Genomic DNA, 115,343 nt, shown 5'->3' with positions numbered 1-115,343 from the left:
GATAAACCAAAAGCCGAACAAATGGGACAAGGGCATAAGGTCATCAATCAAACTGTAACTTTTAACCAGCCTGACTGGATACAAAGAGAATATAAGGGAAATATCACTTTAGATAACGGCTCTAAACTTTTCATCGAAAGAAATGCTAATGTAGAGGGAGACATCACGCTAAATAACGGCTCAACTCTCACTCTTAATAGCAAAACCCTTTATATCGATAGTAGCGATAGTAAGTCTTTAAGTCAAAGCATACAAAGTCAAAGCCTTGGTGCCGATGTGAAAGATACTATCACTTATGAGGGGGCGTTAAAGGCTAGTGCTAATTCTACTATCACATCACAGGGCATTAAAAGCTTTAGTGCTAGTATAGATTTAGATAATTCTACCCTAACAGCTAGCAATGATGAAATTAAGCTTTTAGAAAAGGGCTTGAAGCTAGAAAATGAAGCAAAACTTACAGCAAAATCTTTACATATCAAAAATACAAACAATGCTATTTCAGTCGATGAGAAATCACAACTTAGCATTGATGAGTTAAAAATAGAAAACAGCACCGTATCCTTAAACACTCAAAATGAAAATTTAAGTAAAACAATTAATGTCAATAGTTCAACCCTAAATGTCGCTGATGGCTCAAAAATCCCAAAAAATATGAGTTTGACGAATTCGACCCTAGCTTTTGATAATCTTAATTCCACTTTTTCACTCAATGGCTCTAAGTTTGATGACACTTCACGCTTAAGGGCTAAGAATCTAAGCCATAAGCAAAAAGATAGTATTACTTGGAATACAAATGGCGTTAAACACATCGATGTTAGCAATGTTTTGACCTTAAAAGATGTGGGTAGTGGCGAGGGTGATGATAAATTTTTAGCCCTTAAGCTCGAAGATACGGAAATTAATTTTTTAAGCGGCGGTAGAGTGCTTGTAAGCTTTACGCATAATTATTTAGATGATGGGACTGTGGATACTGAGCGTGTGTATGATATGATTTTGCTTAAAAAGCTGACAGCTCAAGAGGATCTTTTAGTAAGCTTTGAGGGGCAAGATAGCAATACCAAAATGCAAGCCCTCGCTACTAAGACAGATACAGGTATAAAACTAAGCTTTACAAAGGATAATCAAGTCAATGCAGATGATATTATGAATGCTATTGGTAACCGTGGTAATCATCAACAACTTTTACTACTTAATGACCTCATCACTACAAACCCAAATCACCCACTAGTTCTAGATGTAGCTTTTAACCGAAATAATACAAGTGCTATTAATAGAATTGTGGAGAGAATTCAAAGTATTGACGATGACGCAAAAAAGATTTCAAAAACGATGATGAGCAATTCAAATTTACAACTTATCAATCATCACAATAAGGTTACAAGTAAGCGTATAAATACTATTAAAGCAGCGAACATGAGTGCGAATAATGAGATTGGATCTTATTTATATGCCTCACTTGTAAGCGATGTGCCCTTAGTTTATCCTATGGACGAAAATCATTTGGTTAATAATATGTGGATCAATGCTGGAGGTGGATATTTTGACGGCAATGGGCAACTTAAATATTTTAGCACTAATATAGGATACGACAGACAATTTAGTTTCGATGAAAACGATGTGATTTTGGGGACTTTGCTAAGCTTTGGTAGGAGCTATGCAGATAATGGTGCGTATAATGATCATGTGAGTAATTATGGCTTTGGTGTTTATGGTGCTTTAAATCATGAAATGCATGAACTACAAGCGAATAGCAATTATGTCATAGGTAAAAGTAAAAAATATAATTATCTAGCCACAGACCAAATGACAGATTATGGTTTTGGTGTGAGCACTCTTTATAAATACGCATTTAAGCTTGATGAGCATCAGGCGTTGAAGCCTATTTTTGGACTTGAATATGTTTTTAATAAAATGGCTGGATATACACTTGATATTATGAGGATAGGAGCGTATAATTATCACGCTTTGAGTGGAGTTTTGGGTGCGGAGTATGCTTATAGTGATGAAAAGCTGTTTTTGAGTACGGCACTATCAGGGGAAAAGGCAATCCATAGAACAAATGACAAAATACGCGTTGGAATCGATGGCTCTCATCGTTTTATAGGCTATGATTTGCAAAATGATAGGCTAATTTATCATCTTGATGTGATGGCAAATTATAAAATCAACAAAAGCTTTGTGCTGGGTGCTAATGTGAATTTTCAAACGACCCTAAGGGGCGAGAGCGGTGTGGGAGGATTGCTTAAGAGTGAATATCGTTTTTGATGAGCTGTAAGTTTTGATGACGCAAAAAGGCATTTGATGAAAACTTTAACGATTATTGATACTTTTGGTTTTTTCTTTAGGCTTTTTTATGCTTTAAAAAATTTCCAAAACTCAAAAGGTGAGCCAAGCGGTATGATTAGTGGCTTTGCAAATTTTATTTATTCGCTTGAAAATGAGTATAAAAGCGATTATATTATCTTTGCTCTAGATTCTAAGGGTAAAACCTTTCGTAGTGAGATTGACCCTAATTATAAAACAAATCGCACTCCTCCCCCACCTGAGCTTTTGGCTCAAATTCCTATTTGCATTGAAATGATAGAAAAAATGGGCTTTGTAAGCATTTCTAAAGAATATTATGAAGCCGATGACATCATTGCTTCTGTGGTAAAAACCTGCAAGGATAAAGACATTTTCGTGCGTATCATTACGCAAGATAAAGACCTTTACCAGCTTATTGAGGACGGGAAAGTTAGTATTTATAGTCCCATTTCTAAAAATGACTATGATGAAGTAGCTTGTTTGGAAAAATACGGCGTCAAACCCTCGCAAATCAAAGATTTCTTAGCCCTTTGTGGCGATAGTGCGGATAATATCCCGGGCGTTAAGGGCATAGGTGCTAAAGGCGCTAAGAGTTTGCTTGATGAATTTGGTAGCATTGAAGAAATTTATGAAAATTTAAGTCTTGTTCGTAATGAAAGAAGTAAAAACTTGCTCTTAGAGGGCAAAGAAAATGCCTTTTTGAGTAAAAAACTCGCTAGTTTGTATGAAAATTTAGATTTAGGGAATTTGATAGAAAAAAGCATTTATCATCAAAAAGAGCCTCTCTTAAAAGTGCTTGAATATTTAGAGCGTTTTGAGCTAAACTCCTTGCTTAAAAAACTAAAAACAAATCCTCAAAATCGCAATCAAAATTTAGGTTTTAAAACAACCTTAATCCTTGATGAAAATACTCTTTTTAAGAAACTTGAAAGCTTTGAAAACGAAAGCATTATAGCTTTTGATACTGAGACAACAGGACTTAATGTAAGGGAAGCTAAAATCGTAGGTTTTAGCTTTTGTGTGAGTGAAAATGAAGCCTTTTATGTGCCGTTAAATCATACTTATTTAGCAGTGCCTAGCCAAATTTCAATGCAAACGGCAAAAAGAGCTTTGGAGCAAATCTATTCCCATTTCATCGTAGGGCATAATTTAAAATACGATTTTGCCATAATCGAAAATAATTTTAATCTCACTCCTCCTAAAAAATACGCCGATACGATGATTTTAGCGTGGCTTTACAATCCAACTTTACGTGTTAATATGGACGATTTAGCCTTAAGACTTTTTGATTATAAGACCCTACATTTTGAAAGCGTGGTAAAAAAAGGAGAAAATTTCGCCAGTGTAGAGCTTGAAAAAGCTTGCAAATATGCTGCTGAAGATGCTTATATCACTTTAAGATTTTATTTGTATTTTTTAAAAAATTTAGAACCAACTTTGCTAAAACTTGCTTTTGAGAGTGAATTTAATTTTATAGAAGTTTTAAGAAAAATGGAACAAAATGGCATTAAATTAGAAACGCAAAAACTTCAAAATTTAATGCAAGAATTCGAAAAAGAAATCAAGCTTTTAAGTGAAGAAATTTACACACTTTGCGATGATAAATTTAATCTTAATTCCCCAAAGCAAGTAGGCGATGTGCTTTTTGAAAAACTTAAACTCCCTAGTGCCAAAAAGACAAAAACGGGTTATTCTACTGATGAAAAAGTGCTAGAAAGTCTGACAGATAAACATCCTGTTGTGAGTAAAATTCTAGCTTATAGAGAGCTTGCCAAGCTTTACTCGACCTATTGTGAGCCCTTATTAAAACTTGCTTTAAAAGATGAAAATTCGCGTATTTATTCAAGTTTTTTACAAACAGGCACAGCCACAGGGCGTTTATCCTCAAAAGAGCCAAATTTGCAAAATATCCCCGCACACGGACAATATGCTAAGGACTATAAATCTTGCTTTATAGCACAGGAGGGCTTTAGCTTTATCAGTCTTGATTATTCCCAAATAGAACTTAGAATGTTAGCACACTTTAGTGAAGATGAAAAACTTTTAGAAGCCTTTAAAAACGATGAAGATATACACTCAAGAACGGCTATAATGATTTTTGGTGAGAGCAATTATGAAACAAGAAACATTGCTAAAAGTATCAATTTTGGACTTATTTATGGTATGGGCTATAAAACCTTAAGCCAAAATTTAAAGATAGAGGCAAGTTTAGCAAAAAGCTATATAGAAAAGTATTTTGCGAATTTCACAAGCATTAAAAGCTTTTTTGAAAAAGTGAAAAATGAAGCAAAAGCTAATGGTTACATCAGCACTTTAAGCGGTAGAAAGCGTTATTTTGACTTTACCAACGCAAAACCTATGCAAATAGCAATGTATGAAAGAGAGAGCATTAACTCCATACTTCAAGGCTCTGCCGCTGATATTATCAAGCTTGCTATGCTAGAACTTTATAAGGAGCTTGACATAGATAAAAGACTTATTTTACAAATTCACGATGAGCTAATTTTCGAAGTTAAAGATGAGTTATGTGAAAATTTTGAAAAAAGAGCTAGAGATATTATGGAAAATATAGTAAAATTAAAAGTTAATTTAAAAACAAGTTCAAGTATTGCTAAAAACTGGGGCGCTTTAAAATGAAGGAGTAATAAAAAATGGATTTAACGACCATACTTGGAATGGTGCTAGCTGTTACTAGTATCTCTGTGGGAGACATTTTAGAAGGGGGAAATCCTCTGCATGTCTTGCACTTTTCATCATTTCTTATCGTGATGCCAACGGCAGCTTTTTGTGCTATGACGGCTACACATAAAAAAATTGTGAAAGCCGCTTATAAAGAGTTAAAAATCGTTTTTAAGGGATCAGGGGTGAATTTGCCAGAACGCATCGCACAACTTATAGAATTTGCTATTATCGCGCGTAGAGATGGGCTTTTAGCTCTAGAATCAAGAACAAATGAAATTGAAAATGAATTTTTAAAAAATGCTATGATGATGTTAGTCGATGGTAAAAGCTTTGAAGAAATTCACGAAAGTATGGAGATTCAAACCGAACAATTGGAAGAGCATTATAAAGAATGTGCGGAATATTGGATAGTCTTTGGGGAAACCTGCCCTACAATGGGACTTGTTGGGGCTGTGTTTGGACTTATTCTTGCGTTAAAACTTTTGGATAATCCTCAAGCTATGGCTGCTGGGATTTCTGGTGCATTTACCGCTACGGTAACGGGGATTTTTGGAGCTTATGCACTTTTTGCACCCTGGGGAAGAAAGATGAAAGCTAACGGAATGGATTTTGTCAAAGAACAAGTTGTCATTACTGAAGCGATTAAAGGTATTGCAGAAGGGGCAAATCCTAGAGATTTAGAAGTGAAACTTTTTAATTTCTTAAGCCACGACGACCCAAGAATTTCACAATTTGACAAAGGGTAAAAATGGCTAAAAAACACAAATGTCCAGAATGTCCAGCGGGTGAAAAATGGGCTGTGCCTTATGCGGACTTCCTCAGTTTGCTTTTGGCACTTTTTATCGCACTTTGGGCTATTTCTGAAACAAATCCTGCTAAAGTCGAGGCTTTGAAAACGGAATTTGTAAAAATTTTCGATTACACAACAACTCAAGCTGTTAAAACAGAAAGTCAAAATACCGAAAAACACGCAGGTGCTTCAAGAACTCCAAATGATGAAATTGAAGCGCTAAAAAGACTGACTTTAAGTCAGCAAGAGACAATTAGAAAACTTAAAGCCGCCCTTGATCAATCCGAAAATCAAATTGCTCTTAATCTTCCCTCACGCGTGGAATTTGCTAAAAATAGTGCGGAAATTGTATCTGCTGATGTGCAAGATTATCTTAAGCGTATGGCACAGCTTTCTTTAAATTTGCCACCACAAGCAAAAATCGAAATCCGTGGCTTTACAGATAATAGTGATAGTGCCTTAAGAAGCTTTGAGTTGGGTTATGAAAGAGCTAAATCTGTGATGCAATATTTCATCGAGGGTGGAGTGAGTGTAGAAAAACTTAGCATTAAAAGCTATGGTTTTAATGAACCTTTACTAAATCACGCCCCAAACGATCTTGCAAACAATAGGGCTGAAATTTATTTTAAAGTTGATATAGATGATGATAATGCACAAAAATCAATTTTAGAATTACTACAAAGGGCTAATTAATTAGCCCTTAAACCAAGTAGCTATCTTGTCAAATAAACCCTTTTGCTCGTGATGCATACCATCTTTAATACCAAAACTTTCACTTAATTGCTCTAAAAGTTTTGTTTGCTCATCGTTGAGTGAATTTGGAAATTTAATGGCAATTTGCACGATTTGCCTACCTATGTGTGAGCTACGAACACTCTTAACACCCTCATTTTCAAGCACAAACCTTTGTCCATCTTTTGCACCTTTTGGCAAATTTAAGGTCGCCTCACCACGAATTGTAGGCACTTTCACGCTTTGACCTAAAATAGCCTGTGTAAAAAAAACGGGAAATTCTATATAAATATCCTCATCATCACGGATAAAAGTTTCATCTTCTTCTGCGTGAATTTTGACAAATAAATCCCCTCTGATACCATTTTTTGTGATATTTCCTTTTTCATTAACTCTCAAATTCATTCCACTATCTACACCCTCAGGAACTTTAAGCTCAACCCTATCTTTAAGCTCTTCATAGCCAAGTCCCTTACACTGCGGACATTTATCACTCGCACAGCTTCCACTACCATTACAATCAGGACAAGTTTGTGCAAAAGATAAAAAGCTTTGTTTCATAACAATTTGTCCTCTACCTTGACACTTAGGACAAGTTTGCATTTTGCCGTCTTTTGCTCCACTACCACTACAGGTCTTGCACGAATTTTTATAAATAAAATCAATTTCTTTTGTGCAGCCAAAAACAGCTTCTTTAAAGCTAAGATTAAGTCCCACAACAAAATCGGCACTAAATTTATCTTCATTATTTTTTTGTCGCGATTTCCTACCGCCAAAACCTTCGCCAAAAAAACTCGTAAAAATATCTCTGATATCTTCAAAATCACCAAAACCAGCACTCCCGCCAGCCCTACTCCTTAAAGCATCTTTACCATATCTATCATAAATGGCTCTTTTTTCATCATCACTTAAAACCTCATAAGCTTCGTTGATAAGTTTAAATTTGTCTTCAGCTTCTTTATCTCCTTGATTTCTATCAGGATGATATTTTAAAGCAAGTTTTCTATAAGCTTTTTTAATACTTTCTTTATCGGCATTTTGTGTGATTTCCAAAATCTCATAATAACTTATTTCCACGCATTTTTCCTTATTTTGATTAAAAGTTCTGATTTTATCAAATTTTAATTAAAAAATTATAATAAATTTGCAAGTGTTGAAACTTAAGAAAACTGCTTTAAAGTCGATTATACAAAAGTTAAGCAAAAATAAGATAAAATCGCAGATTTATCTTTTAAAAGGAAAAAAATGGACGCTAAAACCCAAAAATTGGAACTTGAAGAATTATTTAAGGAAAATAAAGAGGATTATATTACCTATGAAAAATTAGTTAAATATCTTAATAAACAACCAAATCTTACAGCAATTAAAAAAATTCGCTCTTTGATGAAAAAATATAAAGTTGAGCTTTATTCTGCGGCACAAATTGCCCAAATGCAAAATGTAGCAGATGCTAAGAGATTGGAGGAAGAAAAACAAAAACTCCAAGATACAGGCTTAGAAAATGAATTTAATTTAGCAAATGAAAATGAACTTTTGGAGTGGAGTCGCTCGGATTCCCCTGTGCGTATGTATTTAAGAGAAATGGGGCAAATTGCTCTATTAAATAAAGATGAAGAAGTTGAAATTTCAAAAAAAATTGAATTAGGTGAGGATATTATCATTGATGCTTTTTGTTCTGTGCCTTATCTCATTGATTTTATTTTAGATTATCAAGAACCCTTGATTAATAGAGAAAGACGTGTAAAAGAACTTTTTAAGAGTTTTGACGAAGAGGAGGACAAAGAAAACGATAAACTTGATGAAGAAGAAAATGAAGAAGAAAATGAAAACGAAGAGGATAAAAAAGCTAAAAAACCTAACAAAAAAGAAGACGAACGCACTTTAAAAGTGATAGAAAAATTTAAAGCTTTAGAAAAAGCAAAAAAAGAATGGCTTAAAGTCTCTAAAGAAACTAAGGCTAAAGAGGGTGATGACGAGCTTTTAGATAAACTAAGCATAGCTTTTAAAAAGAATATTTTAAAAGAAAAATTAATGGATCTAGGACCGACCTCAAAGCTTATCAGTGAGATCGTTAAGTCGATGGAAACAGCCCTTAAAAGCGATGATGAATTTGACAAAGAACTTAAGCGTTTAGAATATCGTCTCCCTATGTTTTCAGATGAACTTAAAGCCAGACACGCAGACATTTTAAAAGATATTACAAAATTAAGCAAAGATGAAATCGCCGAAAGAGCTATGGAAACAACTATGGTAAGCACTTATATGGAAATTAAAAAACTTTTCCAAACCAAAGAGGCAAGTAAAAAAAGCTTTGATTTAGAAAAAAGTCGTTTGAAAGAAATTTTAGAGCAAATCAAAAGAGGTAAAAAAATTTCCGATGAAGCTAAGGGTAGAATGGCGAAATCAAATTTGCGTCTTGTTGTAAGTATAGCTAAGCGTTATACAAATAGAGGTTTGCCATTTTTAGATTTGATACAAGAGGGCAATATAGGCTTGATGAAAGCGGTAGATAAGTTTGAATATAAGAGAGGTTACAAATTCTCCACTTATGCAACTTGGTGGATAAGACAAGCTATTTCAAGGGCGATTGCCGATCAGGCAAGAACAATTCGTATTCCTATCCATATGATAGAAACCATTAATCAAATCAACAAAATCATAAGAGAACATTTGCAAAAAAATGGCAAAGAGCCAGATGTCAATGATATTGCTAAAGAAGTGGGCTTGAGCGTTGATAAAGTAAAGCAAGTCATTAAAATTACCAAAGAGCCTATTTCTCTTGAAGCACCTATCGGTAGTGAAGATGATGGAAAATTTGGAGATTTTGTAGAGGATAAAAATTCGCTTTCTCCTATGGACAATATTCTAAAAGATGATTTAAAGGAACAAATCGATGAAGTGCTTGATCAGCTAAATGATAGAGAAAAGGCTGTAATTCGTATGCGTTTTGGTTTACTTGAAGATGAGAGTGATAGAACTTTGGAAGAAATAGGCAAGGAGCTTAATGTAACACGCGAAAGAGTAAGACAAATAGAAAGTTCTGCAATTAAAAAACTAAAGCACCCAAAAGTAGGACGCAAACTTAAAAATTACATTGAGGGGTGGAAATAAGCCTTTTTCAAGGCTTATTTTAGTGGCAACCACAACCCCCACAACAAGAACTACCATCTTTGAAAAAACTCTCAATAGCTTCAAAATTTGGCATTTCTGTGATTTCTTTTACAAGCTCTTTATAAGCGATTTTACCATCTTTTATCACAAAAACAGCTCTAGCTAAAAGCCCCTCTAAAGCACTATTAGCAATTAAAACGCCGTATTTTTCTCCAAATTCTTTAGTAACAAAATCACTTGCTACGACTAAATTGTCAATATTTTCAGTCGAGCAAAATCTTCCCATAGCAAAAGGCAAATCCATACTTACAACAATCACCTCAGCACCTTTAAAAGTGGCAATTTTTTGATTAAATTCTCTCGCTTCACTCGCACAAACAGGCGTGTCAAGGCTTGGCACGGTAAGAATAATTTGCGTTTTACCCCCTTTTGCAATCTCCACAGGACTTAAATCCTTAGCCTTAAGGCTTACTTTAGGAGCTTCTGCTCCAACTTCTGGCACATTTCCCTTTAAATTAACGGGATTTCCCTTAAAATTAACTGACATTTTTTCTCCTTTAATATGATGTATTATATTGATGATTTCTATTATGATGTGGCAAAAGCGGCGGTTGATGAACTCCACCTCGTTTAAAACCACCCTCTAAATTCCACATAGTATTTTGCAAAATCTTCTGTCCCTCCTCACTTTTTGTGAAATTGATAAATTCTTGCACTTTTTGATTTTGCAAACCTTTTTTTGTAGGGGCTAATTCCATAGCCTTATACATAGCAAATTCCTTTCCCACCTCAACAAACAAAGCCTCATTTTCTAAAGCCTTTTTCCAACATGAAGAGCCAATTAAAACATCGATGTTTGAATCTTGCCTCCATAAGCTTAAAGCTTCTTTTAAACCTTTTGCATATACAACAATATTTTTTCTAAGCTTAGTTAAATTTTCTCCATTTCCCATTTTAAGGGCTATAAATTCATAGCTATTATGCCCTCCACTCATCGCCATAATTTTAACTTTTTTATCTAAAAGATCGTTAAAAGAGGTAATTTTTAGAGGATTGTTAGGACGCACCATTAGACTTGTTTGGCATAGACGAATGACACTAATATCATCTATGCTTAAATTTGGCATTAATTCAATATATCGCTCCATAATCTTAACACTTGGTGCATAAATCAAATCTGCATCTTGTCTAGCCTTATAAAGCCAATTTTTAGAAGGACCGGAATTTACAATAACCTTCTCTCCGCTTTTTTTCTCAAATTCTAAAGCAAGTTCTCTCATAGTTAAAGCTGCTGGACTTGGTCCATAAAGTAAAATCTCAGCACTCAACAAACTAGCCATTAGAGTGCTTAAAATTAATATTTTTTTCACTATATCCCCCTTTCAATCATTTCGTTTATACTAACACTTAAAAGTTAATACTCTTCTTTGCAAAGTCCCGCTTCAATTAAAAAACAAGAGGGTTTATAATGCGTTTTTTTATCTTTGTCATATTTAGCATAACTTAAATAAAGAATATTTTTCGCCCTTGTTACAGCGACATAAAAAAGCCTTCTTTCTTCTTCTAAGCTCCCACCCATAGCCATTAATTTTTGATTTGGAAAGCGATTTTGTGCTAAATCTACCACAAAAACAAGATCAAATTCAAGCCCCTTACTCGCATGCACACTGAGTAAATTTACACCCCTACCGCTACTCATTTCACTTGATCCTAGCGTTAAAAAATTGTAATATTTGTAGATATCATTATAATTTTTTGCAAATTCTTTTAAGACTCCAAATTTTGCTTCTATTTTCTTTAAATTCTCACCTTTTCTTAGCACATCGACTTGTCCTGCTTTATTTGTTGCCCTTTTTGTTGCAAGCTCTTCACAAATTTCTTTAAAAAATTCATTATTAAAAATACAATTTAACACTTCTAAAGAATGCTTTTTATGCTCAACTTCTTTAAGAAAAAAATAAATTTTTTCTAAATTTTTCGCACAATTTTCATTAATTTTAGAGAGTTTTAAAATGGGGTGTGCGTAAAATTCACTTTCAAAATCAAAACGCTTTTCGCTTGCCAAATCATCTAAATCAGCAAAAAGTCCAAGTTCATAATTTCTTTTTTGATAATTTTTCAAACTTACACTTTTATCAGGCTCTAAAAAACCCTTAATCAAATTTCCATCTCCAAGCTTTAAAAGTGCATCAAAAATATCTTTTGCCAAAACCCCACCCACGCCTTTAGTATATTGTATAAGATGAATAAAAGCCATAATATCTTTAGGATTGACAACTAGGGCTAACATCGCACAAAATGCTTTAATTTCTAAACTTTCAAAAAAGCTCCCGCTCCCCTTTCTTACACTCGCAATCCCTCGTTCCCTTAAAGCTACTTCCATGCCATCGGCACTTGAATTATTGCGAAAAATCACAGCGATTTCTTCCAAGTTTATCCCACTTGTATATATCATTTTAGCGATATTTTGATATTGAGAAAACAATTCATCAAAAATGAGCAAACTAGGTGCCTTAAATTCATCTTGACGCGTTACGATAAGCTCTTTTGGATAAAGTCTTTCATTATTTAAGATAACTTTATTTGCAAGGGCTAAAATACTTTTTGAAGAGCGGTAATTTTTATTGAGTGAAAAAATTTGTGCGTCCATAAAACGCTCTTTAAATCCTCCTATAATGTTAATATCAGCACCATTAAAAGCATAAATGCTTTGATCATAATCTCCCACGCAAAATAAACTTTTGCTTTCAAATGCTTCGATAAGTGAGCTTTGTAAAGTATTTGTATCTTGATACTCATCAACTAAAATTTCATCAAATTCGTGTTTTTGAGTCTTTAAAAGCTCTTTTAAATTTAAAAGTAAATCATTAAAATCCACATAATTAAAACGCTTTTTTTCCACATCATACTCTTTTAAAATATCTTCATAAATTTCAGCATACACGCTTTGCTCATTATAATTTTGACAAAACCAAGTGTAAAATTCTTCACAATGTGCTTTATTTTGAAATAGGGAATAAATGTCATACAAATAAGAACTTGCATAAGGCTTCACATCGCTTAAATGTGAAAATCTTCTCTTTTCATAAACGCTTTTAAGTAGGGTTTTAAGCTCTCCTGCTTGTTTTAAAGCGATGTCTTTATTTGCATTTTTTAAGATAGTGTATGCAGTCGAATGAAAAGTGCCTGCTAGAATTTTACCTGTAATTTTACTATCAAAATAACGAGAAAGACGCGTTATCATCTCTTTGCTTGCTTTATTCGTAAAGGTTAAAAGCATAATTCTTTCAGGACTAATGCCCTGCTGCAATAAAAAAGCTATTCTAGCAACTATGGTAGAAGTTTTACCCGTGCCAGCACTTGCTATAATGAGATTGTGTCCAAATTTTGCTCTAGCAGCATTTAATTGCTCTTCGTTGAGTTTAGAAAGTGGCATCGCTATCCTTAAATAAAAGGCGTAATTGTAAAAAAAAATTGCTTAAAAAATGAAATTTTGACTTTCTTATTGTATAATGCAGGTTTTATTTTATTTAAATTTAAGGAAAAGAAATGAATGCTAAGGTTTTTTCTATCTTAATAGCTATCTTAGTCGCTTTAATATTAGCACTTGGAGGGACTTATTATTATCTTTTTGAGCGTGATACAAGCAGCACGGTCAATCAAAATCCTACAAATCAAATCCAACAGCAAATTCTCCCACAAGAGCCACAACAAAAAGAACAAAATTTTGTTCAAGAGACAAATACTAGTTTAAGCCCTATTTTGCCAACACAAACACAAGTAGATTTCAATCACACAATCAAACAGGAAAAAAGCAAAGAAGAGCCTAAACTCACAAAACAAGAAGAAAATAAAAAGCCAAACGAACAGCCAAAACAAGTCATTAAAGAAGTAAAAGATACAAAGAAAGAGTCTAAGCAAAATGTAAAAGAAGAGAAAAAACAAGAAAAAAACCAAAAGCAGATTCGTCTAAGCACCATAAAAGAATATCAACAAAAAGGTAAAGATAGTCGTTTTGAGCCAAAGCTTAGTTCTGAAACAATGAAAGTTTATGTGATGCACGGCAAAGCCTTGACTCAATACAGAATCGAACTTTTAGAAGATATGCTTATCCCAGTTCAATCAAAAGCACAAGATTATAATCTAAGTGTCTTTATAGAAATGTTACCAAAACATAAAATGAATATAAGCATTTATAATAAAGACATTATTTTTTCTCATATGAAAAAAGCCTATAAATACATTGACATTAAGCAATTAACCCCACACTTTAACAATCTTAATGAATTAAATTCAAAGGTCAAAAGAGAAGAGATCATCGAAAGGATAGAATTTAAAAGCGATGAAGAATTTAAAGGAAGTGATTTTGCCAAACATATTAAAAGCCTAAAAAGAAGACTTGAAACAGCTCAATTTTTCTTCCCTTTTACAGAAATCATTGAGATTAAATCTCAAAAATAGGAAATTAGCTTAATGTATGATAAGAGCTTAGAGAAAAAGTATTATGAACTTTGTGAGAAGCGTGGATATTTTGAGATAGATTCTAATAAAAATCTCCAAAAAGAGGGTAAGAATTTTTGCATTATGATGCCTCCACCTAATGTAACGGGCGTTTTACATATAGGACACGCTCTTACTTTTACGTTGCAAGATATTATCACGCGTTATAAAAGAATGGACGGTTACAGAACGCTTTATCAACCCGGACTAGATCACGCAGGCATTGCCACACAAAATGTCGTAGAAAAGCAACTTTTAGCACAAGGTATCACTAAAGAGGAGCTTGGAAGAGAAAAATTTATAGAAAAAGTATGGGAGTGGAAAGAGCAAAGTGGGGGTAAAATTTTAGAACAAATGCGAACACTAGGCATCACTCCAGCGTGGAGTCGTTTGCGTTTTACTATGGACGAGGGTTTAGCGAATGCTGTCAAAAAAGCCTTTGTAAAGCTTTATAATGAAAAGCTTATTGTTCGAGGTAACTATATGATAAATTGGTGCACCCACGATGGTGCTTTAAGCGATATAGAAGTCGAATATAAAGAAAACAAAGGTAAATTATATCACATCAAATATTTTTTAAAAGATAGTAAAGAATTTTTAGTCGTTGCCACGACACGTCCTGAGACTTTTTTTGGTGATACGGCGTTAATGGTGCATCCTGATGATGAAAGATATACAAAATTCATAGGAAAAGAAGTGCTTTTACCTTTAAGTCAAAAAGCAATTAAAATTATCGCTGATGAATATGTAGAAAAAGATTTTGGAACAGGCGTAGTAAAAGTAACTCCCGCACACGATATAAATGATTATGAGGTGGGTTTAAGACATCATTTGGAATTTGTAAGCGTTTTTGACGAAAAAGGAATTTTAAATGAGCATTGTTTAGAATTTAGAGGCTTAGAAAGACTTGAAGCGAGAGAAAAAATCGTCCAAAAACTTGAAAGTTTAGGTTTTATTGAAAAAATAGAAGAGCATCATAACCAAGTAGGCTATTGCTATCGTTGCAATAATATTGTAGAGCCTTACATTTCTAAGCAGTGGTTTGTCAAAAAAGAAATTGCTAAAAAAAGCATAGAAAAAGTTGCCTTAAATAAGACACAATTTTACCCTAACCACTGGATCAATAGCTTTAATGCTTGGATGCGGGATTTACGGGACTGGTGTATCTCAAGACAGCTTTGGTGGGGACATCAAATTCCTGTTTATTACTGTAAGTGTGGATGTGAGTGGGCTAGTGAAGATACACCTAAATCCTGCCCAAAATGTGGCGATACAAATTTTCATCAAGATCCTGATGTTTTAGATACTTGGTTTAGTTCGGGTCTTTGGGCCATGAGCACACTTGGCTGGGGAAATGAAAGCTGGGGTAAAGATAAATTGTGGTTTGAAAATGATTTGAAAGAATTTTATCCAAATTCCTTGCTTATTACTGGTTTTGACATTTTATTTTTTTGGGTCGCTAGAATGATGTTTCAAAGCACAAATGTCCTAGAAGAACTTCCCTTTAAGCATATTTATTTACACGCTTTGGTTAAAGATGAGCAAGGGCGTAAAATGAGCAAAAGCCTTGGTAATGTCATCGACCCAAATGAAAGTATTAAAACTTATAGTGCGGATATTTTGCGTTTTACCCTTGCTTTGCTTGCTGTGCAAGGACGCGATATAAAATTAAGTGAAGATAAACTTTTGCAAGTAAGAAATTTTACAAACAAAATTTATAATGCGACAAATTATCTTCTTTTAAATGAAAAAAGTTTTGAAAATTTAGAGAATATCACACTACAAAGTGAGCTTGCCAAATTTATTTACGCAAGGTTTCAAGAATGTCTTAAACAAATAAGAGAAAATTTAGAAAACTATCGCTTTAACGATGCGGCAAATCATCTTTACCGATTTTTTTGGGACGATTTTTGCGATTGGGGAATTGAGCTTAGTAAAGCACAAAAAAGTAGCGTTAAGGAACTTGGAAGCATTTTTAAAGAAGCCCTAAAAGCTTTACACCCTTTTATGCCTTTTATGAGCGAGTATGCTTATCATAGATTAAGTGGCACGGAGCTTGAAACAAGCACTTCGATTATGATAAGTGCTTATCCGAATTTAGGCATTAAAGATGAAAAAATAGAACGCACTTTTTCTTTATTGATAGAAAGTATCATTAGCATACGCCGTGCAAAAAGCTTAATTGAGCTTGGTAACGCTAAAATTGAAAAAGCCTACATTAAACTTAATAATCCCGCAATGCAAAGTGAAATAGAAAAATATCAGCATTTCATTATCCTTCTTGCAAAATGTGAAAATATAGAATTTATAAGCGAAAAATTAGATAATGCCATTTGTGATGTGAGTGAAAATTTAGAAATTAATATTAAGCTTGATAATATCGATTTAAGTGGAATTTTAGCAAGGCTAGAAAGTCAAAAAGTGAAACTAGAAAAAGAAATCACCAAGATCAATGCAATGTTAAGCAATGAAAAATTTCTATCTAAAGCACCAAAAGAAGTTGTATTACAAAATCAAGATGCATTAAATAGCCTTAAAACTCAGCTTGAAAAAGTGCAAAAGGAACTTAAAAATTTAAAGGGTTAATTTGATAAAAATACAAAATTTACAAAAATATTATGGTAAAGAGTTGGTTATTAACGATGTCTCTTTGGAAATTAAAAAGGGCGAAATTTACGCCATAGTAGGACATAGCGGAGCAGGTAAATCTACGCTTTTAAGATGTATTAATGGACTTGAGAGCTATCAAAAAGGCAGTCTTAAGGTTTTTGATTTAGAGCTTAAAGACCTACTTGAAAATAAACCAGAAAAGCTTAAAAGTTTAAGAAAAGATGTAGGAATGATCTTTCAAAATTTCGCCCTAATGAACCGCAAAAATGTTTTTGAAAATATCGCTATGCCCTTAAGAACGCACTATACACAATGCAAATTTATGGCGAGTTTGTTTAAAAAAGATTATATGAGTGAGAATGATGTTAAAAAAAGAGTTGATGAGCTTTTAGATATCGTAGGTTTAAGTCATAAAAAAAATTCTTATCCTAAAGAATTAAGCGGGGGACAAAAACAAAGAGTTGCCATAGCAAGAGCCTTAGCACTTAATCCTAAAATTTTATTAAGCGATGAAGCCACATCAGCACTTGATCCTAACACGACTAAAAACATTTTAGAACTTATCCTTAAAATCAATAAGGAATTTGGCATAAGTGTCGTTTTAGTTACGCACGAAATGGATGTGGTAAAAGACATAGCGCAAAAAGCTATTTTACTGGAGCAGGGACAAATTATTGGCAGCGGTAAAATCGATGAATTATTTTTAAAGCCTAATGCTAAAATGAGAGAATTTTTAGGAGAAAGTGATTTCTTACCAGAAAATGGACTCAATATTAAGCTTTATTTCCCCAAAGAAGTCGCCCAAAATAGCATTATAACACATATGGCAAGAACCTTAGATATTGATTTTAACATCGTTTGGGGTAAAATCGAAAAACTCAATGGCGTGGCTTTGGGTAATTTGGTCATTAACATTAATGAAAAGGACAAAGAAAAAGTCTTAGCCTATATAGAAAAAAGTGGCGTTTTATGGGAGGTGGCTTAATGGGAGAGTTTTTTGCAAGGATAAGAGAATTTTTTAGTGAAATTTCTTGGCAGGGTATGAAAGAAACGCTTGTCGCCTCTATCACAAATTTTTCTCAAAATTATGATTTAATTTTGAAACAAGCCTTAAACGAAACCATTTATATGAGTTTAATGAGTGTTTTTGTAGGATTTTTACTAGCAATTATTCCCGGAATTTTACTTGCCATTTGGGGACGCGATGGCATTAGAGAAAATCCTTTTGCTTATAGTGTTTTAGATTTTATTACGAATATTTTAAGAGCTTTTCCTTTTCTTATTCTTATTATCGTGCTTTTGCCACTTTCTAAAATTGTTGTTGGCACAAGCATAGGCACAGATGCTGTTATCACTCCCCTTTCCATAGGGATAGCACCCTATTTAGCCAAAATGCTAGAAAGTGCTTTTAAAGAAATCGATAAAGGAGTCATAGAAGCAGCAAAATCTTATGGAGCTAGCGATACCCAAATCATCTTTAAAGTTATTTTTGTCGAAGCTTTACCAAATATCATTAGTGGTTTAACCCTAACTTTGATTTTTACCATAGGCTTTTCAGCTCTTGCAGGAACGATAGGCGGAGGTGGGCTTGGCGATGTAGCGATACGCTATGGCTATGAGCGTTTTGATAGTGTGATGATGATACAAACCGTTGTTATTTTGCTTATTTTAGTGCAAATGGTGCAAATTTTAGGTAATTTATTCTACACTTGGGCGAAAGATTGTAAAGAAATTTATATTATTATAGGAATTATTTTAATCGATTTATCTAAAATCATTTTTGATTTTTACAATCAAGAAAGCATTATTTTTGAAGTATTATTAGGAATTTTCTTAAGCTTAATTTTAGTTTTTAAATTTAAGAAATAAAAAAAGCAAGTAATTAATATTATATTAAAATTTTTTAAGCTACAATCAGTTCTAATTAATTTTTGAAAGGATAAGCTATGATGTCTCAGATGTCCTAGCCTGACTATCTTTAAAACTCTTTCTTGATAGTCAGGGCGTAAGATAAGCAAGCACGATGACTTAAAGAAAGGAAAAATATGAACTTCAAAACACTACTTTTAGTAAGCCTTTTAGGCTTCACTCTTAATTTAAATGCCGCAGAAAAGATTGTTGTCGCAGCAACTCCTGTTCCACACGCTGAGATTTTAAATCAAGCCAAAGAAGATCTTAAAAAAGAGGGTTACACGCTTGAAATTAAAGAATTTACCGATTATGTTTTGCCAAATCTTGCCACAGATAATGGTGAAGTCGATGCAAATTTCTTTCAGCATTCGCCCTATTTGGAGGAATTTAACAAAAGCAAAGGCACTAAGCTTGTGAAAGTCGCAAATATTCACATTGAGCCTATGGCTGTGTATTCTAAAAAATACAAAAATTTTAACGAACTAAAAGATGGTGCTAGGATTGCCGTTCCAAATGACCCTACAAATGAGAGTAGAGCACTTGATATCATTGCTAAAACAGGGCTTGTAAGTTTTAATGATAAAGCTTTAAAAACACCGATTGATATAACTCAAAATCCTAAAAATATCAAATTTATAGAACTTAAAGCCGCGCAATTACCTCGTGCTTTAAGTGATGTAGATGTGGCTGTGATTAATTCAAACTATGCTCTTTTGGCGAATTTAAATCCTGTCAAAGATTCTATTTTTATCGAAGATAAAGATAGTCCTTATGCAAATATTTTAGTCGTTAAAGAGGGCAAAGAACAAGATCCCAAAATCAAAGCTCTCATAAAAGCACTACAAAGTGAAAAAATAAAGAAATTTATTGAAGAAAAATACAATGGCGCTGTAATTCCAGCTTTTTAATCCCTATTAAATAGGGATTTCGCTACAAGGAGATAGCTATGAATTTCTCAAAAATTATTTTTAGCTTTTTTTTATTTTTTTCTTTTTTATTTGCCAATGAAAAAACCATCATTATAGGACTTACACCTAATCCTTTTGAAAGTTTAATAGAGCATATGAGAGAAGATTTTAAAAAAGAGGGTTATGAGCTTAAAATTGTTGAATTTGCTGATTATATCCTGCCAAATAAGGCTTTGAGCAACAAGGAACTTGATGCAAACTTATATCAGCATAAGCCTTTTTTGGACGAATACAATAAAAATGCCAAGAGTGATTTAGTCGCCACTACACCTATCGTGATTGCTCCTATGGCTGCGTTTAGTCAAAAACTTAAAGATCTTAGTGAATTAAAAGATGGTGCTAGAATCGCTATTCCAAACGACCCGACTAATGAAAGCAGAGCTTTGGAGCTTTTGGAAAAAGCGGGACTCATTAAGCTTAATCATAAGGTTTTAAAAACCCCACTTGACATCGTGGAGAATCCTAAAAAACTTAAATTCCTCGAGCTTAAAGCTGCACAATTACCTCGTGCTTTAGATGATGTAGATGTGGCTGTGATTAATTCAAACTACGCTTTAGGAGCGAATTTAAATCCAGTTAAAGACTCTATTTTTATCGAAGATAAAGATAGTCCTTATGTTAATTTTATAGTCGTAAGAGCAGAGGATTCGCAAAGTGCAAAAACTAAAGTTATTGATAAGGTCTTAAGAAGCGAAAAACTTAAGAAATTTATCGAGGAAAATTATAAAAATATTTTAATTCCGGGCTTTTAAGGAGAAAAAATGAAAAAACTCATTTTAATTATTAGCTTATTGTTTCATTTTACTTTTGCAAATGATAAAACCATAATTATAGGTGCTACACCTACTCCACACGCTGAAATCTTGGAATTTAGCAAAGATTTATTTAAAGAAAAAGGTTGGAATTTGGAGGTTAAAGAATTTGCTGATTATATCCTGCCAAATAAGGCTTTGAGCAACAAGGAACTTGATGCAAACTTATATCAGCATAAGCCTTTTTTGGACGAATTTAATGCAAAGCAAAAAAGCAAGTTAGTCGCGGTAGATAATATCATTTTGGTGCCTATGGCTGGGTATTCTAAAAAAATTAAGGACAAAGGCTTAATTCCACAAAATGCTAAAATCGCTATTCCAAACGACCCGACTAATGAAAGCAGAGCTTTAGATTTACTTCAAAAAACTGGACTTATTAAGCTTAATAACAACATTTTAAAAACCCCACTTGACATCGTGGAGAATCCTAAAAAACTTAAATTCCTCGAGCTTAAAGCCGCGCAATTACCTCGTGCTTTAGATGATGTAGATGTGGCACTCATTCCTACAAATTATGCGCTTGGAGCAAAATTAAATCCAAAAGATGGACTTTTTATCGAAGATGAAGGAAGCTTATATGCTATTGTTTTAGCTGTGCAAGAAAAAGATAAGGGCAGCGAGAAAACACAAATTATCAAAGAAGTGTTAAAAAGCGAAGCTGTAAAAAAATTCATTAAAGAAAAATATAATGGTGCTGTAATAAGCTTATTTTAGAGGAAAATATGAGGAAAATTTGTTTTGTTTTTTTGTTTTTATGGCAAATTTTAGAGGCTGGAAATTTAGACCTAGTTAAAGCCGCCCTAATCAAAGAATATCAAAATAATTTTCCTCAAATTATTATCAATCAAATTGATTTAAAAATTACTTCTTTGCCTAAAGATTTTGAAAGCTTTGAATTTTTACGCATTGCTAATGGCAAATTTAATAAAGCTCAAGGCTTTGTAAGGGCGGAATTTAAAACCCCGCAAAATATCTCCAAAAATGTTTTTTTTCGTTATTTTATCCGTGCCAATTTAGAAGTTTTGCGTAGCACGAGGGCGATAAAAAGAGGAGATAGAATCGGTGCGTTTGATTATAGAATTGTTATGATGGATTTTGATAAAGTCCCAAGCAATGCCTTAAACAAGGAAGACTTAAATAATCTTCTTGCAAAAAATAATATTAGCAAAAATACAATCTTAAGACAAAATATGTTTAAAACTACGGCTATCATTAAAAGAAATGATCAAGTTATAGGCGTTTTAAAGGATAAAGGTATAGATGTCTTAATTGAGCTTGTTTCTTTACAAAGTGCAAATTTGGGCGAGAGAATTCGCGTTAAAAGTAAGGACGGCAAGGTAATGCAAGGCATTGTTATGGGGAAAAATAGGGTTTTATTACAATGAAAGTTTTATTAGGAATTACTGGTTCTAGCAGTGTGCATTTAGGACTTAAAACACTTGAAAATTTAGAACAAAAAGCTGAACTTTTTTGCATTATTAGCAAGGGGGCAAAAAAAAGTTTTGAGGCAGAAAAAAAACAAAATTTAGAGCAAATTGTCCAGCGGTTTAAACGCTGCGTTTTTTTAGATAATGAGGATTTAAGCACAGGGGTTTCAAGTGGCTCTTTTGGCATAGACAAAACCATCATTGCTCCCTGCTCCATTTCAACATTGGCTAAAATTCACGCTGGTTTTTGCGATACTTTACTAACAAGGGCTTGTGCCGTAGCCTTAAAGGAGCGTAAAAAACTCATTTTAGCCGTGCGTGAAATGCCTTTTTCTACGCTAAATTTAGAACATATGGCAAAACTTTCTTTAATGGGTGTTATGATAGCACCGCCTGTTTATGCGAGTTATAGCAAAATAAAAAATTTGGAAGATTTAGAGAATTTTATTGTTGGAAAATGGCTTGATTTACTAGAAATTAAGCACGATTTATATAAAAGATGGAGTTAAAAAATGCTTTATGATATAGTTATTATTGGAAGTGGCACGGTAGGAGCTTTTGCGGGATATTATGCAGCAAGGGCTGGAAAAAAGGTATGTTTAATTGATAAATTTGAAACACCCCATACGCTAGGATCTTATCACGGCGATACGCGTATTTTTCGCATTGCTTATGGGGAGGGGGGTAAATATATCCCCCTTTTACAAGAAGCTTATACGCTTTGGGGAGAATTTGAAAAGGCACATAAGATTAAGCTTTTTGAGCGTGGTGGGCTTTTAAATGTAGGTAGTTACGAGAATGATTTTATGCAAAATATTCTTACAAGCATTAAAGAATTTAAACTCAACACAAAACAACTTAACGCTAAAGAAATTTATGAAAATTACGGCATTAGGGTTGCAAAGGATTTTTTTGGCGTTTTAGAGCCTGATACAGGGTTTGTTTATAGTGATTTAAGCGTAAGTCGTGCGGTTTTAGAGGCTAGGAACTTGGGTGCAGATATTTTAATCGACACTCTTAAAAATGTGGATAAAAAAGAAGATATTTTTACCCTGCATTTTGAAAATAAAGAAAAAATTAAGGCAAAGCAAATTTTAATTTGTGCAGGAAGTTTTGTAAGCGAGGTTTTAAACTGCTTTGATTTTGAATTAGCCCCTGTGAGTGTTGGGGCGAAAAGAAAGGTGGTGCATTGGTATGAAAGCTTGGGACATTATCCCATTTCAAAACTTTCATCATTTATTATAGAATTTGAAGATGACCATTTTTACGGATTTTATGATTTTAAAGACGGACTTAAAATTGGACGTGATCAAAGCGGACAGCTTATTAATAGCAGGGAGGAGCGTAAGGATTTTGGTGCTTATGAAGAGGATTTTAGGGAGATAGATAGGTATATTAAGAACTTTTTTCCTAAAATAGGCTCTTTTAAAAAAGGAAGTGTTTGTAGTTATCCTTTGAGTATGGATAATGATTTTATAATTGATTTTTTAAGCGAAAATATTTTTTTCATCGGCGGTTTAAGCCACGGTTTTAAATTTGCTCCTGTGCTTGGAAATTTAGGCTTTAAAACCTTAAATTCTGGTAGGTTAAATGAAGATATTCAAAAGCATTTTGGTTTAAATCGTTTTAAAATTTAAATACAGTCATAAAGCCATTTTACTGACTTAGCATTTGTAGCTAAATTTTAATATACAACTTTGCATTAATTAATGCTTCTTTTTTAATTTCGCACCTAATACTCTCAATTTTAGCCATTTGAAAACATTTTAAAATATTTTAATAAAATTTCATTTTTCATACTTTAAATTTTCACTACTTAATATAAGATTGATTCTTAATCAAAGCAATATTACGACTAAACAAATGAGTTTTACTTTTCTTTATCCATTGTTGATTAAGCCTTATTGCTTCAATGCTTTCATCAATACCGATAAAATTTCTACCTAAATTTAGGGCTTCTTGTAAAAATCCTCCCCCACCACAAAAGCAATCCATAACCCTAGAATCCATATTTGATGACATCGCAATAATACGCCTTAGCATTGCTCTATTTTTTTCAGTGGGATAGGCTTGATTTTGAGAATCTTTAAACTCCCAAATATCTTGTATCTTTTTGCCCTTGCATTCATTTACATAAACTTTCTTGCGTGGATTATTATTTTTACTCCATTCAATTAGCCCTGCTTCTTGCAATCTATCAAGCTATTTGATTAACTTTTATAATCTTTATAATCTCACACACATCATAGTTATGACTTTTACTTAGCATTCCAAAGATTTTAAAAGTCTCTAACAAAAAGTCTTTATCCTTAGAATCTAAGATAAGCAAACCGCATTCTTTAGATTCTGCCACTCTGCCTAAAAGTGCAGGGTTGCAACATAATTCCGTGATAGGAAAACAGACATAAAGCATAGGCTGTACGCCAACTGTCCTTTGCTTTTCTTTAATGATGATTTCCACTAGCACATCAAAATGATTAAATTTATGCACCAAAAGCGGATATTTGACTTGAGATTCATAAAATTCCACACCTAAAATATTTTTGCTTATAGGGTGGCTTCGTAAAATCTGCAAATCGCTCCTAGAATCCAAAAATTCATCATCTTTAATATTTTGCAAAAAGGCTAATAAATTTGTTATTTCACTCTCTGTGATAATTCTCCATTGCGTGAAATAGTAAAGATATTCACTAAGCTCATACAAGGCTTTTGTTTTGCCATTTGCCCCGATAAATTCACTTTGCTCTAAAGTGCTTAAAGCCAACTTTTCTTTATCATTTTTATCTACATCATAGCTGATTTGCCACTCAATATAATGTTTTTGTGAAAATGGAATCTGTCTTGTCGCAGTAGGTAGTCCATTTTCATAAAAGCTATTGCGTATTTTTACTCTCGTTTTGCCACTTTGCGTGGTAAGTGGGATTTCTACAAAGATTTGTTTATTTTCACATTTTTGTATTTTCATAATGCACTCCTAGCAAGTTTGTAAATTTTTAATATCAAATCTTTTTGCATATTGTGCGAGTAGGTCTTGTGTAAAATTGTGAAAACCAATATCTGCATATTCTATTTTAAAATCCTTTGATATTATCCCATCACAAATAAGCTCATAGCTGTTGTTATAGAAAAAAGGTATTTTTGAACAAAGATTAACAATCAATAGACAACATTTTTCATATTTCCACAAAGAATCTTTTTCATCTTTTCTACCGCTTATAGCGTGAAAAAATGAAATATACTTTTCAATATTTACCATTCTATTTTCAAATCCTATCTGCTTACTTTTTGACAACTCAAGGCTATATTCCTTTATGGGAATAACATACAGCTCTCCTAATACCATTTTTGGATAACGCATATGCAAGTTTAGGCTTTCAGCAAAAGTTCTTTCAAAAAGTGTATCTGTATTTTTAGCAATACTTCTCATTTGTGAGTGCATATTAACAACCAAACAATGTTGAGAAAAATCAAAACCATAAACATCTTCTTTATTTTCAAAGCTTAAAGGTCCCCATTTTACTAAAATTGCTTTCTTTTCAACATTGTTTGGTGTTACACAAATATCTTGGTCTTTTTGTTTTAAAAACCCTGCGAGTTTAATTTCTGGTTTTGAGTTATTGAGTGGTGGAAAGATATTTTTCTCATCTACTCCGCATCTTATCAAATCGTGCTTAATAATTTCGTGGATACAATTAATGGGTTTTTGTGAGCGAATAATATTGCTAAACCCTTGTTCCCCATTTTCTATAATAGCATCTTCAAGCATTGTTTTAAAATCATTTAAAAATCTATAAACAAACATTACAAATCCAAACCATATTTGTCGATTAAAAAACTATCAATTTGTTGATTATTGCTTTTAAGTAAAAATTCCTTCTCACTAGAGTCTAAAAAAGGAACACTAAATTTTTCAATATATTTCTTTTGGTAACAAAAATAGCCCCCTTCAATTTGATAGCTTGTATGTTTAATATAATAATCCATAATACAAGAATTAAAAATTTTTTCTAAAATTTCAATTTCCATTATAGGATTTTCAAATACTGCATAACCGTTGCAAAATAAAGCCTTTTTGTCTTGTATCAATATGAAATTTGGCTTTGATGAAAAAGTGCCAAAAAGTAATTTTTTACCATAACGATTAAGCCCTTGTGTTCGCCCATAGGCATACCAAGCTACTGCATTTATTTTGCCTTTATCTCTCGAGTCAAGTTCATCTTTTCTGGTAAGCAAATAGTTGTAAGTTTGCGTAAAATCTTTTTGCATTCCAACTTCATCAATAATAACAGCATTATCTTTAATAATTGCGTAAGGAAAAATAAAATAGCCACACTGCCCCGTATTTTTAAATTCTGGAATCTTATAAATCGGTTTTATCAATTCTGTATCAATAATATATCTTTTACCATTTACATCCCTATAATATTGCTTTCCATCATATTCTACCCTATATACTTCATCTCTTAGTGTTGCAATACCTGCATTGATAAAAGTGGCAAAATTAAAAAACTGACTTTCTATTTTTGCAATATTAGTTTCTGTTTTAGTATCTAAAAAACGCCATTTTTCCAAAAAAACATTCTGCTTATCAAACGTTTGAAAATGTATAGTTTGCAAGGCTTGTTTAATATTATTTGTTTTTGACAAGTTTGCATATTCTAAGCTCTTTGTGTTTGTTTTATCAAGTGTGATAATAGCATTGTAAGTTCTTATCGGCTTAAAAACCATATTATCCTGCAAGTCAATAAGTTTTGTCAAATGAGGCTCTATGAAATCTCGCAGTGGTTTTGCTGCACTAATGGTTAAAAAATTATTTGGCACAATAAAGCCAATTTTGCCATTTTTATCTAAAAATTTTATACTTTGTTCTATAAAGGCATAAAAAATATTAAAGACACCTTTGCTTGTTGTTTTAAAATTATTTTTTAAAAAATCTACTTGTTTTTTGCTTAAAGTGTGTGGATTTACATAAGGGGGGTTGCCTACAATATAATCAAAAGAAATGTTAAAAAGCATATTCCAATTTTCTTTTAAGCTATCAACGCATTGTATATTTATATCATCATCCTTTATTGTTTCACCATACATTAAACACATAATTTTAAGTAAAATTTTTACTCTTTCAGTGTTGATAGAACTTATATCTAATCCAAAAATTTGATTTTTTACTATATCTTTTATACTTCTATGTGTTTTTTCTTTAATAAGCTCTATTGCAGAAATTAAAAAAATTCCGCAACCACAAGCTGGGTCAATAATTTTTATAGAATCTAAATTTACTTCACTTTTCAATATATCTTTACAAATAAAATCAGCAATATATTTTGGAGTAAAAACAATACCATTTTCATTTTTGTATGATTGCTCTAAAAGTTTTTCAAAAAGCACATTGAAAGTTTCAAGACATAAAGGCAAGTTGTGTTTTTTAAAGACATTGATAATGCTTTCATCAATGTTGCTAGAGTTTATTTTTTGATGCTTATCAAATTGTTGTGGCTTTATTGTATCTAGTGCATAATGCATAATGTGTTCTTCTATGTTGGGCTTATCTATCAACAATGGATATATGGCATTCAATGTCTCTTTATGTGCTTGTGTCATTATCTCTCCTTAAAAAAATTAATATTGTACTATACCTTTTCACAATATCCATAATGCACTCCTAGTAAATCTCTAAAATACTGCAAAATCTTAGGGCTTAGAATCTTGCTTTCACTCGCCATTATAAAGTGAGATTCTAGGGCTTTAAATTGTTGAAAGTCAATCATCACATCACAATTTCCAAAATAATAAGGAATATGCGGTAAAAACAATTTAAACACATCAACATAGCAATAAAGGCTATATTTTTCTTTTGTTACAAAAATCGTATTGCTATTTTCTTTGTTTATAAAAGTCTTAGAGCGACGCAGGGCATTTATATCCCGCATTGTGTAAAACATCGCTTTGACTTGCGATTTTTCCACGCGCTTTTTATTAGGATATTTATCAATGTAGCTACTGATATAATCAAAATCATTTAGGCTAAATTCTTTTCCATCTATTGTCTTAAAATTAAAATTACAAATATAGTCATAATCCATTCCCCTACTATCCCTTTTATACAAAGCGATAATTATGGGAAAATACCCCTTAGAATCTTTGCAAAAAATTTGAGAGCTAATAATTGTAGAACCTATGAGTTTGTAAGCTTTTACAAAATCTTTTAATGCACTAAAATTAGTCCTTTTTATCAAATAGGAAAGTGGGTGCAAAACACAGATAAAATCCGCCTTTAATCTCTCATAAGAGCGCAAAAAGCTTATGCCCATATCCCTATGTTGCAAAGCAGAATCTATTTGTATAGAATCTTTATTTTTAAGATGATTTTGCACGATAGAAGTCCTATCATTATAAGGTGGATTACCCACAATAATGAGCCTATCAGTTTGCGTGGTAGCAAAATTCTCTCTAGCAACATTGTGCAATGCGTTTTTATGAAGTAAGATAACCTTAGAATCTAGTGTGCGTTTGGCAATATGCAAAGCCATTTTATCAATATCAGCTCCTATGATTTTGCTAAAGCTATCTTTGGCAAATCCGCTTTTAAGAATGGCTTCTGCGTGTAAGAAATTCCCACTTCCGCAAGAGCTATCAAGCAGCACATAGTTTTTAGAATCTATATGTTTTTTAAGCATTATATAGACTTCATTTACCAAAAAATCAGCAGTGTAAAAACTGCCAAGATTGATTTGCTCTTTTGTGCTTAAATGCGTTGGTTTTGTCATTGATTTATCTCTATACCCCTACTCCCACTCAATAGTCCCTGGGGGTTTTGAAGTGATGTCATAGACTACGCGATTAATGCCTGCTACTTCGTTGATTATGCGATTTGAGACAGATTCTAAAAAACTAATTAACATTTATGCTTCCAATACCAATAAATCATCAAACAAATTTGGTCCCAATCTCTCTTTAGTTTTTAATTTTATCTTAAATGTATCTATATCCTTTGGATTGTATGGAAGCTCAAAGTAATTTTTAAGTCCATTCCAATCACATTCTCTTAAGGTAATAATTTCATTTAAATGAAAACTTACATAAAAATCTCCCGCTTTTGAAACAAATTTCTCCGCTTCAATTTTCGCTTTTGCTATACCACAATACTCGCTATCTTTTTCAAACCCTATAAAATTTCTATCCAATCTTTTTGCAGCTAGAGCGGTTGTGCCTGTGCCTAAAAATGGGTCTAGGATAATATCCCCCTTTTCACTACTCATTAAAATAATGCGCTCTAGCAAATGTAGGGGTAATTGACAGGGGTGATTATCTCTATTTTTGGTGTGGCGGATTCTATGAATATCACTCCACACATCAGAGCAGAGGGGACCAAATGGGTGTAAAATATTTTTCTTACCCCCATAATCCTTAAATAAAACGCCCCGCCTATCCCTTTTGTGTGGATAACGAACTTCCTTAAAGCGATTTTTTGCTTCCCCTTTAGAGTAAAATAAGATTCCATAATGAGCAGGTTGCAAAGTTTTACCCATAGGAGCAGTCATTGCTTCCCAGCTTATCCAATGCCGAAAAATAGCTATTTCATTAAGAAATCCTGCATAAAAAGTAAGCCATTTTGGGATATTGTGTAAAAATATAAAGCCATCATCTTTTAGCACACGCACACATTCACTTATCCAAGCCTGACACCACTCTAAATACTCAGTTTCCAAAAGCTTATCTTTATGAGAGTTGTATTTTTTCTTTAAATTAAAAGGAGGGTCAGCAAACACACAATCTATACTTCCGCTTGGAATCTTTGCCAATAATTCTAAGCAATCGCCCTGTAAAACTTCGTTTATAGGCAACACATTCATTGAGCCAACCTTTTTTGTAAGAAAATTTTAAAGCGTTCTAATTCATCATTTCTAAAGGTAAAAACTTCGTCATAAGCTTCAACCATTCTTTGTAAATCTTGCTTTCTCACATACCAGCCTATGCCATCAACAAAGCCTACAAAAATAGCTTGTGGATAATATTGCTTAATAAGTTTTCCCACAATAATTTCTGTTTTTGCTTTGTCGCCCTGCCCTGAACTTGTTGTGCTTAAAAATGAAGATTCTATAATGATTTTAGGATTTTGTTTATTTGGAATAATAAAGTCCATTGTGCGTTTATTTAGATTCTCATTTTTGCTTAATAGCGGTAAATCACCATTTTCAAAGGGCATATTAAGTTCGTTTAAAATTCCTTTAATACTAGATTCTCGATTATTCTGCATTGCACCGCTATAAGAGCCTTTTTGCCTATAACGCACAAGAGTATCAAGCATAGCAATAGGTTCAAAATTGATTTTTAAAAAATTAAGTTTTTGCAATTCAAATAAGGGCAGTGTTTTCGCTAGAAATGGATTTGATGAGCCTTTAAAAAACAGATTGATTAAGCCTTTTGCAAAAGATTCATTTTTTCTAATGAGCGTTTTTATTTTTTTATCACCCCATTCTTTAACATCGTTGTTATTGTTTGTATCATTCCACTCGTGCAAGTATAAAAGCGTTGATAAATCTTTGTCATTTACAATTCTTGCTATAGTAATAATGCGTTTTAAATTTTCATTTGCTATACCATTTAACACAAGCAGAGATTCTAAGCCAAATTCATTATTTTGTAAAAATTCTACAAAGACACTTTCAATGCAACCTTTATTTTTCACTTCATTTTGCAAATGCAAAAGCAGAGTTTTTAAAAGATTTATAGTATTTGCTTCATAATTCTCTTCAAACTCATTATTTGAGAAATAAAAGGAATTTTTAGTAATTACAATTTCATATTTTTTCATTATCTCTACTCCCACTCAATGGTCCCCGGGGGTTTTGAAGTGATGTCATAGACTACGCGGTTAATCCCTGCTACTTCGTTGATTATGCGGTTTGAGACAGATTCTAAAAATGCGTGGGGTAAGTGTGAGAAACTCGCTGTCATTCCGTCCATTGCCTCCACTGCTCTCACGCAAATAGTATTGTCATAAGTGCGGTTATCGCCCATTACGCCTACACTTCGCACATTTAAAAGCACGCAAAATGCCTGCCATACAGAATCATACAAGCCCCATTTATGCAGCTCTTCTATGAAGATAGAATCCGCTTCCTTTAAAAGCTCTAAATCCGCCGCATTCACCTCGCCCATAATGCGTATGGCAAGTCCGGGTCCGGGGAATGGGTGTCGCATAAGCATAGATTCAGGCATACCAAGCTCCCGCCCCAACGCCCTTACTTCGTCCTTAAACAGCTCTCGCAAAGGCTCGATGAGTTCAAACTTCATCCATTCAGGCAGTCCGCCGACATTATGATGGCTTTTTATCGTTTTGCTTGGTCCTTTTACGCTTACAGATTCTATGACATCAGGGTAGAGTGTGCCTTGAGCTAGGAATTTTATCTCGCCTTTTGTGTTGTGTTTTTTAGCTTCTTTTTCAAAGACTTCTATGAAAGTTTCACCGATGATTTTTCGCTTTTGTTCTGGGTCTGTTACTCCCTTTAACCTTCCTAAAAATAGCTCTTTTGCATCTGCTACAATCAAAGGCACTTTTAGATTCTCTCTAAACATCGCTTCTACCGCTTCTCTCTCGCCATTTCTTAAAAGCCCGGTATCGACAAAAACAGGGATAAGATTCTCCCCTATGGCACGATAAAGTAAAGTCGCCACGACACTAGAATCCACTCCACCACTCACAGCACATAAAACCTTAGAATCCCTAAGCACCTTTTCACGCAGTTTCACAATCTCAGCTTCCGCAAAATTCCGCATATTCCAGCTTGTATCCGCCCCACAAATCCCAACAGCAAAGTTTTTTAGAATCTCCCTACCACACTCACTATGCACCACTTCTGGGTGAAACTGCAAAGCATAAATTTGCCGTTTAAAATCTGCAATAGCACAATAATGCGTATTCCCACTTTTAGCAAGTTCTACAAAGTCACTAGGCAGAGATTCTACCTTATCGGCGTGGCTCATCCATACGATAGAATCTTGCTTCACGCTCTTAAACAGCTCTACACTTAAATCGCTTATTTCTAGCACCGCCTTGCCAAACTCCTGTGCCTGCGCCCTTACCACACTTCCGCCAAAAAAATGCGCAATATATTGCATACCATAGCAGATTCCAAGCACAGGGATTCCTAGCTCAAATACCCTAGAATCTGGCTTATAAGCCCCCTCTTCATACACGCTAGCAGGTCCCCCGCTAAGAATGATTCCCTTAGGATTTTTCGCTTTGATAGATTCTAGTTTTTCAAAATAGGGGACAATCTCGGTATAAACGCCATATTCACGCAATCTTCTAGCAATAAGTTGTGTGTATTGTGAGCCAAAATCAAGCACTAAAATTAAATCATTCATCATCTACCACCTATTTAAAATTTCATATTTTTTAATACTTTTTATCGAGCCATTTTGCTCATAGCTTGTATAAATTGGCTCTCCTTTGTATCCACAAGCACTTAGAAATATTAAACAAAAAAATGTTAAAATTCCCCTATGAAAAAGATAAAAACCGCGACCAATGTTATTGTTGAAATGGCAAATCAGCCTCATTATACTCCCCTAAAAGATCGATTTTACTATAAAGATTTTTTACTCTTAATGCCAGAAAAACACAGACGCCACATTGCTAAAATTTTCATTAAAAATGACACTTTAAACATCATAACGCATAATCATATAGGCTACCAAGAATTAAACCACGATGATAGCAAAAATTACATTAAAATTCTTATAAAACTTTACGCGAAAGAAAATCCTTTAAACAAATTTTCTCAGGTAAAAAATCTTAAAATTTTTTCCCAACGCTATGAAAAAGCTAAGCCGAAATTAGAAAATAATCCTAAAAAAATTCGCCCCTATATCGAGCTTTCTTTAGGGAAATTTAAAAATTCTTTCGAAAATAAGGCTTTATATGACAAATTTGAAGCCTTAAGAAAAGTGATTCAAAATGCTTGAAAAAGATCTTATGAGTTTGCCAGAAAGTGCAGGGATTTATCAATATTTTAACCAAGAGGGAAAACTCCTTTATGTCGGTAAGGCTAAGAATTTAAAAAAACGCGTTAAAAGCTATTTTAGCTTTAATCCTTTAAGGGCAAATGCTAAAAATAGTCTAAGAATTCAAAAGATGATTAGCGAAGCAGCACATTTAAAATTTATTAGCACAAAAACAGAAGCTAATGCCCTGATTTTAGAAAATTCTCTCATCAAGCAACTCCACCCAAAATATAATATTTTATTAAGAGATGATAAAACCTATCCTTACATTTATGTGGATTTAAGTGAAAAATTTCCCCGTTTTGAACTCACGCGTAAAATTATTAAAAAACCTAAAATTAAATATTATGGACCCTTTTTTAGAGGTGCTAAAGAGCTTTTAAATGCTCTTTATCTTTACTATCCTTTAAAGCAAAAGAAAAATTGTAAAAAACTTTGTATTTTTCATCAAATTTCAAGGTGCGGTGGGGTGTGCGAAAATTTAATAAGTGAAGAAAACTATAAAGAAATTTTAGCAAATGCCACAAAAGCTCTTTTAAATCCTAGCATTTTAATCAAAAATTTAGAACAAGCTATGCTCAAATACGCTCACAATGAAAATTACGAAGAAGCCGCTAAGATTCGCGATGAGATTAACGCCATAAAAGCCCTAGAAACAAAAGTGCAAATTGATTTAGCACGCCTTGAGGATTTTGAAATTTTTGCTCTTGCGATTAAAAATGGCATTTGCTCCACTTTGCGTTTCATCATACAAGAGGGTAAAATCATTAGCACTCATTCAAAAATTCACATTTTAAAAGAAAAAGAAATTTATACAAATGAAATTTATAAACAAGTGCTTTTAGAAAATTTTAGTCAAGATACCCCACTCGTCTCAAATCGAATCTATACTTATGAGGACTTTGAGGATAGGGAGCTTTTAGAAGAATTGTTGAGCGAAAGATTTGCTAAAAAAATTCGCATTCAAGTCCCACAAAAAGGTGAAAAAAGAAAAATTTGCGACCTTGCCTTTGAAAATGCTTTGCTTAACATTGAAATTCATCTTAAAAATAATGATTTAAGCTTAATGGAGGAATTAAAGCATTATTTTGAACTTGAAAATCTGCCTCATTGCATAGAAATTTACGATAATTCTCACTTGCAAGGCGTAGCAAAAGTAGGTGCTATGGTGTGTTTTAAAAATGGTAAGTGGGAAAAGCAGCATTACCGCAAATTTCACTTGCAAGAGGCGAGTGATTATGAGCAAATGAAGGAAGTTTTGATAAGAAGAACTAAGGATTTTGAAAGCTTTGCTCCACCTGATTTATGGCTCATAGATGGAGGTAAAGCCTTGCTTGATTTAGCGTGTAGTATTATTGCAAGTTCGGGTGCAAATGTCGATGTTTTAGCCATAGCTAAGGAAAAAATCGATTCTAAGGCACACCGCTCAAAAGGAAGTGCTAGGGATAAAATTCATTCAAAAAGAGGGGAGTTTTTACTTAAAACAGAGGATAAAAAGCTACAATTTTTGCAAAAATTAAGAGACGAAGCACATCGCTTTGCCCTATCTTTTCATAAAAATACTAAAAAAAAGCAGGATTTAAAAAGCTCAAAACTCCTTAATTTAGGCATTAGTGAGGGATATTTACAAAAACTACTTGCTTTTTATGGAGATTTTGAAAGTATTTATAAGGCAAATTATGAGGAACTAAAAATGCTTACAAATGCAAAAATAGCTCAAAAAATTAAGGATACGCAATGATATTAAGCCTTTTGATTTTAATTTTAAGCACCTTTTTACTTTTTTTAAGTGTCGATTTTAACGCTCTTACTAGCACAAATGAACAGCTTAAACTGAGTATTTTTCTTAGCATTTTACTTTTAAATGGGGTTTTGTGCGTTACACTTTTTAGAAAGAAGCGTTTTTTACAAAAACTCTTTTATAAAATTTCTTTACTAGAAAAAGGCGAAAATGAGGATATGGAAAAAGCTTTAGACGCCTTAAAGGAACGCCTAGAAACACAAAAATACCACATCAAAAAAGCAAATTTGGAAAAACAAGAAAAGCTTTCTTTGCTAGAAGAGCTTTATTATCATCTAGGTAATATTCAAAACGCTCTTTATTATACTCAAGCTGATGAAAATGCTCTTTCACTCTTACTTAACGCCATACATAAACAAAAAGAAATGCTCCGTCTAGCTATCAATCACCCCATAAGCTACAACAAAAGCTTAGGTGGACATAAGGATAAATTTTTGCGTTATGAGGCTAAAATCGCTCTAGTTAATAATGATGATTTAGAAAATTTTCTTATCCAAAATATCTTGGCGTATTTTGGGATACAAAGTGTCTTTTTTAAAGAGCTTAGTTTTGATAGAAATGATTATCATCTCGTTTTCATTAAAGATGAAATCTATCAAAAATTAGTCAAAAAAGAAGAAGATTTTATCGTTTTTGGGAGGGATAAAAATTTAAGTTATCCTTGCTTTTTACCTATGCCACTTGACAAAAAAGGGCTTGAACTTGTCCTTAAAAAACGCTTAGAAAAATTAACGCCAAAACAATTTGAAAAAAGTGTCCTAAACAATGTGCTTTTATTTAAGCAAAATGAATTTGATGCGAATTTATTTTTTAGCATTATAGAAAAGCAATGCTCGCAAAATACCTTGGTAAATTCCTTATTTCAGCTTAAAGAGTGCTTAAGTAAAGAAAGCTACCGCCTTGTTTTACTTGATTATGATGTGATTAAATTTGATTTAGAGCAGGTTAAAATTCTTCTTCATATCTATAAAAATCATAACCCACAAAGCCACATCATACTTTTTACTCAGGAAAAAATTACCGAATTTGACTGCATTAGCGAAGTTTTAAGTTCCGTTAGCAAAAATGAGCTTATCACACTTCTACGCAAATATTTAAATTAAGGACTTACGATGTTTATTAAAGATTTTGACACCACAAAAAGTGTTTTCATCATTGCAGAGCTTTCGGCAAATCACTCAGGAAGTCTTGATTTAGCGCTTAAAACCATACAAGCCGCCAAAAAAGCGGGAGCAAACGCCATTAAAATTCAAACCTACACGCCCCACAGCCTTACCTTAGATAGTGATAAAGAGGATTTCATCATCAAAGGAGGACTTTGGGAGGGGCGGAGATTTTTTGAGCTTTATGAAAAGGCACAAACGCCTTATGCGTGGCATTCCCAGCTTTTTGAAGCGGCACAAGATGCAGGACTTATATGCTTTTCTAGCCCTTTTTGCGAAGAGGATTTAAATTTTTTACGCCGTTTTGACCCACCAGCTTATAAAATCTCCTCTTTTGAGGCAAACGATGAGCATTTTGTGCGTTTAGTAGCAAGAGAGAAAAAGCCCACCTTTGTTTCAACAGGAGTTGTTGATGAAAGTGAAATTTCAAGGATTTGTGAAATTTTTAAAGAGGAACAAAATGAAAATTTATGCCTTTTAAAATGCACTTCCGCCTACCCAGCCAAGTTGGAAGATATGAATTTAAACGCCCTTTTAAACCTTAAACAATTTGGCTATGAAGTGGGATTAAGTGATCATAGCAAAGGACATTTAGCAGCAAGTTTAGCGGTGGCTTTGGGAGCTAGGGTGATAGAAAAACATTTTATGTTGGATAAAAATGTCATCAGTGAGGATAGTGCTTTTAGCCTTGATTTTGAGGAATTTAGTGCCTTAGTCAAAATGATAAGAAATGCCGAACTTTGCTTAGGAAAAAAAGATTTAAACTTAGATGAAAAAAGTTTAGAAAATAGGCGTTTTGCGAGAAGTTTATATGCGTGTAAGGACATTAAAAAAGGCGAAATTTTTACAAAAGAAAATGTCAAATCCGTGCGACCTAGCTTTGGTTTGCACCCTAAATTTTATCCTCAAATTTTAGGCAAGAAAGCCAAAAGAAATATAGCATTTGCCACGCCTTTAAATGAAGAGGATTTATAAAACATAATGAATTTAATCAAAAATATCAAAGCTCTAAAACAAAGCAATCCCAGTCTAAATTTACCTCAAAAGCAAGATAAATTTGAGTTTGATGAAAGCTTAAATCCCTGCTTTAAAGAGGGTAAAATTTATCAAAATGTCAAAGAAGAATTAAGCTCCAAGCTTATTTTTTTAAAAACACATTACGCACATTATCCTGTGCTTTATTTTTACGGCTTTGGTAATGGCACACTTTATAAAATTTTATGCCAAACACAAGATAAAATCATCGTTTTTGAAGAGGATTTAGAGCTTTTAAGCCTTGTTTTTAGTTTTATAGATTTTAGCGAAGAACTTCTTAGCAAAAAACTTATTTTAATCACAAATTTGAAGGAGCTTGATGAGCTTTTTGAAGATGAGTTAATCCAAACAAGCTATAAAATCTACACCCTATTTTCCCATAGTCCCTTTTATAAAAATGAAAATTTCGAGCTTTTACACCGCAAGATAAAAGAACATTTTGACTTTTTGCTTTTGCAAAAGGGTAATGACCCAGAAGACACACTCACAGGTATGAAGCACACGCTTATTAATCTTAAAACTATGCTTGAAAAGCCTAAATTTAAGGATTTTTTAAAGACCTACCGCTTTAAAAATCAAAATGCTATTATCGTTAGCACAGGACCAAGTCTTACTAAACAGCTTCCGCTTTTAAAAGAAGTACAGGAAAAAGCCGTGATTTTCGCCGCAGATAGTGCCTATGCTATCTTAAAAAAAGAGGGTATAAGGGCGGATTTTGTTTTTTCTTTAGAAAGATTAGAATTAACAAGCGAATTTTTCAACCAAAACTTTAATGAATTTGATGAAAATGTCCTTTTTATCATCACTTCCCTTACTCACCCAAACACCTTAAAATATCTTAAAAATCAAAATTTCCTCCTTGTTTTGCGACCCTTTTATTTTGAAAAGGCTCTAAAATGCGATGAATTTGGCTATTTGGGCGTGGGAGCTAGTGTGGCAAATATGGCTTATGAGTGTGCAGCAGCGCTTAGATTTGAAAATATCATCTTTATAGGACAGGACTTAGCCTATGATGATATGGGACTTTCGCACGAAAAAAGCTATACCTTACTTTCCTACCATAAAAATGACTTTCAAAACGATAAAGATAAATTTTTATGCGAGGCTTATGGTGGGCAGGGTTTGGCGCAAAGCTCTTTAGCTTGGACTCTTTTTAGACTAGGACTGCAAGAAGATATATTAAACGCCAAAAAGCTTAATATAAACACTTACAATGCCACGCAAGGAGGTGCTAGGATAGAGGGAACTTGCGAAAAAAGCTTTGCTTGGTGCTGTGAAAATTTATTTAAAGCACCAAAGAAAAAACTCCCCATAAAAAGCGTAAAAATATCCACTACAAACGCTCTTTTAAGCCTTAAAAACCTCCTTGAAAAAGGAGAAAAATTTGAAGCTAAACTTGAAACAATTTTGCGTGATTTAGAACAAGCTCTTAATGAAAAGCAAAATTTGGAATACTTTTTGCATAGTTTAGAAAAATTAAGCAAAGAATTTAAAGAGCAAGGAATTTGCACCGATTTATTCTTAGCCTTGCTTTTTGATTTAGAAAGTGAAAGATTAAAGTTAAGAGCAGAAAATGCCGATATTTTGACAAATTTAAAGACACAGAAAGGCTATTTTGCCAAGCTTTTAAGACTTTTAAAAAAGCAAAATGCACTTTTAAAGGAACATAATGAATCTATATGAAAAAAATTTAAAGGCACTTAGAAACATCGCCTTAAAAGAAGCTTTAAGCAAGATAAAAGCACCAAAGCATTTTAAGCTTATCACAGGAAATGATGCTTTGGATATTAATTTACAAGATTTAAGGGATAATTCTTTGCTCTATCAAAACCCTATGCAAGAATTAAACGAGGCTATAAAGCTTTATAATGAAACTTACCCCCTTTATCCTGTGCTTTATTTTTACGGCTTTGGCAATGGGCTTTTGTATAAGGTTTTAGCACAAAATGAAAACCACCTTTTATTTGTCATTTTTGAGAGTGAGCTAGAAATCATTTATCACATTTTTCATCTTGTCGATTTTTCTAAAGAGCTAGAAAAAGGTAAATTGCTATTTTTAAATCCAAAAAATGATATTAATTTAGAAGTGCAGGCTTTATTGGGCGAATTTATGCCTGCTTTTTACTCTTCTAAGGTCTATTTTTTAGAACTACACTCAAAATATTATGAAAAATTTAAAGAAAATGTCAAACAAACAAATGAAATCCTCACTCTTACCATTAAAAATACTATCAGTGCTTATGGCAATGATCCTTATGATGCTTTGCTTGGCATCAAGCAACATAGCTTTAATTTGGTCGAAATGATAAGCCACCCAACCATACAAGAATTACACGCGAAAAGAAAAGGTAAATTTAAATCCTGTGTGATTGTTAGCACGGGACCAAGTCTTACTAAACAACTCCCGCTTTTAAAAGAAGTGCAAGAAAGAGTTGTGATATTTGCTGCTGATAGCGCTTATCCTATCTTAATGCAAAATGATATTGTGCCTGATTATGTGTGTATGGTGGAGCGTCCTGCGATTACAGCGGAATTTTTTAAGCACGATTTTGGAAATAAAGATGATAAAACCATCTTTTTACTCGCTTCTTTAGTGCATCCAAATGCCATAAGCTATTTGGATGCACGAGGGAAAAATTATATGCTCCTTGAAAGACTACTAGCCTTTCACGCCTTTACCGCATTAAAACAATGGGGTTATATCAACGAAACCATAAGTGTTGCACATATGGCTTTAAGTGTGGCAAGTTCTTTAGATTTTAGAAATATCGTTTTCATAGGGCAAGATTTAGCCTTTGCTAAAGACGGAAGCTCTCACGCTAAAAATTATCAAAATGGAGAAAATTTTGAAAGCGGATATTATGAAGATGAATTTGAAGTAGAGGGCTATGGCGGAGGAAAAGTGAAAACCCACTTTTTATGGTATATGTTTAAGCATTTTTTAGAAAAGCATATCAGTGAGTTGGCGAAAAAATATATATTTTTTAACGCCACCGAAGGGGGCGTTAGGGTGCAAGGGACGATAGAAAAACCCTTTAAAGAATGTTGCGAGGAATTTTTTACAGAAAATAAGAACGATTTAGAAAAACTAGAAAGCTTAAATGAGCAAAAGCAAAATGAATTACTTCTTAAAAGCTTATATAAACTTTACCAAGCTAAAAAAAATTGCTTAAAATTTAGAACATTTTTAAATGAAAATTTGGACGAACTTAATGAGCGTCTAAAGCCTTACGCAAATCAAATCAATCCTAGCTTATTGCACGGGGGGGGGGGGGGGGTAGTATTATGCAACAAAGTATCGAACAGATTATGCAAATAAGAGAAGAAATACAAAAAGTAGGACTTGAGATTATAGAGCTAATCCAGCCACTAAAAGCACAATTTGACTTAAATTTAGGGCGTTTAGTCAGCATAGTTGTAAAAGATGATGAGACAAATTTACAAAAAAATCTTTTTTGGATTAAAGAACATTTATATTATTTTGATTTAATCGCAAAATATGTCAAAGATGAAGAAGATGTGCTTCAAACCGCTATCTTAAAACTTGAAAATGAGCTTAAAAATAGAGGTTTAGAAAAAAGAGTAGAAAAATTAAAGACTAAATTTAAGGATTAACAATGCTAAAGAGTGAATTTTTTGACAAAAATATCAAAGCTATGAAGATGAGTTTTAATGCTGAACTTGGCAAAAAACTCGGTAAAATAAAAGAAGCTAAAAAATTTGACCTCATCTTTAACAAAGACCCGCTTAATCTCAACATCATCGAACTAAAAACAAGAGAAAAAATTTATGAAAATCCCCTTAAAGAGCTAGAAGAAAAGCTCAAATTCATCGATGAAAAAAGGTCGCTTAATCCTGTTTTATTTTTTTACGGAGTGGGAAATGGCTTTTTATATAAAGCTCTGTTACAAAATAAAACACATCAAAAAATTATCGTTTTTGAAAAGGATTTAGAGCTACTCTTTCTAGCTTTAAATCTTTCTGATTTTAGCGAGGATTTAGCAAATAATAGACTTATTTTTATTCTCAATAAAGAAATGAACACAAATCCCTTAAGAGCTTTCCAACTCTTTCAATACCATATGTCATCTTTACTTTACCGCTCTTATTTTTTAGAAATTCATAGCATTTATTACGAAAAACAAAGAAAGGACATTTTAGAACTTAACCGTATCAACAAAAACGCCATTATAGATCTCTCTTTAAGAAATGGCAACGATCCTCAAGACGCCACTCAAGGCATTAATCAATTTATCCAGCACCTCCCTAAAATGCTAACACACCCTACCCTACACAACCTACTTGACAAAAGACAAAATAAGGCTGAAACCGCCATCATAGTCGCCACTGGACCAAGTTTAACCAAACAACTTCCCTTACTTAAAAAATATGCCAAAAGAGCCAGTATATTTTGTCTTGATGCAAGTTATGCAATTTTAGCAAAAGAAAACATTAAGCCTGATTATGTGTTAAGCCTTGAAAGAGTGGAGGCGACTAGTAAATTTTTTGATAATGATTTTAAAGAATTTGACAAAGATGTGCTTTTTATCCTTCCCACACTTACGCACCAAAAAACGCTTACTTATATAGAAAAAAATCATAGAGAATATATGCTTATACCAAGGTTGCTCCCCCTAGCACAAGAGCTCAAACTAAAAGAATTTGGCTTTTCAAACGGCTGGAGTGTCGCACATATGGCTTATTCTATCGCGTGGGCTTTAGAACATAAAAATATTATCTTGATAGGACAGGATTTAGCCTTTGCCAAAGACGGAACCACGCACTCAAAAGACTATCCAAGAGGTTTAGAAACAGCTAAAAGAGAAATTGGCGCTTTAATGCAAACCGAACTTAAGGCTTACGGAGGCAAGGGTAAGGTTAAAAGCACGAAAATTTGGAGTCTTTTTAGAGATTTTTACGAACAGCTCATCTATCTTTCTAAAAATCAATGCACGACCTATAATGCCACAGAAGGCGGTGCAAGGATAGAAGGAGCAATAGAAAAGCCCTTTAAAGAACTTTGCGAAACTTTACTTAAAAAAGACATTAAAAAGCCTCTTCCCAAACCAAAGGCTCTCCCAAGAAGTAAGCAAAATGAATTGATGCTACAATCTTATAAAAAGCTTAAAAGTTATATTAAGGCAAGTGAAAGTTTAGGCAAAGAGTGCAAAAGACTCTCTAATCAAATCAAGACAATCACGCAGGGTAACACACAAAAGCACTCCCTTGAAAGTGTTTGTCAAAATATCGAAGCCTTTAAAAACAAAATAGGACAAAAAAGATATTACTATCTTAGTGAAATTCTAGGTCCTAGCACCTTTCATAGCGAAAGTTTGCTTTCCCCACTTTATCTAACTTCTGTCAAAAATGACTCCGATAGGCAAAATAAGCTTGTAGCGTGGATTTATGCTAATGAGGCGTGGGTTGATGAAATTTATAATCTTATCTTTATGCAAAATGGCGTGATAAAAAGAGCCATTGTGCCTTTAAGAGAGACCTTAGAAAAGAGAAAAGTGCTTTAATTTGGCTAGGGTAAAACCTAGCTTTTTACATCTTTATTTAAAAAATGCTGTTAAAATTAGTAAAAATTAAAGGTATGCTTTGGACTTTCTTTTCATTTTTAGTTTATTTTTTGAATTTCTTGCTTTATTTTTGGCATTTTATTTTCACAATGTAAGAATTTTCTTTTTAAGCCTTAGTTTGCTTGTCTTAAGAACGGCTTATCTTTTTAGTCCCGTGTTTCAGGCACATTTGTTTTTAAGCTTGCTTTTACCCCTTATTTTTTTACTTTTTTATCTTAAAAATTTTTCTAAATTCATCTTTTCTTGGCAAAATATTCAAGCTTTTTTGCTCCTTATTTTAGTAGGAGTTTTAGCCCTTATCCTACCACAAAATACACATTTTAACGCCACAAATTTAAATTATGAGCTTTTGAGTTTTTACACTCCGCTAAATGAGCTTGGCTTTGTGTTTTTTCTTTTAGCCTTATTATTTTTAGGTTTAAGAGGACTTAAAAATTTAGATTTTATTCCACTTTTAACGCTTTTTGGTGCTTATGTAAGTTTTTTAATCAAAGAGTTTTGGAGTTTTAAATATTTTGAATTCGCAAGTTTTATTTTTTGCTTTATCTTGCTTTTTAACGCCTATAAAATGCTTTTTTTTGATAGTCTTACTAAATTTGGGAATGAAAAAAAACTCTCCCTTTATCTTAAAAATAAAGAAGAGTATTTTATAGCTTTGCTTCATTTTGACGAACTTAGCAAGGCAAAAGAGAGTTATCAATCTCTCATCTTAAGACAAATTGCTAAAATTCTAAGACGTCTTAAAGCTCAAATTTTTTTTATTGATAAAGATTTCATTTTGATTTTTAAAGATGAAGAAAGTGCGTTAAGGCATTTGGGTTATTTAGAGTCTTTACTAAAAAATACAGATTTAAATTTAGAAAATGAAAGCTTTAAGCTTGAATTCAAACTCGTTTGGCAGAAAAATGAAGGAAACCTTTGGCAAAATTTGCAAAGCCTTAAGGAAAAGCTCCTTAAGGCTTAAGGCTTATTTTTCGTTAGCTTCTACCTCAACGCTAATTTTCACTTCATCGCCTAAAGTAAGATTTGAAGTGCTTGGAGCAAATTTAAATTCACTTCTTTTAATCTCACTTTCTAAAGTAAAGCCAACCTTCTCTTTACCATCTTTACCCTTAGCTATGCCACCTATTTCGGTGTCAAAAACAATGTCCTTAGAAACGCCAGCTATGGTTAAAGTGCCACTCATTTTACCCTCATTATCGCCTGTTTTTTCATATTTTTTCATCACAAAAGTCATTTCAGGGTGACTTTTAGCCTTGAAAAAATCATCTTGCAAAAGATGATTGTCTCTTGATTTATTATCCGTATCCACAGAAGCGACTTTAACTTTTGCTTCAAATTTTTTAAATTCATAAGTCGCAGGATCAAAGTCAATCGCCGCATCATAGTCCTTAAAATTCCCCTTAACATTACTAATTTGCAAATGTTTAATTTTAAACCCAACATCAGTATGAGTCTTATCAAGCACATAATCCTTAGCCATAAGAGCAGAACTTAGCAAAGAAGTTGCTAAGAGTGAGCTAAACAACAATTTTTTCATTTTTTCTCCTTTAATAAATTAAATTGTAGAAATTTTAATCCATTTTAAATAACAAATGTTAATTTTTTAACCTTGCTCTTAAAAATTCCTCAAATTCTTCAAACGAAGGCAAATTAAGCTTCTTAAATTCTCTTTGCTGCTTTCCCCACATACATTCAGGGAAAAATGCGTCCTCTTTAAAACGTGCCATAATGTGAAAATGCACCCTTGGGACATAGTTGGCAAAAGAAGCAATATTAATCTTTTCAGGCTGGTAAAATTCAAGCAAAGCCCTTTCACAAAACAAAATAGTGTCAAAAAGCTCTTTTTGTAAAGGCGTAGGACAATGGCTAAATTCCTTATAAATTTCCTTAGTAAAAATTTTAAGCCAAGGCACTTGAGACACTTCTCTTTCTATATAAATAAGCTCATTTTCATAAAGCATTTTTTCTCCTTTTTGTGTATTTTATAGTAATTTTAAACAATTTGAAGTAAAATATAAAAAATTAAAAGGAGGAGTGATGTTAATTAGCACAAGTTATTCGAGTTATGATTATTACAAAACCTCCAAGCAAGATACAAATTCAAAAGAAACAAATGGCAATTTAGACCCAAATGCAGAAAACCAAAGCTCCACCCAAAAAGAAGAAAATAAAGAACAAACGCAAATGATAAATGGCGTGGAACTTACAATGAAAGAAGTTCAAGTCGTAAGAGAACTTCAAAGCATAGATAGAAATGTCAAAGCCCACGAAGCCGCACATCAAGCAGCGGGAGGAGGCTTGGCTGGGGCAGCAAGTTATAGCTACACTAAAGGACCTGATAATCAAATGTATGCTACCGCTGGCGAAGTGCCTATAAGAATGCAAAAAGGTAATACCCCCGAAGAAACCATAGCCAACGCGAGGCAAGTTGTAGCCGCAGCTATGGCGCCATCTGATCCTAGTCCTCAAGATTACAAAGTTGCAGCAAATGCTGTGAAAATGGAGATTGAAGCAAGAGCAGAGGTGACTAAATTAAAAATCGAAGAACAAAAAGAAAAAGCTAAAAAAGACGAAGAAAAACGCGAAGAAAATAAAGAAAATCCGCAAAATTCAACCACCTTTAAAGAACAAGTTAAACAAGCTTATGATTTTAACGAAAGCTCACTAGGCTTTAATATCGCTTCTTAATGAAACAAGGCTACCTTTATCTTGCTCTTATCATCGCTATGTTTTTATGGGGAATGTCTTGGCCAACCTCTAAAATTCTAAGTTCTTATGCAAGTGCGGAATTTGTTGTTTTATGGCGTTTCTTTTTCGTGCTTGTAGGCTCTTTACCTGTGCTTTTATTTTTAAAAATTTCTCTCAAACTTTCCAAAGATACGCTAAAATGGCTTTTTATTGCAGGGGCTTTAAATGCTTTATATGCCTTTAGCTTTTTCTTGGCTTTGCGTTATGGAACGGCTGGGAAAGGCGGAGTTTTAGTAACGACTATGGTGCCAATTTTTTCTTATCTTTTTTTATTTTTAGGCTTTAAAAAAAGTCACAAATTAAGCAAATATGAAATTTTTGGACTTTTCATAGGTATTATTTCGGGGCTTTGTTTGCTAAATTTAAATTCCTTAGAAGAGCTTTTTGGACGCTTTAATGTGCTATTTTTACTTTGTGCTTTTATTTGGGCTTTGATGAGTCTTTGCACACATCAAACAAAAGGATCGCACCCCTTGGCTGTGAATTTTTATGTTAATTTTATTTCTTTTTTGCTTTTCACTCCACTTTTTTTAAATGATGAAAGTTTTTTCATTTTAGAAGCAGATATGAAATTTTGGCTTAATATGTTTGTCGTGGCATTTTTATCCACCGTGGTGGGAACTAGCATTTATTATTATGGAATTCACATTTTAGGAAGTGTAAGGGCAAATTCTTTTATACTCATCACACCAGCAAGTGCTTTATTTACAAGTTTTTTGATTTTAGATGAAGTGCCGACTGCACTAACCTTGGTGGGCGGTGCTTTGGCTATTGTAGCGATTTATTTTATGGGAAAAAAGGGTAAGGCTTAAGCCCTACCACAAATTATTCTTTTCTGCTTTTTGCATCAACGATAAATAAAGGCTTATCAAGCAGCTTAAAATCGCTAATCGCCTTTAAAGTCTCATCGCTTACAAGCCATTTAATAAACTTGCTTGTCTCTTCATAATTAACATTTTTGCAGTGCTTTGGATTTACTGCTATGACGGAATAAAAATTCTTCAAGCTATCATCTCCCTCACTAACGATAACTAAATTTGGATTAGCTTTCGCGTCTGCTTCATACTTGATATAAGTGCCACGGTCTGTTAAAATCACACCTTTTTTCTCTTCAGCTATCTTAATACTAGCCAACATACCCTGTCCGCTTTGTATATACCAGCTCTCTTTTTCAGGCACACCGCCTATATTTTTCCACAAACCTTTTTCTTTATTATCCGTGCCAGATTTATCTCCTCTTGAAATAAAAGGCATTTTTTCAGTTCGAATAAGCTCTAAACTTTCTTTAAGGCTCTTTCCTTTGAATTTATCTGCCAAGCTTTTATCTGCTACAATGATAAAGTCATTATACATCACAGGGGTTCTATCCACACCAAAACCCTTATTTACAAATTCCTTTTCTACCTTAGGAGAATGCACAAAAAGCACATCGGCATTACAATCCTCGCCAAGTTTTAAAGCCGCTCCTGTGCCAACGGCGACCCACTTTAAAGTATTGCCACTCTCTTTTTCATAAAGAGGCTTTAAGGCGTCTAAAAGTCCCGTATTATCGGTGCTTGTCGTTGTCGCCATCTTTAATTCTGCCGCACTAAGACTTAGTGCTACCAAAGCGGATAGAAGAATTTTTTTCATCGCTTTTCCTTTCTGTTTAAAATAAAATGCAATTTTAGCATAATTATGCTAAAATTGCAGCTTTTTAAGGATTTGTTTTGGAATATCTATTTGACGCATTTAAAGAAGCTTTAAATTTACTTTTCAATGCCGATGAAAGCGTAATTTCAGCCATTAAAACCACACTTTTAAGCTCGAGCGTTTCTATCATTTTAGCTCTTGCTGTGGGTTTTCCACTTGGCTTTTGTTTAGGCTTTTTTGATTTTAGACTTAAATCAAGCTTAAAACTACTTGTTAATACCAGCCTCTCCTTTCCTACCGTGGCGGTTGGACTTATCATCTATGCCTTTATTTCTAGCAGAGGACCTTTGGGTGAATTTGGCTTACTTTTTACCATAAAAGCTCTTATTTTAGGGCAGTTTATTTTAGCCTTACCTATCATCATCGCCCTTTTTTCAAATTTAATAGAAAATATGGACAAAAAGCATTTTTTGTTGATAAAATCCTTTCATTTAAGTCCTTTACGCCTTGTTTTAACCATTATCTATGAACTGCGTTTTGCTCTCATTAGCGTTATAGCCCTAGCTTACGGCAGGATAGTCGCTGAAGTGGGTGTAGCGATGATAGTAGGAGGAAATATCAAATACCACACTCGCACCATAACAACAGCCATTTCTCTTGAAACAAACAAAGGCGAATTTGAACGTGGCATAGCCTTAGCTCTAGTTTTAATTAGCATAGCCTTTGTGCTAAATTTTCTTATCCATAGTTTAAAGAGAGATTGATGATAGAAATTAAGAATCTTAGCTTTTCCTACGGAACAAAGTGCATTTTGAAAAATCTTAATTTAAAACTTGACACTAGCAAAATCAGCATTTTAATGGGTGCAAATGGAAGTGGGAAATCGACTTTTTTAAGAGTGCTTCATTTTTTAGAGGGCGATTTTCATCAAAATATTAGCTATTTTAAGAAAAATATTTTAAGCCGTGAGGAGAAAAGATGGCTTTATTTGCTTTTCGCCGAAGCTTGTGTGCTTAATAGAAGTGTAGAAAACAATCTTAAATTTATCCAAAAAACCTATCAAATAAAGGGCGATTTAAGAGGCTTTTTAAACGAAATTTACACACTTTTGGAATTTGATAAAAATTTACTTAAAAAATATCCGGGGGAACTCTCCTCAGGGCAAAGGCAAAAAGTAGCTTTTGCTATGGCTATGGCGGCTAGGGTGCGTTATTATTTACTTGATGAGCCGAGTGCTTTTTTAGATAAAAACACTTCTTTTTTAATCAAAAACGCTATTTTACATCTTAAAAAAAGTCTAAATTGCGGTTTTTTAATCGCAAGTCATGATAAAGAATTTTTAGATTCTTTAGCTGAAGTGAAACTCTATCTTAGTGATGGAATGATTTTAGAATTTGAAAATACAAATATTTTTGAATTAAATCATCAAATTTTACACTTTGAAAATTCAATTAAATTCGACAAAAAAGCTGACAAAATAGCTCTTAATCCCTATAAAATTAGCCTTTTTTCTGGGCAAAAATATTGCATTAAGAACGCTAAAATTATAGCCTTAAGAACGCGTCAAAATGATGTTTTTATTAGGATTATTTCAGGAGGTAAAATCCTAGAATTTGCTCTTAAAAGTGAAAATTTTAAAAAAGCAAATTTAAATCTTTATCAAAATTTAAATTTAGGTTTTAATGAAGACGCACTTTGCTTTTTATAATAAATCATTTTTATAATTTGTTACCAAAATTAACATAAAAATAAATTTTTTCTTAAATCAGTCTAAAAATACTCAATAAATCCGTCAAACTTTCATACAATTAATTTTAGTTGCATATAAAATAAATTTTTTAGGAGTGGATAATGTATCAAAACGACACACAGCTCATCAAACCCAACAAAGAATTTGCCAAAAAAGCACGCATTAAAAATATCTGTGAATATTATGACTTATATGAGGAAGCCAGTGAAAATTTTGAAAATTTTTGGAGCAAAATTGCTTTGGAGAAAATTGATTGGTTTAGTCCTTTTTCTAGAGTGTTAAATGAGGATAATCCTCCCTTTTATAAATGGTTTGAGGGTGGGACCTTAAATGTAAGCTATCAATGCCTTGATCGTCATATGAAAACAAGGCGTAATAAAGCTGCCATCGTATTTGAGGGAGAGATGGGCGATTATGATGTTTATACTTACAGAAGGCTGTTTCACGAAGTATGTAAGGCAGCGAATTTGCTTAAGCGTTTTGATGTCAAAAAGGGCGACAGAGTTGTTCTTTATATGCCGATGATACCGGAAAGTGCGATTTTGATGCTAGCTTGTGCGAGGATAGGAGCTATTCATAGTGTGGTATTTGGAGGCTTTTCTCCTGAAGCTTTAAGAGATAGAATCATTGATGCCGGTGCAAAGCTTGTCATCACGGCAGACGGAGCTTTTAGACGCGGTAAGCCTTATATGTTAAAACCTGCGGTAGATAAGGCTTTAAGCGAGGGTTGTGAGTGCGTAGAAAAAGTGCTTGTTGTTATACGCAATAATGAGCCTATTGAGTATGTTAAAGGGCGTGATTATGTTTATAATGAGTTGGTTAAAAACGAGTCGTATAAATGTGAGCCTGAAATTATGGATAGTGAGGATTTACTCTTTTTGCTCTACACTTCAGGTTCAACAGGTAAGCCTAAGGGTGTAATGCATGCAAGTGCTGGTTATATTTTATGGGCACAAATGACTATGGAATGGGTTTTTGACATCAAAGATTATGATAATTATTGGTGTAGTGCGGACATAGGCTGGATTACAGGGCATACTTATGTTGTTTATGGACCACTAGCGTGCGGAGCAACTACGATAATGTATGAGGGAACGCCTACCTATCCAAATTCTGGTAGATGGTGGAGAATGATAGAAGAATATCAAGTGAGTAAATTTTACACATCTCCTACTGCCATTAGAATGCTTTATGCAGACGCACCAAATGAGCCTAAAAATTACGATTTAAACACCCTTGAAGTTTTAGGGACCGTGGGAGAGCCGATTAATCCTAGTGCTTGGGAGTGGTTTTATAAAGAAATAGGAAACTCAAAAAGTGCCATTGTGGATACTTGGTGGCAAACTGAAACGGGTGGGCATATGATCACGCCCCTACCCGGTGCTACGCCTTTAAAGCCTAGTTGTGCAACCCTACCTTTACCTGGGATTTTTGCTGAAATCATCGATGAGGATGGAAATAAAAAGGGCGTGGGTGAAGATGGTTTGCTTTGCATTACCAAGCCTTGGCCCTCTATGATAAGGGGGATTTGGAAAGATGAAGAGCGTTATAAGGAAAGCTATTTTTCTCAGGCAAAAAAGGACGGCAAGCCTGTATATTTTAGTGGGGACGGAGCTTTTTATGATGAAAAAGGCTATATTACTATCACAGGACGAACAGACGATGTGGTAAATGTCGCTGGACATCGTATAGGCACAGCAGAGGTTGAATCGGCTCTTGCTAAACATAAAGATGTTGCAGAATCTGCTGTTGTAAGCGTTTTAGATAGCATTAAGGGAGAAAGTCTATTTGCCTTTGTGGTTTTAAATCCTAATGCAAGTTGCGATTTAGGAAGTGAGCTTGAAACCTTAAAAGAACTTAATGATATTTTAAGAGTAGAAATAGGACCCATCGCTAAAATCGAACAAATCCTTTATACGCCGGGCTTACCAAAAACAAGAAGTGGGAAAATTATGCGGAGAATCTTACGCACCATAGCAAGAAAAGAGGAATTAAAACAAGATATTTCTACCTTAGAGGATTCTGCTATCGTGGCAAGCATTATTAAACTCGCTAATGAACAATGATCTTGCTCATTAGCCCTTCTAATTTTTTTTGAGAAAGTTGTGTCTTATCAAATTTCACTACTAAATGTTGATGATTTTTATACGCTTCCAAAACGCCCTTAATTTGCAAAATTTCATTTAAATCCGCCCTAGTTTCAAGAGGCAAATAAAGATTTTTAAGCTCAAAAGGATTTTTTAAGAAAAATAGAGAAAAAAGCCAAAAAAGTGCTAAAACAATCATAAGAAAAGCTAAAAATTTCAACATATCAAAATGTAAAAATATCCCACCTATGACGCCTCCACTAAAACTTCCTGCATAGCCGAAAGCATTAAATGCACCTAAAGCCTTGCCTTTTTCACTAACCTTACAAAATTTAGACGCACAAGACTGCATAATAGGCTCGTGCAAATTAAAGCCTAGAAAGAAAATTACCACAGCAGCGATAAAAATTGCTAAATGATTAAAAAAGGCAAAAAGTATGTAAGAAACAATAAAAAAAGCAACCCCAGCTAATAAAATGTGCTTTGCCAAGCCCCTTTTCTCTCCCAAAGCTCCAGCCAAGCCCATAGCCACGAAGCCCACAAGCATAGAAGCAGTATAAACAAGCCATAATTTTTCATAATGAAAACGCTCAACCAAAATAATAGGGATAAGCAAAAAGGCTATGGACATAAGCATTTTTTGCATAAAATTTGTCACATTCATTAGGGCTAAATTTTTTTCTTTAAGCAAATTTAAAAGCGGTGTTTTGCTATTTTCGTGTGTGATTTTAGGCTCTTTTGGCACGGCAGTATAAAGCAAAATAATGCAAAGAAGAGATAAGACAGCACTTAAATCAAACAAGCTTGAAAGCCCAAATCTCTCACTCATTATAGGAGCTAAAACCATAGATAAAGCAAAGGCTATACCGATAAATCCTCCCATCATCGCCATAGCCTTGCCTCTTTTTTCTTCACTGACAAAATCGCTTATCATCGCACTCGCCACAGCCCCTATCGCTCCACTACCTTGCAAAATGCGTCCTAAAAGCATAGTGTAAATGTCATTTGCAAAAGAACAGATTAAAGAACCGATGATGAAAAGCACCAAACCAAGGAGCATAGTTTTTTTACGCCCTATTTTATCACTAAGCATTCCAAAAGGCACTTGAAATATCATTTGCATTAAAGCATAAACGCCCACAAGCAAACCAACCAAAAAGTCATTTGCATTTTCAAGCTTTAAAGCATATAGGCTTAATACAGGCAAAACGATAAAAAGTCCAAAAAATCTACTCGCAACAATGAAAGAGAGAACTAAAATACTACGCATTGCTTATCCTTGATTAAAAAGGGCTTATTTTACTCAAAAAGCTTTAACGCTTTATTAAGTTTAAAAAAGTAAGATTAAGCCTCAATGAACTAAGGATGACTAATGAAAATTATTTTAGCAAGTTCCAACACGCACAAGCTCAAAGAATTTAAAGAACTTTTAAACGAATATGAAATTATTGCCCTTAATGAAGTGATGACACCTTTTGGGATTGAAGAAAATGGCAAAAGCTTTAAAGAAAATGCCAACATCAAATCAAAAGCTGTTTTTGAAAAATTAAGCATAAAAGAGCAAGAAAGAAGCATCGTTTTAAGTGATGATAGCGGAATTTGTGTTGAGGCTTTAAATGGAGCTCCGGGGATTTACTCCGCGCGTTATTCTTCGGAGGCAAATGATAAAAGCAACCGCTTAAAACTTACCGAAGAATTAGAAAAATTAAAACTTAAAGAAAGCCTTGCGCATTATGTTTGTGCTTTAAGCTTAAGCTCTAAATTTGGCACTTTTAGTGCAAGTGCAAAAATGTATGGTAGGGTTATCACAGAAGAGAGGGGTGAAAATGGCTTTGGCTATGATAGTCTTTTTATCCCTCTTCATTATGATAAAACCCTAGCCCAGCTTAGCGATATGGAGAAAAATGCCATTTCTCACCGCTTTAAAGCCCTAAAACTTGCTAAAATTCTCCTCAAAACACTCAAAAAGGCTTATCAATGCTAACTTTTTTAAAATATCTTGGCATAGCGACCATTGCTTATGTTATCTTAGCAATTTTGGCTTATTATTTCTCTTAGTATAAAAACTAATCAAAAGACTAGGGAGCAAAAATAAACTTCCAAATAAAAGCAAAATCATCACCAAAGTTGTTAAAATTCCAAAATAAATGGTCGGGATAAAATTACTACTCATCATCACACTAAAGCCCAAAACAATGCTAATTGTTGTGTAATAAAGTGCCGTGCCTATGAAAAGATGTGAATTCACAATGGCTTTTTTCACACCATTATGCTTAAGTTCTTCTTTAAAGCGGTAAATATAATGCAAAATATCATCAACCCCTATACCTATGGCAATGGCAGCTATGGTAATGCTCATTAAATCAAGAGGGACATTTAAAAAACCCATAAAAGCAAAAACTAAACTTAGCGGGATAAGATTGCAAATTATGGCTATGGTAGCTATTTTAAAACTTCTAAAAATCAAAACAAAAAGTGCGAAAATAGCCAAAACCACAAAGGCTAGAGTGTCAAATTGTGAAGAAAAAAGACTTTGAAGCATATTATTATAAAGTAGCATAATGCCTGTGATTTGCAACTCTACATCTTCATTTTTTAAAAGCTCATTAAGCTCATTTTCCAAATTCTTTAAAAAAGTATCGCGTTTTAAATTTGGATTAGAATCAATGACGCGTATGCTAAATCTAAGCTCATTTTGCTTAATATTTACAAAAGGGGAAAGCAAATCTTGCTTAAAATTCGGTGGTAAATTTTCATTTAAAAACGCCAGAGCAAAATCGTCCAAATCTTTACCATTATTAATACTTTTGCCTAAACTTAAAAGACTATTAAGGCTCAAAACAGAACCCACAAATTCCTTATTTTCTAAAAAATGATGCACCTTTTTAGCAATACGCGTTTTTTTAGAATCAAACCAATAGGTATCCTTTAAAGCAAGACTTTCAAACTCATTTTCAAAACTATCCAAAATTTCGCCCTCTTTCATTTGAGTTTTTGCTGTTTTAAAGCGGACGATAATATCAAGCGGCAAGGTTCCACCCAAATCTTTATCGATGACAAGTAAGCCCTCCTTAATGGCACTGCCATCTTTAAAATAATTAACAAAAGAATTTTCCACCTTTAATTTAGGAATTCCTACAAAAGCTAAAATAAGCGTTATAAAAGCCAAAGCATAAATAAATTTCTTGCGTTTTATACTGACATTAGCACACCAAAGCAAAAAGGAAAGTTTAAATTCTTTTTGCGTGAAATTTTGTCTTTTCAAAAGCATTAAAGCACTAGAGAGAAAAAGATAGGATAAAATAAGTCCTAAAGCTATGCCAAGACTCATCATAATCCCAAGCTTAATAATAGGTTCAATATGCGAAAAAATCAAAGAAAAAAAGCCTATCATAGTTGTAAAAATGGCAAAAAAACTGGGCTTTGCCTTAGCAAGTAAGGTTTGTAAAACAAGGCGTTTTTGCGTAGTATTTGGATAAAGGCGTGAAATTTCTATAAAATGTGTAATCAAATGCACAACAACAGAAAGTGTGATGATGAGCATTAAGGGGGCATAATTAGAAGAAATGACTGTTACTGGGAAATTAAGCAAGGCAAAAAGCCCACTAGCCGAGCTTAAAGCAGTAAAACAAATGAAAAGAGCTAAAATCATCAAAGCAAAGGAGCGGAAAAAATACCAAAGTGCAAAGCCTAGCAAAAACACTAAAGAAATTCCATAAAGGGCTAAATCGTCCTTAATATAGCTTATCATATCATCGCTTATCATACTTACACCACCAAGATAAAGCCTTGCCCCATCTTTTTCATAGCTACTGATAATAGTGCGAATTTGTGTTAAAAGAGCTTTAGTTAGGGCATTTTGCTCGGCTTGATGTTTTTGAATTTGTGTCCTTAAACGCTCTCTTTCATCTTCATCTTTTGCACTATCCCTCGCACTAATGAGATCGATATAAGTTAAATCGGGTTTAAGATAGATGATGAAAGCAGTCGTTTTTCCATCTTTTGCAATGATATTATTTTGATAAAAAGGGCTTGTAAGAATTTCATCTTTTGCCTTGCTTTGGTTAATGTCCTTGCTTGTGATATTTGGAATATTTTGCATCAATTCTTTTAAGTCTTTATTTTCGCTACTTAAAAGTAAGGGAGCATTAATGATGCTAAAAACCCTCTCAACGCCCCTGACACCCTCAAGCTCCTTATGTAAATTTTCTAACTTTTTTAAACTTGTTTGACTAAAAGGATTTTCATCACTTGGCTTAAAAGCTAACATTAAAAAATTATCACTCTTATAATGCTTAGAAAGTTCTCTAAAAATCTTTAAATCTTTATCATCTTCTAAAAGCAAACTCTCCGCACTCGCATCAAAGTGCAATTTAAAAGCAAAAAAGCTTAAAAGCACACAGATAAGCAAAGTCAGCAAAAAGGTGCTTTTAGGGTGATTAATGAGAAATTTTAGGAAAAAAGCCATTATTTGATAATAATATCATTAAGCTTACTAAGTAGGTCTTTAAAAGTGCCATTTTCTAAAATATCGCCAAATTGCGAACGATAAGTTTGTATAATGCTAACGCCCAAAACATCAACATCATAAATCAGCCACTCATCATTTTCTTTATAGAATTTAAAAACGATAAACTTTTTTTCTCCATCAACCATCATAGAACTTGTAAGAAAATACCGCTTTTCATTTTTCCTTTCCCCACTTTCAACCTTTAAAACTTGGTCTTTATAAAGCTCTAATTTATCCGTAAAACTTTTTTTAAGACTTGCTTCAAAAGCCTTATTAAATTCCGCTACTTCATCTTGGCTTAATTTTTGATAATACTTAGATAAGGATAATTTTGCCATTAATTCATAGTCAAAAACTCCGTCAAAAAGTTTAAAAATATCCTGTGCGGCAGATTTTTTGTCGTCCTTTGCGTTTTGCAAGATTTTTAAACTTTCATCAATATTTTTTTGCATAAAATTTTCAATCTCATCTAAATGAAGTGCAAAAGCACTCAATGCTACTATGAGTAATAATAATATTTTTCGCATTTTTCTTCCTATTTACTAAGTTCTTTACGCCTTTGCTCGTAAGCATCACGCAAAAATGGGTATAAATTCGGGGTATTATAATAAATTTCATCAATTTCATCAAGATGAAAGGAAAGCTCATTAACAAAACCATAAGCCCCCACCAAAAAACTGGCATAATCAGGCTCAATATAAGCCGTAGGCGTAGCATACCAAAGTGCTGGTAAGCTTAAAGTATCTCTTAAATTACTCGGTCCTAAAATAGGCAAAACAAGATGAAAGCCCTCACCCACACCCCAATGTGCCAAAACAAGTCCTAAATCTGCAGGATGCTTTTCTATCCCCATCTCAGTGGCAATATCCCTAAGCCCCCCAAAGCCCATAATAGAATTTGCCAAAAAGCGTTTAAACTCATCACCAGCATTATCGAATTTAAACTGCAAAACATTTCCCACAAAACGAAAAGGTGCAAGTAAATTATCAAAAAAATTCCTCACGCCAGAACGCACGAAACTAGGTGTTACAGCATTATAGCCCTTTAGCACAGGACGCATTACATAGGTATAAAGCCCAACATTAAATTCTGTTATCATTTTATTATAACCAGAAAGAGGGTCGCTAACTTCATATTGCCCATACTCAGCTTCAAATTCATCGACATTTGCAAACGCAAAACCGAAAAATAATAGCAAAATCAATACCTTTTTCACACTTTTCCTTCAAATTTCAATATCCCAATAAAACTCCACCCATTCATTAGCTTCTTTAACGCTAAATTCAGGTTGTAAAAGGGCAGTTTTTTTGTAAAAAATCGTTGCAATTTTAAGCTCTATGTGAGGAAATTTCTCTTTTAAAATTCTCTTAATTTCGCTCAAACTTTCCCCACTATCGACAATATCATCAATCAATAAAACCCTCTTATAAGCACTTAAATTTGGAATATTAAAAACCTCAACACTATCAAGCTTTCTTGTATCATCATAATGGATACTATTTAAAGCAAATAAATTCCTAGTCTTTAGTGCTACCGCTAAAGAGTGTCCAAGGCTAAGTCCTCCTCTAGCTATGGAAACTAGGGCATCTGGATTAAAATCTTCTTTCACTTTTTTTGCTAAAAATTTCACATCTTTTTCAAAATCATCATAAGCGTAAAACATTATTTTTCCTTAATTTAAAGCAATCAATAAGAAATTTCCCAAAGAAATCAAGCTTAAAACTACAATCCCCACATTAATCTTACTCCACTCTCTTTTAAAAATCCTTACCAACAAAAAACTAATAAAACCAAAAGCAAAGCCCGAAGTTATCGAATAAGTAAGCGGCATCATAATAATGGTAAAAAAAGTGCCAACTGCAATGGCACTATCACTAAAATCAATATTTTTCACTTCCATAAACATTAAAATTCCCACCATTACAAGCACAGGATAAATGGCATTTGGTGGGATAGCCTTAAAAAGTGGTAATAAAAAAAGCGTAAGTGCAAAACAACAAGCCACGACAATGGCAACAAGTCCTGTCCTGCCTCCACTCTCAACCCCCGTTGTGCTTTCTACAAAAGCCGTAACGGTCGAAGTTCCCACACAAGCACCCACGACAGAGCTTGCCGCATCAGCCATTAAGGTTTTGCCGAGTTTTTTCTCTCCCTCCACAGGCTTATCAAAAATCCTCCCCCTCGCTCCAACGCCTGTAATCGTGCCTATACTATCAAAAAGCTGCGTGATAAAAAAAGTCAAAATCACAGGAATCATTGCCACACTTAAAGCACTTTTAATATCAAGCTCAAAAACAATAGCGCCTAGTCCATTTTCCCTGCTAAAATTTGGTAAAGAAAAAATTTCATTAGGAAAAATTGCACCTTCAATATTTAATTTTACCCCATAATTTTCTAGCAAATAAAAAGCCAACACCCAAAGTGTCAAAGAACTTAACAAAACGCCCAAAATAAAAGCTGCTCTAAGTCTTAACGCCCAAAAAAACACGACTAAAATCAAAGAAAAAATTCCAAAAAGCACACTAGGATCTTTGAAATTTCCCACGCCCACTAAAGTCGCATCATTTTTAACAATAATGCCCATCTTTTGAAGTCCCAAAAATGCTATAAAGCACCCTATACCAGCACAAATAGCAAGGCGTAAATCTTTAGGGATATTACGTATAATCCAAAGACGAAAATTGGTAAAAGAAAGAATTAAAAAAATAAAGCCAGACAAAAATACCGCACCCAAAGCACTTTGCCAAGCAATTTGCTGTGCTATACAAACCGAAAAGGTAAAATACGCATTCATTCCCATACCCACACTCATCGCCACAGGAGTATTTGCAAATAGCCCATTTAATGCGCTTGCGATAATGGTAATTAAGGCAGTAGCGGTAATTAAAGCCTCCAAAGGCATACCCGTATTGCTTACGATATGAGAATTGACAGGAACAATATAAATCATCGTCAAAAAGGTCGTAATACCCGCTAAAACTTCCGTTTTTACATTTGTCCCATTTTCCTTAAGCTTAAAAATGCTCATTGATAATCCTTGCATAAACTATACATTAATTTTGACATCAAAAGATTTAAAAATAAAAACCAAATTGACCCAAAATATTAATGTTATATTGATCACTGGCAAATTCATTAATTACATTAAATCCATAAAAAAATGAATTAGGATAAACAAAATGCGAAGTGAGTCCCCAAGTTATAAAATTAGAATTAAGACGATGATATTGCACAAAATCTTGATTAGGAAAGTCTTTAAAACGCACATTATTTTCAATCGTTTTCCCACTTAATTTATATTCATAAATAAAAAAACTTCCAAGCTTTGTTTGCATTCTTTCTTGGTCAAAAAGATACGATAAATTTAATCCACCAGCCAAAGAAGTAGTATGATGATTAATCGCATCGTAAGATTTAGCAAAGACACTATTACCACTTTCATTAAAAGACGCTTGTTTAATATAATTATAATTAAAATACATCAAAGGCGTCAAAGTCAAATCATTAAGAGCTTGAAAATCTTTGGCAAGTCCCAATTGCAAAGAGCTGAGTAAATTATCATAGCTTGAGTTTAAAGAGCCATTTTGTCCTACAATATACCTTGTCATATCATTACTTGCTCTTGCAAAACTCGCACCACTTAGAATTTTAAAATTTTGCAAATCTAAAATGTGGTTAAATGAAAAATTAAAATGCTTATTTTTCAAATTTGCATTTTCAAAATCTAGTCTAGTGTCACTCACATCAATTCCAAAGCTTAATAAGGAATTTTCATTAAGCTCTCCGCCTATGGTAAGATTTAAGCCCGTGCTTTGTCCATCAAAATCATCGCCATTAATTTTTTTAAAATTAGGACTAAGATTCCAAATATACCTTTTATCAGCCTTATCCAACAAGCCCAAATCCATAAAAACATCACTTTCAACACTAGCTGTTAATAAAGGACCTCTTTCTAAACTTGCCATTAAATTCCCGGAAGTAAAATTTGGATTAAGAGCACTCATTATATTTCTTTGTGCTGAAATATGCTGTTGATAATGAAGTCCGGAAACATTTTGCATATAGCTATTAGCCTCCAAACTTTCTAAAGTTTTCTCCATAGTTTTTGTGTCTGTATTGTCCAAAAAGGCGAAATAATTCTTATATCTATCTTGTAAATTGTCGATAGAGCGAATGCTTCTTAAGGCTCGTCCCATAGTGCTATTAGTCGTTTCATAGGCGTCTTCTTTGATGACGGGCTTAACAATAATATTGTTTGAGGGAGGAGTTGGAGGGGTAATTGTGCTTGGCGGAGTGATGTCAGGTTGAGGCTGTGGGGGTTGAGGCATATTGTTTTTATTGATACTTGTTTTATCATTATCCAAAACAGCTACAAAATCCACAGCATTATTACTTGCGACTTCAACTGCCCCAAAATTATTTAAATGTGTCCCTAAACCCCCCAAATCAATGCTAATATAATGCCCACTTGTGAAAAATTTAGGTAAAGGGATATATTCTAATTTTCCGCCTTTAATCTCATAAGAATTTGCGATAAGTTTGGAATTTTTATCATTACCAAAATCAAGTTGTAATTTAGAATTCGCCCCCTCTTGCGTGTATTTGCCCTTGACAATCAAATCGCTTAAATCCTCATTTCCCGCTCTTACTATGCCCTTATTTTCGAGGTTTTTACCCACTTCGCCATTACCGCTAAATAAGCCTCCCTCCAAAACTTTAACATCACCAGCTATTCTAGCTTTTTCATTTTCACTTTTATTATTTAAAGCTAAGCTACCATTTTTAATAATGGTCGTCCCCTCATAGCTATTATTTCCCGTTAAGATGAGTTTGCCGCTACCCTCTTTGATAAATCCTACATTGAGATTTGCTAAATTTGTCGGTAAATTGACTGCGTCTTTTTTATGTAAGCTTTCGTCCCATTTTTTCTGGCTAATGTCATTACTAAAAACGGCTTCATATCCTTGTGTATTGATTGTGTAATAAGCCTCATTTTGCCCAGCGTAAGTGTTTGAAACATCGCTGCTATTAAGGCGATTTGCGTCCAAAGTCGCCAAGCCTCCCATAGCCTTAGCCACATCTAAAATTCCCTGCCCAAAAAGACTTTCTTTGCTGACTTTTTGGATAGAGGCATATTCGCTTTCTTCAAGCAAATGATAATTTGTAATCAAATTATTCATTATGGTGTAATAATTCCAGTATTCAGCCTGTATCAAATCCCTTTCAATTTGCTTTTTATCCGTTGGAACTTCATTATCGATATAAAAAATAGTATAAAGATTTTTAGTTACGAGCTTATTCCCTTCAATAACCCTTAAGGTCGTTTCTTTGACCGTGAGTTTAGGAGCTACATAGTCCTTATTAGCTGTGCTTAAAAGCACATCGGCAATTTGTTTGCCATTTAAAAAAGGAAAGCGTTGTGCCACTAAAGCCGCTCCTCCACTTACCATAGGAGCTGCCATTGAAGTCCCACTTTGTGTGCGATATAATTTATTATCAGGACGACCAAAAACGACAGGCTGCATATAAGCGGCATTAACATTACTAATATTAGAACCGGGTGCTACCAAACCAAAATTTTCCGCTCCCAAAAGCCCATTGCTAAAACCGGATAAACCTTTAGCCTTTACGATAAGCTCACCATTTTTACCTCTCTCAATCTCCGCAGAATCCACAGAACCCACCGCCAAGAAAGAACGCAATTCCTCATTATAAAGCGGACTTAAAGCCATTATGCCCGGACTTATAATACCCTCATTACCCGCCGCAAAAACCACCAAGGTTTTTTTCTCTCTTACCAAGTCGTTTAACTCTTTAGCAGTTTGATTACTATGAATTTGCTGCAAAAGTTGTGCTGAAGAATAGTTTTTCAGGGTTAAAGAATATCTCCCAGGCTCAACCATACTCACCACAGGATAAAGGGTTGAATTCCAACTATTATTAATAATCTTAACATCTTTATCTTTGAAATAATTATAAACATTAGGTGTGCTAAAATTTCCACTGCCCTTATTATTCCCAAAAATTTGCACCCCATAAAGTTTAGCATTATAAGCTACGCCGTGAGGATTATTTTCATCTATATATTTAGCCCCTATAATACCAGCAACATGGCTTCCGTGTGTATCGACGGAGTAATCAGGCGTATAAGCTTTACCATTGATAGTTGAAAAAGTCTGCCCTAAAACCTTATCCTTTAAGCTAGGATGCTCTCCATTGATCGCTGAATCTATAACCCCGACCTCAATCCCATCGCCCGTGATTGTAAGCGTATAGGCTTCTTGTAAGCCGATTAGCTCCTTATCGCTAAGGGCGTGAAGATTGAGAATTGTTACAAAAGATAAAATAATACTTTTTTTCATTCTGTCCTCATTTTAATCAAAGGCTTGAATTTTAGCTAAAAAAACTTATATTATGTTTTAATAAATTTTAAGCTCGTTATAGAGGCTATCCCTTTCCACAGGGATTAAATTTGAGGTTTTAATCAGCTCAATGAAGGTTTCAAGCTTTGTCCCTTTCGCACTCTTAGCTCCACCTGCACTTTGTATGCTTTCCTTTTCTATCGTGCCGTCTAAGTCATTTGCCCCAAATTCCTGAGCCACCATAGCTAAATTTAAACTCATAGTCGCCCAATAAGCCTTAATATTTTTGATATTATCAAGCACAAGACGCGAAATAGCTATGGTTTTAAGTATCTCCTCACTATCAAGCTGTTCTTTGACATCTAAAAAGCTATTATCCTTTTGCCACACTAAAGGGATAAAGGCGTTAAAACCACCCGTTTCATCTTGTAAAGCCCTAAGCCTTAGCATATGGTTGATTCTATGTTCTCTTTTTTCTATATGTCCATAGAGCATAGTGGCATTACTTTGCCTACCCTTTTTATGCCATAGAGCGTGAATTTTAAGCCAATTTTCACTGCTTACCTTACCTTTGCAAATTTTAGCACGTATTTCTTCGTCAAAAATTTCAGCTCCTCCTCCAGGCATTGAATCCACGCCATATTCTAGCATTTTCTCCACCACTTCTTCATAGCTAAGTCCCCATCTGCGGTGAATGAAGTCAATTTCTGCTGCTGTGAGGGCTTTGATGTGAATTTGGGGGTAGTTTTGTTTAATTTTTTGAAAAATTTCTAAATACCACTGCCAAGTTGTGTCTTTATTATGTGCTGAAACGATATGCACTTCTTTTGTGCCGCGTTTTTGTGTATCAGCGACGATGTCTAAAATTTCTTCGTGGCTCATTAGATAAGGATTAGGGTTTTTTCTGTGGGCTGAAAAGGCACAAAATTTGCAAGTATCCGCACAAATGTTTGTTGGATTAATATGGCGATTAAGATTAAAATACACCTTTTTGCCGTGTAGGGTGGTGCGTTTTTGATGGGCGAATTTTGCTAGGGTAAATAAGTCTAAATCATAAAGCCTATAAGCATCTTCTTCACTAAGTCTTTCTTTGCTTTCTAATTTTTTTATTAAATCACACATTATTTTCACTTTTATTTTTTTAAAAGCGTTATTATAATTTTTTCTTCTTAATAAAAGTTCATAAAAAGAATTTTGCTAAAATAATTTAAACAAACAAAAAGGAAAAATTTGCCAAGACAAAAATTAAAAGACACAATTGCAGATTACAAAAGCTCTTGCCATAAGCTTTTTTTAAAGCAAGGCTCTTTTAGTATGTATCATAGTAAGCAAATAGACTATTTTATCAATCAAGCTTTTATGATTGTTTTAGAGGAATTTTTTGAAGATTTTTTACCGACTAAGGAGCTTGTGCCTTTTTGCATAGTGGCGAGGGATTATTATGCGAAAAATCATTTGTGTTTTGATGAGCCTATACCCTTACTTTTTGCATATAAAAACCTAAAAATTTATCATTTAAAACCCCTCATTAAAGCCTTAATTGAGCTTTTAAATGATGTAGGTTTGAGGCTTGATTATATTATTTTAGAAAATGAGGGTTTAGCTTATATGAGTGAGCAAGAGCTTTTAAACTCTCTCATACAGATGCGTTTTATAAGTGGCTCAAAGCTTTTATTTAAAGATAGTAAAGCAAGGGTTAATTTGACACTTAAAAAACACTTAAATTCCCTTGCTTTAAATCTTTTTAAGCCCTGTGAATTAGCCTTTTTAAAGCAGGATTTTAATATCCAAAAAGCAGATGGGGGATTACAAGATTTAAGAAATTTGGATAATTTACTCACACTTTTTAAAAAAGATAGCTTTAATTACGCACTTTCTTTTATTAGTGAAAAAAATTTTAGTGAATTACGCTTAGCAGGTGAGTTTTTGCTCTCATTTAAATCCGCCCTTAATCTTCAAAATCAAAAAGATAATGATGAATTTAGACTTGAAAACGCTCAAGATTTAGCAAATTTGATGTATAAAAGAGAAAAGAAAAATTTAAAAGCTAAAGAAAATTTAGTGCAAAAAATTTTAAATTCTATGCACACCATAAGTCTCTACAATGCTTTTTTAATAAAACAAATTCAAAATGAATTTCTACAAAAAAAAGAGAAGCAATATCATTTTTCTAGTTTTTTAGAAGCTTTACAATTTTTAAACTCACTCAAAGATGAGCCGTGTGAATTAAATATTAATTTAGTTTTCACACTTAAAGAAATGCCTTTTTTAAAAGAAGAAAATGAAAAAGCTTTAGAGCTTTTTAAGGGCTTTTTTGAAAGAAAACATTGCTTTTTTATTTTAAAAATTTTGCTAGATAGTGGGAAATTAAAAGAGCTTTTTAAGCCTATGATAAGATTTTTAAGCAATGAAGAAAGTGATTATTGCTTTGATGTGGAGGCATTTGTGATGCTAGAAGAATTTGAAAAAGCAAATTTAGTGCTTAAAGAAAATGCACTTTTAAAACTTGTCATTCTTTTTAGCGGTGTTAAGGAGGAAAATGAACTTGCTAAAGGCGGTGTTTTTAGAGCATTTTGTGCAAAATTTAAGCTAGAAAACAAAGAACTTGAACTTGGTCTTAAGCTTTATAAAAATTTCAACGCCTTAAAAGAGCTGGTCGAAAAAGAAGATATTTACAATCCTCTCATCATATCCGCCCTACTTTCTAAACTAGAAAATCTCAAAACCCTAGAACTTTTAACCCTTTTAACCAAAATAAAAGCCCAAATTTCACACGCCTCGCCTTTTTTTTACAAAGCCTTAGATAAGCTTTTAATCAATGCTAAATGTGGCTTTGAGGACGCAAATTTACTAGAAGAAAGCACAAGAAGAGTTAAAAAAGAACAAATTCTTAAAAGAACTAAGGCTTTTTTGGATTTAAGCCCTCTTTTACAAGATAAAATCACGCATATTAAATCCAATCTTTTCCTCATCAAAAACAGCTTTGAAGACATCATTAAAATCGCCCAAATTGCCCACAATCAAGATTTTAAATTCTGGCTTAATACAGAAAGCAATCTAAGCCTTGAAATCATTTGCCAAAAAGATTTTAAAATCGAATATTTTTTATACGCTTTGAGTGAATTTAATCTCATTTTTATGAGCTTTTATGAACTTTTTAATGATAAAATTTACCTTAAATTTGAATATGAAAATATCATTAATCAAACACACAAAGAGAAGCTTTTAACGCTTTTAAACACGAATTTAAATTTAAGCCACAAAAGAAAAATAAAAAAGCCAATCATTAAAAAAGATGAAGTAAAATTTGATTTAAATTATTCTAAAACTTATGCAAAATTAAATCTTAACACTAAGGACCAGCAAGGTTTAATGGCGTTTGTAATGAATATTTTTCGCGGCTATGATTTACATTTAAGCACAGCTAAAATTCAAACCATACGCCAAAGGACACGCAATAGCTTCATTTTTGAAAAAAACGAAGCTCTTTTGCAAAATCAAAATAAAATAATAAATTCTTTAATAAGCGAGTGAAAATGTGTGGGATAGTCGGCTACATTGGCAAAAATGAAAAAAAGCAAATCATACTAAACGGACTTAAAGAGCTAGAGTATAGAGGCTATGATAGTGCAGGACTTGCAGTGATGAGTGAGGGAGAACTTAGCTTTTTCAAAGCGGTTGGTAAGCTTGAAAATTTAGCAGATAAATGCAAGGAATTTCGTAGCGAGAATTTTGGCTTTGCCATAGGACATACAAGATGGGCAACGCACGGAAAACCTACTGAAATCAACGCTCATCCGCATTTAGGGCAATATTCTTGCGTGATACACAATGGCATTATTGAAAATTATAAAGAACTTAAAGACGAGCTTGAAAAAGAGGGTGTGCAGTTTTTAAGTCAAACAGATACTGAAGTTATCGTGCAGCTTTTCGAATTCTACGCACACCATTTAGAAGCAAAAGAAGCCTTTAAAAAAACCATTTCTCGTTTAAAGGGAGCTTTTGCAAGCTTACTCATCACCAAAAAAGAGCCGAACAAAATCTTTTTTGCTAAAAACGCCGCACCTCTTATCATAGGCAAAAACACTCAAAATGAGCTGTATTTTGCTAGTGGAGACGCTCCTTTAATCGGCAATGTTGATGAAGTGATTTATTTAGAAGATTTAAGTTATGGCTATGCGGGGGAAAATGAACTTGTTATTTTTGAAAATGAAAAAAGTTTAAAACCAAATTTTGTTAAACTCTCAGGCGATAAGGCTTACGCGAAAAAAGACGGCTTTCGCTTTTTTATGGAGAAAGAAATTTACGAACAAAGTCGCGTTTTAAGTGAAGTTTTGATGGGACGCATTGAGGGTGATAAAGTCGTTTTTGATGAACTTGAAAAGGAGGATTTAACGCATTTTAGTGAAATTACCCTTTGTGCTTGCGGCACGAGCTACCACGCTGCCTTAGTAGGAAGCTATCTTTTAGAAAGAGTGGCTAAAATTCGTGCAAAAGTAGAAATTGCCAGTGAATTTCGCTACCGCGAAGCTTTAATTGACCCTAACTCCCTTTTCATCGTCATTTCACAAAGTGGCGAAACGGCTGACACCCTAGAAGCCCTCAAAATAGCTAAAAATGCGGGAGTTAAAAGCCTTGCTATTTGTAATGTAGATAATTCTAATATCGTGCGTTTGGCAAATTTAAGCCTCCTCACGCGTGCAGGAATTGAAAAGGGGGTCGCTTCCACCAAAGCTTTTGCAACGCAGGTTTTAACCCTTTGGATGTTAGCCATTTTCATTGCACAAAAAAGAAATTTGCCTATCCAAGAGGATATTAAAGCCTTATTACACACGCCAAATTGTGTGCTTGTGAAGCAAAATTTGCACGAAAAAATACACCGCCTTTCCAAACGCTATTTAGACGGACACGGCTTTTTCTTCATTGGGCGTGATGTTTTTTATCCTTTGGCTTTAGAGGGTGCTTTAAAACTTAAAGAGCTTTCCTATCTTCACGCGGAGGGTTATCCTGCTGGAGAGATGAAACACGGACCCATAGCCCTAGCAGACTCCAAGCTCTACACCATAGCATTAATGCCGCAAAATTTACTTTATGAAAAAACTAAGTCTAATGTCGAAGAACTCATTGCTAGGGACTCCACTTTACTTTGTATCTCGCCTCTTGACTTTGACTTAAGCGATGATTTTATCAAAACAAAGCAGCAAAACCACTATATGTGTGAATTTTTTGAAATGATGCTAATTACTCAGCTTTTGGCTATGGAAATTTCTATCCGCTTGGGTAATGATGTAGATATGCCCAGAAACTTGGCTAAAAGTGTAACAGTAGAATAAAGCCCCCCAAATAAGGGGCTTTAAAATTAAGCTTTAGGTCCTATCATTTTACTAGGATCGACAAACTGATTAAAGTCTTGTTCGCTTACAAGTCCTAATTCCATAGCACTTTCTTTAAGAGAAATTCCCTTTTTATGAGCGTTTTTGGCGACTTTTGCAGCATTTTCATAGCCGATGTGAGGATTTAAAGCTGTAACTAGCATTAAAGAATTATGAAGATTATGTTCGATTTTTTCGCGATTTGGTTCTATACCAACAGCACAATGGATATTAAAAGAATGCATAGAATCCGCCAATAAATCAAGGCTTTGCAAGAAATTATAAATAATCACAGGCTTAAAGACATTAAGCTCGAAATTCCCTTGCGAAGCGGCAAAGCCGATGGTAGCGTCATTTCCCATCACTTGCACGGCGACCATAGTAATCGCTTCACACTGGGTAGGATTAACCTTTCCAGGCATTATAGAACTTCCCGGCTCATTTTCTGGAATTAAAATCTCGCCCAAACCACATCTAGGACCACTTGAAAGCCATCTTACATCATTGGCAATTTTCATCAAATTCGCCGCTAAACCCTTCATCGCTCCGTGCGTAAAATTAATCGCATCGTGGCTTGTTAGAGCGTGGAATTTATTAGGACTTGAAATGAATTTTGTGCCTATAAGTCTTGTTAGTTCTTCACTCACTTTTTCACTAAGCTCCGGATGTGCATTAAGTCCTGTTCCTACGGCTGTTCCACCGATAGCCAATTCTCTTAAGCTAGGCAAAGAGGCAATAATTTGCTCTTTTGAATGTAAAAGCATAGATAAATAGCCGCTAAATTCCTGTGCTAAAGTGAGTGGAGTAGCGTCTTGCAAATGCGTTCTGCCTATTTTAATAATGCCCTCAAATTCTTTCACTTTCTTTTCAAAAGTCGCAATGAGACTATCAAGCGCTGGGATAAGTTTTTTCTCTACTTGCTCAACAGCTACTATACTCATAGCCGTTGGAAAAGTATCGTTTGAGCTTTGACTCATATTAACATGGTCATTTGGATGCACGAGCTTTTCTTTACGAAAATCTCCACCCATAATTTCGGTTGCCCTATTCGCAATGACTTCATTCATATTCATATTGCTTTGTGTGCCAGAACCCGTCTGCCAAATCGCTAAAGGAAAATTATCGTCAAATTGACCCGCAATAATCTCATCACAAGCCTTAGTGATGGCATTTTTCTTAGCCTCATCAAGTTTGCCTAGCTTATGATTAACGATAGCAAGTGATTTTTTTAAATTTGCAAAAGCATAAATTAAAACCTTAGGCATTTTCTCGCAGCCTATTTTAAAATTCTCAAAACTTCTTTGCGTTTGTGCGCCCCAGTGCTTATCATTTGGCACTTTAACCTCACCCATAGTATCATGTTCGATTCTATATTCCATTTTTACTCCTTGTAAGAAATTCTTAAATTCTAACACAATAAAGTTGAGTTTTTATAAACTAAAATTAAACGAAAGAGAATTTAAATGGTGTCCACGGCGAGATTCGAACTCACGACCTCAAAATTAGGAATTTTGCGCTCTATCCAGCTGAGCTACGAGGACAAAGAAGAGGGTTGTAAAACAACCCTTAGTAAAGCTCTAAAGCCTTAAGTTCTTGTTTTAAAGAATCTTTTTGCAACTTTAGTTTTTCTTTTTTAAATTTGTATTCTGCCTTAGACATAGAATCTTGATTATCGCTCAAAGCATCAAGATCCCTTTCTAAAGCTTCTATTTTTATGAGCTTATCTTGCTTGATTTGCAAAAGCTCTTTGTAATAATTTGGATTATCCTTGCACTTTGTTTTAAGTGTAGTAATGGCATTTTCCAAATCTCTAGCCTTAAATTCATTATCATATTTTTTGGCGTATTCTAATTCTTTTTCAAGCTTAAGAATTTTCTCTTCGCACTCATTTGCAAAGCTAAAACTCAACGTGCACAATAAAAAAATAACAAATTTCATCATAGGCTAAATTTCCTTATCCGTTTCTTTTCTTAACGATCTCTTCGGAGACATTTTTAGGCACTTCATCATAGTGGTCAAATTCCATAGAATAAGTCGCCCTACCTTGAGTTTGAGAACGCAAATCGGTAGAATAGCCAAACATCTCAGCTAAAGGACAAAATGCTGTAATGACCTTATTGCCACCTCTTTCGTCCATAGAATTGACCTGACCGCGTCTTTTGTTTAAATCGCCAATTACATCGCCCATATAATCTTCAGGAGTTTCAACCTCTACTTTCATCATAGGTTCTAAAATCACAGCTCCCGCTTTTCTAGCACCCTCTTTAAAACCCATAGATGCGGCAAGTTTAAATGCCATTTCAGAAGAATCCACCTCGTGATAGCTTCCATCATACACAGTAACTTTCACATCTTCGACAGGATAGCCTGCCAAAACACCATTTTGTAGGGCTTCTTGCACACCCTTATCCACAGCTGGGATATATTCTTTAGGGATAACACCACCCTTAATATCATTGACAAATTCATAGCCACTACCCGGCTCCAAAGGCTCAAGGCGTAAAAATACATGTCCGTATTGACCGCGACCACCTGATTGTTTAGCGTATTTATACTCTTGCTCGACCGCTTTTCTTATGGTTTCGCGGTAAGCCACTTGCGGCTGTCCCACTTCCGCTTCGACTTTAAATTCTCTTAGCATTCTATCAACGATAATTTCTAAGTGTAGCTCACCCATACCAGAGATGATAGTCTGTCCGCTTTCTTCATCTGTTGAAACCCTAAAGCTTGGATCTTCTTGGGCTAGTTTATTGAGTGCAATAGACATTTTTTCTTGGTCTGCCTTAGTCTTAGGCTCAACCGCTACTGAAATAACAGGATCTGGAAAATCCATTCTCTCTAGAATAACCTTATCTTTTTCACTTGCTAAAGTATCGCCCGTAAGCGTATCTTTAAGTCCTACAACAGCACCGATTTCCCCTGCGTAAAGGACCTTAATCTCTTCTCTTTTATTAGAGTGCATTTTTAAAAGTCTGCCGATACGCTCTTTTTTATCCTTGGTAGAATTATAAGCATAAGAACCACTTTCAAGACTTCCACGATATACACGCACGAAAGTAAGTTGCCCCACAAAAGGGTCTGTCATAATCTTAAAGGCAAGTCCTGCAAATTCTCCATCATCAGTTGAAGTAACTGAAACTTCACTGCCATCCTCATATTCACCCTTAATATTTGCCACTTCATCAGGAGCTGGCAAATACGCAACAACCGCATCAAGTAAAGGTTGAATTCCCTTATTCTTAAAAGCTGTTCCACAAAGCATAGGGACAATACTTAAATTCAAGCACCCCGCTTTAATCCCAGCCTTAATCTCCTCAAGACTTAAATCCTCGCCACCTAAATACTTCTCCATAAGCTCATCGCTTGTCTCGCTCACCGCTTCTATCATTTTGACACGGTATTCTTCAGCTTTTTCTTTAAGCTCCGCTGGTATTTCTCTTTCCACATAATCAGTCGGCTTACTTTCATCTTCCCAAACCAAAGCCTTCATCGTAACAAGGTCAATCACGCCTTTGAAATTATCCTCCGCACCAATAGGAATTTGTAGTGGAACTGGATTAGCCTTAAGGCGGTTACGAATCTGATCCTCGACATTATAAAAATTTGCACCAATTCTATCCATCTTATTAACAAAAACTATTCTTGGAACACCATATTTATTAGCCTGTCTCCATACGGTTTCACTTTGAGGCTGCACTCCACCCACAGAACAAAAAACCGAAACTGCTCCGTCTAAAACACGCATAGAACGCTCAACCTCAATAGTAAAATCCACGTGTCCTGGAGTGTCTATAAGATTGATTTGATAATCTTTCCAAAAACAAGTTGTTGCCGCAGAAGTGATGGTAATACCTCTTTCCTTCTCCTGCTCCATCCAGTCCATAGTCGCAGCACCGTCATGCACTTCGCCTATTTTATGACTCATACCTGTGAAAAAGAGTATCCTCTCGCTTGTTGTCGTCTTGCCCGCATCAATATGAGCGGCAATTCCTATATTTCTAACCTTTTTTAAAGGGGTCGTTCTTGACATCTTAATCTCCTACCAACGATAATGTGCAAAAGCTTTATTTGCTTCAGCCATTTTATAAGTGTCTTCTTTCTTTTTAAAAGACGCACCCTTAGAATTTGCAGCGTCCATTAACTCAGCTGCTAATTTTTCTACCATCGTTCTTTCACTTCTTTTTCTTGCAAATGAAATAATCCAACGAATCGCCAAGGCTTGTTGTCTAGCAGGACGCACTTCAACTGGGACTTGATAAGTCGCGCCACCCACACGGCGTGATTTGACCTCAAGCAAAGGCTTAATATTTTCAATCGCCTCATTAAAAACATCAATACCTTTTTTTTCGCCACCTTTTTTATCGATAGCCTCTAAAGCACCGTAAAGTATAGTTGTGGCGGTGCTTTTTTTACCATCATACATTAAAGAATTAATGAATTTTGTAATGATTTTATTACCATAAATTGGATCGGGTAAGATTTCTCTTACGGGAGCTTTTCTTCTTCTCATTTTTTTCCTTCAAATTTAAAATTTTACTCAAACAAAATCAAATCAAACGGATTTGCCTGTTTTAACAATTACTTAGCGGCAGCTTTTGGACGCTTCGCACCATATTTAGAACGAGAAACCGTTCTTTTAGCCACGCCAGCAGTATCTAAAGCACCACGCACGATGTGATATTTCACACCCGGTAAGTCCCTTACCCTACCGCCACGCACTAAAACGATGCTATGCTCTTGGAGGTTATGACCCTCACCACCGATATAGCTAATCACTTCAAAGCCACTAGTAAGTCTTACTTTGGCAACTTTTCTTAAGGCGGAGTTTGGCTTTTTAGGAGTTGTAGTATAAACCCTCGTGCAAACGCCTCTTCTTTGCGGACAATTTTTAAGCGCCGGAGATTTAGACTTTTCTAAAACCTTTTTACGCTCTTTTCTAACCAATTGATTTATGGTAGGCACAATCATTCCTTTCTTAAAATGTAATAAACTTGGGATTTTATCTAAGTTTTACTTACAAAAATATAAACTATGATAAATTTTGCAATAAATTTAAAATGATAAAAAACAAATTTTTATCAAAGGATTGTTTTATCTATATCAGTCCATTTTAAGAGCATTAAATATCTTAAAAATTTTTTGACAACTCACAAAAAAAAACTTATTTTAAGTGCCATAGCAAAAAATTTAAATATCCCTGTAAGCATCATTTACTCTAATCTCACTAAAAAAACAAAACTTATCGTTTAAACTTTCAAATTCTATTCCTAACAAATCATATCCAAAACGAAATTAAAGTCCATAAACTCATCAAAAACATAAGAAATTTAACAAAACAAATTTGCTAAATGAGAATTTTAAAGAAGTAATGTGCTGTATGTTAGAAAAAATAGACGCCAATAATCAAACCCAACTAAAATCTTTCATAGGCACCTCTTATTTAGCCTATATAATCTCTTTAAACAAGACTTTATTAACAAATAAAAGCAAAAATGAGTTAAAAATCTACTCACAAGCTTTTCAAAAAATCACAAAAAATACTATAACATCAAAAAATTGCACTAAGAATTATAATAAAAAATAAAATCGTTTAATTGATATTTCTTACCTTATTTCAACTCCAACGAAATTTTTAAACAAAATACTACTTGAAGAAAAAATAAAATAGAAAAACTTTAAGAATCTACTTTAACGACTAAGAGGTATAGTAGCTCAAAAAGAGCTACTATTCTTGTTCTTTAAGTTTTAAATTTTGCTCACCATAAAGTCCTGTTCCAACAGGGATAATGCGACCTAAAATGACATTTTCTTTTAAGTCTTCCAAGTAGTCAAATTTACCCGCTATACTTGCTTCGGTTAGCACCTTGGTTGTTTCTTGGAAAGAGGCTGCCGAGATGACACTATCGCTTCCTATGGCTGCTCTAGTTACCCCTAAAAGCACAGGTTCTGCTATGGCTGGTTCTCCGCCCATTTTAACGATTTTTTCATTTTCTTCGCGAAATTTGCGGCGTGAAACTAAATCTCCCTCAATAAATTTCGTATGCCCACTATCAACCACTCTCACCTGTCTTAACATTTGAGAGACAATCACCTCAATATGCTTATCAGAAATCACAACGCCTTGCCCACGATACACTTGCTGAATTTCGCTTATAAGATAATAATGCAAAGCTTTTTCGCCTAAAATCTTAAGCACATCGTGGCTTGAGATTAAGCCGTCTGTAAGCTTTTCGCCTGCGTGGATAAATTCGCCATCTCTCACTTGGATATGCTTGGCTTTATCGATGAGATACTCGGCACTTGAGCCGTCTTCAGCCTCGATGATAATTCTCTCTTTTGAACGCAAAGGTTTATCAAAACGCACCACGCCGTCAATCTCCGCTATCACAGCAGCATTTTTAGGCTTTCTCGCTTCAAAAAGCTCACTTACACGCGGCAAACCGCCCGTAATATCCTTAGACTTAGCCACCGCCTTAGGAGTTTTAGCTAAAATATCTGCTTGCGAAACCTTATCGCCATCGTTGATAAAAATGACCGTCTTTGGCTCAAGCTGATAACGCACAGTCTTATCCCCTTTCCCCGCTATGAGTAGGGTAGGACGCACACCACTTGGTAAATACTCATTAATCACCAAAGAACGCTTTCCAGTCGCCTCGTCAAGTTGCTCATCTGCACTATAACCTGCCTCAATATCCTCAAAACTTACCACGCCGTCAATCTCCGCTATGATAGCATTATTATACGCATCCCACTCAGCAATCACACTTTTATCTTTTTTCGCCGCACTTGCAATAATGGCATTGACATCATCTATCACCGCACTATCATCAAATTCTATTTTAGACTCTCTAGGGATATAATGTCTTTTTGACTCGTGGTCATTTTCATCTGCAATCACAACAAAAAAACCTTTTTCTTTGACTATATCGCCCTTTTTAACCTTACGCACTCTATCAAGCCCATCGCCTTTAAGGATATAAAATTTCAAAGTTCCTTTTTCGCCCGCTTTAATATCTTGCACGATAGGATCGCCATCATTAACCAAAATTTCACTCGCATAAGGGATACGATTAGGCACATTCCACCCCTCCTTAATCGCCTCGACTATACTTTCATTTTCATTAACCAAAGCACCATTTTGATATGGCAAATAAAGCTTTCCGTCTATATTTCCACTCACACCAGCTAACTCATTTGGTTTAGCAAGGTCGTATTTTCTTAGTATAAACTTCGCCTCTTTTTTCTTATCTTTAATCGACACAATCACATCTTCGTGGATGCTTTCTATACTAATAGTTCCCTTAAATGGAGCTTTAATTTTAGGCTCAACAAGTAAAATTGCCGCATTTCTACGATTTGCGACTATACTTTTACCCTCTTTATTTTTATAGGTTTTAAGATTATAAAATCTTATAAAACCCTCTTTTTGTGCGCTCACTTGTCTATCTTGCAAATCCGTGCTAGCCGTTCCACCACTATGAAAAGTTCTAAGGGTCAGCTGAGTCCCCGGCTCACCGATAGATTGTGCTGAGATAATTCCCACTGCCTCACCGGGCTTGACAAGCTTACCCTCGCCAAGATTTACCCCATAACACTTCGCACAAATTCCTTTTTTAGCCTTACAAGTGATAGGAGTGCGGATATTCACACTCTTAATCCCACTTTCAGTAAGCACCCTAGCTTTCTCTTCGTCAATCAAAGCTCCCTCAGCAAAAAGAACAAAATTTGTAATAGGGTCAATCACATCTTCAGCCAAAACCCTACCCAAAATTCTCTCTTCCAAGGTCTCTACTATAGAACTATCGGCAGTGATTTCATTAATCTCAATGCCCTCGTGTGTGCCACAATCATAAGTTGTAATTTTAACATTTTGTGCCACATCGATGAGTTTTCTTGTCAAATACCCAGCATTTGCCGTTTTAAGAGCTGTATCGGCAAGCCCCTTTCTAGCACCGTGCGTAGAGATAAAATACTCAAGCACATTAAGTCCTTCACGGAAATTTGAAATAATAGGCGTTTCAATAATGCTCCCATCAGGCTTAGTCATCAAACCTCTCATTGCGGCAAGTTGCGAAATTTGTGCCGCACTACCTCTTGCACCACTATCTGCCATCATATAAATAGAATTAAAGCCCTCTTTGTCCTTTTGCACAAGCTCCATCATCTCTTTTGATAAAATATTATTCGTGCTTTTCCAAATATCGATGATTTTATTATATCTTTCACCTGAAGTGATTAAGCCTAGATTGTAAGAATTTTGAATTTCTCTTACCTGTTTTTTAGCGGCATCAATAGCCTTTTGCTTTTCATTTGGCACGATAATATCAGCTATGGAGATAGAAACACCCGCTTTAGTCGCATACTCAAAACCTAGATTCTTAAGCTTATCTAAGAAACTTGCAGTAATTTTTAAACCACCTTGCTTATAAACATAATCGACCAAAGCGGCGATGTCTTTTTTCTTTAGCACCTTATTCCACATATTTTCAGGAACAAAATCAGGCAAAATGGACTTGATAATCAAACGCCCAGCCGTAGTCGCACATTTACGCCCATCGATAATGGTTTGGATATTTGCATGAATATCAAGGCAATTTGACTCCATCGCCATTACAACCTCATCAATACCTGTGCAAATTTTATGCGCTCCTTTTGCACCCACTTTTTCTAAAGAAAGATAATAAATTCCCAAAACCATATCCTGAGAAGGCACTGTTACGGATTTTCCACTCGCTGGTAGAAGAATATTCATAGAAGAAAGCATTAAAACCTTACACTCAGCAATGGCTTCTTGAGAAAGAGGCACATGCACAGCCATTTGATCCCCGTCAAAGTCCGCATTAAACGCCGCACACACTAAGGGGTGCAACTGAATCGCCTTACCCTCGACCAAAACAGGGTGAAAAGCTTGTATAGAAAGTTTATGTAAAGTTGGGGCACGGTTAAGCATTACAGGATGTCCTTCAACTACCTCTTCAAGGCATTCCCAAACCTCGTTTGTTTTATTTTCTATCATTTTTTTAGCCTGCTTAACAGTAGTCGCATAGCCCTTTTCTTCAAGCTTGGCTAAAAGATGTGGTTTGAAAAGTTCTAAAGCCATTTTTTTAGGCAAACCACACTGGTCCATTCTAAGCTTAGGTCCCACAACAATAACACTACGACCAGAAAAATCCACCCTTTTTCCCAACAAATTTTGTCTAAAACGCCCTTGCTTACCCTTAATAATCTCACTCAAAGACTTAAGTGGTCTTTTGTTTGCTCCCTTGACAGCATTTGCACGACGACCATTATCAAATAGGGCATCAACGGCTTCTTGCAACATTCTTTTTTCATTTCTAATAATAATTTCAGGTGCGTCAAGCTCGATGAGTTTTTTAAGTCTTGTGTTTCTATTAATCACGCGGCGATACAAGTCATTAACATCACTAACCGCGAATTTGCCTCCATCTAAAGCAACAAGCGGACGCAAATCAGGTGGCAAAACAGGCAAATTTGTAATCATCATCCACTCAGGGCGATTTGGCACCGCATCTTCGCTGTCAATATTAGCATTGATGTTAGAATTTAAGAAATTTTCCACCACTTTCAAGCGTTTGATAATTGTCTTTTTCTTGGCTTCAGAATTTGTCGCTTGCATTTGTTCTTTAAGCTGATTTAAAAGAGCCACTAAATCTAAATTTGCGAGTAAATCTCGCACGACTTCGCCGCCCATCCTTGCTTTAAAATCGGTATTTTCATAGCGTTGCATCAAGCTTTGATACTGCTCTTCATTCAAAACATCACAAAATTCGACTTTTTTGGAATTTTCATTATCATAATAAGCCTCGCCAGGATTTTCCACGATATACGCTTCATAATACAGCACACGTTCTAAATCCTTCATCTTAACGCCAAGCAAAGTTCCTATACGACTTGGGAGGGAATTGACATACCAAATGTGTGCTACTGGCGTTACAAGCTCTATGTGTCCCATTCTAGAGCGACGCACTTTTGAATTTGCAACTTCAACGCCACATTTCTCACATTTTACGCCCTTAAAACGCATTTTTTTATACTTACCACAAAGGCATTCGTAATCTCGAATCGGTCCAAAAATTTTCGCACAAAAAAGTCCATCTCTTTCAGGCTTTAAAGTGCGGTAATTAATCGTTTCAGGCTTTTTAACCTCTCCATAAGACCAAGACTTAATCCTTTCAGGGCTAGCTAGTCTTAATTGAAAAGCTTCAAAATCTCTTGGTCGGTTTTCTTCTTTGATTTCTATTACTTTAAATTTACTCATTTTCCTCGTCCTTATCAAAAATCTCAACATCTAAGGCTAAAGATTTTAGCTCATTTGTCAAAACAAAAAAGGTTTCAGGTATGCCTGTGGCTGGGACATTTTCACCCTTAGTTAAAGCCTTATAGGCACTAAAACGACCTTCAACATCATCAGATTTTATAGTAAGCATTTCACGCAAAGTATGTGCCGCTCCATAAGCCTCCAAAGCCCAAACTTCCATTTCCCCAAATCTCTGTCCTCCAAAGAGAGCTTTACCGCCGACTGGTTGTTGGGTAACAAGAGAATAAGGTCCCGTGCTTCTTGCATGCACTTTTTCATCGACTAGGTGATGAAGTTTTAGCATATACATACAGCCTACATGCACTCTTTCTGCGATTTTTTCGCCTGTGCGTCCGTCATAAAGCTCCGTTTTTCCGTCCATATCGACCTTTGCCATTTTGAAAAGCTCGGCAAATTCCTCTATATTAACCCCCTCAAAAACAGGAGTGGCAAATTTCACACCCTTACTCCAATCTCTTGCATAGTTTAAAAGCTCTTCATCATTTAAATTCTCCACGAAAGCTTTTTCATTTGCAAGGCGTGGGATAGAGCAAATTTCAAGCATTTTTTTGCGTAAGTTTTTGATAAAATCTTTTTGTTTTTTGTCAAAAATTTCTTGAATTTGTTCACCTAATTTCAAGCCCACAAGTCCTAAATGGCTTTCTAAAATTTGTCCTATATTCATACGGCTAGGCACACCAAGTGGATTTAAAGCTATATCTACGCTTTTTCCATTTGGAAGATAAGGCATATCCACTTCAGGAACTATGGTAGAAACTATGCCCTTATTTCCGTGGCGCCCAGCCATTTTATCACCAACTTTGAGCTTTCTTTTTGTTGCAATATAAATTTTTACAAGTTTGACAACTCCACTTGGTAAAATATCATCTTTTTCTAAAACCTCAAGCTTTTCATCGTGTTCGGCTTTAAATTTTTTCTTTTCATTTTGGAAGTGATTTTTTAAATCCTCATATTGCTTTTGCACTTCTTTAGAATAAGCTTTAATAAGGCTTGTTAAAATAAAACGATTGACCTTTTCTAAATCTTCCTTAGAGACTTTTTGTCCCTTTTTATAAGTCTTTGAACCGACCTTTTGTTCACTATTTAAAGGAGCTTTAGCTAAAAGCGCATACACTCTTAGCATTTCCTCCCTGTCCATCATTAAAAGTCTGTCGTGATATTCTTTTTCTAAAACTATTTTTTCTTTATCGTAGGATTTTAAAGCCCTATCATCTTTCTCATAGCCTTTTTTAGTGAAAATTTTTACATCAACGACAACGCCCTCTAAAGAAGCCGTAGCATATAAAGATTTATTGACAACATGCCCTGCTTTTTCTCCAAAAATAGCCCTCAAAAGCCTTTCTTCTGGAGTAGGCTTAACCTCGCCTTTTGGAGAAACCTTACCGACTAAAATCATACCGGGCTTAATATGTGTCCCTATTTTTGCAATTCCACTTTCATCAAGGTGTGCCACATCATCTTCTTTAACATTTGGGATATCTTTAGTAATCTCCTCAACGCCGTCTTTTAATTCTCTCGCTTCAATTTCTTTTTCATAAATATGCACACTTGTAAAAGTATCCTCACGGATAATTCTCTCACTCACAACGATAGCATCTTCATAATTATAACCATTCCACGGCATAAAGGCGATGAGGGCATTTTTACCTATAGCTAACTCACCTTGATCCATACTAGGACCATCGGCTATAATTTGCCCTGCTTTAACCACATCACCCTTTTTAACAATAGGGTGTTGGACATAATTTGTATTTTGATTCGTTCTTAAATTCTTTTCTAAGCTGTAATGATCAATAAAAGGACCTTTCTCGTCTTCACCCAAAATAAATATGCTTTTATTATCAACCTTTTCTATCACTCCACCTCGTCTAGCTTTGATAGCCTCCCACGCATCACGAGCTATAATTCTTTCCATACCTGTACCGACAATAGGTGCGGAAGAAGTGAGTAAAGGCACGGCTTGGCGTTGCATATTTGAACCCATTAAGGCTCTGTTAGCATCATCATGTTCTAAAAATGGTATCAAAGACGCCGCTACGCCCACAACCATACCTGAGCAAAGGTCGATGAGTTGGACTTCCTCTCTTCTTGCAAGGATAGTTTCGCCGTCCTGTCTAGCTTCCACAAATTCTTCGATGATATAACCCTTAGCATCGATTTTTGTCGAGGCTGGAGCAATGAAAAGTCCCTCTTCTTGAGTGGCAGTAAGATAAATAACCTCATCGCTCACCTTGCCGTTTTCCACTTTTCTATAAGGAGCTTCAACAAAACCAAGTTCATTAACCTTAGCATAGGTAGAAAGGGTATTGATAAGACCGATATTTTGACCTTCTGGAGTTTCAACAGGACAAATTCTACCATAATGAGTTGCATGCACATCACGCACCTCAAAACCTGCCCTTTCTTTTACCAAACCACCCTCTCCAAGTGCAGATAAACGGCGTTTGTGAGTAACCTCACTTAAAGGATTTGTTTGATCCATAAATTGTGATAATTGCCCACCTGTAAAAAATTCCAAAATTGTAGTTGTAATCATCTTAGGATTAATCAAATCATAAGGCATCACTTTATCCAAATCTGCATTTAAAGAGCTAAATTTATCTCTAATCGCCTTTTGCATTTTTGTAAGCCCCAAATGAAGCTCATTTGCCAAAAGTTCACCAATAGATCGAATACGACGATTACCTAAATGATCCCTATCGTCAATATAGCCCTTGCCATTTTTTACTTTTATAAGATATTTAGCAGTTTTGATAATATCTTCATTTGTTAAAACGGTGGTATATTCAGGCACATCAAGAGCTAATTTATGATTCATTTTCATACGCCCCACTTTAGTTAAATCATATCTTTCTGGATTAAAAAATAAATCATTAACAAAAGCTTTAGCAGCATCTTTTACCACAGGTTCACCCGGACGCATAACCTTATAAATTCTAATTGCTGCCAAATCATTTTCATCTTCTAAATTTTCGCTTTGCTTTAATAGTTTTAAAGTTTCATTATCTTGTATGAAAGAATTAATAATTGCCGCATCGACCCCATTTGCCAAGTCATTAGCAATGTTGAAGCTTTTTTGCTCTTTAATTTTAGCAAGTTTTCCCTCATCAATGAGAGTAAGAGAGTCAAAAAGCATTTCTCCACTTTGCTTATCAATAATAGGACTTGCCAAGTATCTATTTATAAGAACCTCTAAAGGATACTCCACCCATTTTAAACCATCTTTAATAAGTTGTTCAATTTTCTTTTTTGTCAGTCTTTTACCTGCTGGGTGAACCACCTTACCTTTTTCATCTTTTATATCATACTCGATTCTATCGATAAAATCATTAGGATTAAATTCTGTTAAAAATTTATCTTTTTTTACGTGAATAGTTTGAATAGGATAAAATAATTTTATAATATCTTGTTTTTTATAACCTAAAGCCCTAAAAAGCATAGTTATAGGAACTTTTCTGCGTTTATTAATTCTCACATAAAGCACATCTTTAGCATCGTATTCAAAATAAAGCCACGAACCACGATCTGGTATGATTTGAGCAGTATAAACAAGCTTATTTGCCACAGTGGAACTTTCTTCTTCCTTAAAAATCACACCCGGACTTCTATGAAGCTGATTAACTACAACTCTTTCTACACCATTGATGATGAAAGAAACCCTATCCGTCATCAAAGGAATTTCGCGTATGAAAATTTCTTGTTCTTTAATATCCTTAATGCCAACCTTTTCACCCGTTTTTTCATCTTTTTCATGAAGAGTGAGACGAATTTTCATTTTCAAATTTACCGAATAAGTTAGCCCTCTTTCCATACATTCTCTTATAGTGTATTTTGGCTTACCTATTTCACTGCTTACATATTCTAACGAAAGTCTATTTTGTGGATCGTGGATAGGAAAAATGGATTTGAAAACCTTTTCTATACCACTTTCGCTCTTTGTATCACTAAGATTTAAAAAATAATCAAAACTTGCTTTTTGTAATTGAAGAAGATTTGGAATTTCAATTTGTTTAGAAATATTGGAGAAATCTACCCTAAAACGATTTCCTAATTTATTATTTAACATATTATCTATACCTCGTTGGTAAATTTGTAAATTTAAAAAGAAGACCTAAAAATTAGGCAAAAAAAGGGAATTTTACATTCCCTTAAACTTCAAAGTTTATTTTAACTCAACCTTAGCACCAGCTTCTTCGAGTTGTTTTTTAGCTTCTTCAGCATCTGCTTTAGCAACACCCTCTTTTAAAGTTGAAGGAGTTTGCTCTACAGCATCTTTAGCCTCTTTAAGACCAAGACCTGTAAGAGCACGAACGATTTTAATGACTTCAATTTTCTTAGCACCGCTATCAGTTAAAACGATGTCAAATTCAGTCTTTTCCTCAGCTGCAGCAGCACCGCCACCCGCAGCAGCACCGCCTGCTACCATAACAGGAGCAGCAGAAACGCCAAATTTTTCTTCAAATTCTTTTACAAGTTCTGATAATTCAAGAACACTCAAATTTGAAATATATTCTAATACATCTTCTTTAGAAATTGCCATTTTTTATCCTTTTTATTAATTTTCTGTTTCTTTTTTATTTTTAAGCGCATTTAAACCGATAGTAAAATTTGTAATCGGTGCGTTCCAAACTTGCAAAAGCATAGCAAGCAACTCATTACGTGAAGGCATCTTAGCCAAGGCTTTAACCTTAGCAATATCTGCAACTTCGCCGTCAATAAAGGCAGTTTTAATTTGAAATAAATCATTATTTTCTTCAAATTTCGCCGCGACTTTAGTAACGCTTAATTGATCCTCGCCCCAGAGATAAATATTGGTATCTTTAAGAACTAAACCTGTTTTACCGGAATTATTAAGAGCAATGTTAGCCAAAGTGTTTTTAATAATTTTTACTTCAACACCATTTTCTCTCGCGTTATTTCTAAGTTCTTCAAGCTTTTTTGTGCTAAGACCCTTGTAATTACACACCACAATAGCCTCACTTGCCTTAAAACCCTCTTCAAGCTTAGCGATAACTTCCACTTTTTCGCTTCTAGTCACATCTTCTCCTTTCCGATTGAGATTTCAAGCAGAGCGATTTCTCATTTAAGTCCTAAGACCTCGGCTATCTTCAATCTAAAATAAACATCTCAAAGAAAATCTTTCTCTCAAATGTTTATTTATAAGAGTTGTTTTCACAACTCTTATTTCATATCTAAAAGCTCTTGAACTTCAAGTTTTACAGAAGGACTCATCGTTAAAGAAAGTGCCGCATTTTTAATATATCTTCCCTTTGCAGCAGCTGGTTTATGCTTATTAATCGCTTTAACAAAAGTGCTAATATTTTCCAAAAGCTTCTCTTTTGTAAAACTCACTTTTCCAAGTCCTGCGTGGATATTTCCTTGCTTATCAACACGGAAATTGACTTGTCCGCTTTTTGCATTATGCACAGCTTGTGCAACATCCATAGTTACTGTGCCAGTCTTAGGGTTAGGCATTAAGCCTTTAGGTCCTAAAATTCTACCGACCTTACCAACAAGACCCATCAAGTTTGGTGTAGCAATTAAAACATCAAAATTCATATTACCCTTTTGAATTTCTTCGACTAAATCATCACTACCTACTATATCTGCTCCCGCAGCTTGTGCTTCATCAGCTTTGGCATCTTTTGCAATGACAGCCACACGCACTTTCTTACCTGTTCCAGCAGGTAAAACAACAGAACCACGCACCATTTGATCAGCATGTCTTGGATCAACATTAAGTTTTAAAGCAATTTCAACCGTTTCATCAAATTTAGCTGAAGCAAGAGTTTTTACTACATCAACCGCCTCGTTTAAAACATAATCTTTTTTAGAATCAATCTTTTTTGTCAATTCTTGTAATCTTTTTGTAATTTTTGCCATTTATTTTCTCCGCATTTTAAAGTGCTACCGCCTTAATCCCAGCGGTAAGGATTTATCAATCTACAATTTCAACACCCATAGAACGAGCCGAACCTGCTATAATTTTTGCCGCCTGGTCTCTGTCTTTAGTATTTAAATCTGCAAGTTTTTTATCAACAATTTCTAAAACTTGCGCACGAGTTAGCTTACCAACCTTATTCTTAAGAGGATTGTCCGCACCTTTACTAATGCCTGCTGCTTTTTTTATCAAATCCGTAGCAGGAGGCTGCTTAGTGATAAAAGTAAAGCTTTTATCTGCATAAACTGTGATAACAACAGGGATATTAAAACCTGCCATATCTTTCGTTCTCTCATTAAAAGCCTTACAGAATTCCATAATATTAACACCTTGCTGACCTAAAGCTGGACCAACAGGAGGTGATGGGTTCGCTTTTGTGGCAGCAATTTGTAATTTAATTTCGCCTACGACTTTTTTAGCCATAATCATTACTCCTTTAAAAAATTTAAATCACCTTCTCAACTTGAGAATATAAAATTTCTACTGGTGTCGAACGCCCAAAAATAGAAACATTAAGTTTTAGTAAGCCACGCACCATATCATACTCTTCAACTATGCCTGTAAAATTTGCAAAAGGACCTTCCGTAATTCTTACATTTTCTCCCTCTTCAAAAGAAATCTTAGGTTTAGGAGCAGCTTTATTGTAAGCTTTTTCTAGAATTAAATTAATATCCTTTTCGCTTAAAGGTGTGGGATTTTTAGATTCACCTATAAAACGCCCCACCTTTGGTAAAGATTGAATGCGATGCCAAAGTTCCGTGTCTAAATTAAGATTTGCAAAAACATATCCAGAATATAAACTTCTCTCACTAATTTTCTCTTTACCGTTTTTAAATTCAATAACATCTTCGGTTGGAACGACAATTTCTTTTAATCGCTCTTCAATTTTATTATCTTTAACTAAATTTTCAATAGCTCTTTTTACAGCCATTTCACTACCAGCATAAGTTTGAATCGCATACCATTTATGTTCGCTCATTTATCACCTCACACTATAGAAGAAACAATAGAGGACATAATCCAATCCACTAATGCTAAGAACAAAGAAACCACAGCTACCACGATAAATACCGTAATGTAAGCATTTCTCACTTGTTCTTTTAAAGGAAAAATCACTTTCCTTAATTCAGCTTTTGATAATTTAAAATAAGTTACTAATTTTTCCATTACAAAACCTCGATCATGGCAGGGCAAGAGGGATTCGAACCCCCAACCATCGGATTTGGAATCCGGCGCTCTACCGTTGGAGCTATTGCCCTAAAGGCACAAAGCTTAACTTTTTAGCTTAACTTCTTTATGAAGTGTGTGTTTTTTTAATCTCGGACAATACTTCTTAAGCTCTAATTTCTCCGTAGTATTTTTACTATTCTTATAAGTGCTATAATTAATATCACCGCATTCTTCACACTTTAAACCAACTTTAACTCTCATCTATTTTCCTTAAAAATAAAGCCAAGATAAACTTGGCTTTTTAAAATTTACTTGATAATTTTAGAAACAACACCAGAACCGACAGTTTTACCACCTTCACGGATAGCAAAACGAGTTCCTTCTTCAAGTGCGACCGGAGCAATAAGACTAACTGTAATTCTTACATTTTCACCCGGCATAACCATCTCAACACCATCAGCTAATTTGATAGAGCCTGTAACATCAGTCGTTCTTACATAAAACTGCGGACGATAGTTGTTAAAGAATGGGGTATGACGACCACCCTCATCTTTATTTAAGATATAAACTTCCGCCTCAAAATCAGTATGAGGAGTGATAGATTTAGGCTTTGCAAGAACCATACCGCGAAGAACATCTTCTTTTTTAGTTCCTCTTAAAAGCACACCGACATTGTCGCCAGCCTCACCTTGATCCATTTCTTTTCTAAACATTTCAACGCCTGTAACGGTTGTAGTTTGAGTGTCTTTGATACCTACTATTTCGATAGTATCGCCAACTTTCACGATACCTTTTTCAATTCTACCTGTTACAACGGTTCCACGACCAGAAATTGAAAAAACATCTTCGATAGGCATTAAGAAATCTTTTTCAGTATCTCTAACAGGAGTTGGGATATATTCATCAACAGCCTTCATAAGTTCTAAAATTTTAGCTGACCACTCGCCATCTTGTCCCGCTTTAGCCTCTTCTAAGGCTTGAAGAGCAGAACCTGAAATGATAGGAGTATCATCACCCGGGAAGTCATAAGAACTTAAAAGTTCTCTAATCTCCATTTCGACCAACTCTAAAAGCTCTGCGTCATCAACCATATCAGCCTTATTCATAAAAACTACGATATAAGGAACGCCCACTTGACGCGAAAGCAAGATATGCTCTCTAGTTTGTGGCATAGGACCATCAGCAGCAGAAACAACCAAAATCGCTCCGTCCATTTGTGCCGCACCCGTAATCATATTTTTAACATAGTCAGCGTGTCCCGGACAATCCACATGAGCATAGTGGCGATTTTCTGTCTCATATTCAATGTGAGAAGTTGCAATAGTAATACCGCGTTCTTTTTCTTCTGGAGCGTTATCGATGTTATCATAATCTTTAAGCTCTGCCAAACCTCTTCTTGACAAAACAGCAGAAATAGCCGCTGTTAGAGTAGTTTTACCATGATCTACGTGACCAATAGTTCCAATATTTACATGTGGCTTGTTACGAGAAAATTTTTCTTTAGCCATTTTAATCCTCCGTATAAAATTAAATTAGCAAGGCAAGTCTAAATTCATTGAAATTTTTTCGAATTATGGAGCTCATAGCGGGAATTGAACCCGCGACCTCTCCCTTACCAAGGGAGTGCTCTACCTCTGAGCCATACGAGCGCTCAGAAAAATCGCACATAAAAATAGACAACTAAAAACTCTATCAAGGGAAATTCTGTAAGTTTCATAAATACAGCTCCCAGTCAAACTTTGGAGCGGGAAACGGGACTCGAACCCGCGACCCTCAGCTTGGAAGGCTGATGCTCTAGCCAACTGAGCTACTCCCGCAAAGCTATGGTGGTGAGTCGTGGATTCGAACCACGGAAGGCAAAGCCAGCAGATTTACAGTCTGCCCTCGTTGGCCACTTGAGTAACTCACCTTAAAAAATAACGCCAAAAAGCGATATCTGGTCAAACACTGCTAAAATTCAATGGAGCTGGTTAAGGGACTTGAACCCCCGACCTGCTGCTTACAAGGCAGCTGCTCTACCAACTGAGCTAAACCAGCAAATAAAAATTGCAATTCTACCTTAAAAAAAAATTTTTGTCAAGAACTGAAAAAGCAATCTTAAATTTTATGATTTTAACAATTTTACCAAGCAAAAAGCATAAAAACGCAAATGCCAATAAAGCTTCCAAAAAGGTCGCACTAATTTAGTTATAAAGAAAAATCGACTTTTAACTTGAGAACCGATGACGCTTTGCTCGTTTTCTGGAATTTTAAGACTAAAGTTCTCATCGACCCAAATATAACTCATAACCTTGTGGATATAAAACATATCTGTATAAAAATCGACAGGATAATACATCTTTTTTAAATTCTCAAGCCATTTTAATGCGGCACTAGGCTTGATATAATAGGCAAAGGCTCCAAAAGAAAACATTTTACTACAAAGATACAACTTGCCCTCGATGTGTTTATAGCCATTATCTTTAAATTTAACCTTTACAAATTCATAAGGAATTTCTTTTAAAAAATTAAGAAATTCGGCGAAGTCCCCCCCCCCCCCCTTCAAAATAAAAATCATCTTCTAAAATCAAAACCGCTTCGTTAAGTTCTACACATTTTTGCCATAGGCTAAGATGGCTCGCAAAGCAAGCAAGCTCAGTATCTAAAATACCGCAACCCCCTCCCCTACCGCAAAAAGCAAGAGAACGAAATTTAGGAAAATAAGAAGCAAATTTTTCCATATCTTCTTTTATTTTCGCATCTATGGCTTCAAGAAATTCAAAGCTTATCTCATCTTTTAAATTTGGATAATTTTCAAAAAATCTTTCTATTTGTTCTTGCATAAGCTTTTTACGCATCAAACTTCTTTTTAAATTGATAATAAAAATTTTCATACTTTCCCTTACAAAATCATTGATGAAAATCAAAAAGATTTAAAAATTTCTTCGCTCTCTGGGTTTTTGGATTTTGAAAGAATTCTTCAGGTTTTGAAATTTCGACTATCTCGCCATTATCCATAAAAATAATTCTATCCGCCACAGCTTTAGCAAAGCCCATTTCGTGAGTAACGATAAGCATAGTCATACCCTCTTTTGCTAAATTTAGTATCACTTCTAAAACCTCCCTTACGATTTCAGGGTCAAGCGCGGCAGTAACCTCATCAAAAAGCATTAGCATAGGATTCATACAAAGGCTTCTTACTATGGCTATGCGTTGCTTTTGTCCCCCACTAAGCTCTCTAGGATAGGCATCTATTTTATGCAAAAGTCCAACTTTTTCAAGCCAAATCTTAGCCTCGTTTAAAACCTCATCTTTAGCTCTTTTTTGCACTTTTAAAGGTCCTAAAAGGATATTATCTTCCACGCTTAAATGCTCAAAAAGCTCGTAAGATTGAAATACCATTCCCACTTTTTGTCGCATTTTAGTCCAGTGTTTATAATCTTTAGTAATTTTCTCTCCATCGATATAAATCGCTCCAGAGGCAATCTCTTCAAGCCCATTAATGCACCTTAAAAGTGTGGATTTCCCACAGCCACTAGGTCCTAAAATCACCACAACTTCCTTTTGTTTTACTTCTAAATTGATACCATTTAAAGCCTTATGTGTGCCATAAAATTTCACTAAATTTTCTATTTTCAACAAAGTCATTTTAACCCCACTTTTTCTCCAAATTCCTAGCATACAAGGACACAGGATAGCAAATGATAAAATAAAGCATAAAAATCAAACCATAAATAATAAAAGGCGCAAAGTCGTTTTGATTGTGAAATTCTATGATTTGCTGCCCTACTTTGACAAGCTCCACAGCACCGATTAGATAGGCAAAAGTCGTGCTTTTTATCATACGCGTGAGTAAATTCATACTAAGCGGAGTTAGTCTTCTTAAAGCTTGCGGAATGATGATGTAAGCATAAGTTTGCAAGGAATTTAAGCCTAGTGCGGCGGCGGACTCGTATTGATGTTTAGCTATACTTTGTAGGGAACTTCTCACTAAATCCATCATCTCTAAGCTTCCCCAAATGCTAAAGACGATAATAGACGCTGCTACGCTGCTTAAATCAAACCCAAGCCACCTTGAAAAACCAAAATACACGATAAAAAGCCACACCAAAAGAGGCATCACACGCACAAATTCCAAGCCAAAACGACAAATTGCATAAATGTAAGAATTCTTAAGACTCATCAAAATCCCAAGCAAAAGCCCACCAAAAGAAGTGATAACAATGCTCACAAAAGAAATTTCAAGCGTGATGAAAAGCCCCTCGCCAAGTCTAGTAAGGCTATTTACATTTAAAATTTCAAGCATATCTTAACCTTTTTTCCAGCCAAGAAAGCATTAAAGAAAGCGGTAAAATAATACACAAATAGCCCATAAATAGCATAAACAAAAGCTCGTCCGTTTTGTAAGTAAGAGAATTTAAACTCTTCATCAATGTAACTAAATCAGGTAAAGCAATAATGCTAACGACCGAAGTTTCTTTAATGAGAAAAATGATATTAGCACTGATTCCGCTCATCGCTACCGCCAAAGCTTGAGGCAAAATCACATAACGCAAATTTCCAAAAGCAGTAAAACCAAGGCTAAGTCCTGCCTCAAATTGCTGTTTTTTAACAGACTCAAAACCTGCCCTTAAGGCTTCTGCCATATAGGCACCCCCCAAAAAACTAAGTCCCACAATCGCACAAGCAAAAGCAGGTCTTAAACTCTCATCTACACTAAGACACAATAAATTTAAAGGAAAGATATTTTCAAGATGAAGTCCTAATTTTGGTAAAGCATAATACAAAAAGAAAAGTTGGATTAAAAGAGGGGTATTACGCGAAAATTCTATGTAAATTTGGCATAAATTTCCCATAAACTTGAGCTTAAAAAAGTGCATTAAAACGCAAAAAAAGCCTATTAATAAAGAAAATATCACACCCCAAAAACTAAGTTTTAAGGTCAGCCAAGCCGCTTCTACAAAAGCTGGAATATGTGTCAGTATAAAATGAAAATCCATCTCTTTCCTAAGCAAATTCTACAATTATTTTGAGTTTTGGATTTTAACAAAAATTAGTTGCCATTTTCTTATGAAAAAGTTTAATTTGCTTTAAATTTGCTATTTTGCATTATAATCTCGCAAAATATTATCAAGGTATAAGGATAAAGATGATTTTGCTTGATGGCAAGGCTTTAAGTCTTAAGATTAAAGAAGAGCTTAAAAATATGAGTTTGACACTGAAAACTAAGGGCGTTGAGCCTTGCTTAGCGGTCATTTTAGTCGGCGATGATGCGGCAAGTCAAAGCTATGTCAATGCTAAAGCAAAAGCATGTGAAGTGTGTGAGATTAAATCTTTAGTTTATAAATTAGATTTTAACACCACACAAAATGAACTTTTAGCCCTCATTAATACTCTCAATTATGATGATAGTGTGCATGGAATTTTAGTCCAGCTCCCCCTACCACAGCATATTAATAAAAATGTCATTTTAGAAAGTGTCTTAAGCTCTAAAGATGTCGATGGCTTTCATCCTATCAATGTGGGCTATTTAAATTTAGGCATAGAAAGTGGCTTTTTACCCTGCACACCTTTAGGGGTAATGAAACTTTTAAAAGCCTACAAAATAGATCTTGAAGGCTTAGATGCTGTTGTTATCGGTGCTTCAAATATAGTCGGTCGTCCTATGGCAACAATGCTTTTAAATGCAGGAGCGAGTGTAAGCATTTGTCATATCAAAACAAAAGATTTAAGCCTTTACACAAAAAAAGCGGATTTAATCATAGTTGCCGCAGGTTGTATCAATTTGCTTAAAGAAGATATGGTAAAAGATGGGGCAATTATAGTCGATGTGGGGATTAACCGCATTGATAATCGGCTAGTTGGCGATGTCGATTTTGACAAAGTTTCTAAAAAAGCAAGCTTTATAAGTCCTGTTCCAGGCGGTGTAGGACCTATGACAATAGCAATGCTGCTTGAAAATACTATCAAATCCGCCAAAAATAGACTTTCAAATCCTCAAATTTAAGGATCATTATGAATTTTCTCAAAAAATTTTATACTTTTTTTAATTCTTGGACGGGGACAATTATTTTTGTCTTGCTTGTGATTTTCTTTTTCGTGCAAGCCTTTATTATCCCTAGTGGTTCTATGAAAAACAGCCTTTTAGTTGGAGAAATGCTTTTTGTGAAAAAATTTAGCTATGGAATTCCTACTCCACATATTCCTTGGCTTGAAATTCCTATTTTACCAGACTTTGATGATGATGGACATTTAATTAGCGCAGAGGGTCCTAAAAGGGGGGATATAGTTGTTTTTAGATACCCTCACGATGAAAAAATTCATTTTGTTAAACGCTGTGTGGCTAAGGGTAATGATAGAGTCATTTATGCAAATAAAACACTTTATGTAAGTATGAGTGAGGGGGAGGATTTTATGCGAAAAAATTATTCTAAAGACGACCTTATAAAACTTGGCGAAAGACTTTTTGTGAAAGAGCCTTATAAGCAAAAGGGAATTCACTATGAAGAACGAGTTGATATGGACAAGCTCATCGAAAAATATGCTCTTTTAGGGCAGTTTGCTATGACGAAAATTAATCTTAAAGAACTTGGAAATGCTTATGTTTTTGATGTGCCAGAAAATGAATATTTTATGATGGGAGATAATAGAGATTTTTCTTCAGATAGTCGCTTTTGGGGTTCTGTTCCTTATAGACTCATCGTAGGACAGCCTTGGTTTGTCTATATGTCCTTTGATAAAGACTATAATATACGCTGGGAGAGGATAGGTCGATTCGTAGATAGTCTAGAAAATGAAGAAAAATTCATCAAAGATGACGATAGTGAAGATAATTTAAGCTAATCAAGGAGTAATCAATATTTACTCCCTTTTACACTCAACGCTTAAAAAACTAATGAAAAAATAAAAAATACTTGACAAATTAAAGCACTTTTTGGCATAATCACATTTTTTATTTGTCTCCTTAGCTCAGCCGGTAGAGCATCTCCCTTTTAAGGAGGGGGCCGTTGGTTCGAATCCAACAGGGGACACCATTTTGGGTCGCTTAGCTCAGTTGGTAGAGCGCCACCCTTACAAGGTGGATGTCATAAGTTCGAGTCTTATAGCGACCACCATTACTTCTTTTAGGTGCAGCGGTAGTTCAGCTGGTTAGAATGCCGCCCTGTCACGGCGGAGGTCGCGGGTTCGAGTCCCGTCCGCTGCGCCACTTATGTCTCCTTAGCTCAGCCGGTAGAGCATCTCCCTTTTAAGGAGGGGGCCGTTGGTTCGAATCCAACAGGGGACACCACTTTTTTAGGGTTTGACCCTTTCGTCTAGTGGCCCAGGACAACACTCTCTCTGTGTGGAAACAGAGGTTCGAATCCTCTAAGGGTCGCCAAAATTTGGTCGCTTAGCTCAGTTGGTAGAGCGCCACCCTTACAAGGTGGATGTCATAAGTTCGAGTCTTATAGCGACCACCATTACTTCTTTTAGGTGCAGCGGTAGTTCAGCTGGTTAGAATGCCGCCCTGTCACGGCGGAGGTCGCGGGTTCGAGTCCCGTCCGCTGCGCCATACTTAAGTTTAATTAAACAAATTTGCAGGGAGCTGTATAACATTTTTTATAAGATTGAAAGGTGTTTTGAGCGTATCGACTAGAATTTGAGTTTGAAATTTAGGGTCATCAAGTGAGCCATTAACCTTGATATTTGTGCTAATTTCTTGATTTTTCCCCAAAATCACATAATTTAAAATCGGCACTTTAGAAATAGTATCAGAAGCCGATTTTAAAGTCTTAAGTTCCAAATTTAAATCCAAGCTATTAAGCCTTAAATTTGCACTTCCTAAGCCAAATAAATCCACACTATCACCATTAAGATTAATTGCGGTAAAGCTAAGTAAGTCTTTTTTGCGATTAAATAACACTTTACCATTTTGTATATGCAAACCCTTTTGATTGAAAGTTGGCGTTCTAAACATCACTAAGGAAGGCACAGTATCTATAAAAGAAACAAGTTGATTTATCCCTTTTAAATTCTTAACATAAGTATTTTTAACCCCAAATTCTCCCTCAAAAAACTCATCACCACTTCCCTCAACCTTGACACTAAAAACACCTTCTTTAAAAGCATTTTTTTGCAAAAAAGTATTTAAAAATTCATCACTCATATCATTTGCTATAAGGCTTAATCTTTCTGGGGATTTATGAAATATAATCTGTGTTTTACCACTGCTTGCATTAGCATTTAAAACAGCTTTATTTAAAGAGGCTTCCAAGCGTTCAAACGCTAAAGTTTTATTCATATCTAAAAGAATAATACCTACATTTGCTCCACCTATTTTGATGTGATGTGGATTTGTCTCCAAGGCAAAGCTTTTTTCACTTTCTCCTTTCTCGTAGAGATAGGTAAGATTTTTGAAATGCAATTCTTTTAAATTTGGCGTGAAAGTTCCACTCATCAAATCACTTTTTGAACGCAGTGTTAAATTTCCACCCAAGCTTTGAATTTCGAAACTATCGATAGTATAAGGAACTTTTGCATTAATTAAAAAACGCCTTTCAAAACTCGCCTCATCAATGCTTACATTAAAATCATTAAAATTACTACTCTTATAATGCAAACGCTTAATATCTCTTAATCCTAAACTTTTTGCCACACTCAAATAAGGCATAAAAATTTGTAAATTTTCTAAAGTTAGTTCTAAGCCTTCGTTGAAATTTAAATTTGCATTCCACGCGGGGATATCAAGTCTTACTGCCTCTTTATAGTCTAAATTAAATCTCACATTTTGATTTCTCATATCAAAATAATCATCATAATAAAGCCTTAAAAGCTCTGTGTCAAACACGCCATTTTTTTGCTCTAAATTGACATTTGCCTTTAAATTTGCACTTAAAAAATTATTATTAACTCCATTTGCATTGATACTTAATTGACCATTATTAAATTGCACTGAGGCGGAATTGATGTTAAAATTTGCCAAAGAGAGCGTGGCATTATTTAGAATCAAATCGCCCTTATAAAAAGTTTTTACATTTTCATTAAAGCCTATTTTTAATTCTATACTTCCGCTTGTTTTGCCACTTTTTTGATAAAAAGGTAAAGAAAAATCATAGTTTTTCAAGGCATTAGCTAACTTTTCATCAAAAACAACCGCCCCACTTTTAATCAAAAGGTAAATTCCCGCTTTTTTAGAATCTAGCAAATCATACAAATAGACCTTACTTCCACTTAAATTTGCTCCATTATAACTTGCTTTTGCAAAATCAAAATCAAGCTTTTGTTTAGAAAAATTTATGGCAAGATTGGGGATTATAATAGGTGTCATTTTCTCATCTAAACGCACCAATACATTTTTCGCAAAGCCCTGTGCCTTAAGTTCATCTAAATAATACTTCCCTTTGGAAAAATCAGCAAAACCCTCCAAAAAATCCAAATGATAAAATTCCGCCTTAACCCTCTCAAAAAGCCATAATTCAAGTTCCCTTGGAAGTTGAGCTTGCCTTTTTATATGCCCTGATAAAAGATCGATATTTTTAAGATTCATATCTTCGATTTTATAAGAGAGCTGTCCATCTTTAAAAGATAATGTGGTATTAAAATCTAGAAAAGAAGAATTTGCTCTCGCTTTTAAATGATAAAATTCGCTTTTTGTATTAATATTTAAATCACCCATTATATCCATACCATATTCTTTTACAAAAAGCTTTTGAATTTGTGCCTTAAGTTCATCTTTTTCACGCTTTAAATCAAGTTTTAAAAAAAATAAATCTCCATCGACAAAAAATTCTTTACCATCAAAATAAATTTGCACTTTATGCTTGTCAAAAACGAGATTTTCTACATTTATCTCTTCAACAAAAGCATAAAGATACTTCAAGTTTTTCGTAATTTTTAAAAGTTCTTTGGAAGCAAAATTTTGGCTATTTTTATTAGAATTTGTAGAAAGATTATTTTTGTTAATGATAATATTTTTTGCTCTCACTATTAATTTTTTATCCATTTTTATATATAATTGCTCCAATTTTAAAAAATCAAATTGGATACTTGAGATGGAAATTCCGTTTTTAAGCACTAAAAATGCGATAAATATTAATCCTAAAATCCCTAATATGAAATATAAAATCGTCTTTTTCATACGCAACTTCTTTTTAATTTTTATGCTAGGGCTTTGCTTTTATCTTACTCAACCTTTACCTAGCAATTCTGTCGTTTATATCCCCAAAGGCTCAGTGGGACAAATTATAACACATTTAAAACAAAATCATTATGAATTAAGTGCGGTTGATAAATATATCCTCTTTTTACTAGGACATCCGCAATCGGGTTGGATTAACATCGGCACAAAGCCTCTAAATAGAGCCGAATTTTTACACAAACTTACCATTTCAAAAGCAGCTTTGCAAACACTCACTTTAATCCCAGGTGAAACTAGTGTAGTTTTTTTAGAATTTGCTGCACAAAAACTAGGTTTAAATAAAGAAAAGCTTTTAGCCGAATTTAAAAAACAAGCCCCCTATGAAGAGGGCGTTTTCTACCCTGAAACTTACAAAATTCCAAAAGGTATTACGGAGGATTTATTGATACAAATTCTTCTTTCTTACGCACACAACCAGCACAAAAAAACAGCAGAAAAAATTTTTGGTGAATACAATCCTAAAAAATGGCATCAATACATCATCACAGCTTCTGTCATTCAAAAAGAAGCAGCAAGCGAGGAGGAAATGCCTGTGGTTGCAAGTGTGATCTATAATAGACTTAAAATGGGTATGAAACTGCAAATGGACGGGACTTTAAATTATGGCATTTATTCTCACACTAAAATCACACCTCAAAGAATAAGAGAGGATAATAGCCCTTATAATACCTACAAATTCGAAGGTTTGCCTAAAGAAGCCGTATGCAATGTCTCCTTAGCGGCGATTCGTGCGGCTATTTTTCCACAAAAAACAAATTATTTATATTTCATGCGTGATAAAAAAACAAAAAAACACATCTTTACAACAAATTTAAACGACCACAATAAAGTCATCAAAGCACAAAGATAATGCAAAAAAAGATTTTTTGGCTCAATCTTTTCATCGTCATCATTATAGCCTTTAACCTTCGCTCTCCTATCACTTCAATAGGACCCGTGATTGACATTATCGCAAATTTTTACACGCTTAATTCTACCCTTGCTGGTATTTTAACGGCTCTGCCTCTTGTAGCCTTTGGAACCATTTCTTTTATTGTGGGATATTTTTCACCACTAAGGGCGATTATAGGGGCTTTACTTTTAATCATCATAGGCGAGTTAATCCGCTCTTATTTTGGACTTTTAGGACTTTTTAGCGGTATGTTTTTGCTTGGTTGTGGCATAGCCTTTGCTAATGTTTTGCTCCCTAGTTTCATTAAAGAAAAATTTCCCAATCACATTTCTTCATTAATGGGAATTTATAGCCTTGTTTTAAGTATTTCTTCCATTTCTGGTATAGCCCTTGCAAGTCCGCTTTTAAAATTTTTTGAAGTGCCTGAAGCTATGGCTTTTTGGCTTATTTTTGCTATGATTGCTCTTTTTGCCTATTATCCACAAATGAAAAATGGCAGAATCAAACGCAAAAAAAGCAAAACCTCTCTTAAAATCAAACTCCACACCCACAAAACCGCTTGGAAAATCACGCTTTTTATGGGACTACAAAGCTTCATAGCTTATGCTTTATTTTTTTGGTATGTGCTTTTCATCACAGAAAAAGGTTTTGATAAAAATTTCGCCACAAATGCCGTTTTACTCGCTCAACTCGTAGCTTTACCCGTTTCACTTTTTGGACCCCTACTTTTAGGAAAACTTCCACTTAGATTTCACACGCTCTACATTGCAAGTTTATGTGCTTTGTATGTAGTAGCTCTTTTTATACTTTATGTTTTTGATAATGCTTTTATGGTGCTTTTAAGTGCCTTTATTATGGGAATTCCTTGGGGTGGGGTTTTTGGCATAGCCTTGCTTTTCATCGCACAAAAAAGCCAAAATGCTAAAATAGCTACTAAGCTTTCGGCTTTTGCTCAAGGTTGTGGATATTTAATCGCCGCACAAGCACCTTGGATAATAGGTTTATTGCGTGATATTTTTCATACCTTTTCTTGGGGAATTTTGCTTTTAGTTTTTGTAGGCATAGGTGTTAATATCTTTGGCTACCTTGCCTACAAAGCAGATAAAATAAGTTTTAAATAGCTTTCGTTCTTATCTCTAACCATTTAAGTGCTTTAGGCTCATCTTGAAGGCGTGGGGCAAGCTTTTCTTTTACTTTTTGATGATAAGCATTAAGCCATTTCTTTTCTTTTTCATCAAGCAAACTCGCATCAATGCAACTAAGCTCAAAAGGGCAAAGTGTAACAGGTTTAAAATATAAAAATTCGCCATAAGCTGAGTTTTTAGGATTTTCTACCCTAGTATTAATAACCAAATTTTCAAGTCTTACACCCCATTTTTCCGCCTTATAAATCCCCGGTTCTATGGAGGTAAGCATACCCTCTTTTGCCCTTGTTTTTTCAAGCACGGGAGCAAAATAAGAAAGCACTTGCGGACCCTCATGGACATTAAGAAAATAGCCTACTCCGTGTCCTGTGCCGTGGATATAATCAAGCTGCTCCTCCCACAAAGGCTGCCTTGTAATGGCATCAAGTAAAGGCATAACAATATCTTTAGGGAAAATCGTCCTAGAAATCGCAATATGTGCTTTTAAAACTAAGGTATAGTCGTGAATTTGCTCCTCACTTAAAGCACCTACTGGCACGACCCTAGTAATGTCCGTTGTGCCATTTTTATACTGAGCTCCTGAATCAATCAACAAAAAGCCATCTCCCTCAATATCCAAACAACTTTGCTTTTCCGCTTTATAGTGTGGGAAAGCACCATTACCCTTAAAAGCCGCTATTGTTGCAAAGCTATTGCTAACATAAAAAGGACTTTTAGCTCTAAATTCCGTAATGTGCGTATCAATATCCACTTCATTAATCTTTTGTTTTTGCCCTAAAGCTTCTTCAAGCCACGCAAAAAAACGACACAAAGCCACGCCGTCTTCTATCATCGCATTTTCTATATGAAAAATCTCCTTTACATCTTTAACTGCCTTTAAATATGTGCTGGGATTAATCTCCTCTATAAGCTTAACACTAGAATTTAAGGCTTCTACAAGTAAGGCTGTCATTCTAGCTGGTTCAATCAATAAAGTCGTATTTTCCAAATTCTCCAACTCTTTAATGACACTCTCATAAGTGCAAATTAAAACTCCCTCACTTTTAAGTTCTTCTTTTAAAGTGCTAGAAATTTTATCCTCATCGACAAAAAGCAAAGCATTATCTTGTTTTATCAATAAATGGCTTAAAAATACAGGATTATACTCCACATCACCCCCTCTTAAATTTGTCAAATAAGCAATGTCATCAAGGCTTGAAATGAGATGATTTTCAGCACCTAATTCACGCATTTTTTCACGCACAAGGGCAATCTTTTCTCTAGCACTTAGGGCATAATATTCTTTCTCGTGTGCATAAATTTGCACCTTAGGTAAAGAGGGGCGATTATCCCAAAGAGGGGCGATTAAATCACAATGTCTAAGTGTGCAAAATCCCTCTAGCTCTTTCTTAAGAGCAAGATTAAGCACAGCAAAATCACTGCCTAAAATTTGACCTTTTTTTAAATTTTTCTTAAGCCAATTTTGAAAAGTGTTTTCTTTGTCCTGTTTTTGTAAAATTACGCCACTTCCCTCAAGCTGTTTTTGTGCCTGAAGCCAGTAACGCCCATCAACCCACAAATACGCCTCTTTTTGTGTAAAAAGCAAAGTTCCCACAGAGCCTTGAAAACCGCTTAAATAATCCTTTACCTTATAACGCTCACTTAAATATTCACTCAAATGCGGATCAGCACTCACAACAAGATAAGCATCTAAACCATTTTCTCGCATTGCCTTGCGTAAATTTTCAACTCTTTTTGCATATATATTCATCACTTTTTCCAAATCAATTTTCTAACTTTTTCACAAAATTTTTAAAAACTAAAAGCACCACAGCCACAGCAAATAAAATCCATACACATTGATAAAATAAATCAGGCAAAGTGGCTAAATTGTCTTCATTAGCGTGCCCACCTATAAGCCCAGCTAAGACATTGCCCACAGAAATACTTACAAACCAAAGTCCCATAACTTGAGATTTAATAGCACCCGGAGCAATCTTAGTCATAATGGACAAGCCCACAGGAGAAAGACAAAGCTCACCAAGCGTTAAAAATAAAAAGCTAGCCACAATCCACCAAGGAGAAGCCAAAATTGCATTCCCATTAGCCACAGCATTTGCAGCATTTTCTACACCGCCATTATTTGAAATGATACTACCTGCCGCAAAAGCCATAATTAAAAAGCCCACTCCAGCACCGATTAAACCTAAAGAAAATTTAGTTAAAGAAGAAAGCTCATAATTTCTTTTCGCCAAAAAGACCCAAATGCCCCCAACCACAGGCGCTAATAAAATGATAAAAAGAGAGTTGATAGATTGAAACCACACGGTTGGAATTTCATAGCCTAGAACCATTTTATCAGTGAGTTTATCGGCAAAAAAATTGTAAGTTGTGTATTGCTGCTCAAAAACTGACCAAAACACAGCCGCCGCAAAAAATAACACAACAAAAAGAATTAGGTTTTTCTTTTCATCTTTAGTCAAAGATGAAAGAAAAAATAAATAAAGAAAATAAAAACCCGCACACCATAAAATTACCATAGTCATACTTTTTGCAATGGCGACAGGATTAAGATTAATCACTCCACTCATACTCAAAACAACTACTCCCACAAGAGCGATGAAAAACACTGCGATAAAATAAGGAGCATTTTTATTATATTTAGTCGCTTTATCCCAAGCCTCGTCCATACCGACTTTTTCATCAAATTCTTTAAAGTCAGGCACAGCCTTAAAAGCAAAAATCAAAAGTGCAATAAGCATACCAATGCCCCCTGCACCAAAGCCTAAATGCCAACCATACTGCGTTTGCAAAAAGCCTGTTACCAAAGGAGCCACAAAACCGCCGATATTAATCCCCATATAAAAAATAGTAAAACCAGAATCGCGTCTAGGATCTTTTTTATCATACATCATACCTACCATAACCGAAGAGCAAGTTTTAAAAAGCCCTGTGCCTATGACGATAAGTCCTAAGCCCACAAAAAATAAAGCCGTATTAAAGTAGGAAAGTCCTATGCTTAAATGTCCTAAAGCAATAACCACACAGCCTATAAAAACAGCTCTTTTTTGCCCCAAATAATTATCCGCTATCCAGCCTCCGGGTAAAGCCGCCAAATAGATACAACCGCCAAAAATCCCAGCAATAGCCGCAGCCTCCTCCTTACTCATACCAAGCCCGCCACTAAGCAGGGTCGCTGTCATAAAAAGCACAAGCAAAGGACGAATTCCATAAAAAGAAAATCGCTCCCAAAGCTCAGTCGCCGACAAAGCAAACAAAGGCTTAGGGTGTCCTAAAAATGCTTTATTAATTTTTTGTATTTCTTGCTGCATAAAAGTTCCTTTACTTTGTGAATTGTTTTGATTATAATAAAAAATTGTATCTTTTGGTAATATTTTATATGAAATTATTTTAAATTGTTACGATTTTACATATTTATTTTAAGGTTATTAATATTAAATTTAAATGAAGACTTAAACTTAAAACTTTTGTATTATGGAATTCTATACTCTCAAATTTAAAGGCAAAATTTGAATTCTCAAGTTCATAGATAAATAATAAAAGTTTAGAAAATTCTCCACTTAATTCCAAATTTAAAAGGTATTTTTGCAATAATTTTTCGTCTTTGTGAGAATTTTGCAAATGGTCAATCAATAAATGATGCTTTCTGCTTAACAATTCTATAAAATCCAAATAATCTCCATAATTTTTACTAAAAAATGCAATTTTTTGACGATTATCTTCAAACCTTAAATTTTGTTCTTTAATCTCTATTTTAAAGTTTTTTTCGACATTTTCTAAATGATTGATTTGCACTTTTTTTTCTAATAAAGTCTCACCGCTTAAGCCTATAATTTCTTCCAAAAATCGCCCAGAAAAACTCTCATAAAATTTAAAAGCCAAAAATATGCCCAAAAAGCCTAATAAAAGGGCAAAAAGTATCTTTTCTCTTAAATTTAAATTTTCCAAAAATGCTACAAAATTACTCATTTTTTAATTCCAAAATGAGTTCTTTGGAATTTGAATTAATGATTTCAAACTTATTATGCTTTTCTATCTTTTCCAAAGCTTTTATATAATCATTTTCACTATTAAAAATGAATTGAATCTTGCCTTTCATTAGCTTTAAAAAAGAAATTCTAAGCCCATTTTGATTAAGAAAGCTAAAAATTTCGTAAAGTTCGCTACTTTTTGTTTTATTTTGTTCAAAATGCGTATTTAAAATTTGCAAAAGCTCTTCATTTTGTCTTAATAAAAGAGCGTTATTTTGGTGCGTTTGGTTTAAATCCTTTAACTTTCCCTCTAAAATTACAATTTCTTCATCAAGTTTTTTTAAATCCGCTTGTAAATTTTCATTATTTTGTCGAGCAATTTTATTTTGTGCATATTGAGGATAATCCTTTAAAAACAATACTCCCAAAGTCCCAAAAAAACAAAATAAAAATAATAATAAAGTTAAAATAAAAGGCTTTAAATTCAATTCATTTTTTTTAATAAAATTCGTCTCATCAGAAAAATGACAAAGAGAGCAAAGTGTTTTTTGCGAATCTTCTTTAAAAAAACTCTCTACGCTTAAATGTTTATAATACCGACTAAGCCATACACCAAAAGCAAATTTATCATTAACGCTTATTATCAAGTCATTTTGCCCCAGAAACTCTAAAATTCCATAGTTTTGAAAAAACTCTTCTTTCTTATTTTTTAAGCTTAAATCTTTTAGGCTAAATTGTGGCAAATTCCTAAGTCCCACAAAACGCCCATTTTCAAAAAAACTAATAAAACTAAAATTCTCTTCAAAAAATACAACACAAAATTTTTTCGCTTTGATAAATTTTGGAAACAAGGCAGTAAAAATAAGGGGTTGCGGATAAGCACTTTCCTTTTGCTCTAAATTTTTAATATGCGTTAAGAAAATGTGAGCGTTTTCTCCTTCTTTAAAAACGCTCATTTGATACTCAAAAGCGTGATTTAAATGCAGTTCTTTAATGACATCTTCAAACAGCACATCATTTTCTAAAAACGCACTTTTCTTTACATAAAAAAGCTTGTCAAAGCTTATAAATTCACACTTTTTACTCTTCATAACCTAGCATTTGTTTAGCAAATTTTTCATCTTTTTGCCAAGCCTTTTTTACCACAACAAAGAGTTTTAAAAGAACCTTTTTTTGCGTTAAATTTTCTATTTTAATTCTTGCTTTTTGCCCTATTCTTCTAAGAGTCGCTCCCTCTTTTCCTATTATCATTGCTTTGTGAGAATTTGTGTCGGTGATAATTTGTGCGTGGATAACGAAAAGATTTGATTTTTCTTTAACGCTTTGCGCTAAAACCTCACTACAATAAGGCAGTTCCTCGCTTAAATTTTCATACAAACTTTCCAAAATAAAGTCTCTAAAAAGCTCCTTTTGACTACTTGGCGTAAGAAAGGCAGGGTCGTAAAAATGCTCGTGCTTAGGGAGTAATTTCACAATAGCATCTAAAAGGGCTTTTTTATAGCTTTTTTGCCTAGCAGAATAAGGCACAATAGCCTGAAAATCTCCGCTAAATTTCGCATACTCGCTTAATTTTTGAAGCACTTCTTCATTTTTAGCTAAATCGACCTTATTTAGCACGACAAGGTGTGGAATTTGCGGCTTTAAAGTGAGGAATTTTTCATAATCACTCACTTCATCAAAAACACTCGCCACAAAAACAATCACATCACAATCTTTCATAGCCTTTAACGCACTTTGGATTAAAAGCTGATTGAAAGAAGCCTTGCTTTCGTGAAGTCCGGGCGTGTCGATGAAGATGAGTTGATTATCATCTTGCATCACTATGGCTTTGATTTTGCGTCTTGTAGCGTTTTGTTTGTGAGAAACAAGGGCGATTTTTTCCTCAAGTAAGGAATTAATCAGTGTGCTTTTACCTGCATTTGTGCGACCTATAAGGCTTATGAAGCCGCTTTTCACAAAATATACCTCGCTAAATCTTTATTTTCTACAATAGAGCTTAATTTTTCTTCAACCATCTTTTTATCCACAACGAAGCTTTTACCCGCATACTCATCAGCCTCAAAACTTAAATCCTCAAGTAATTTTTCTATCACCGTATGCAGTCTTCTAGCGCCTATATCTTGCATTTCTTCATTGGCTCTTGAAGCTATTTTAGCGATTTGCTTTATAGCCTCGTCCTCGAATTCTAGGCTTAAATTTTCTGTTTTTAAAAGCTCTACATATTGCTTTAAAAGGGAGTTTTTAGGACGGGTTAAAATGGCATATAAAGCCTCATCATCAAGGCTATCAAGCTCCACTCTTAAAGGAAAACGCCCTTGAAGTTCTGGGATTAAATCACTTGGCTTACTAAGATGAAAAGCCCCCGCCGCGATGAAAAGAATATGATCGGTTTTTACAATTCCTAGCTTAGTTTGCACGCTTGAGCCTTCTACTATGGGAAGTAGGTCTCTTTGAACGCCCTCTTTGCTAGGGTCTTGGCGGTTAGAATTTCCGCTTGAAACGGCGATTTTATCTATCTCATCGATGAAGATTATCCCCTCATTTTCCACACGCCTTAAAGCCTCGCTTTTGATGTTTTCTGTATCTAAAATTTTATCACTCGCCTCGCTTTTAAGAGTGTTTTTAGCGTCTTTGATTTTCATCTCTTTTTTCACTCTTTTACTGCCCACGCCTATGACTTTTACCATATCTTGCATTGCACTCATTTCAGGGGGGAGATTAGGATTAGTATCGAACATATTTTGCGAAATTTCAAGCTCAATCACACTCTCATCTAAGTCGCCATTTTTAAGCTTTGTTCGCATTTTTTCAAGGCTTTTTTGATATTCTTCTTGTTTTTCCTCACTCACGCCTTTAGGAAGAGGTGGCAAAAGCTTTTCTAAAATTTTATCCTCGATGTAAGCTTCGATTTTATCTTGATTTTTTTCTCTTTGCTCGTTTTTGACTAAATTTAAAGCCGCATTTGCTAAGTCTCTTACCATACTTTCGACATCACGCCCCACAAAGCCTACTTCTGTATATTTACTCGCTTCGATTTTTATGAAAGGAAAGCCCATCATCTTAGCCAAACGCCTCGCAATCTCTGTTTTACCAACGCCTGTTGAGCCTATCATCAAAATATTTTTAGGCATAATGTCATCTTGAAGTTCGGGACTAAGTTTCATTCTGCGGTAGCGGTTTCTTAGGGCTATGGCGATGATTTTTTTCGCCTTTTTCTGCCCTATGACATAATCATCTAAAAATTTAACAATTTCTTTTGGAGTTAAATTCATTTTTCATCCTCGATTACATAAGTTTTAATGTTAGTGTTCGTATAAACGCAAATTTCCCCTGCGATTTGCAAGCTTGATTTGACAAGTTCTTCTTCGTCTAAATTTTGTGCGTGCTTTTTTAAAGCCCTTGCCGCTGAAAGTGCGTAATTTCCCCCACTTCCTATGGCTGCGATTTGATTGTCCTCAGGCTCAAGCACATCACCCGTGCCAGAAAGTAAAAAAATGTGCTTTCTATCAAGCACGAGCATCATAGCCTCAAGCTTTCTTAAATACTTATCCTTACGCCATTCTTTAGAAAAATCAATCGCCGCTTTAAGCAAGTCGCCCTTAGAGCTTTGGAGCAAATTTTCAAACATATCAAAGAGATTAAAGGCGTCCGCCGTGCTACCTGCAAAACCTGCTAAAACCTTGCCATTGTTTAATTTGCGGATTTTGACGGCATTGCCTTTCATTATGGTATTTCCAAGACTTACTTGCCCATCGCCGCCGATGACGGATTTATTTTTACCCTTATAAGCTAATATCGTTGTAGCGTGAAACATTACTCCGCCTTTACTTCAATCTTAAATTCCGCGTGGATAGCGTGTCCAAGCTTTACGCTTATGTTGTGAATTCCAAGTGTTTTTATCGTTTCACATTCTAGGCTTTTTTTATCTAGCTCTATGTTTTTTTGCTCTTTTAAAGCAAGAGCGATATCCTCTTTCGTAACCCCGCCAAATAAGGACCCATTTGCTCCCACAGGTTTTGAAATTTCAAGCGTGATTTTAGAAAGCTCATTTTTAAGCTTTTCTAAATTTGCAAGTTCAAAACGCAAATTTTCCGCTTCTTTTTTCTTATCACTTTCATATTTTCTTAAAACTTCTGTTGTAGCGGCTTTAGCAAAACCTTTAGCGATGAGAAAATTCTGCCCATAGCCGTCCTTGACTTCTTTAACTTCCCCTGCCTTACCTAAACTTTTAACATCTTTTATAAGTAATACCTTCATCATCTTTCCTTAACAAATAAATAAATTCTAACGCAAATTTATAAACAAATTTAAAAATACAAGCTGGAACGCTTTTTGCTGTGTTTTGTGAAACATTATTAATGAAGGCAGAAAATGTTTAATGATAAGGTCATTTTAATCACAGGCGGCACAGGTTCTTTTGGCAAGACTTATACTAAAGTTTTATTACAAAATTATAAGCCTAAGAAAATCATCATTTATTCACGCGATGAATTAAAGCAGTTTGAAATGGCAAGCGTGTTTAACGCACCTTGTATGCGGTATTTCATCGGCGATGTAAGGGATAAAGAAAGGCTTAAAAAAGCGACTAAAGATGTCGATTTTATCATACACGCTGCGGCAATGAAACATGTGCCAATAGCTGAATATAACCCTATGGAGTGCATTAAAACCAATATTCACGGCGCACAAAATGTCATTGATGCTTGTTTTGAAAATGGCGTGAAAAAGTGCATAGCCCTAAGCACGGATAAGGCTTGTAATCCTGTGAATTTATACGGAGCGACTAAGCTTGCTAGTGATAAGCTTTTCGTTGCGGCAAATAATATGGCAGGAGAAAATCACACACGCTTTAGCGTTACAAGGTATGGTAATGTCGTAGGTTCAAGGGGTTCTGTGGTGCCGTTTTTTAAAAAACTCATTAACGAGGGTGCGAGTGAGCTTCCCATCACAGATATTAGAATGACGCGTTTTTGGATAAGCCTTGAAAATGGCGTGAAATTTGTGCTTGAAAATTTCAAGACTATGCACGGCGGCGAAATTTTTATCCCTAAAATCCCTTCAATGAAAATCACCGACCTAGCCCACGCCCTAGCACCCAATTTAAAGCATAAAATTATAGGCATTAGAGCGGGGGAAAAATTACACGAGATTATGATTTCAAGCGATGATAGCCACTTAACTTATGAGTTTGAAAACTATTATGCCATAAGTCCTAGTATTAAATTTATCGATACGCATACGGATTTTAGCGTCAATGCTTTGGGAGAAAAGGGACAAAAAGTGCCAAATGGCTTTTCTTACAGCTCTGATAATAATCCTTTGTGGGCAAGTGAAAAAGAGCTTTTAGACATCATTAATGAGGGGTTTTAATGCTATCTTATTCTCATCAAAACATTACCCAAGATGACATTGAAGTCGTTGTAAGAGCCTTAAAAGAAGACTTTTTAACCTGCGGGGCTAAGGTAGAGGAATTTGAAAACGCCTTAGCAAAATATGTAGGCGTAAAAGCCGCTTGTGTAGTAAATTCCGCTACTTCGGCTCTTCATTTAGCCTATCTTGCTTTAAATGTTAAGGGCAAAACCATCTTAACCACGCCTCTTACTTTCATCGCCACTTCAAATGCCGCTTTAATGGCAGGAGCTAAGGTGGAATTCATCGACATAGGCACGGACGGCAATATTGACGCTAAAAAACTAAGAACTAGACTTGAAAAAGGAAGTCAAAATATCGCTGCTGTGGCGGTGGTGGATTTTGCGGGGCAAAGTGTAGAGATAGATGAAATTTCCGCACTTTGTGAAGAATTTAAACTCCCCTTGCTTGATGACGCTTCTCACGCCTTAGGGGCGGAATTTCGCGGTAAAAAAGTCGGCTCTTTCGCAACTTTGAGCGCGTTTTCCTTTCACCCTGTAAAGCCCATTACAACCTTTGAGGGCGGGGCAGTGGTAAGTGATGATGAGGGCTTAATTGAACATATTAAAAGGCTAAGAAGTCATAGCATTGTAAAAAAAAGGCTGTGGGATAGCGATAGTTTCGAGCTTGGCTTTAATTATCGCCTGAGTGATGTCGCTTGCGCTTTAGGGATTAATCAACTTGCAAAACTTGATATGAATTTAGAAAAAAGGGAGAAAATCGCTAGTTTTTACGATAAGGAATTTGAGAAAAATCCCTATTTTTCCACGCTTAAAATCCCTCCGCATAAAAAAAGCTCAAGACATCTTTATCCTATACTTTTATACCCTGAGTTTTGGTGTCAAAAAGAAGAGATTTTTAAAGCACTTTTAAAGCGTGAAATAGGCGTTCAAGTGCATTATAAACCTACTTATGAATTTAGTTTTTATAAAAAAGAGCTTGGAAATTTACGCCTTGAAAATGCGGATAATTTTTATAAAGCCGAGCTTAGCATACCTTGTCATCAAGAAATGAGTTTAGAACAAGCAAAATTCGTCAAAGAAAGCCTTTTTGAAGTGCTTGAAAATGGGGGATATTGTGGATAGTTTAGATTTTCGCTCTGCCTCCTTTTCAAAAACTTCGAACGCTCTTTATGCCTTAGCTACAAGACTTTTTCCAATATGCCGTTCTATCACAGGTGAGGGTTTTAGGGCTAGTCTTGAAATTTTAAAAGCAGAGTATGAAACACGGGGGGGGGGGGTAAGCCCATTTCAAATTCACGCCCTAGCCTCTGGAAGTAAAGTTTTTGACTGGACTATCCCGCCTGAGTGGAGTGTAAAAGACGCTTATATCATCACGCCACAAAATGAAAAAATTTGTGATTTTAAAAAGCATAATCTTCATCTTTTAAATTACTCCACCCCCATAAATACCGAGTTAGATTTTGAAGAGCTTGATAAACATCTTTATTCCTTAAAAGAGCTGCCAAATGCTATCCCTTATGTAACGAGTTATTATAAAAGGCGTTGGGGCTTTTGCCTAACTCATCATCAAAGATTAAAGCTTAGTAAGGGAAAATACCGCGTTTTTATAGACTCTAAACACGATGAAAAGGGTGTTTTAAATTATGCAGATCTTGTGATACCAAGCACCACGGGCTTAAAAGATGAAATTCTCATCTCAACCTATCTTTGCCACCCTTCTATGGCAAATAATGAATTAAGCGGTCCTTGCGTAGCTATCTTTTTAGCAAAATGGCTTCACACGCTAAACACTCGCAAATACAATTATCGCTTTGTTTTCGTGCCTGAAACCATAGGAAGCATAGCCTATTTATCAAAGCATTTAAAGCATTTACAAAAAAGAGTCCGGGCAGGTTTTGTTCTAAGCTGTGTAGGCGATGAAAAAAATTATTCACTAATTCACAGCCCAAAAGCTAATACTTTAAGCGATAAAGTCGCCTTTCATACCCTTAAAAACAAGAAAAATTTTAAGGAATTTAGCTTTTTATACCGCGGCAGTGATGAGAGGCAGTATTGTAGTGCTTTAGTGAATTTACCTGTGGTTTGCGTGTGTAGGACGCGTTTTGGAGACTTTAAGGAGTATCATACGAGCTTAGATGATTTAAGCCTCATCACGCCTAAAGGTTTGGGTGGGGCTTTAGAGGCTATGGAGGAGATGATTTTAAATTTAGAAAATAACGCTACTTACAAAAGTGCCGTTTTTTGTGAGCCAAATTTGGGTAAAAGAGGGCTTTATCCAACGCTTAATTTACGCAATCAGCCTCCACAAATTTCCACCTTTTTAGCCCTTTGTGATGGCGAAAATGATGTTTTGGACATCGCACAGATGATGAATTTACAAGGCTATGAGCTAGAAAACATCATTAAGGATTTACTAAAATATAATTTAATCAAAAGGATAAAGCTGTGAATTTTTTACAAGCTAAAGATAAAATTTATAGCAAAAAAGATTTTTACGAAGCACTAAAGAGTGTAGGCATAGAGCGTGGGGAGTGCATTTGTGTGCATACAGAGCTTTTTAATTTAGGCATAGCTTTGGTGGGGCGTGAGGAATTTTTGGGCATTTTGCTAGAAGTTTTTAAAGAACTTTTAGGGGAAAATGGCACACTCATTATGCCGACTTTCACTTATGATTTTTGCAAGGGCAGGGATTTTGATAAAAAAAATCACAAAAGCACTATGGGCGTTTTGACAGAGTTTTTTAGATTGCAAGAGGGGGTTTTACGCAGTGATGACCCTATTTATTCTTTTGCAATTTGGGGGAAAGATAAGAGGGATTTTTTAAGCCCAACGCCTACTTGCTTTAGTGAAAACTGCGTTTATGACATCTTGGCTAAAAAGGGTGGCAAAATCGTGCTTTTAGGCACAGATAAAGTGGGTTATACCTTTACGCATTTTATTGAAGAAAGAGCAAGGGTAAGTTACCGCTATTATAAAGAATTTAGCGGGAAAATCATCGATGAAAGGGGCTTGGTGCGTGAGAAAAGCATACAATTTTATGTAAGAGATTTAAAGCAAGAAAAAAGTATTTTTTCTGTGCCAAAACAAGTTGATATTTTAAAAGCAAATCATAATTTTAGGCGTGAAAGCTTTGCAAATGCTTGTATAGTCAGCATAAAAGCAAGAGCCTATTTAAAGGATACTTTAAGCATTTTAGCTCAAGATGAAAAAGCTCTTTTGTAATGCTTTAAGCATCTTCTACCTTTGAAATTTCTAGGTGCATTTTAGCATTTTTTTGCGAAAAATGATAAAGCAAATCATCACTTGGATAGCTTATGCTTTTGTTTTTACAAGGGGGTTTTGGGTGGGCGAAAATTTGGGTGAGCATTGGGAAAAGTTCTTTGCTAATAAGGCTTTTTATAGACATATCTAAGCCATGTTCTAAACTCTTAATAAATTTGCCATCGATTTGACTTTCCTTTTTTATCAAATTTAATTTTGCCTTAAAGCCTAGCTTTTCATAAAGGACGTAAAGTTCTTGTTTTTCATCAGGTGGAGCGATGTCCTTATCCTGTATGGAGTGATAGCTCACATAAATGGGTTTGGGATACTTAGCTTGAATTTCAAGGTGTTTTGGCTCTAAAATATAGCGGATTTTTCTTCTTGCAGGGGAGAAAAAATTAGGCGAATATCGATTAGAAGTCCAAAAGGTTTTATCAAAACAATGTAGATTAATCTCCTTATAAGCCGTGCCTACGGATATATGCTCCATATAATCAATTTCTTTACCAAAGCCTATAAAACGCCAAGGAAATTTCGCATAACCTGAATTATCTATGACCCCATCTATCGCCCAAGGAGCGATTTTACTCACTAAGTGTGCTAAGTAGCCTCCGTGAGATGAACCGATTAAAATAACAGGTAAATTCCTAATGCTTACCCCCCCCCCCCCCGTGCTAAAAGGGGCATTTTTTTGCACATAAAAAAGAGCGTTTAAGATGTCAAGGGCGGACATAATGCCAAAATTATTATATTCATTTCTCGCAGGTTTTAGGGTGGCTGTAAGTGTGGGGTGAAAACTATCATTAAGTCTTTTTTGCTGCTTAAGTTTAAGAATTTGTGCGTTAATAAGCTCTAAAAGTGCGGTAAGGGCTTCTTTGGAATTAATAGAGTCTAAAGGAGGCGTTTTAAAATGGATACTTTTACAAAACTCATCTATAATCATTTTATCGATTTCATCTAAGAAAAAATCTACTCCAGTAAGAGAGCGATTACCTATGCAGTGGTAATTCACACTCACAACAGCTGCTTCAAATTCGCTTGCTACAAACCCAGCTAAATGTTCCCTATAATTCTCATCAGAATCCGCACCAAGTCCGGGAATGATGAAGATAAGGGCTTTAATTTCTTTTTTATCCTCATAACACAGCCTAAATTCCAGCTTACTTTCCCTCTTAATCCCAAGTTCTACATCATCACAACTTTTAATCTTATAAGTTTTATCCACAAGCATTTTTTGCCTTTTGTTTTGAAATTTAGATTATTATACAAAAAAACGATGAAAGGCTAGAAAAGATGATATGTCATATTGATGACTTTTTACAAAAAAGTGTGAAAAAATTCCCTCAAAAAATGCTTTTTAAGGAAATGGGGGGAGTAAGTATCACTTATAAAGAATTTGATGATTTAAGTCAAAAGGTTGCTAGCAAACTTTTAAGCACTCTCACACCTACTTTTACGCAAAGTCCTATTTTAATCATCTTACCTAAAAGCATTAACACGCTTATTAGTTTTTTTGCTGTGGCAAAGAGTGGGAATTTTTATACCCTACTTGATGAAAAAATGCCCCTTGAAAGAATAGAAAAAATCATTAGTGTTTTAAAACCTAAGGCTTTCATCACTTCAAAAAGTTTAAATTTAAAGCTTGATTTAGCTACACTTTATACAGAAGATTTTGAAAGTTATGAAAGAGATGAAGAAGCTTTAACAAAGGCTAGATTAAGACATATTGATACCAATTTACTTTATGTCTTTTTTACAAGTGGTAGCACGGGAGTGCCTAAGGGAGTAAGCATAAGTCATAAAAGTGTGATTGATTATGCTTTTTGGGTGAGTGAGGAATTTGAGCTTGATGAAAATGAAGTGATAGCTAATCAAGCGCCGCTTTATTTTGACAATTCTATCCTTGATATTTTCCCTACTATTAAGGAGGGTGGCTCGGTGCATTTAGTGCCAAATTCACTTTTTGCCTTTCCACTTAAGGTGCTTGAATACCTAGAAAATGAGGGGGTTAATACCATTTTTTGGGTGCCTTCGGTGCTAATTTATTTTGCAAACACTCAGGCTTTAGAAAAATTTAAGCTTAAAAAGCTTAAAAAAGTGCTTTTTTGTGGAGAAATTATGCCTAATAAACAGCTTAATTACTGGAGAACGCACCTCCCCCACACCCTCTTTGCTAATCTTTATGGACCTACTGAAATCACTGATGTGTGTTGTTTTTATAAGGTAGATAGAGAATTTAAAGATGATGAGCTTTTACCCATAGGAAAAGCTTGTAAAAATACAGAGCTTTTAGTTTTTGATGAAAATAAAAATTTCATTAATGAAGTAGGGAAAAAGGGAGAGCTTTATGTAAGAGGAACTAGCCTTTCTTTAGGTTATTACAATGACACGGAAAAAACAAAAGCAGCCTTTATACAAAATCCTTTGCATAACAATTATTTAGACTTACTTTATAAAACAGGAGATATTGTCGCTTATAATGAATTTGGGGAATTACTATGTTATGGAAGAATTGATAATCAAATCAAATTTAAAGGACATAGAATAGAGCTTGGTGAGATAGAAGCTGTGTTAAATTCTCACGAAAAGATTAAAAATAGTGCTTGTATCTTTAAAGATGATAAACTCATTGCTTTTTATGAGAGTGAAGAGGAGCTTGATTTGAAAGGGTTTTTGAAGGAAAAACTCCCCCCTTATATGATAGCCTCAAGTTTTGTAAGGGTGGAAAAATTCGCCCTTAATGCAAATGGTAAGATTGATAGGAAGGTTTTGAGTGAATGGGTTTGAAAATGTTTTGTCGTTTGCTAGGCTGGATTTGTGCGCTTTGAAGTGCTAGAAAAAAGCAGTTTGTAAAATGAAAGGCGGAAGTTTAAATGAATATTTTTGAGCAAGATTTGTTAGATGAGGGAATTGCAAAGGAACTCATTGCATTTGATGAAAATAACGAATACATCACTTATTGCTATCAAGATAAAAGACGCAAATATACCAATCCAGAAGAACAAATCCAAGCCCTAGCGTTTTTAAAGCTGATTTTGCAATACGGCTATCCGGTAGAGCGTATCAAGCTTTTTGATTCTGTGAAAATGGGAAGCTCTACAAGAGAAGCTGATATTATCGTGTTTAGCGATGAGCAATGCCTTGCCCCCTATATTGTCGTTGAGTGTAAAAAACAAGACATTTCTGACCTTGAATTTAAAAATGCGGTAGATCAAGCTTTTAGCTACGCGACCACAGAGCTTGCTTCTTATGCTTGGGTTACTTCTGGGTTAAAAGATGAATATTTCCAAGTCTTAAAAGAGCGTCCAAGACAAAGAAGCTCGTTGCCTGATATTCCACATTTTGGCTCAAAAGAAATCCCAGAATACAAATATGTCGCAGGCGGAGAAAGGAAAAATAAAAAGTATTTTGATTTAATTAAAATTGAGCAAGACCAATTAACACAAATTTTCAAACAAGCACACAATGCCCTTTGGGGTGGTGGCGAGCTAAATCCTAGCACAGCTTTTGATGAGCTTGATAAATTGATATTCTGTAAGATTTGGGACGAGAAAAACACTCCAGATGGCGAACCATATAAATTTCAAATCTATGCCAAAGATAAGCAAGATGATGAAATAATCAATCAAAGATTAGCCCAAAGAGTTAATGAGCTTTATGAAGAAGGGCGTAAAAAAGACCCGGAAGTCTTTAAAGAAGACATTCGCTTAAATCACGCAAAAATTCGTGCCGTGGTGGGCTATTTAGAGAAAATTAACCTTTCAGAAACAGATTTAGATTCCAAAGGAAGAGCTTTTGAGACCTTTATGGGTTCGTTTTTTAGGGGAGATTTTGGGCAGTATTTTACACCTAGAGAGATTGTAAAATTCGTTGTAGATGTTTTGCCAATTAGTAATACTTCTTTTGTGCTTGATACAAGCTGTGGAAGTGGTGGATTTTTGCTTCATGCTTTGGATAAAGTCCGCAAACAAGCAGATGAAAAGTTTTCAATAGACCCAAATAAAGAAAATACAAACATAAATTTAGAGAAATTTAAGAAACATTTTAATTATTGGCACTCTTTTGCAGAGAAAAATTTATTTGGTATAGAAATCAACGAGCAAATAGCAAGAGTGGCTAAAATGAATATGATTATCCACGATGATGGACACACCAATGTCATTGTTTATGATGGTTTAGCTCCAATTAGTGAAGAATCCATAAAGCAAAGCGAAAGTGAAGAAGCAAAAAAGCGTAAAGAAAGGCTCAATAAACTTGCCATTGGAAAGCAAAACAAAGATTTTAAACCCAATCATTTTGACTTTATCATTACTAATCCTCCCTTTGGCTCTACAATCAAACAAACAGAAAAGGCGTATCTGCACCAATATAATTTTGGTAATACAGAGTCTTCTTGGCTAGATCTAAAGCCTTATAGAAAGGGCAAAGAAAATCAAAGCACAGAAGTTTTATTTATAGAACAAGCACATAGATTTTTAAAGGATAAGGGTATTTTAGCAATTGTAATTCCTGATGGGATTTTGACAAATTCTAGTTTGCAAACTATCCGCGATGGTATAGAGGAAATGTATAGAATCATCGCTGTTATTTCTATGCCACAATCTGCCTTTTCTCACACTGGAGCTGGGGTAAAAAGCTCTGTATTATTCCTGCAAAAACACTGCCAAGAACAAACGCAAAAAATCAAATCTTTCAAAGAAAAATTGCAACATACCTTAAAAATATCCCAACAATACGAAAGCAAAATGCGAGATTTAGAAATATCAAAGAAAAAAGAATTAAAAGACCTAAACGCCAAGTATCCAAGCCAAGAAGACAAAGAAACGCAACTCTACAAAGACACAAAAGCACATATCAGCACAGAATATAAAGAAAAAGTTGCCACCCTGCAAGATACTATGACAGAACTTTACCAGCAAGAAAAATCAAGACTTTTTGAGACTCAAGGGCTTGATTATGAGATTTTTATGGCGATAGCTGAAGATATTGGCTATGATGCCACAGGCAAACCCACAGGGAATAATGAGCTAGATATTATTGGCGAAAAGCTAAGAGAGTTTATCAAGGGCTTGGTATGAGTGAAATTTTTACAAGAAAATTTAGTGAAGTAAGTGGTGGGAGATTTGACCCACAATTTTATAGAGAAGCCATTTTTAACAATATAAAAAGACTTAAAGAGCGTGGCTTTCAAAAGCTAAAAAGTATAATTACTGAATCTAGCTATGGTATTTTACCGCCTAGCGATAGCTATGATCCTTCTAATCCTATTACTTTCATTAGAGCAACAGAATTAAAAGAAGACCTACAAATTGACTTCAACAATGCCTTGAAAGTGCCACATAATTTTTTACTTCCACGAGCAACACTGCAAAAGGACGATATATTGATTGCTGTAAAAGGGGCTACCATTGCTTCAAAAAAATCTGTGGCTTTTGTGAATTCTAATATCACAAACACCATTTTCAATGGTTCTATTTTTAGAATTAGAGTTGATAAGACAAAATATATTCCCAAGTGTTTAGCGTATGTTTTGGATACTTCACTATTAAAAATGCAGTGCAAAAGCAATTTAGTTGCTAATAATGCAGTCGATTATTTAGATAAAAGTGTATTAGAAAACCTACTTATCCCACTTCCGCCCATTCCCACACAACAGCACATTATTGACCTTATGGATAAAGCCTATAAAGCTAAAAAAGAGAAAGAAAATAAAGCCAAAGAACTTTTAGATTCTATTGACAGCTATCTTTTAGAAGAGCTTGGCATTATCCTGCCATTAAGAGCAAATAACACTCTAGATTCTAGAATCTACACGCAAAAGATAAGTGCCTTAAGTGGCTCTCGCTTTGATGCAAACTATCATCAAAAATATTATAGAGATTTAGAAAAATCCTTACTCTCTTCACCTTATCCCCTAGTCAATCTCGCCTCTTTAATCAACAATTTTAAAAAAGGCATAGAAGTCGGCAGCAGTGAATACTCTCAAAACAAAGAGATTCCATTTATCCGCGTGAGTGATATTACAAATAATGGCATAGATTTTGACAATGTGCAAAAGTTTATTTCCGCTTCTTTGTTTGAAAATCTTAAAGCCTATAAGCCTAAGGAAAATGAGCTTTTATACTCTAAAGATGGCACGGTAGGCATTTGCCTAGAGGCTGATACAAGCCAAGATTACATCATTAGCGGAGGAA

The 115,343-nt window shown here is 34.6% G+C and carries 96 protein-coding genes, 13 tRNA genes and 2 pseudogenes (2 of these 111 only partly in view); 51 read left to right on the top strand and 60 right to left on the bottom strand.

What is annotated here, in order from left to right; genetic code table 11:
• The 4 genes in view from CVULP_RS02065 to motB are tightly spaced (at most 36 nt apart) and all read left to right on the top strand, a layout consistent with a single transcriptional unit that may run on beyond the window.
• Window positions 1–2,265 carry the 3' portion of a S6 family peptidase gene (locus CVULP_RS02065; protein WP_099507126.1) on the top strand. Its footprint begins 1,674 nt before the window's first position, so 2,265 of the gene's 3,939 nt are visible here — the last part of the coding sequence; its start codon lies off the left edge, out of view; the stop codon is at window positions 2,263–2,265.
• Window positions 2,266–2,301: 36 nt separating this feature from the next.
• Entirely contained in the window at window positions 2,302–4,941 is a 2,640-nt protein-coding gene (polA, locus tag CVULP_RS02060) for a DNA polymerase I (protein ID WP_099507127.1), read from the top strand.
• A 14-nt stretch (window positions 4,942–4,955) separates the two neighbouring features.
• On the top strand, window positions 4,956–5,732 hold the full coding sequence (gene motA / locus CVULP_RS02055) for a flagellar motor stator protein MotA (protein WP_099461189.1): 777 nt from the start codon (window positions 4,956–4,958) through the stop codon (window positions 5,730–5,732).
• Window positions 5,733–5,734: 2 nt separating this feature from the next.
• A complete protein-coding gene (motB, locus tag CVULP_RS02050; RefSeq protein ID WP_099461188.1) occupies window positions 5,735–6,469 on the top strand; it encodes a flagellar motor protein MotB in 735 nt (244 codons plus the stop codon).
• On the opposite strand, the gene dnaJ is transcribed toward motB, so the two are convergent.
• Window positions 6,470–7,585 (bottom strand): molecular chaperone DnaJ, encoded by a 1,116-nt coding sequence (dnaJ, locus tag CVULP_RS02045; RefSeq protein WP_099507128.1) that lies wholly within the window; start codon window positions 7,583–7,585, stop codon window positions 6,470–6,472.
• Window positions 7,586–7,753: 168 nt separating this feature from the next.
• Here dnaJ and rpoD point away from each other — a divergent pair, with 168 nt between their 5' ends.
• On the top strand, window positions 7,754–9,619 hold the full coding sequence (gene rpoD, locus CVULP_RS02040) for an RNA polymerase sigma factor RpoD (RefSeq protein WP_099507129.1): 1,866 nt from the start codon (window positions 7,754–7,756) through the stop codon (window positions 9,617–9,619).
• Between the two features lie 19 nt (window positions 9,620–9,638).
• Here rpoD and tpx read toward each other — a convergent pair whose 3' ends face one another.
• The 3 genes from tpx to CVULP_RS02025 are packed head-to-tail and all read right to left on the bottom strand — an operon-like array spanning window position 9,639 to window position 13,055.
• Window positions 9,639–10,166 carry a thiol peroxidase gene (gene tpx / locus CVULP_RS02035; protein WP_099507130.1) on the bottom strand — a complete coding sequence of 176 codons (528 nt, stop codon included), beginning with the start codon at window positions 10,164–10,166 and terminating at the stop codon, window positions 9,639–9,641.
• 10 nt (window positions 10,167–10,176) lie between these two features.
• On the bottom strand, window positions 10,177–10,989 hold the full coding sequence (locus CVULP_RS02030) for a substrate-binding domain-containing protein (RefSeq protein ID WP_099507131.1): 813 nt from the start codon (window positions 10,987–10,989) through the stop codon (window positions 10,177–10,179).
• Window positions 10,990–11,033: 44 nt separating this feature from the next.
• The gene (locus CVULP_RS02025; protein WP_099507132.1) at window positions 11,034–13,055 is read right to left on the bottom strand and encodes an ATP-dependent helicase; all 2,022 of its coding nucleotides are present in this window, start codon (window positions 13,053–13,055) and stop codon (window positions 11,034–11,036) included.
• Between the two features lie 113 nt (window positions 13,056–13,168).
• On the opposite strand from CVULP_RS02025, the gene CVULP_RS02020 reads away from it, so the two are divergent.
• From CVULP_RS02020 to solA, 10 genes are all read left to right on the top strand, one after another.
• On the top strand, window positions 13,169–14,080 hold the full coding sequence (locus CVULP_RS02020; protein WP_099461182.1) for a hypothetical protein: 912 nt from the start codon (window positions 13,169–13,171) through the stop codon (window positions 14,078–14,080).
• 12 nt (window positions 14,081–14,092) lie between these two features.
• Window positions 14,093–16,705: a valine--tRNA ligase gene (locus tag CVULP_RS02015; RefSeq protein ID WP_099507133.1), complete on the top strand. Its 2,613-nt coding sequence runs from the start codon at window positions 14,093–14,095 to the stop codon at window positions 16,703–16,705.
• 1 nt (window position 16,706) lies between these two features.
• Window positions 16,707–17,714 (top strand): methionine ABC transporter ATP-binding protein, encoded by a 1,008-nt coding sequence (locus CVULP_RS02010; protein WP_099461180.1) that lies wholly within the window; start codon window positions 16,707–16,709, stop codon window positions 17,712–17,714.
• The gene (locus tag CVULP_RS02005) at window positions 17,699–18,598 is read left to right on the top strand and encodes a methionine ABC transporter permease (protein ID WP_099461179.1); all 900 of its coding nucleotides are present in this window, start codon (window positions 17,699–17,701) and stop codon (window positions 18,596–18,598) included. The genes CVULP_RS02010 and CVULP_RS02005 overlap by 16 nt, the downstream gene beginning before the upstream one ends.
• Before the next feature lie 176 nt (window positions 18,599–18,774).
• On the top strand, window positions 18,775–19,548 hold the full coding sequence (locus tag CVULP_RS02000; RefSeq protein ID WP_099507134.1) for a MetQ/NlpA family ABC transporter substrate-binding protein: 774 nt from the start codon (window positions 18,775–18,777) through the stop codon (window positions 19,546–19,548).
• A 38-nt stretch (window positions 19,549–19,586) separates the two neighbouring features.
• A complete protein-coding gene (locus CVULP_RS01995) occupies window positions 19,587–20,360 on the top strand; it encodes a MetQ/NlpA family ABC transporter substrate-binding protein (protein ID WP_099507135.1) in 774 nt (257 codons plus the stop codon).
• Between the two features lie 9 nt (window positions 20,361–20,369).
• Entirely contained in the window at window positions 20,370–21,134 is a 765-nt protein-coding gene (locus tag CVULP_RS01990) for a MetQ/NlpA family ABC transporter substrate-binding protein (protein ID WP_099507136.1), read from the top strand.
• 8 nt (window positions 21,135–21,142) lie between these two features.
• Window positions 21,143–21,805: a flagellar basal body P-ring formation chaperone FlgA gene (gene flgA, locus CVULP_RS01985; protein WP_099461175.1), complete on the top strand. Its 663-nt coding sequence runs from the start codon at window positions 21,143–21,145 to the stop codon at window positions 21,803–21,805.
• The gene (locus tag CVULP_RS01980; protein ID WP_099507137.1) at window positions 21,802–22,356 is read left to right on the top strand and encodes a UbiX family flavin prenyltransferase; all 555 of its coding nucleotides are present in this window, start codon (window positions 21,802–21,804) and stop codon (window positions 22,354–22,356) included. The genes flgA and CVULP_RS01980 overlap by 4 nt, the downstream gene beginning before the upstream one ends.
• 3 nt (window positions 22,357–22,359) lie before the next feature.
• Window positions 22,360–23,484 (top strand): N-methyl-L-tryptophan oxidase, encoded by a 1,125-nt coding sequence (solA, locus tag CVULP_RS01975; RefSeq protein WP_099507138.1) that lies wholly within the window; start codon window positions 22,360–22,362, stop codon window positions 23,482–23,484.
• Between the two features lie 175 nt (window positions 23,485–23,659).
• Here the strand turns inward: solA and CVULP_RS01970 are convergent, their stop codons facing one another.
• From CVULP_RS01970 to guaA, 9 genes and pseudogenes are all read right to left on the bottom strand, one after another.
• Window positions 23,660–24,040: a site-specific DNA-methyltransferase gene (locus CVULP_RS01970; protein ID WP_099507139.1), complete on the bottom strand. Its 381-nt coding sequence runs from the start codon at window positions 24,038–24,040 to the stop codon at window positions 23,660–23,662.
• Window positions 24,041–24,044: 4 nt separating this feature from the next.
• On the bottom strand, window positions 24,045–24,812 hold the full coding sequence (locus CVULP_RS01965; RefSeq protein ID WP_099507140.1) for a R.Pab1 family restriction endonuclease: 768 nt from the start codon (window positions 24,810–24,812) through the stop codon (window positions 24,045–24,047).
• 9 nt (window positions 24,813–24,821) lie between these two features.
• Entirely contained in the window at window positions 24,822–25,649 is an 828-nt protein-coding gene (locus tag CVULP_RS01960) for a restriction endonuclease (RefSeq protein WP_099507141.1), read from the bottom strand.
• Complete coding sequence (locus CVULP_RS01955) at window positions 25,649–27,448, bottom strand: Eco57I restriction-modification methylase domain-containing protein (protein WP_099507142.1); 1,800 nt, start codon at window positions 27,446–27,448, stop codon at window positions 25,649–25,651. The genes CVULP_RS01960 and CVULP_RS01955 overlap by 1 nt, the downstream gene beginning before the upstream one ends.
• Window positions 27,449–27,477: 29 nt before the next feature.
• Complete coding sequence (locus tag CVULP_RS01950) at window positions 27,478–28,614, bottom strand: DNA methyltransferase family protein (protein ID WP_099507143.1); 1,137 nt, start codon at window positions 28,612–28,614, stop codon at window positions 27,478–27,480.
• Between the two features lie 18 nt (window positions 28,615–28,632).
• Window positions 28,633–28,734, bottom strand: a pseudogene (locus CVULP_RS01945) (GMP synthase (glutamine-hydrolyzing)); the annotation flags it as partial.
• Between the two features lie 15 nt (window positions 28,735–28,749).
• Window positions 28,750–29,700, bottom strand: a complete 951-nt coding sequence (locus tag CVULP_RS01940; protein WP_099507144.1) for a DNA-methyltransferase — start codon at window positions 29,698–29,700, stop codon at window positions 28,750–28,752.
• On the bottom strand, window positions 29,697–30,662 hold the full coding sequence (locus tag CVULP_RS01935) for a DpnII family type II restriction endonuclease (protein ID WP_141085319.1): 966 nt from the start codon (window positions 30,660–30,662) through the stop codon (window positions 29,697–29,699). The genes CVULP_RS01940 and CVULP_RS01935 overlap by 4 nt, the downstream gene beginning before the upstream one ends.
• A gap of 5 nt (window positions 30,663–30,667) precedes the next feature.
• Entirely contained in the window at window positions 30,668–32,221 is a 1,554-nt protein-coding gene (gene guaA / locus CVULP_RS01930) for a glutamine-hydrolyzing GMP synthase (protein ID WP_099507145.1), read from the bottom strand.
• 135 nt (window positions 32,222–32,356) lie between these two features.
• Between guaA and CVULP_RS01925 the strand changes: the two genes are divergently transcribed.
• The 9 genes from CVULP_RS01925 (at window position 32,357) to CVULP_RS01885 (ending at window position 43,402) form a co-directional block, all read left to right on the top strand.
• Window positions 32,357–32,818 carry a hypothetical protein gene (locus CVULP_RS01925; RefSeq protein WP_099507146.1) on the top strand — a complete coding sequence of 154 codons (462 nt, stop codon included), beginning with the start codon at window positions 32,357–32,359 and terminating at the stop codon, window positions 32,816–32,818.
• Window positions 32,811–34,598, top strand: a complete 1,788-nt coding sequence (gene uvrC / locus CVULP_RS01920; protein ID WP_099507147.1) for an excinuclease ABC subunit UvrC — start codon at window positions 32,811–32,813, stop codon at window positions 34,596–34,598. The genes CVULP_RS01925 and uvrC overlap by 8 nt, the downstream gene beginning before the upstream one ends.
• On the top strand, window positions 34,595–35,761 hold the full coding sequence (locus tag CVULP_RS01915; RefSeq protein ID WP_099507148.1) for a hypothetical protein: 1,167 nt from the start codon (window positions 34,595–34,597) through the stop codon (window positions 35,759–35,761). The genes uvrC and CVULP_RS01915 overlap by 4 nt, the downstream gene beginning before the upstream one ends.
• A gap of 9 nt (window positions 35,762–35,770) precedes the next feature.
• Window positions 35,771–36,796, top strand: a complete 1,026-nt coding sequence (gene pseI / locus CVULP_RS01910) for a pseudaminic acid synthase (RefSeq protein ID WP_099507149.1) — start codon at window positions 35,771–35,773, stop codon at window positions 36,794–36,796.
• A 6-nt stretch (window positions 36,797–36,802) separates the two neighbouring features.
• Window positions 36,803–38,539, top strand: coding sequence for a motility associated factor glycosyltransferase family protein (locus CVULP_RS01905; RefSeq protein ID WP_099507150.1), 1,737 nt, complete (start codon window positions 36,803–36,805; stop codon window positions 38,537–38,539).
• Entirely contained in the window at window positions 38,526–40,175 is a 1,650-nt protein-coding gene (locus CVULP_RS01900; protein WP_213356885.1) for a motility associated factor glycosyltransferase family protein, read from the top strand. Before CVULP_RS01905 ends, CVULP_RS01900 begins: the two co-directional genes overlap by 14 nt.
• Window positions 40,142–40,471, top strand: coding sequence for a hypothetical protein (locus CVULP_RS01895; RefSeq protein WP_213276720.1), 330 nt, complete (start codon window positions 40,142–40,144; stop codon window positions 40,469–40,471). Before CVULP_RS01900 ends, CVULP_RS01895 begins: the two co-directional genes overlap by 34 nt.
• Window positions 40,472–40,473: 2 nt before the next feature.
• Window positions 40,474–42,378, top strand: a complete 1,905-nt coding sequence (locus CVULP_RS01890) for a motility associated factor glycosyltransferase family protein (RefSeq protein WP_099507482.1) — start codon at window positions 40,474–40,476, stop codon at window positions 42,376–42,378.
• A gap of 79 nt (window positions 42,379–42,457) precedes the next feature.
• Complete coding sequence (locus tag CVULP_RS01885) at window positions 42,458–43,402, top strand: hypothetical protein (RefSeq protein ID WP_099507481.1); 945 nt, start codon at window positions 42,458–42,460, stop codon at window positions 43,400–43,402.
• A 3-nt stretch (window positions 43,403–43,405) separates the two neighbouring features.
• Here CVULP_RS01885 and CVULP_RS01880 read toward each other — a convergent pair whose 3' ends face one another.
• Window positions 43,406–43,978 carry a YceI family protein gene (locus tag CVULP_RS01880; RefSeq protein WP_099461511.1) on the bottom strand — a complete coding sequence of 191 codons (573 nt, stop codon included), beginning with the start codon at window positions 43,976–43,978 and terminating at the stop codon, window positions 43,406–43,408.
• A gap of 58 nt (window positions 43,979–44,036) precedes the next feature.
• Window positions 44,037–44,417 (bottom strand): annotated as a pseudogene (locus CVULP_RS01875) (HIT family protein); the annotation flags it as partial.
• 61 nt (window positions 44,418–44,478) lie between these two features.
• Here CVULP_RS01875 and CVULP_RS01870 point away from each other — a divergent pair.
• Both CVULP_RS01870 and CVULP_RS01865 read left to right on the top strand, forming a co-directional pair.
• Window positions 44,479–45,129: a putative metalloprotease CJM1_0395 family protein gene (locus CVULP_RS01870; RefSeq protein WP_099507480.1), complete on the top strand. Its 651-nt coding sequence runs from the start codon at window positions 44,479–44,481 to the stop codon at window positions 45,127–45,129.
• Window positions 45,129–46,001, top strand: a complete 873-nt coding sequence (locus CVULP_RS01865; protein WP_099507479.1) for a DMT family transporter — start codon at window positions 45,129–45,131, stop codon at window positions 45,999–46,001. The genes CVULP_RS01870 and CVULP_RS01865 overlap by 1 nt, the downstream gene beginning before the upstream one ends.
• A 13-nt stretch (window positions 46,002–46,014) precedes the next feature.
• Here CVULP_RS01865 and tupA read toward each other — a convergent pair whose 3' ends face one another.
• On the bottom strand, window positions 46,015–46,821 hold the full coding sequence (tupA, locus tag CVULP_RS01860) for a tungstate ABC transporter substrate-binding protein TupA (protein WP_099461515.1): 807 nt from the start codon (window positions 46,819–46,821) through the stop codon (window positions 46,015–46,017).
• 77 nt (window positions 46,822–46,898) lie between these two features.
• On the opposite strand from tupA, the gene tupB reads away from it, so the two are divergent.
• The 3 genes from tupB (at window position 46,899) to acs (ending at window position 50,637) form a co-directional block, all read left to right on the top strand.
• Entirely contained in the window at window positions 46,899–47,585 is a 687-nt protein-coding gene (gene tupB, locus CVULP_RS01855; protein ID WP_099461516.1) for a tungstate ABC transporter permease TupB, read from the top strand.
• A complete protein-coding gene (gene tupC / locus CVULP_RS01850; protein WP_099461517.1) occupies window positions 47,585–48,529 on the top strand; it encodes a tungstate ABC transporter ATP-binding protein TupC in 945 nt (314 codons plus the stop codon). Before tupB ends, tupC begins: the two co-directional genes overlap by 1 nt.
• 143 nt (window positions 48,530–48,672) lie before the next feature.
• Window positions 48,673–50,637: an acetate--CoA ligase gene (acs, locus tag CVULP_RS01845; RefSeq protein WP_215728987.1), complete on the top strand. Its 1,965-nt coding sequence runs from the start codon at window positions 48,673–48,675 to the stop codon at window positions 50,635–50,637.
• Here acs and CVULP_RS01840 read toward each other — a convergent pair.
• Window positions 50,624–51,928: an MFS transporter gene (locus CVULP_RS01840; RefSeq protein WP_099507477.1), complete on the bottom strand. Its 1,305-nt coding sequence runs from the start codon at window positions 51,926–51,928 to the stop codon at window positions 50,624–50,626. The genes acs and CVULP_RS01840 overlap by 14 nt on opposite strands.
• 102 nt (window positions 51,929–52,030) lie before the next feature.
• Here CVULP_RS01840 and rdgB point away from each other — a divergent pair, with 102 nt between their 5' ends.
• Entirely contained in the window at window positions 52,031–52,642 is a 612-nt protein-coding gene (rdgB, locus tag CVULP_RS01835) for an RdgB/HAM1 family non-canonical purine NTP pyrophosphatase (RefSeq protein WP_099507476.1), read from the top strand.
• A gap of 39 nt (window positions 52,643–52,681) precedes the next feature.
• On the opposite strand, the gene CVULP_RS01830 is transcribed toward rdgB, so the two are convergent.
• The 7 genes from CVULP_RS01830 to mqnE are packed head-to-tail and all read right to left on the bottom strand — an operon-like array spanning window position 52,682 to window position 62,652.
• Window positions 52,682–55,129, bottom strand: a complete 2,448-nt coding sequence (locus tag CVULP_RS01830; RefSeq protein WP_180753058.1) for an efflux RND transporter permease subunit — start codon at window positions 55,127–55,129, stop codon at window positions 52,682–52,684.
• Window positions 55,126–55,695, bottom strand: coding sequence for an MlaC/ttg2D family ABC transporter substrate-binding protein (locus CVULP_RS01825; RefSeq protein ID WP_099461522.1), 570 nt, complete (start codon window positions 55,693–55,695; stop codon window positions 55,126–55,128). Before CVULP_RS01825 ends, CVULP_RS01830 begins: the two co-directional genes overlap by 4 nt.
• Before the next feature lie 8 nt (window positions 55,696–55,703).
• Window positions 55,704–56,384: an MlaA family lipoprotein gene (locus CVULP_RS01820; RefSeq protein WP_099461523.1), complete on the bottom strand. Its 681-nt coding sequence runs from the start codon at window positions 56,382–56,384 to the stop codon at window positions 55,704–55,706.
• Window positions 56,385–56,393: 9 nt separating this feature from the next.
• Window positions 56,394–56,834, bottom strand: a complete 441-nt coding sequence (locus CVULP_RS01815) for a phosphoribosyltransferase (protein ID WP_099507474.1) — start codon at window positions 56,832–56,834, stop codon at window positions 56,394–56,396.
• Between the two features lie 6 nt (window positions 56,835–56,840).
• Window positions 56,841–58,196 (bottom strand): NCS2 family permease, encoded by a 1,356-nt coding sequence (locus CVULP_RS01810; RefSeq protein ID WP_099507473.1) that lies wholly within the window; start codon window positions 58,194–58,196, stop codon window positions 56,841–56,843.
• Between the two features lie 46 nt (window positions 58,197–58,242).
• Window positions 58,243–61,530: a S8 family serine peptidase gene (locus CVULP_RS01805; RefSeq protein ID WP_099507472.1), complete on the bottom strand. Its 3,288-nt coding sequence runs from the start codon at window positions 61,528–61,530 to the stop codon at window positions 58,243–58,245.
• A gap of 57 nt (window positions 61,531–61,587) precedes the next feature.
• Window positions 61,588–62,652 carry an aminofutalosine synthase MqnE gene (gene mqnE, locus CVULP_RS01800; protein ID WP_099507471.1) on the bottom strand — a complete coding sequence of 355 codons (1,065 nt, stop codon included), beginning with the start codon at window positions 62,650–62,652 and terminating at the stop codon, window positions 61,588–61,590.
• 192 nt (window positions 62,653–62,844) lie between these two features.
• Between mqnE and CVULP_RS01795 the strand changes: the two genes are divergently transcribed.
• Together CVULP_RS01795 and glmS are read left to right on the top strand one after the other, a co-directional pair.
• Window positions 62,845–65,064, top strand: coding sequence for a [protein-PII] uridylyltransferase family protein (locus CVULP_RS01795; RefSeq protein WP_252195506.1), 2,220 nt, complete (start codon window positions 62,845–62,847; stop codon window positions 65,062–65,064).
• Between the two features lie 2 nt (window positions 65,065–65,066).
• Window positions 65,067–66,863, top strand: a complete 1,797-nt coding sequence (gene glmS, locus CVULP_RS01790; RefSeq protein WP_099507469.1) for a glutamine--fructose-6-phosphate transaminase (isomerizing) — start codon at window positions 65,067–65,069, stop codon at window positions 66,861–66,863.
• Between the two features lie 26 nt (window positions 66,864–66,889).
• Here glmS and fumC read toward each other — a convergent pair whose 3' ends face one another.
• From fumC to rpsL, 6 genes are all read right to left on the bottom strand, one after another.
• Window positions 66,890–68,281 (bottom strand): class II fumarate hydratase, encoded by a 1,392-nt coding sequence (gene fumC / locus CVULP_RS01785; RefSeq protein WP_099461577.1) that lies wholly within the window; start codon window positions 68,279–68,281, stop codon window positions 66,890–66,892.
• Window positions 68,282–68,366: 85 nt separating this feature from the next.
• Window positions 68,367–68,443: transfer RNA gene (locus CVULP_RS01780), tRNA-Arg, on the bottom strand.
• 25 nt (window positions 68,444–68,468) lie between these two features.
• Window positions 68,469–68,843: a DUF1090 family protein gene (locus tag CVULP_RS01775; protein WP_099461578.1), complete on the bottom strand. Its 375-nt coding sequence runs from the start codon at window positions 68,841–68,843 to the stop codon at window positions 68,469–68,471.
• A gap of 13 nt (window positions 68,844–68,856) precedes the next feature.
• Window positions 68,857–70,932: an elongation factor G gene (fusA, locus tag CVULP_RS01770; protein WP_099461579.1), complete on the bottom strand. Its 2,076-nt coding sequence runs from the start codon at window positions 70,930–70,932 to the stop codon at window positions 68,857–68,859.
• A gap of 9 nt (window positions 70,933–70,941) precedes the next feature.
• Window positions 70,942–71,412: a 30S ribosomal protein S7 gene (rpsG, locus tag CVULP_RS01765; RefSeq protein WP_099461580.1), complete on the bottom strand. Its 471-nt coding sequence runs from the start codon at window positions 71,410–71,412 to the stop codon at window positions 70,942–70,944.
• Between the two features lie 68 nt (window positions 71,413–71,480).
• Window positions 71,481–71,864, bottom strand: coding sequence for a 30S ribosomal protein S12 (gene rpsL / locus CVULP_RS01760; protein WP_099507468.1), 384 nt, complete (start codon window positions 71,862–71,864; stop codon window positions 71,481–71,483).
• 406 nt (window positions 71,865–72,270) lie between these two features.
• On the opposite strand from rpsL, the gene CVULP_RS08825 reads away from it, so the two are divergent.
• Window positions 72,271–72,486 carry an IclR family transcriptional regulator domain-containing protein gene (locus tag CVULP_RS08825; protein WP_427846138.1) on the top strand — a complete coding sequence of 72 codons (216 nt, stop codon included), beginning with the start codon at window positions 72,271–72,273 and terminating at the stop codon, window positions 72,484–72,486.
• A gap of 141 nt (window positions 72,487–72,627) precedes the next feature.
• Here CVULP_RS08825 and rpoC read toward each other — a convergent pair whose 3' ends face one another.
• The 20 genes from rpoC to CVULP_RS01660 all read right to left on the bottom strand — a co-directional run bounded on the left by rpoC (window position 72,628) and on the right by CVULP_RS01660 (window position 89,331).
• Window positions 72,628–77,181 (bottom strand): DNA-directed RNA polymerase subunit beta', encoded by a 4,554-nt coding sequence (rpoC, locus tag CVULP_RS01755; RefSeq protein ID WP_099461582.1) that lies wholly within the window; start codon window positions 77,179–77,181, stop codon window positions 72,628–72,630.
• Window positions 77,174–81,307, bottom strand: coding sequence for a DNA-directed RNA polymerase subunit beta (gene rpoB / locus CVULP_RS01750; RefSeq protein ID WP_215728998.1), 4,134 nt, complete (start codon window positions 81,305–81,307; stop codon window positions 77,174–77,176). Before rpoB ends, rpoC begins: the two co-directional genes overlap by 8 nt.
• A gap of 96 nt (window positions 81,308–81,403) precedes the next feature.
• Window positions 81,404–81,781: a 50S ribosomal protein L7/L12 gene (gene rplL, locus CVULP_RS01745; protein ID WP_004277759.1), complete on the bottom strand. Its 378-nt coding sequence runs from the start codon at window positions 81,779–81,781 to the stop codon at window positions 81,404–81,406.
• Between the two features lie 15 nt (window positions 81,782–81,796).
• Entirely contained in the window at window positions 81,797–82,279 is a 483-nt protein-coding gene (rplJ, locus tag CVULP_RS01740) for a 50S ribosomal protein L10 (protein ID WP_099461584.1), read from the bottom strand.
• A 143-nt stretch (window positions 82,280–82,422) separates the two neighbouring features.
• Window positions 82,423–83,124 carry a 50S ribosomal protein L1 gene (rplA, locus tag CVULP_RS01735; protein WP_099461585.1) on the bottom strand — a complete coding sequence of 234 codons (702 nt, stop codon included), beginning with the start codon at window positions 83,122–83,124 and terminating at the stop codon, window positions 82,423–82,425.
• A gap of 55 nt (window positions 83,125–83,179) precedes the next feature.
• Complete coding sequence (rplK, locus tag CVULP_RS01730; RefSeq protein ID WP_027304856.1) at window positions 83,180–83,605, bottom strand: 50S ribosomal protein L11; 426 nt, start codon at window positions 83,603–83,605, stop codon at window positions 83,180–83,182.
• A 22-nt stretch (window positions 83,606–83,627) separates the two neighbouring features.
• Window positions 83,628–84,161: a transcription termination/antitermination protein NusG gene (gene nusG, locus CVULP_RS01725; protein ID WP_004275234.1), complete on the bottom strand. Its 534-nt coding sequence runs from the start codon at window positions 84,159–84,161 to the stop codon at window positions 83,628–83,630.
• 8 nt (window positions 84,162–84,169) lie between these two features.
• Window positions 84,170–84,349, bottom strand: a complete 180-nt coding sequence (gene secE / locus CVULP_RS01720) for a preprotein translocase subunit SecE (protein WP_082199257.1) — start codon at window positions 84,347–84,349, stop codon at window positions 84,170–84,172.
• A gap of 16 nt (window positions 84,350–84,365) precedes the next feature.
• A tRNA-Trp gene (locus CVULP_RS01715) sits at window positions 84,366–84,441 on the bottom strand.
• Between the two features lie 13 nt (window positions 84,442–84,454).
• Complete coding sequence (rpmG, locus tag CVULP_RS01710) at window positions 84,455–84,613, bottom strand: 50S ribosomal protein L33 (protein WP_004275236.1); 159 nt, start codon at window positions 84,611–84,613, stop codon at window positions 84,455–84,457.
• A gap of 47 nt (window positions 84,614–84,660) precedes the next feature.
• A complete protein-coding gene (gene tuf / locus CVULP_RS01705) occupies window positions 84,661–85,860 on the bottom strand; it encodes an elongation factor Tu (RefSeq protein WP_099461586.1) in 1,200 nt (399 codons plus the stop codon).
• Window positions 85,861–85,926: 66 nt separating this feature from the next.
• A tRNA-Thr gene (locus CVULP_RS01700) sits at window positions 85,927–86,001 on the bottom strand.
• Window positions 86,002–86,092: 91 nt separating this feature from the next.
• A tRNA-Gly gene (locus tag CVULP_RS01695) sits at window positions 86,093–86,169 on the bottom strand.
• Window positions 86,170–86,176: 7 nt separating this feature from the next.
• Window positions 86,177–86,261 (bottom strand) — tRNA-Tyr (locus tag CVULP_RS01690).
• Between the two features lie 52 nt (window positions 86,262–86,313).
• Window positions 86,314–86,389, bottom strand: a tRNA-Thr gene (locus CVULP_RS01685).
• Window positions 86,390–86,456: 67 nt separating this feature from the next.
• Window positions 86,457–86,909, bottom strand: coding sequence for a glycosyltransferase family 25 protein (locus tag CVULP_RS01680; protein WP_265415685.1), 453 nt, complete (start codon window positions 86,907–86,909; stop codon window positions 86,457–86,459).
• Window positions 86,860–87,225 carry a glycosyltransferase family 25 protein gene (locus tag CVULP_RS01675; protein ID WP_265415684.1) on the bottom strand — a complete coding sequence of 122 codons (366 nt, stop codon included), beginning with the start codon at window positions 87,223–87,225 and terminating at the stop codon, window positions 86,860–86,862. The genes CVULP_RS01680 and CVULP_RS01675 overlap by 50 nt, the downstream gene beginning before the upstream one ends.
• A gap of 16 nt (window positions 87,226–87,241) precedes the next feature.
• A complete protein-coding gene (locus CVULP_RS01670; RefSeq protein ID WP_099507024.1) occupies window positions 87,242–87,979 on the bottom strand; it encodes an amino acid ABC transporter ATP-binding protein in 738 nt (245 codons plus the stop codon).
• 1 nt (window position 87,980) lies between these two features.
• Complete coding sequence (locus CVULP_RS01665) at window positions 87,981–88,637, bottom strand: amino acid ABC transporter permease (protein ID WP_099461466.1); 657 nt, start codon at window positions 88,635–88,637, stop codon at window positions 87,981–87,983.
• The gene (locus tag CVULP_RS01660; protein WP_099507025.1) at window positions 88,630–89,331 is read right to left on the bottom strand and encodes an amino acid ABC transporter permease; all 702 of its coding nucleotides are present in this window, start codon (window positions 89,329–89,331) and stop codon (window positions 88,630–88,632) included. The genes CVULP_RS01665 and CVULP_RS01660 overlap by 8 nt, the downstream gene beginning before the upstream one ends.
• A gap of 149 nt (window positions 89,332–89,480) precedes the next feature.
• Between CVULP_RS01660 and folD the strand changes: the two genes are divergently transcribed.
• The 9 genes from folD to CVULP_RS01615 all read left to right on the top strand — a co-directional run bounded on the left by folD (window position 89,481) and on the right by CVULP_RS01615 (window position 91,883).
• Window positions 89,481–90,338: a bifunctional methylenetetrahydrofolate dehydrogenase/methenyltetrahydrofolate cyclohydrolase FolD gene (folD, locus tag CVULP_RS01655; RefSeq protein WP_099507026.1), complete on the top strand. Its 858-nt coding sequence runs from the start codon at window positions 89,481–89,483 to the stop codon at window positions 90,336–90,338.
• An 8-nt stretch (window positions 90,339–90,346) separates the two neighbouring features.
• Complete coding sequence (lepB, locus tag CVULP_RS01650; RefSeq protein WP_099461463.1) at window positions 90,347–91,174, top strand: signal peptidase I; 828 nt, start codon at window positions 90,347–90,349, stop codon at window positions 91,172–91,174.
• Window positions 91,175–91,289: 115 nt separating this feature from the next.
• Window positions 91,290–91,365: transfer RNA gene (locus tag CVULP_RS01645), tRNA-Lys, on the top strand.
• Window positions 91,366–91,370: 5 nt separating this feature from the next.
• Window positions 91,371–91,446, top strand: a tRNA-Val gene (locus tag CVULP_RS01640).
• A 15-nt stretch (window positions 91,447–91,461) separates the two neighbouring features.
• Window positions 91,462–91,538, top strand: a tRNA-Asp gene (locus CVULP_RS01635).
• A gap of 5 nt (window positions 91,539–91,543) precedes the next feature.
• Window positions 91,544–91,619: transfer RNA gene (locus CVULP_RS01630), tRNA-Lys, on the top strand.
• A 14-nt stretch (window positions 91,620–91,633) separates the two neighbouring features.
• Window positions 91,634–91,709, top strand: a tRNA-Arg gene (locus tag CVULP_RS01625).
• A 6-nt stretch (window positions 91,710–91,715) separates the two neighbouring features.
• Window positions 91,716–91,791, top strand: a tRNA-Val gene (locus CVULP_RS01620).
• 15 nt (window positions 91,792–91,806) lie between these two features.
• A tRNA-Asp gene (locus CVULP_RS01615) sits at window positions 91,807–91,883 on the top strand.
• 9 nt (window positions 91,884–91,892) lie between these two features.
• Here CVULP_RS01615 and CVULP_RS01610 read toward each other — a convergent pair.
• Window positions 91,893–94,448 (bottom strand): YhdP family protein, encoded by a 2,556-nt coding sequence (locus CVULP_RS01610; RefSeq protein ID WP_099507027.1) that lies wholly within the window; start codon window positions 94,446–94,448, stop codon window positions 91,893–91,895.
• Between CVULP_RS01610 and mltG the strand changes: the two genes are divergently transcribed.
• Both mltG and CVULP_RS01600 read left to right on the top strand, forming a co-directional pair.
• Window positions 94,363–95,358 carry an endolytic transglycosylase MltG gene (gene mltG, locus CVULP_RS01605; protein ID WP_099461461.1) on the top strand — a complete coding sequence of 332 codons (996 nt, stop codon included), beginning with the start codon at window positions 94,363–94,365 and terminating at the stop codon, window positions 95,356–95,358. The genes CVULP_RS01610 and mltG overlap by 86 nt on opposite strands.
• Window positions 95,358–96,521, top strand: a complete 1,164-nt coding sequence (locus tag CVULP_RS01600; protein WP_099507028.1) for an MFS transporter — start codon at window positions 95,358–95,360, stop codon at window positions 96,519–96,521. Before mltG ends, CVULP_RS01600 begins: the two co-directional genes overlap by 1 nt.
• Here the strand turns inward: CVULP_RS01600 and CVULP_RS01595 are convergent.
• From CVULP_RS01595 to rplI, 8 genes are all read right to left on the bottom strand, one after another.
• Entirely contained in the window at window positions 96,514–98,295 is a 1,782-nt protein-coding gene (locus tag CVULP_RS01595; protein ID WP_099507029.1) for an aminopeptidase P family protein, read from the bottom strand. The genes CVULP_RS01600 and CVULP_RS01595 overlap by 8 nt on opposite strands.
• A gap of 13 nt (window positions 98,296–98,308) precedes the next feature.
• A complete protein-coding gene (locus CVULP_RS01590) occupies window positions 98,309–99,856 on the bottom strand; it encodes a peptide MFS transporter (protein WP_099507030.1) in 1,548 nt (515 codons plus the stop codon).
• Between the two features lie 103 nt (window positions 99,857–99,959).
• Window positions 99,960–100,514, bottom strand: coding sequence for a hypothetical protein (locus CVULP_RS01585; protein WP_213243719.1), 555 nt, complete (start codon window positions 100,512–100,514; stop codon window positions 99,960–99,962).
• Window positions 100,507–101,607 carry a hypothetical protein gene (locus CVULP_RS01580; RefSeq protein ID WP_213243717.1) on the bottom strand — a complete coding sequence of 367 codons (1,101 nt, stop codon included), beginning with the start codon at window positions 101,605–101,607 and terminating at the stop codon, window positions 100,507–100,509. Before CVULP_RS01580 ends, CVULP_RS01585 begins: the two co-directional genes overlap by 8 nt.
• Window positions 101,597–102,472: a GTPase Era gene (era, locus tag CVULP_RS01575; protein WP_099507852.1), complete on the bottom strand. Its 876-nt coding sequence runs from the start codon at window positions 102,470–102,472 to the stop codon at window positions 101,597–101,599. The genes CVULP_RS01580 and era overlap by 11 nt, the downstream gene beginning before the upstream one ends.
• Window positions 102,469–103,788, bottom strand: coding sequence for an ATP-dependent protease ATPase subunit HslU (gene hslU / locus CVULP_RS01570; protein ID WP_099461454.1), 1,320 nt, complete (start codon window positions 103,786–103,788; stop codon window positions 102,469–102,471). Before hslU ends, era begins: the two co-directional genes overlap by 4 nt.
• Window positions 103,785–104,330 (bottom strand): ATP-dependent protease subunit HslV, encoded by a 546-nt coding sequence (gene hslV, locus CVULP_RS01565; protein ID WP_099461453.1) that lies wholly within the window; start codon window positions 104,328–104,330, stop codon window positions 103,785–103,787. The genes hslU and hslV overlap by 4 nt, the downstream gene beginning before the upstream one ends.
• Complete coding sequence (rplI, locus tag CVULP_RS01560) at window positions 104,330–104,773, bottom strand: 50S ribosomal protein L9 (RefSeq protein WP_099461452.1); 444 nt, start codon at window positions 104,771–104,773, stop codon at window positions 104,330–104,332. The genes hslV and rplI overlap by 1 nt, the downstream gene beginning before the upstream one ends.
• Before the next feature lie 114 nt (window positions 104,774–104,887).
• On the opposite strand from rplI, the gene pseB reads away from it, so the two are divergent.
• Genes pseB through CVULP_RS01540 form a run of 4 tightly spaced genes read left to right on the top strand, consistent with a single transcriptional unit; the run spans window position 104,888 to window position 109,110 of the window.
• Window positions 104,888–105,886: a UDP-N-acetylglucosamine 4,6-dehydratase (inverting) gene (pseB, locus tag CVULP_RS01555; RefSeq protein WP_099507850.1), complete on the top strand. Its 999-nt coding sequence runs from the start codon at window positions 104,888–104,890 to the stop codon at window positions 105,884–105,886.
• Window positions 105,886–107,010, top strand: coding sequence for a UDP-4-amino-4,6-dideoxy-N-acetyl-beta-L-altrosamine transaminase (gene pseC / locus CVULP_RS01550; protein ID WP_099507848.1), 1,125 nt, complete (start codon window positions 105,886–105,888; stop codon window positions 107,008–107,010). Before pseB ends, pseC begins: the two co-directional genes overlap by 1 nt.
• Window positions 106,991–108,337 (top strand): DUF4910 domain-containing protein, encoded by a 1,347-nt coding sequence (locus CVULP_RS01545; protein ID WP_456064415.1) that lies wholly within the window; start codon window positions 106,991–106,993, stop codon window positions 108,335–108,337. Before pseC ends, CVULP_RS01545 begins: the two co-directional genes overlap by 20 nt.
• Window positions 108,334–109,110 carry an AAC(3) family N-acetyltransferase gene (locus CVULP_RS01540; protein WP_099507844.1) on the top strand — a complete coding sequence of 259 codons (777 nt, stop codon included), beginning with the start codon at window positions 108,334–108,336 and terminating at the stop codon, window positions 109,108–109,110. Before CVULP_RS01545 ends, CVULP_RS01540 begins: the two co-directional genes overlap by 4 nt.
• A gap of 4 nt (window positions 109,111–109,114) precedes the next feature.
• Here CVULP_RS01540 and CVULP_RS01535 read toward each other — a convergent pair whose 3' ends face one another.
• On the bottom strand, window positions 109,115–110,380 hold the full coding sequence (locus CVULP_RS01535; RefSeq protein ID WP_265415682.1) for a DUF2920 family protein: 1,266 nt from the start codon (window positions 110,378–110,380) through the stop codon (window positions 109,115–109,117).
• 62 nt (window positions 110,381–110,442) lie between these two features.
• On the opposite strand from CVULP_RS01535, the gene CVULP_RS01530 reads away from it, so the two are divergent.
• The 3 genes from CVULP_RS01530 to CVULP_RS01520 all read left to right on the top strand — a co-directional run.
• Window positions 110,443–111,936, top strand: coding sequence for an amino acid adenylation domain-containing protein (locus CVULP_RS01530; RefSeq protein WP_265415681.1), 1,494 nt, complete (start codon window positions 110,443–110,445; stop codon window positions 111,934–111,936).
• An 86-nt stretch (window positions 111,937–112,022) separates the two neighbouring features.
• Window positions 112,023–114,227, top strand: coding sequence for a restriction endonuclease subunit M (locus tag CVULP_RS01525; protein ID WP_099507294.1), 2,205 nt, complete (start codon window positions 112,023–112,025; stop codon window positions 114,225–114,227).
• A protein-coding gene (locus tag CVULP_RS01520) for a restriction endonuclease subunit S (protein WP_099507293.1) crosses the window boundary here: on the top strand, window positions 114,224–115,343 show its 5' portion. 305 nt of this gene lie beyond the right edge of the window; the window shows 1,120 of its 1,425 coding nt (coding positions 1–1,120); it begins with the start codon at window positions 114,224–114,226; its stop codon lies beyond the right edge, outside the window. Before CVULP_RS01525 ends, CVULP_RS01520 begins: the two co-directional genes overlap by 4 nt.

This window comes from Campylobacter vulpis, from assembly GCF_014217995.1.
Lineage (GTDB): Bacteria > Campylobacterota > Campylobacteria > Campylobacterales > Campylobacteraceae > Campylobacter_D > Campylobacter_D vulpis.
Note: the sequence above shows the minus strand (reverse complement) of the source record. Positions and strands in the feature narration are given on the sequence as shown.

Bases quoted from the DNA above. Each gene is read 5' to 3' on its own strand.
- tuf (WP_099461586.1), bottom strand. From the start codon at position 85,860: ATGGCTAAAGAAAAATTTTCTCGTAACAAGCCACATGTAAATATTGGA.
- CVULP_RS01865 (WP_099507479.1), top strand. From the start codon at position 45,129: ATGAAACAAGGCTACCTTTATCTTGCTCTTATCATCGCTATGTTTTTA.
- CVULP_RS01660 (WP_099507025.1), bottom strand. From the start codon at position 89,331: ATGGATTTTCATTTTATACTGACACATATTCCAGCTTTTGTAGAAGCG.
- CVULP_RS01995 (WP_099507135.1), top strand. From the start codon at position 19,587: ATGAATTTCTCAAAAATTATTTTTAGCTTTTTTTTATTTTTTTCTTTT.
- rpsG (WP_099461580.1), bottom strand. From the start codon at position 71,412: ATGAGAAGAAGAAAAGCTCCCGTAAGAGAAATCTTACCCGATCCAATT.
- flgA (WP_099461175.1), top strand. From the start codon at position 21,143: ATGAGGAAAATTTGTTTTGTTTTTTTGTTTTTATGGCAAATTTTAGAG.
- CVULP_RS01525 (WP_099507294.1), top strand. From the start codon at position 112,023: ATGAATATTTTTGAGCAAGATTTGTTAGATGAGGGAATTGCAAAGGAA.
- CVULP_RS01940 (WP_099507144.1), bottom strand. From the start codon at position 29,700: ATGAATGTGTTGCCTATAAACGAAGTTTTACAGGGCGATTGCTTAGAA.
- CVULP_RS01590 (WP_099507030.1), bottom strand. From the start codon at position 99,856: ATGCAGCAAGAAATACAAAAAATTAATAAAGCATTTTTAGGACACCCT.
- CVULP_RS01900 (WP_213356885.1), top strand. From the start codon at position 38,526: ATGAATCTATATGAAAAAAATTTAAAGGCACTTAGAAACATCGCCTTA.
- tupA (WP_099461515.1), bottom strand. From the start codon at position 46,821: ATGAAAAAAATTCTTCTATCCGCTTTGGTAGCACTAAGTCTTAGTGCG.
- CVULP_RS01955 (WP_099507142.1), bottom strand. From the start codon at position 27,448: ATGACACAAGCACATAAAGAGACATTGAATGCCATATATCCATTGTTG.
- CVULP_RS01980 (WP_099507137.1), top strand. From the start codon at position 21,802: ATGAAAGTTTTATTAGGAATTACTGGTTCTAGCAGTGTGCATTTAGGA.
- motB (WP_099461188.1), top strand. From the start codon at position 5,735: ATGGCTAAAAAACACAAATGTCCAGAATGTCCAGCGGGTGAAAAATGG.
- CVULP_RS01545 (WP_456064415.1), top strand. From the start codon at position 106,991: ATGGGGGATATTGTGGATAGTTTAGATTTTCGCTCTGCCTCCTTTTCA.
- rplL (WP_004277759.1), bottom strand. From the start codon at position 81,781: ATGGCAATTTCTAAAGAAGATGTATTAGAATATATTTCAAATTTGAGT.
- CVULP_RS01965 (WP_099507140.1), bottom strand. From the start codon at position 24,812: ATGAAAATACAAAAATGTGAAAATAAACAAATCTTTGTAGAAATCCCA.
- pseC (WP_099507848.1), top strand. From the start codon at position 105,886: ATGCTATCTTATTCTCATCAAAACATTACCCAAGATGACATTGAAGTC.
- folD (WP_099507026.1), top strand. From the start codon at position 89,481: ATGATTTTGCTTGATGGCAAGGCTTTAAGTCTTAAGATTAAAGAAGAG.
- rpoB (WP_215728998.1), bottom strand. From the start codon at position 81,307: ATGTTAAATAATAAATTAGGAAATCGTTTTAGGGTAGATTTCTCCAAT.
- fusA (WP_099461579.1), bottom strand. From the start codon at position 70,932: ATGTCAAGAACGACCCCTTTAAAAAAGGTTAGAAATATAGGAATTGCC.
- CVULP_RS02005 (WP_099461179.1), top strand. From the start codon at position 17,699: ATGGGAGGTGGCTTAATGGGAGAGTTTTTTGCAAGGATAAGAGAATTT.
- mqnE (WP_099507471.1), bottom strand. From the start codon at position 62,652: ATGTGTGATTTAATAAAAAAATTAGAAAGCAAAGAAAGACTTAGTGAA.
- fumC (WP_099461577.1), bottom strand. From the start codon at position 68,281: ATGGAATATAGAATCGAACATGATACTATGGGTGAGGTTAAAGTGCCA.
- CVULP_RS01925 (WP_099507146.1), top strand. From the start codon at position 32,357: ATGAAAAAGATAAAAACCGCGACCAATGTTATTGTTGAAATGGCAAAT.
- rpmG (WP_004275236.1), bottom strand. From the start codon at position 84,613: ATGAGAGTTAAAGTTGGTTTAAAGTGTGAAGAATGCGGTGATATTAAT.
- CVULP_RS08825 (WP_427846138.1), top strand. From the start codon at position 72,271: ATGTGCTGTATGTTAGAAAAAATAGACGCCAATAATCAAACCCAACTA.
- rplA (WP_099461585.1), bottom strand. From the start codon at position 83,124: ATGGCAAAAATTACAAAAAGATTACAAGAATTGACAAAAAAGATTGAT.
- CVULP_RS01915 (WP_099507148.1), top strand. From the start codon at position 34,595: ATGATATTAAGCCTTTTGATTTTAATTTTAAGCACCTTTTTACTTTTT.
- rplK (WP_027304856.1), bottom strand. From the start codon at position 83,605: ATGGCTAAAAAAGTCGTAGGCGAAATTAAATTACAAATTGCTGCCACA.
- lepB (WP_099461463.1), top strand. From the start codon at position 90,347: ATGAATTTTCTCAAAAAATTTTATACTTTTTTTAATTCTTGGACGGGG.
- CVULP_RS01580 (WP_213243717.1), bottom strand. From the start codon at position 101,607: ATGAAGAGTAAAAAGTGTGAATTTATAAGCTTTGACAAGCTTTTTTAT.
- guaA (WP_099507145.1), bottom strand. From the start codon at position 32,221: ATGATGAATGATTTAATTTTAGTGCTTGATTTTGGCTCACAATACACA.
- CVULP_RS02020 (WP_099461182.1), top strand. From the start codon at position 13,169: ATGAATGCTAAGGTTTTTTCTATCTTAATAGCTATCTTAGTCGCTTTA.
- CVULP_RS01870 (WP_099507480.1), top strand. From the start codon at position 44,479: ATGTTAATTAGCACAAGTTATTCGAGTTATGATTATTACAAAACCTCC.
- CVULP_RS01960 (WP_099507141.1), bottom strand. From the start codon at position 25,649: ATGTTTGTTTATAGATTTTTAAATGATTTTAAAACAATGCTTGAAGAT.
- CVULP_RS02000 (WP_099507134.1), top strand. From the start codon at position 18,775: ATGAACTTCAAAACACTACTTTTAGTAAGCCTTTTAGGCTTCACTCTT.
- CVULP_RS01950 (WP_099507143.1), bottom strand. From the start codon at position 28,614: ATGACAAAACCAACGCATTTAAGCACAAAAGAGCAAATCAATCTTGGC.
- CVULP_RS01805 (WP_099507472.1), bottom strand. From the start codon at position 61,530: ATGAAAAAAAGTATTATTTTATCTTTTGTAACAATTCTCAATCTTCAC.
- tupC (WP_099461517.1), top strand. From the start codon at position 47,585: ATGATAGAAATTAAGAATCTTAGCTTTTCCTACGGAACAAAGTGCATT.
- CVULP_RS01795 (WP_252195506.1), top strand. From the start codon at position 62,845: ATGTATCATAGTAAGCAAATAGACTATTTTATCAATCAAGCTTTTATG.
- rpoC (WP_099461582.1), bottom strand. From the start codon at position 77,181: ATGAGTAAATTTAAAGTAATAGAAATCAAAGAAGAAAACCGACCAAGA.
- CVULP_RS01600 (WP_099507028.1), top strand. From the start codon at position 95,358: ATGCAAAAAAAGATTTTTTGGCTCAATCTTTTCATCGTCATCATTATA.
- CVULP_RS01890 (WP_099507482.1), top strand. From the start codon at position 40,474: ATGCTAAAGAGTGAATTTTTTGACAAAAATATCAAAGCTATGAAGATG.
- CVULP_RS01675 (WP_265415684.1), bottom strand. From the start codon at position 87,225: ATGAAAATTTTTATTATCAATTTAAAAAGAAGTTTGATGCGTAAAAAG.
- CVULP_RS01895 (WP_213276720.1), top strand. From the start codon at position 40,142: ATGCAACAAAGTATCGAACAGATTATGCAAATAAGAGAAGAAATACAA.
- secE (WP_082199257.1), bottom strand. From the start codon at position 84,349: ATGGAAAAATTAGTAACTTATTTTAAATTATCAAAAGCTGAATTAAGG.
- motA (WP_099461189.1), top strand. From the start codon at position 4,956: ATGGATTTAACGACCATACTTGGAATGGTGCTAGCTGTTACTAGTATC.
- CVULP_RS01990 (WP_099507136.1), top strand. From the start codon at position 20,370: ATGAAAAAACTCATTTTAATTATTAGCTTATTGTTTCATTTTACTTTT.
- CVULP_RS01810 (WP_099507473.1), bottom strand. From the start codon at position 58,196: ATGAGCATTTTTAAGCTTAAGGAAAATGGGACAAATGTAAAAACGGAA.
- CVULP_RS01880 (WP_099461511.1), bottom strand. From the start codon at position 43,978: ATGAAAAAATTGTTGTTTAGCTCACTCTTAGCAACTTCTTTGCTAAGT.
- uvrC (WP_099507147.1), top strand. From the start codon at position 32,811: ATGCTTGAAAAAGATCTTATGAGTTTGCCAGAAAGTGCAGGGATTTAT.
- CVULP_RS02015 (WP_099507133.1), top strand. From the start codon at position 14,093: ATGTATGATAAGAGCTTAGAGAAAAAGTATTATGAACTTTGTGAGAAG.
- pseI (WP_099507149.1), top strand. From the start codon at position 35,771: ATGTTTATTAAAGATTTTGACACCACAAAAAGTGTTTTCATCATTGCA.
- hslU (WP_099461454.1), bottom strand. From the start codon at position 103,788: ATGAATTTAACTCCAAAAGAAATTGTTAAATTTTTAGATGATTATGTC.
- CVULP_RS01665 (WP_099461466.1), bottom strand. From the start codon at position 88,637: ATGCTTGAAATTTTAAATGTAAATAGCCTTACTAGACTTGGCGAGGGG.
- mltG (WP_099461461.1), top strand. From the start codon at position 94,363: ATGGAAATTCCGTTTTTAAGCACTAAAAATGCGATAAATATTAATCCT.
- CVULP_RS01935 (WP_141085319.1), bottom strand. From the start codon at position 30,662: ATGAAAAAATATGAAATTGTAATTACTAAAAATTCCTTTTATTTCTCA.
- CVULP_RS01585 (WP_213243719.1), bottom strand. From the start codon at position 100,514: ATGAGTAATTTTGTAGCATTTTTGGAAAATTTAAATTTAAGAGAAAAG.
- rpoD (WP_099507129.1), top strand. From the start codon at position 7,754: ATGGACGCTAAAACCCAAAAATTGGAACTTGAAGAATTATTTAAGGAA.
- CVULP_RS01840 (WP_099507477.1), bottom strand. From the start codon at position 51,928: ATGCGTAGTATTTTAGTTCTCTCTTTCATTGTTGCGAGTAGATTTTTT.
- CVULP_RS01670 (WP_099507024.1), bottom strand. From the start codon at position 87,979: ATGACTTTGTTGAAAATAGAAAATTTAGTGAAATTTTATGGCACACAT.
- polA (WP_099507127.1), top strand. From the start codon at position 2,302: ATGAAAACTTTAACGATTATTGATACTTTTGGTTTTTTCTTTAGGCTT.
- CVULP_RS01680 (WP_265415685.1), bottom strand. From the start codon at position 86,909: ATGATTTTTATTTTGAAGGGGGGGGGGGGGGACTTCGCCGAATTTCTT.
- acs (WP_215728987.1), top strand. From the start codon at position 48,673: ATGTATCAAAACGACACACAGCTCATCAAACCCAACAAAGAATTTGCC.
- CVULP_RS01825 (WP_099461522.1), bottom strand. From the start codon at position 55,695: ATGCGAAAAATATTATTATTACTCATAGTAGCATTGAGTGCTTTTGCA.
- glmS (WP_099507469.1), top strand. From the start codon at position 65,067: ATGTGTGGGATAGTCGGCTACATTGGCAAAAATGAAAAAAAGCAAATC.
- nusG (WP_004275234.1), bottom strand. From the start codon at position 84,161: ATGAGCGAACATAAATGGTATGCGATTCAAACTTATGCTGGTAGTGAA.
- CVULP_RS01535 (WP_265415682.1), bottom strand. From the start codon at position 110,380: ATGCTTGTGGATAAAACTTATAAGATTAAAAGTTGTGATGATGTAGAA.
- CVULP_RS01595 (WP_099507029.1), bottom strand. From the start codon at position 98,295: ATGAATATATATGCAAAAAGAGTTGAAAATTTACGCAAGGCAATGCGA.
- hslV (WP_099461453.1), bottom strand. From the start codon at position 104,330: ATGTTTCACGCTACAACGATATTAGCTTATAAGGGTAAAAATAAATCC.
- tpx (WP_099507130.1), bottom strand. From the start codon at position 10,166: ATGTCAGTTAATTTTAAGGGAAATCCCGTTAATTTAAAGGGAAATGTG.
- solA (WP_099507138.1), top strand. From the start codon at position 22,360: ATGCTTTATGATATAGTTATTATTGGAAGTGGCACGGTAGGAGCTTTT.
- CVULP_RS01530 (WP_265415681.1), top strand. From the start codon at position 110,443: ATGATATGTCATATTGATGACTTTTTACAAAAAAGTGTGAAAAAATTC.
- CVULP_RS01775 (WP_099461578.1), bottom strand. From the start codon at position 68,843: ATGATGAAATTTGTTATTTTTTTATTGTGCACGTTGAGTTTTAGCTTT.
- CVULP_RS01610 (WP_099507027.1), bottom strand. From the start codon at position 94,448: ATGAAAAAGACGATTTTATATTTCATATTAGGGATTTTAGGATTAATA.
- rplI (WP_099461452.1), bottom strand. From the start codon at position 104,773: ATGAAGGTATTACTTATAAAAGATGTTAAAAGTTTAGGTAAGGCAGGG.
- rdgB (WP_099507476.1), top strand. From the start codon at position 52,031: ATGAAAATTATTTTAGCAAGTTCCAACACGCACAAGCTCAAAGAATTT.
- CVULP_RS01905 (WP_099507150.1), top strand. From the start codon at position 36,803: ATGAATTTAATCAAAAATATCAAAGCTCTAAAACAAAGCAATCCCAGT.
- CVULP_RS02025 (WP_099507132.1), bottom strand. From the start codon at position 13,055: ATGCCACTTTCTAAACTCAACGAAGAGCAATTAAATGCTGCTAGAGCA.
- pseB (WP_099507850.1), top strand. From the start codon at position 104,888: ATGTTTAATGATAAGGTCATTTTAATCACAGGCGGCACAGGTTCTTTT.